We start from the raw sequence: 115343 nt of genomic DNA, 5'->3' as shown, positions 1-115343 counted from the left end.
TGTCCGCGAGAGGGGCGTCGGGCCGGCCGGTGAGGTGGGTGTGCAGGCGTCCGGCCGCCGCGCGCAGGGCGTCCTCGCCGCGCGCGGACAGCAGCCAGGGCACGACGGGCAGGGCCGCGGCGGGGGTGGGGGTGGTCTGCGGCCGGGAGGCGGCCGGGGCCGGGGCGGGGGTGTGCTGCTCGATGATGACGTGGGCGTTGGTGCCGCTGATGCCGAAGGAGGAGATCCCGGCGCGCCGCGGGCGCCCGGTCGCCGGCCAGTCGGTGGCCTCGCTGAGCAGTTTGACGGCGCCGGAGTCCCAGTCGACCATCGGGGTCGGCTCGTTCGCGTACAGCGACTTGGGCAGGACACCGTGGTGCAGGGCCTGGATCATTTTGATGACGCCGCCGACCCCGGCGGCCGCCTGCGCGTGCCCGATGTTGGATTTGAGTGAGCCCAGCAGCAGGGGTTGTCCGGTAGGCCGGTCCTGCCCGTAGGTGGCGAGGAGTGCCTGGGCCTCGATGGGGTCACCGAGGCGGGTGCCGGTGCCGTGGGCCTCGACGGCGTCGACGTCGGCGGGGGTGAGGCGGGCGCTGGCCAGGGCCTGGCGGATGACGCGTTCCTGGGCGGGGCCGTTGGGGGCGGTGAGGCCGTTGCTGGCGCCGTCCTGGTTGACGGCGCTGCCGCGCAGCACGGCCAGGATCCGGTGCCCGTTCTTCTGGGCGTCGGAGAGGCGTTCGACGAGCAGCAGGCCCACACCTTCCGACCAGCCGGTCCCGTCCGCGCCGGCCGCGAACGAGCGGCAGCGCCCGTCGGCGGACAGGCCGCGCTGGCGGGAGAACTCGACGAAGACGCTGGGCCCGGCCATCACCGTCACACCCCCTGCCAGGGCCAGGTCGCACTCGCCGTTGCGCAGCGCGTTCGCCGCCAGGTGCAGTGCCACCAGGGAGGAGGAGCAGGCGGTGTCGACGGTGACGGCGGGGCCCTCGAAGCCGTAGGTGTAGGACAGGCGGCCCGATACGACGCTGGAGAGGTTCCCGGCCAGCAGGAAGCCCTCGTACTCCGGCGGGCTGGCGGCCAGCCGCGACACGTAGTCGTCGTACATGGCCCCGGCGAACACGCCCGTACGCGATCCGCGCAGGGTGCCCGGGTCGATGCCGGCGCTCTCCAGGGTCTCCCAGGCGGTTTCCAGCAGGAGCCGGTGCTGGGGGTCGGTCGCGATGGCCTCGCGCGGTGAGATCCCGAAGAACTCGCGGTCGAACTGGTCGGCGTCGTGGAGGAACCCGCCGTGGCGCACGTAGGAGGTGCCGGTGTGGTCGGGGTCGGGGTCGTAGAGCCGGTCCAGGTCCCAGCCCCGATTGACGGGGAACTCGCTGATGGCGTCGGTGCCTTCGGCGACCAGGTGCCACAGGTCCTCGGGTGAGGTGACGCCGCCGGGGTAGCGGCAGGCCATGCCGACGATCACGATCGGTTCCTCGGTCGCGGCGGCGGCGCGTGCCGGGGCGGGCCGCGCCGCCGCCGCACCGGTACCCGTGCCCGCGGCCAGGGTGACCAGGCGGTCGGCCAGGGCCTGCGGGGACGGGTGGTCGAAGACCACGGTGGCGGGCAGCCGGGTCCCGGTGGCGGTGTTGAGCCGGTTGCGCAGTTCCACCGCGGCCAGTGAGTCGAAGCCGATCTCGTTGAAGGCGCGGCGCGGATCGACGGCCGCGGCACGGGTGTGCCCCAGCACGCCGGCCACGGTGGAGCGCACCAGTTCCAGGACCGCCTCGCGGCGCTTGTCCTCCTCCAGTGCCGCCATCTCCCGGGCCCAGCCGGTGCCGCCGCCCGCGGCCGCCGCCGCGGGGGTGCGGCGGGGGGCGGGGGCGACCAGGGCGCGCAGGAGCGGTGCGGGTGCTTCGGTACGGGCGCGCAGGGCGGCCAGGTCGAGGTCGGCGGGCACGCTCAGCGCCCGTCCGCCCGCCAGCGCGCGGTCGAACAGGGCCAGGCCGTGGCGCGGGGTGAGCGGGCGGACACCGGCCCGGGCCCACCTGGCCACCCCGGCCTCGCCGAGTGTGCCGCCCATGCCGTGGGTGGCGTCCCACAGGCCCCAGGCCAGGGAGGTCGCGGCGAGGCCGAGTGTGTGGCGGTGCGCTGCCAGGGCGTTGAGGTAGCTGTTGGCGCTGGCGTAGTTGGCCTGTCCCGGTGTGCCGGTGAGCCCGGAGACCGAGGAGAAGAGGACGAACGCCGACAGGGGCAGGTGCCGGGTCAGTTCGTGCAGGTGCCAGGCGGCGTCCGCCTTCGGGCGCAGGACGGCCTCAAGGCTCTGGGGGGTCAGGGCCTGGACGGTGGCGTCGTCCAGGACGCCGGCGGTGTGGATGATCCCGGTCAGCGGGTGCCCGGCCGGCACGGTGTCCAGCAGGGCGGCGAGCTGGTCGCGGTCGGCCACGTCGCAGGCCGCGAAGGTCACCTGGGCGCCCAGTTCCTCCAGCGAGGAGCGCAGTTCGCCCGCGCCGGGGGCGTCGGGCCCGCGCCGGCCGGCCAGGAGCAGATGCCGTACCCCGTGTCCGGTGACCAGGTGGCGGGCGAAGAGCGCGCCCAGACCGCCGGTGCCGCCGGTGATCAGGACCGTGCCGTCGGGGTCCAGCGGGGCCGCGGGGGTGGCGGTGTCCTGTGCGGCCCGCACCAGCCGGGGCGCGCGCAGGCCGCCTCCGGCCAGGGCGAGCTGGGGCTCACCGGTGGCCAGGGCCGCGGCGATCTCCTGGTCGGAAGGACCGGCGGAGTCGGCGGGGTCGGAAGGACCGGCGGGGTCGGCGGGGTCGGCGGGATTGGCGGGGTTGGCGGGACCGGCGGGGGTGTTGGGGGTGTTGGGGGTGGGGGAGTCGAGCAGGACCAGGCGGTCCGGGTGCTCGCTCTGTGCCGAGCGGATCAGGCCCCATACCCCGGCGCCGGGAAGGGCGCCGGTTTCCCCGGGGTGTCCGGCTCCGGCCGCTCCCCGGGTGAGGAACACCAGGCGGGTGTGGGCGTACCGGTCGTCGGCGAGGAACCGCTGCACCAGGGCCAGGGCGTCCTGTACGGTCCCGTGCACCGCGGCCAGCGGGTCCCCGGCGCCGGCGCCGAGGTCTGCCGTGCGGACGACCACGGCCTCCAGTCCTTCTGCTTCGGGGAGTTCGGTGCCCCGGGCCCACGCGATCCGGGGGCCCGGGCCCGCGGCCGCGGGTGTGGCGGCGGGCGGTACGGTCATCCACTCGACCTGGTACAGCCCCTCGGTGTGCCCGGCCACCGCGGCGGCGAGCGCCTCCTGGGGGACCACGCGCAGGGCCAGGGACTCCACCTCGGCCACCAGGGTGCCGGTGGTGTCGGCGAGGGTGAGCGCGAAGGTGTCCCGGCCCGCCGGGGAGATCCGTACCCGCAGTGTGGTGGCGCCGCTCGCGTACAGCTGGGTGCCGGCCCACGCGAAGGGGAGCCGCAGCGCGCCGTCGCCCGCCGCGTCGGCGGCGTGCAGGACCAGGGGGTGCAGTACGGAGTCCAGGAGCGCGGGGTGCACGGCGAACCGGGCGGCCTGCGCGTGCTGGTCGTCGGGCAGGCGCACGGTGGCGTACAGGTCCTCGCCCGAGGACCAGAGGCCGGTCAGCCCCTGGAAGGCGGGGCCGTAGTGGTATCCGAGGTCCGCGAGCCGCTCGTACACGCCCTCCAGTGGCAGGGCGGTCGCCCCGGCGGGCGGCCACTGCGCGAGATCATGCGTGCCGGTGCCGGTGCCGGTGCCGGTGTTGGTGTTGGTGTTGGTGGGTGGGCCGCCCAGGACACCGGAGGCGTGGCGTGTCCAGGGTGTCTGGCCGTGCCCGGTGGCGTCCGGCCTGGCGTGTACGGCGAAGGGCCGGGCGCCGTCGGGGCCGGGAGCGCCCACGGAGACCTGGACCCGGACGGCCGTGTCCTGGGGCAGTGGCAGCGGGGCCTCCAGGGTGAGGTCGCCCACCCGGTCCGCGCCGGTCCGGGTGCCGGCGGCCAGGGCCAGTTCGACGAAGGCCGTGGCGGGCAGGAGCACTCCGCCGCCCACCGTGTGGTCGGCCAGCCAGGGGTGTGTGGCGGCCGACAGCAGACCGGTCAGGACCAGGCCCTCACCGTCCGCGAGGTCCATGGCGGTGGACAGCAGCGGGTGGTCCGCGGAATCCAGGCCCAGTGTCCGTGCGTCACCGGGGGCGTGGGGTGCCAGCCAGTAGTGCTCGCGCTGGAAGGCGTAGGTCGGCAGATCGAGGGGGCGGCCGCCGGGGAAGAACGAGGCACCGTCGAGGGGTGCTCCGTGGACCCGGGCGGTGGCCAGGGCCGTGACCAGGGTCCGCGGCTCGGGGCGTCCGGCGCGCAGCAGCGCCACGGTGTGGGTGTCCTCGCCGGTGAGGCAGCCCTGGGCCAGTGGTGCCAGGACGGTGTCCGGGCCGATCTCGACGAACACGGTGGCGCCGCGCGCCTGCAGTTCCCGGGTCGCGTCGAGGAACCGTACGGCCTCGCGGATCTGCCCGGTCCAGTAGTCGGGTGAGGTGAGTTCGCCGGTGGTGGCCAGGCGCCCGGTGACCGTCGAGACGATCGGTATCCGCGGGGCGTGCCAGGTCAGTGAGGCCGCGACGGCGCGGAACTCTTCCAGGACGCCGTCCATGTGGGGGGAGTGGAAGGCATGGCTGACCTGGAGCCGGCGTGTCCTGCGGCCCTGTGCCCGCCACCGCCCGGCGAGTTCCTCGGCCGCGTCCTGGTCGCCGGAGACCACCAGGGAGGTGGGGCCGTTGACCGCGGCGATGGACAGCCGGCCGCTGAACTGGGCCAGGTCGGCGGCCAGTTCGCTCTCCTTCGCCTCGATGGCGATCATCGCCCCGCCGGCGGGTGCCGACTCCATCAGCCGTCCGCGGGCGGCGACCAGAGCCGCCGCGTCCTTGAGCGAGAGCACGCCCGCGCAGTGGGCTGCGGCCAGTTCGCCGATGGAGTGCCCGGCGAGCAGGTCGGGGGTGAGCCCGTGGTGCGCGGCCAGGCGGAACAGCGCGACCTCCACGGCGAACAGGGCGGGCTGGGTGTAGGCGGTGCGGTGCAGCACCGCCGCCTGCGCGGTGCCCTCGGCGGCGAACAGCACCGTGCGCAAGGGCTGCGGCAGATGCGCGTCCAGCGCGGCGCAGGCGGCGTCCAGTGCCTGGGCGAAGACCGGGTAGGCCTCGTACAGTTCCTGTCCCATGCCGGTGCGCTGGGCGCCCTGGCCGGTGAAGAGGAACGCGGTTTTGCCCGGGGCCGCGGCGCTGCCGGTGACGACCCGGGGGTCCTCCCGGCCCCCGGCGAGCGCGTCCAGGCCGGCCAGGAGGTCCTGCGGGGTGGTGGCGACGACCGCCGCCCGGTGGGGGAGCGCGGTACGGGTGGTGGCCAGGGAGAACCCGGTGTCGTACGCACCGGCCGCGCCGGTGGTGAACGCGCTGAGGCGGGCGGCCTGTTCGCGCAGTGCCGCCTCGTCCTGGGCGTGGAGCAGCCAGGGTGCGGGCCCGGACAGCTCACGCGCGGGCTCGGGGGCGGGTTCGGGGGTGGGCGGGCCCTGTTCGAGGATGACGTGGGCGTTGGTGCCGCTGATGCCGAAGGAGGAGACGGCGGCCCGGCGCGGCCGCCCGGTGTCGGGCCAGTCGGTGGCCTCGGTGAGGAGTTTCACCGTGCCCGGGGACCAGTCGACCATCGGGGTCGGTTCGTCCACGTGCAGGGTGCGGGGCAGGACGCCGTGGCGCATGGCCTGCACCATCTTGATGACGCCGCCCACCCCGGCCGCGGCCTGGGCGTGCCCGATGTTCGACTTGAGTGATCCGAGCAGGACGGGGGCGCGGTCCCCGCGCTCGTGCCCGTAGGTCGCGATGAGGGCCTCGGCCTCGATGGGGTCGCCCAGGCGGGTGCCGGTGCCGTGCGCCTCCACGGCGTCGATGTCCGCCGGGTTCAGGCCCGCGTCCGCCAGTGCCGCGCGGATGACCCGTTCCTGGGCGGGGCCGTTGGGTGCGGTAAGTCCGTTGCTGGCACCGTCCTGGTTGATGGCGCTGCCGCGGACGACCGCCAGGACCTGGTGCCCGTTCTTCCGCGCGTCGGAGAGCCGTTCCAGGACCAGCAGGCCCACGCCCTCGGCCCAGGAGGTGCCGTCGGCCGAGGCCGCGAACGACTTCGACCGGCCGTCGGCGGCCAGCCCCCGCTGCCGGGAGAACTCCACGAACATCCCGGGGGACGACATGATCGTGGCGCCGCCCGCGATCGCCAGTGCCGACTCGCCCGAGCGCAGTGACCGCAGGGCCAGGTGCAGGGCGGTCAGCGAGGACGAGCACGCCGTGTCGACGGTCACCGCCGGGCCCGCTAGGCCCAGTTGGTAGGCGATGCGCCCGGACATCACGCTGGGGGTGGTGCCGGTCAGCAGATAGCCCTCGACGCTGTCGGGCGCGTCCTGCATCCGGGGCCCGTAATCCAGGGTGGTGGCGCCGATGAACACGCCCGTACGGCTGCCCCGCAGCGTGTCCGCGTCCAGCCGCGCCCGCTCCACCGCCTCCCAGGCGGTCTCCAGGAGCAACCGCTGCTGCGGGTCCATCGCCAGCGCCTCGCGCGGCGAGATCCCGAAGAAGGCGTTGTCGAAGCGGGCCGCGTCCTTGAGGAACCCGCCCTCGCGCACGGTGCTGTGCCCGCTGCGGGCCGGGTCGCTGTCGTACAGGTCCCGTTCCCAGCCGCGGTCGGCGGGGAACGCGGAGACGGCGTCCCCGCCGCCGGCCACCAGGTGCCACAAGTCCTCGGGCGAGGCCACGCCGCCGGGGTAGCGGCAGGCCATGCCGACGATGGCGACCGGCTCGTCCGGCCCGCCGGGCAGCGCCGGCCCCTCGGCCCCCGGACCGTCCTTCCCGGCGAGGACGGCCTGGAGGTGGCTGGTCAGGGCGCCCGGTGTGGGGTGGTCGTAGAGCAGCCCGCCGGCCAGGCGCAGCCCCGTCGCGGAGGCCAGCGCGTCGCGCAGCTCCACCGACATCAGCGAGTCGAAGCCCAGCTCCTTGAACGTGGCGTGCGGGGGCACCCGCCGCCCGGCCGGATACTCCAGCACCGCCGCGACCAGCCCGGCCACCAGCGCGTCCGCGTCCACCGCGGGCCCCGCCCCCGGTGCGCCGGCCTCCCGCCCGCCGGGCGCGACTTCACCCGTGGGAGCCTCCCGCCCGCCGGGGGCGAGTTCACCCGTGGGAGCCTCCCGCCCGGGCGCGAGCTCGCGGGCGGGAGCGGTGCCCGAGACCCAGTAGCGCTCCCGCTGGAAGGCATAGGTGGGCAGTGGTACGCGCCGGGCGTCGCCGTAGGAGGGGATCGCACCCCAGTTGACGTGCGTACCCCGGACGAAGACCGCCGCCAGGGCCGCCAGCAGCGTCTTTGCCTCCGGCCGTCCCCGGCGCAGCGCGGCCACCGCGAGCACCGCGTCCCTCTCCCGGACACTGTCGCGGACCATCGCCGAGCAGACCCCGTCGGGTCCCAGTTCCACGAACGCGGTGGCGCCCGCGTCCTCCAGGGCGCGCACCGTGTCCGCGAACAGCACCGGGCGGCGTACCTGCTCCACCCAGTACGCGGCCGACGACCAGGCCTCGCCGACGGGTTCCCCGGTCACCGAGGACACCGCGCCGATGCGGGGCGCGCGCAGGTCCAGCCCGTCCACGACCGTACGGAAGCCGTCGAGCATCGGGTCCATCAGCGGGGAGTGGAAGGCGTGCGAGACATTCAGCCGTTTTGTCCTGCGTCCTTGGCCGCGCAGCCGCTCCGCGAGCGCCAGGACGCTCTTTCGCGCACCGGACAGGACCACCGAGCGGGGCCCGTTCACCGCGGCGATGCCCGCCTGGTGCTCCTGGCCGGCCAGGAGCGCGGACACCTCGCCGGGGGTGGCCTCGACCGCGACCATCGCACCGCCGGGCGCCAGTGCCTGCATCAGCCGCCCGCGCGCGGCGACCAGCCGCGCGGCGTCCGGCAGGTCGAAGACCCCCGCGACGTGCGCGGCGGCGATCTCACCGATGGAATGGCCGGCGAGAAGGTCCGGCACCACGCCCCAGGACTCGACCAGCCGGTAGAGGGCCACTTCGAGGGCGAAGAGCGCGGGCTGGGCGTACCCGGTCTCCTCCAGGCCCTCCCCGGAGGCGATCACCTCCAGCAGCGGCCGCTCCAGCAGCGGGTCCAGCTCGGCGCGGACCGCGTCGAAGGCCTCGGTGAACGCGGGGAACGCCCCGTACAGCTCCAGGCCCATCCGGGCACGCTGGGAGCCCTGCCCCGTGAAGACGAAGGCGAGCCGCCCCGGGCCGGCCGTGCCGCGCACCACATCGGCCGGGGTTTCGCCGTCGGCGAGGGCGTCGAGCGCGTGAAGGAGGCCGGGGCCGCCGCCGGGCGCGGCCAGTGCGACCGCCCGGTGCTCGAAGACGGTACGGGTGGTGGCCAGGGACCAGGCGGCGTCGGCGGTCACCGGCGCGCTCTCGCCCGCCAGGGCGTCCCGCAGGCGGGCGGCCTGGGCCCGCAGCGCTGTGTCCGAGCGCCCGGAGAGCACCAGCGGGACCACACCGGGAGCGGCGGCCGCCCGGTGGGCGGGAGCGCCGGGTGCCAGGGACACCGGGCCCTCGGTGAGGACGACATGCGCGTTGGTGCCGCCCATGCCGAAGGAGGAGACCCCGGCCACCAGCGGCCGCTCGGGCGCGGGCCACTCGGTCAGCTCCCGCTGCACCTCCAGTCCCAGCTCGTCCAGGGGGATCTGGGGGTGGGCGGCGGTGAAGTTGAGGCTCGCGGGCAGCCGGCGGTGGCTCAGCGCCAGCAGCGCCTTGAGCATGCCGACGATGCCGGCCGCGCCTTCGAGGTGGCCCACGTTGGTCTTGGCCGAGCCGACCCGCAGCCCCGCGCCCGGGGCCCGGCCCGCGCCGAGCACCGCGCCCAGCGCCGCCGCCTCCACGGGGTCGCCCACCGGGGTCCCGGTGCCGTGGAGTTCGACGTACTGCACAGTGGCCGGGTCGATGCCTGCCTTCTCGTACGCCTCGCGCAGGACACGCTCCTGCGCCGGCCGGCCGGGGACCGTCAGGCCCGCGGTCGCCCCGTCGTTGTTGACCGCGCTGGCGCGGATGACCCCGTAGACGCGGTCGCCGTCGGCCACCGCGCGGGCCAGCGGCTTGAGGACGAGGACCGCCCCGCCCTCGCCGCGCACGAAACCGTTGGCGCGGGCGTCGAAGGTGTAGGTGGTGCCGTCCGGGGAGAGCCCGCCGAACCGCTCCCCGGCGGCCGCGCTCTCGGCGAGGATGTTCAGGTTGACGCCCGCCGCGATCGCCGTGTCGCTCTCGCCGGAGCGCAGGGACTCGCAGGCCAGATGGACGGCGACCAGCGAGGAGGACTGCGCCGAGTCGACGGTCAGGCTCGGTCCGTTGAGGCCCAGGTGGTAGGAGACCCGGTTGGCGATGACGCCCCGGTTGACGCCGGTCATGGTGTGCTGGGTGAGCGCCCGGTCGCCGTACTGGTAGAGCAGTGCCGCGTAGTCGTCGCGCAGGGTGCCCACGAACACGGCGGTACGGGTGCCGCGCAGCGCGGCCGGGAGGGTGCCGGCGTCCTCCAGGGCCTCCCAGGCCAGTTCCAGCACCAGCCGCTGCTGGGGGTCCATGGTGAGGGCCTCGCGCGGTGAGATGCCGAAGAACTCCGCGTCGAAGGTGTCCACCCGGTCCAGGAACCCGCCCCGGCGCGTCCCCGGCCGGGCCGCCTCGTAGGCCGGCTCACCGGAGGCGGGCAGCCAGCGCCCGCCGGGCACCGGGGTGATGGCGTCCGATCCGGTGCGCAGCAGGTCCCAGAATGCCCCGGGGCCGTCCGCGCCGGGAAGCCGGCAGGACACTCCGACGACCGCGACGCCCTCGACGGGCCCGTCGCCCTGAGCGGCCCTGTGGAAATGGTGCTGATTCGTCATCGCGCTCGACTTCCCTTTCCAGTGAATCCGGCCGAACTGGGCGACCTTGAAAGGCATTTCGGTGACACTGCTTCGAGATCGTAGGCAGGTGGTCCTCTCGGCCCTCTCAGCGCGGCTCCACCGGGCGGTAACCACCCCGGTCACAGGCCGGGAGACCGCCGCATTACCCGTTCATGGGCGGGACGTTGATGACCCCGCAATAGTGTCGGCGTACGAAAGGGCGGCACCCGGCTACAAGAGAAGGCAGGTTGGATTTCGTCATGTCACAGCTCACCGACGACGTGGAAAAGCACACAAGTCATTATGTTGAGGCTTTCAACGCGGGCGACTTCGAAACCATGGACAGCTTCTACACGGCGGAGTCCGTCGCCATCTGGGAGCCGGGCAAGCCGCTGACGGGCGACGCGCGCCGGGAATACCAGAGGGAATTCCTCAAGAGCCGGCCCACGATGACCGCCGTGCCCCGGCAGACGTTCGTGACCGGCGACACGGCCCTGCTGATCGTCGACTGGACGATCGACACGGTCGACGCCGAGGGGAAGCCCGAGCGGCTCACGGGCACGGGCGTCGACGTCCTGCGGCTGGGCGAGGACAAGGTGTGGCGTTACGCCATCGACGACCCGTACGGCCAGGACTGACCCGGGACCGACCGCACCGCTCCCCTCCTCCCCACCCCACGGAAAGGACCGACCGAATCATGGCGTACACCTTCGAAGTCGACTTCGACCCGGCGAACCCCGACCTCACCGCCGACACCGACACCCAGAACGAGATCTTCATCCAGGCGTTCAACTCCGGTGACGGAGCGCTGTTCAACAGCCTCTACCGGGAGGACTCGATCTCGAACTTCTCCGGTGAGCCCCTCACCGGCGAGGCGCGGCTGGCGTTCTTCAAGGAGTTCCTCGGCACCAAGCCCGACCTGCGCGCCACGGTGACCCACGCGTATGTCGCCGGGGACGTCGCGCTGATCGGTGTCAACTACGAGATCGACACCACCGAGGCGGACGGGCGGCCCGTACAGCTGCGGGGCATATGCACCGACGTCCTGCGGCGCGGGGAGGACGGCCGCTGGCTGATGTCCATCGACCGTCCCGTGGCCGCGACGGGCCTGGTCGCCTCCTAGGGCGTGTCCGCTCGCGGACACGCCCTGGGCGTGCGGGCGCGAGCGAGGGGCACGACCGCGAACCCCCCTGGGACCAGGGGGGTTCTGGCGTCAATGACGGCACATCCCGTGTATTGCCCGTGTACTCCACGGCACTTCGAGGAGAGAAAAGTGGCCACGCAGGAAGAACTGACCTCTGTACTGGACGCGGTACGCGACGCCGTGCCCGCCCTTCGCCGCAACGGGGCCGCCGCGGAGGAGCAGCGGTGGATACCGCAGGAGAACATCGAACTGCTGGAGAGGGCGGGGGTGTTCCGCACGGCCGTGCCGCGTGAGCACGGCGGTCTCGACTTCGACGTGGCGCAGCAGGCCGAGGTCATCGCCGAGGTGTCCCGGGGGTGCCCCTCCACCGGCTGGCTGACGATGGTGTGGCTCACCAGCGCCTGGTGCGCGACCCTCTACCCCGACCAGGCGCAGAAGGAGGTCTTTGAAGGCAGCGGCAGGGTCTCCATCGTCTTCGCCCCCACCGGCACTCTCGAACCGGTCGAGGGCGGCTACCGCCTCGACGGCACCTGGCGCTTCAACTCCGGCTGCCGCGGCGCGGACTGGGACCTGCTGGCCGCGGTGGTGGAGCAGCCCGACGGGACGGCCCAGGAACTGGTCGCGCTGGTGCCCACCTCCGAGCTGGCCTTCGCCGACGACTGGCACGTCTCCGCCGGCGCCGCCACCGGCAGTTCCACGACCACCGCCACCGGCGTCTTCGTGCCCGCGCACCGGGTCGTACCGCTGGAGGAGGCCATGGTCTCGGCCACCGGCAACCGCTCCAACACCGGTGCCACCGGCCGCAATTACGGCCTGCTGGGCTACATCATGTCCAGTGTCTCGGCGACCTTCGTCGGGATGGCGCGCGGCGCGTTCGAACTGTTCCTGGAGCGGCTGCCAGGACGCGGCATCACCTACACCCAGTGGACCGAGCAGAGCCACCACCCGCTCACCCAGCAGCAGGTGGCCCTCGCCTCCAGCAAGATCGAGGCGGCCGCGGCACTCTCCCACTCCTGGCACCGGGTCCTGCAGGACGCGGCCGACGCGGGCGTCCAGCCCTCGGACGAGGAGAAGGCCGTCATCCGCGGCAGGACCGCCTACGCGGCGCAGCTCGCCAAGGAGGCCGTGGAACTGCTCTTCGCGGCCAGCGGCGGCTCGGTCATCCGCCGCGAGGTGGACCTCCAGCGCTTCCACCGCGACATCCAGGGCTTCTCGCTGCACGCCCTGGTCCAGCTCAACGCCAACCTGGAGGTGCAGGGCCGGGTCCTGCTGGGCCTGGAGCCCGGTACGTACTTCCTCTGATCCCGCCGCGGGGCCGCCGCCCGCGGGCGCGGCCCCGCACCCACGCGGAAGGCCCGGGCCGCGCTCACCGCCCCGGGCCTTCCGCGTACGCGGGGGCGGCGGGGCCCCCGAACGGGCCGGGGCCCCGCGGGCCGGTGTGCGGACCGCTCTGCGCCCACCGGGCCCGCAAGGCCCCGCACCCGCACACGCCGCCGCCCCCCAACGGCCGCCCCCGCCCCACACCCGGGCGGGCCGCCCACCGCACCGGTTCGGCACACACGGCGGCCCCGGAGCCAACAGCCCCGGAGCCAACAGCCCCGGGCCAACAGCCCCGGCTCAGTGGCTGGTGGCTAGTGGCCCGGGGCCGGGTCCGCCTTGCCGAAGCGGCCGTCGACGAAGAGCAGCCCGTCCTCGCCGCTGCCCCGGCCGGCCGCCAGGACCGTCCCGATGAAGATGGTGTGGTCGCCGAAGACGTGCGAGTCGCTCAGCTCGCACTCCAGCCAGGCCACCGAACCGCCCAGCAGGGCCGCCCCGGTGTGTTTCCCGGCCTCCCACGCCACCCCCTCGAACTGGGCCGCCCCCAGCGTGCGGTGCTTGTCGGCGAAATGCCGCGCCAGGGGCTCCTGCCGTACGCCGAGTATGTTGACGGCGAAGCGGCCCGCGGAGGTCAGCGCGCCGTGCATCACCGCGCCGTGGCTCACACTGCACAGCACCGACGGCGGATCGAGGGAGACCGAACTGAACGCGTTCGCCGTCATGGCGTGCACATGCTCGCCCCCCACGGTGATCACCGTGACACCGGTCGCGAAGCGGGACATCACTTCCCTGAGCCGGACGGGTTCCACCGGCTGTGGCCCCGAACGCAGGGCCGCGGGATCGAGTTCAGTGGACGCGGAATTCATGCCACCCTCTCCGAGGTATTTTGAGCAGCGCACATCACGTGCCATCCGTGGGTATCGCGTGGTTGTCCCTGGGTCCCGCCGGCCGGTGGCTTTCAACGTACCCGCGCCGGCCCCGGCATCTCCCACCCCCGGGTAACCGCCGCGCCACCTGCCCCTGCACATCGCGGATGACCCCGCGGTGACCGCTGGTTGACCGGACGCGAGCACCCTGTGGTGCATGGATCACACCAACACCGCAACCCCGTCCAGAGAACTGGCCGAACCTTTTCTCCGCGAAGTGCTCGCCGGTGCCGGCCTGGCCGTCGAATACGTCCGCGCGAAAGGCAACACCCTCTACCAACGGGACGGCGACGGCGGCGAGATCCCCGTCGTCGACTTCGCGGGCGGCTACGGATCCGTCCTGCTCGGGCACAACCGCCCCGAGATCGTCCAAAGGGCGCGGGAACTGCTCGACGGCGACACCCCCGTGCACGCCCAGTTCTCCAGCCACCCCTACGCCAACGCCCTGGCCGCCGAGCTGAACCGGATCATCCACCGGGAACTGGGCACCGCGGAACCGTACTTCGCGGTATTCGCCAACAGCGGTGCGGAAGCGGTCGAGGCGGCGGTCAAACACGCCGAACTGGACCGGGGGATGCGCACCGCCGCACTCCTGGAGGAGATCCGCGCACACCACGAGGCCGCGCGCACCGCGGTCGGCGACGGCACCGCCACCCTCGCCCCGCACACCCTGGAACGCCTGGGCCTGACCGCCCCGGCCGGCCCCCGCGAGGCCTTCGCCCTGCTGGAGGCCGAACTCACCCGGCGCAACGCCGAACAGACCGCCAGGCCACCGCTGTTCCTGGCACTGGAAGGCGGATTCCACGGCAAGCTCGCCGCCAGCGTGCAGCTCACGCACAACGAGGGATACCGCGCCCCCTTCAAGTCGCTCGCCGCCCAGGCCCGCTTCGTCCCCCAGGACCGGCCCGACATCCTCAAGCAGGTGCACGCCAGGGAACGCGGCGTCCTCCTCGGCGCGCAGGTCGTCGACGGCCAGCTCACCCTCACCGAACGGGAGTTCCCGGTCTTCTGCGCCTTCCTGGTGGAACCCATCCAGGGCGAGGGCGGAATCCGGGTGCTCTCCCGCGAATTCGCCGAGGAGATCCAGCAGTTCTGCGAATCGATCGACTGCCCCGTCGTCGTCGACGAGATCCAGAGCGGAATGGGCAGGACCGGGACACTCCTCGCCAGTGCCCCCCTCGGACTGCGCGGCGACTATTTCACCCTCGCCAAAACACTGGGCGGCGGTATCGCCAAGACATCCGTGATGCTGGTGCGCGAGAAGTACTACCGGAAGGAATTCGAGATCGTCCACAGCTCGACCTTCGCCAAGGACAGCTTCTCCTGCCACATCGCCCTCAAGGTCCTCGAACTGCTGGAGGCCGACGGCGGACGGGCCTACCGCGCCGCCCAGGAGCGGGGAGCCGCGCTGCGCGCCGCACTGGACGGCGTACGGGCGGACTTCCCCGACGTCGTCGCCGACGTCCGGGGCCGGGGCCTGATGCAGGGCCTCGAATTCCTGGACCAGTCCGGCTCCTCCTCACCGGTGGTCCGGGAGATCGCGGGCGGCGGGTTCTTCGGCTACGTCCTGGCCGGGCACCTCCTGCGCCGCCACCGGGTGCGTACGTTCCCCACCGCGAGCGCGCTCAACACCCTGCGCTTCGAGCCCTCCATCGACCTGACCGACGCCGAGATCGCCCAGCTCGACACCGGGCTGCGCGACGTGTGCGAGCTGCTGCGGGCGGGGGCGGGCGAAGCGCTGACCGCGCCCTGAGCCCACCGGCCCACCCCCCCCCGGGCGTGGCATTCAGATTAAAGACCTGGTCAAGGCAGGGGATGGTCAGCGATGATGCGGGCACGGGCGCGACTCCTGTGAGGATCCTTCAGCATAGAGAACTGGAAGATCATCAGGGGCCGCGCCCGCTTGGCAAATCAAAACCGGGATTCCGGCGGCAAACCGGAACCACGCGAGGCCATGGCAATTGCCATGGCCGGTGGCCATTGAACGGGGGAGTTCATGCGATTTCGTGTCCTGGGTGCGTTGGAAGTCAATGATGATGACGGCTTGGTGGAACTCGGCGGTATAAGGCAGCGATCCGCTCTCGCCTACCTCCTCCTCCACGCCAACCAGGTGGTCTCCACCAGCCGGTTACTCGCGGCGCTCTGGCCGGCCGACGACGCGCCCATGACCGCGCGGAAGATCCTCCAGAACGCGATCTGGCGGCTGCGCGGAGTCCTCGCCCAGCTGTCCCCCGGGGAGCCGGCCCCCGAACTGCTGACCTGGTACCCCGGGTACATGCTGCGGGTACGGCCCGAGCAGGTCGATCTCCTGGTCTTCCAGCAGCGGGTCGCCGAGGGCCGGGCGGCCCTGGCCGCCGGCCGCCCGGCCGCCGCACGCGACCTGCTGACGGAGGCACTCGCGCTCTGGCGCGGCTCGGTCCTCGCCGACCTCGCCGAGGAGGGCACCTACTGGGCCGAGGTCACCTCGATCCAGAAGAAACGCCTCGACGTCATGGAGGACTGCTTCGAGGCGGAGCTGGCCTGCGGCGGCCACCAGAGCGTGCTCCACGAACTCAAGGCACTGGTCGAGGCCGAGCCCCTGCGCGAGCGCGCCTCGCGCCAGCTCATGCTCGCCTTCTACCGCTGCGGCCGGCAGGCCGACGCCCTCGCCGTGTACGGGAGGGTCCGCGAGGCCCTGGTCGAGGGCCTCGGCCTGGAGCCGGGCCCCGAACTCCAGCAGCTCCAGCGGGCCGTCCTGACCCAGGACCCGGCGCTGGACCTGCCCCGCACCGCCCAACTCCCCCCGCCCGGGCAGACGGTACGGCCACCCCGGCCCGGATCACCCGCACTGCCCGCACCGCCCGCACCGCCCGCGCGGCAGGACATCCTGCCCCCCTCACCGCGCGCGGCCGTGCCCACGGCGGCGCGCATCGCCCTGCCGGGCGAATACCGGCAGGCCAGTGTGCTCCTGCTGCGCTTCGGGCTCGGACCCGAGTTCGGCACCCTGCCGCCGGAGGACGTCGACCGGGTCCTCGACGCGGTGACCCAGCTCGCCCGCGAGAAGATCGAGGCGGAGGGCGGCATCGTCGCCTCGGCGCTGGGCTCCGTCCTGCTCGGGCTCTTCGAGGACACCGCCACCGACACCCCGGTGAGCGCGGGCGCGGTGCGCGCGGTACGGGCCGCCGCGGCCGTCCGCGACTGCCTGGCCATCGCCGCGGACACCCTGCACTCCACGGGGGAGGCGCTGTCCGCGCACGGCGCGGTCTCCACCGGGCAGGTCGTCGTCTGCCGCTGGCCCGGCGCCGGTGTGACCCCGCCGTGGATCGGCGGCCATCTCGTCGACGACTGCCGCACGGCACTGGGCACGGTCCCCGCGGGTGAGGTCCATGTCTGCGAGGCCACCCGCCGGCTGACCGAGGGCCGCATCACCTACCGCGGCGGCGGCACCGGCATGGTCCCCTGGAAGCTGATGGCCGTGGGGGACGGCTTCACCAACCAGTGCGGGACCTCGGCCGGCGACCGCGAGTGCGAACTCGACCTGATGCGGGCCGTCCTGCTCAGGACCCGGCACCGCTCCACCCCGCACCTGGTGACCGTCCTGGGCCCGCCCGGCCGCAAGGCCCGGCTGCTGCTGGAGTTCCAGCGCCTGGTGCAGACCGGCACCGCCGAGCCCGTACGGGTACTGACCGGCACCGTCGCCCCCTCGCGCGGCGGCATGTCCGCCCCGGCCCAGATGCTCGCCTCCTACGCCGGGACGGGCCCCGGGGACACCCCCGGCTCCGCCTCGGCCAAGCTCGACACGGCCCTGGCCGGGCTCACCGACGACCAGGAGACCCGCGCCGCCCTGCTGGCCGCGCTGGGCCCGCTGATCTACGCGCGTGGCCCGGTACGGCGCGCGGTCCTGGGCGCCTGGCGGGACTTCCTCGCCCTGGCCGCGGCCAAGCACCCCCTCGTGGTGATCTGGGACGATCTCGAGCGCGCCGACGAACCGCTGCTCGAACTGGTCGAGGAACTGGCCGACCCGCGCGCCGACCTGCCGCTGCTGAACGTCGTCGGCGCGGACGCCAGGCTCCTCGCGCGCCGCCCCGGCTGGGCCGCCGGCCGCGCGCAGGCGATGACCATCAGCCTCGGCCCGGTCGCCGACGACGCCCTCGACCAGCTCCTCGAATGCCTGCTCATATCGGGCCGGGCAGCAGTGGTCGCCTAGGGCCTGTCCGCGAAGCGGCGCCCGGCCCGCGCGCTCGCGGCGCCGGAGGACCGGGCGAGTACCTCCCGTACACGCCCGGTCCTCCGCCCGTGAGATCACACGCACCAGACACCGCGAGCCCCGCCCCGCAGGGCGGACGGGCCCACTTCGCGGACACCCCCGGGGCGTGTCCCTTCCGGACCCTGCACCGCGCCGCCCGCCCCGCACCGTGTTGCCGGGAGGCCCGAGTACGGTTCCGTGCCCGGGCCTCCCTCCGCCGTGCGACACGCCCCCGTGGCGAAAGGCACGGGGGTACCCCCGCACCGGACGGCGCGGGCTCAGCCGGCCAGATCCGAGAGAGAGGGACCGGCCCGGACCACCCGCGCCGCCCGGACCACCCGCGCCGCCCGGGGCGCCGCGGCGCTGCCCGCGCCGGTCAGGCCGCCGGCGCGGGCCAGTGCCCGGATCACCTCCAGGCACCGCGGCGCGTGGGGCGGCAGCGTGTGCGCCGCCGACTCGATCAACAGGGATATCGCGACCGCGTGCTGGGGGGCCGCGCCCCGGGGGAAGGCCGGCACGTCCCCGCCTCCCGGGCACGGCGTGCGGCCCGCGGCGGCCAGCACCTGCCCCGCCCACCGCGCCACCGAGACCCGTGTCCCGCGGTGCGCCAGGACGCCCGGCACGGGAACGCCCAGCAGGTTCCGCTCGAAACGGCGCAGGATCGCCCCGGAGTACTCCGCCAGCAGGGATCCGCCCGGCGCTCCCTCAGGGGCCGGGGCGGGACGGCGGACCGCGGGAGCACCGTCACCGGACACCGTTGTCCGGGACGTGGCCCTCGCCCGGCGCAGCCCCTCCGTGAGGGCCGCGGTGAACTCCCTGCCGACGAAGACGGCGAGTGTCGCCTCGTGCTCGAAGGGCTCCTGGGCGGCCCGCGACGAGGACCCGGAGCCGGGGTGCTCGCGCTGCGTACGGCTGTTGTCCATACGAGCAGCCAACCAAGTCCCGTACACCGCACGACCACCTGCCGGTCTGCGCGCCGGCCGTGGAAGGGCCGTGACCGGCCGGTTGCCACGCCCGGCCGCTCACCCCCCACCGCGCCCGCACGGGCCCCGGCCGCGGCGGCGGAAAAAGAATCAGTCCTAGGTGTCGCCGCCGGAGACCGCCTGGAGCGGCAGCCCGCCGGGCTCGGAGAGCCGGGTGAGGCTGAGCGTGCTGGTGCTGCGCTGCCCCACCCCCCAGAACGGGCGCTTGCCGAGCAGCTCGGGCCGCGCGCACGCCACGATCAGCAAGGGGCAGTTGTCGGCCGTGGTGGCCAGCTCCTCCACCCAGTCCAGCACCGCGTCCGAGGCGAGATGCAGATCGTCCAGGCACAGCACCAGCGGCTGCTGCCGCGCCCGCAGGGACAGCAGCTCCGCCCAGCCGTTCATCACAGGGCGGGGGTGCACGGAGGGCGGCAGCGGACGGTCCGGTACGACCAGGTCCCGCAGCAGCCGGTCCGCCACCGGTCCGCTGCCGGCCGTCCCGTGCACCAGACGCATGAGCAGCTCGCCCTGCGAGGTGCCGGGGGGAATCGACGAGAACTCCCGCCACGCGTCCAGCAGGGCACCGGCCAGCGTGCCCGCACCGCTCACCGGCGCCGAGGGCCGCAGCACCAGCACCCCGCCCGGACTCCGCGTGATCCGGTGCTCGAACTCCGCCAGCAGCCGGGACTTGCCCGACCCCGGCTCGCCCAGGACCGTCAGCAGACACGGCACACGGTGATGGCGGGAATGCGCCAACAGGCTGTTCAGGATGTCCAGTTCATGCTCCCTCGGGAACACCACACCCCCCGGGACCCCGCCCGGGCCACCGCCCGCGATCCCGCCCGTGTCCGCCCCGCGCCCCTGCGGATAGATCGCGCAGGCCTCCCGCACGTCGAAGGCCATGCCCGCCTTCCCCCGCACCCGCACATAGCGCACCTGGCTGTCCGTGCCCACCGCCGCCTTCCGGCTCACGTACACCTTGCCCGGCGGCACGTCGGACAGCAGGCGCTGCGCCGTGTCCAGCAGCGCCCCCACCACGGAGACCCCGCCGCCCGGCGCGCCGGGCGCGTCACGGACCAGCACCCCGCCGGTGGTGACCACCGAACGGACCGCCAGGTCCCTCACGTCCCCGAACCTCTCCCGTACGGCCAGCGCCGTGCGCACCGCGTCCAGCGACGCCGTCGAAGGGTCCCCCCGCAGTCCGAACAGCGCCGCCGAGAGATGCCCCACCGACCCCACGACGGTCCCGCCGTGCTCCTCGATGCACTGCGCCACCAGGGTCACCGCCCGGTGCAGCGCGGCATTGAGCTGCTCCGCGTCCAGCGGGTGGTCCGCCGGGGTGCCGGTCTGGATCAGGAGGACGGACACCTCCTGGCGCCTGCTCGCCGGCGCGCCGCCGCCGGGCGCCCGCACGGCCGGGGTGTCCTCCTCCACCGGCCGGCCGGGGTCCCTGGGACCGATCACCGCGACGGGCGCCCCGGCCGGCCGCGCCGCCGCCCCGGACGCGTCCGGCGCCGCCCCGGAGGGATCCGCCCCCAAAGGGTCCGGGCCCGGCCCGGCCGGCGCGGGCACCGGCACATCCCCCAGTGGCGCCTCCCTCATCCGTGTCACCTGCGCCACCTCCGCCGGCTCCTCGGCGGGCGCCGTCAGCGAGGGGTGGTGGTGCAGGATGTGCTGCTGGAGGGTCTGGAGGTCACGGGAGGGTTCCAGGCCGTACTTCTGGACCAGTTCGAGCCGCACCCGGCTGAACACACTCAACGCCTCGGCCTGCCGCCCGCAGCGGTACAGCGCGAGGATCAACTGCCCGCACAGCCGCTCGCGCAGCGGCTCCGACTCCGCCAGCGAGACCAGCTCGCCCAGCACGGCGTGGTGCCGCCCGCAGGCCAGCTCCGCCTCGAAGCGGTACTCCATCGCGTCGAGCCGCAACTGCCGCAGCCGCGCCACCTCCGGCCAGTCCAGGCCCTGTTCCACCAGGTCCGACAGGACAGGGCCGCGCCACTCGTCCAGCGCCTCGCGCAACAGCTCCGCCGCCAGGGCCGGTTCGCCCGCATCGAGGAGTTTGCGGCCCTCGCCCACCCGCCGGTCGAAGCGGGAGACGTCAAGGGTGTCGGGGGCGACCTGGAGCATGTAGCCCGGGGACCGGGTGAGCAGTTCCGGGGCCGGGGCCCCCGGCACCTCCAGCAGCGCGTGCGGCCGCGACAGCGCCGCCCGCAGCCCGGACACCGCGTTCTGTATGATCTTCCTGGCCGTTACGGGACGGCTCTCCTGCGACCACAGGGCGTCCAGCAGCTCGCTGGTGGCGACCACGTGATTGGCCCGTAAGAGTAACTTCCCCAAAACCGCACGCTGCTTGAAGCCGCCCAGGACCAGCGTACGGTCCCGGGACTGGACTTCCAGCGGACCCAGAATCTTGAATTCCACGTTTTCTCCCCATGACTTGACCAACCGACCGTCGGTGACTGGGGCTCGCGCTACCTGCCCCCTTGCGTGACCGCGTCCCGGACCCCGCGCAGCACCAGCCCGGCCACGGCGTCGAGGTTCTGGTCCAGAAAGAAGTGACCGCCGGGGAAGACCTCCAGCTCATACCCCGCCCGGGTGAACTCCCGCCACCGCGCCGCCGCTTCGACCGCGACGACCGGATCCTCGCGCCCGGCCAGCACGCTCACCGCGATCTCCAGCGGCGCACCACCGCTCCACCGGTAGGAGGCCAGCGCCCGGTAGTCGGCACGCAGCGCGGGCAGCGCCATCTCCACCAGCTCGGGATCGTCGAGCACGGCGGCACCGGTCCCGCCCAGGGAGCGGACGGCCGCCAGGATCTCCCGGTCGCCGGCCAGCACGTCGTGCCGGTCCGGACGGGGGGCGGGCGCCCCGCGCGCCGAGAGGAACAGCCGCACCGGGAGCGGCGCGCCCGCGGCCGCCAGGGCACGGGCGGTCTCGTAGGCGAGCAGCGCGCCCATGCTGTGGCCGAAGAAGGCGTACGGGCCGCCCGGCGCCGCGCCCAGCTCCCCGGCGATCCGCCCGGCCAGCTCGACGATGCCCGCCGGCCCCGTCTCGTTCCTGCGGTCCTGGCGCCCGGGGTACTGCACGGCCAGCACGTCGACGCCCGGCCCGCCGGGACCCTCGCCGGCACCGGGGCCGCCGGCGCGGGCCGACAGCCGGCGCGCCAGGGGAACGTACACACTGGCGGAACCGCCGGCGTGCGGGAAACAGATCAGCCGCACCGCGCCGGGCCCCGCCTCCGCGAACCGCCTGAACCACTGACTGTTCATCGTGTTCCTCAACTCCCTGCGTGCGATCGGGGTTGCTCGTAGAGTTCCCTGAGCGCGGACCGGGCACGGCGCACGGCCCCACCCGCCCCGCCGACCGGGCACCCGGGCGGCCCGGCGCGCCCCGCCCCCGGCGGGCCGGGAGAGCGGCCGGCTCTCCTCGCACCCGGGCACCACCACACAGGCGCCTGCCGCGGCGCGGGGTCCCCGGCCGCCCCCGGCCCGCTCACCGGAGGAGCGGCCCGCACGGCACCGGGCAGCCGGGCCGCAGCCGCGCCGGCCCCGCCCCTCGCGTTTCCCCGCACCGGACTCCCCTCTGGCGGCCCTCGGTCCGGTCCCACAGTCGCGGATGGTCCTTCGGGTTTGCTTCGGGTCCGGTTCGGGGCACCCACCCCTCCTTCCCGACCGCGCCCGGTTGGGGCCCGCTTGAGGCCTCGTCACTCCGTGAGCCGCCCGGGTTACTGTGTGATCATGCGATTCGGGGTGCTGGGCCCACTGGAGGTGTGGAGCGCCGAGGGGAGCCTGGTGCCGGTTCCCGAGGTGAAGGTCCGTACGCTCCTCGCGGACCTCCTCGCCCACCACGGCGAGGTCGTGCCCAAAGGACGGCTCATCGAAGACCTCTGGGGCGGCTCCGCCTACACCGCCCGCCCCACCTCATCCTTACAGGCCAAGGTCTCACAACTGCGCCGCGCCCTGGAGAACGCGGAAACGGGCGCCCGCTCCCTCATCGCCCACCAGGCACCCGGATACACCATCGACATACCCGCCCAGGCACTGGACGTCGGCCGGTTCCGCGCCCTGGTCGCCGAGGCCCGCACCTGCGACGAACCCCGCGAGAAAGTCACCGTCCTGACGGAGGCCCTGTCACTGTGGCGCGGCCCCGCCTTCGCCGACTTCGCCGACCAGCCGTTCGTACGCTCCGCCGCGGCCACCCTGGAGGAAGAACGCCTCGCCGCGGTCGAAGTCTACGCCGAAACCCGCCTGGAACTGGGCGAACACAGCGCCCTGGTCGCCGAACTCACCGCCCTGGTCGAGCGGTTCCCCCTCCGCGAAGGCCTGCGCGTCGTACAGATGCGCACCCTCTACCGGGCCGGACGCCCCTCCGAAGCACTCGACAGCTACGCGGACCTGCGCCGCCGCCTCGACGAGGAACTGGGCCTGATGCCCGGCCCCGCGCTCGACGCCCTCCAGCAGGCGATCCTGCGCCACGACCCCCAACTCGCCCGGCCCGACTCCCCTCCCGCCCCCGCCACCGCGGCCCGCGCCCGCACCAACCTCACCGCCTCGGTGAGCACCCTGGTGGGCAGGGACGAAGCCATGGACGAGGTACGCCGGCTCGTCTCACACCGCCGCCTGGTGACCCTCACCGGCCCCGGCGGCGTCGGCAAGACCCGGCTGGCCGCCGCCACCGTCGACGGCCTCACCGCCCAATTCCCCGACGGGACCTGGCTGGTGGAACTGGCCGGCGCCCGCGCCCCCGAACGCACCATCGGACCCGAACCGCTCGCCGAACAGATCATGGCCGTACTGGGCATCAGGGAATCGGCCTCCGACAGCCCCGCCGCGGGAGCCACCCAGCGCCTCGCCGGCATCCTCGCCTCCCAGCGCCTCGTCCTCATCCTGGACAGCTGCGAATACGCGATCGACGACGTGGCACACCTCGCCGGCCCGCTGCTGGACAGCGCCCCGGGCCTGCACATCCTCGCCACCAGCCAGGAACCCCTGCGCGTCAGCGGCGAGACACTCTGGCCCGTGCCCTCGCTCGGCCTCCCGCCCTCCGGCGAGGAAAGGCCCGACACCGTCCTCGCCTCCAGCGCCGTACGCCTCTTCGTCGAACGGGTCCGCGCCACCGACCCGGACTTCGCACCCGACGCCGCCACCGTCCGCAGGATCGCCGGCATATGCCGGCGCCTCGACGGCATCCCCCTCGCCCTCGAACTGGCCGCCACCCGCGTCAGGGCACTGGGCGTGGACGAACTCTACGACCGGCTCGACGACCGCTTCCGCATCCTCACCAGCGGATACCGCGACGCCCCCCACCGCCACCGCACCCTTGAGGCCACCATCGACTGGAGCTGGAGCCTGCTGGACACCCGCGGACAGACCGTACTGCGCAGGCTCTCCGTCTTCGCCGAGGGCTGCGACCTGGAAGCCGCCGAACAGGTCTGCTCCGGCACCGGCATGACGGCCCAGGACGTGGTCGACGCACTCGCCGTGCTCGTGGACCGCTCACTGGCCCTCAGGAGCGACAGCCCCGCCGGCGCACGCTACCGGCTCCTGGAATCCGTCGCCGCCTACAGCCAGCAGCGCCTCGCCGAATCCGGCGAGTCCGGCGACCTGGCCGCCCGCCACCTGCGCTACTACACCGACCTGGCCGAACGCGCCCAGCCCCACCTCCACGGCCGCGACCAGCGCCGCTGGCTGCGCCGCCTGGACGCCGAGGCCGCCAACTTCCAGCGCGCGCTCCAAGAGGCCAGGCGCGCCAAGGACACCCACCGCGCCCTGCGCCTGGCCAACGCCCTGAGCTGGTACCGGTTTTTGCGCGGCCGGCTCGGCGAGGCCCGCAGGGCACTGGCGACCGCACTGGCCGTCGACAGCGAGGCGGACGGCGGCAGAGCGGCCCCCGCCGAACGGGCCGAAGCCGCCTGCTGGCACGCCGGCTTCTCGATGCTGCTGGGCGACGGCGCCCCCGACCCCCCGCCCCCCGCCGCCCCCGCCGGGCACGAGGTGGGACAGGTCAGGGCCGAGTGGTTCCTCGGCGCCGCCCACTGGAGCGTGGGCGTCCTGTCCGCCGGGGAGGACGGCGTCCAGCGCGCCCTGCGCAACTCCCGCGCCCTGCACGACAGCTGGGGCACCGCCGCGGCCCTCAGCAGCCGCGCCGCCCTGGCCCTGGCCCGCGGCGACCTCGACGCCCTGCGCGACAACGCCCTCGAAGCCCGCGCCCAGTTCACCGAACTCGGAGAACAATGGGGACAGTTGAAAGCCGCAGAGGTGCTGAGCGTACTGGCCGAGATCAACGGCAACTACGAACAGGCCGAACAACTCCACCGCGAAGGACTGCGGATCGCCGAGGCCCTCGAACTGTGGCCCGAAGTCTCCCGCCAGCTTTCCGGACTCGGCCGCATCGCCATCCTCGAATGGCGCTACCGCGAGGCCGAGGACTTCCACACCCGCGCCCAGCGCCTCGCCGTCGAGCAGGGCAACCGGCCCGCCGAGCAGTTCGCCGCCCTCGGCCTGGCCCTCGGCGCCCGGCGCGAGGGCAACCTGGACGTCGCCGAGGCCCGGCTGCGCCCCTGGCTCACCTGGAACCGCAGCCGCTACGACGCCCCGGGCCTGGCCCTCGTACTGGCCGAACTGGGCTTCATCGCGGAGCAACGCGTGGACGCCGCACAGGCCCTGACGCTGCATCAGGACGGCCTGGCCACCGCGACGGCCACCGGCGACCCCCGCGCCGTGGCCCTGGCACTGGAAGGCCTCGCCGGCGCCCACTCCCTGGCCGGCCAGTGGGAAAGGGCGGCCAGACTGCTGGGCACGGCCGCCGCCACCAGACGGCGCACCGGCGCGCCCCAGCCGCCCGCCGAGCAGGCCGACGTGGAACGCATCGCGGCGCGCCTGCGCAACGTGCTGGGCGAGGAGGCGTACGCGGCGGAGTTCTCGGTGGGGGAGCGGACGGACCATGTGACCCAGGCCGCCGCGGAGATGGAGCGCTCCCCTCCCGCCAAGGAAGCCGACGGCACGCCGGCCGGCCGGCCCCCGGACTCCCGGTAACCGCCGCCCGGGCGGTCACCGGCCGGCAACCACCCGGTAACCGCCCACCGCCCAGCGGGTGTTCAGCGGTTCAGGACGCCTGGGACTCGAACTTCACACGCCGGTCGTACTCACCGCGGGCGACCGCGATCTCGTGCTGGTGCGCCTCCGTCCACGCCACCAGGGCCTGGATGGTGTCGTGGAGCGTCGCCCCCAGAGGAGTGAGTTCGTAGTCCACCCGGGGAGGCACCACGGGGTGTACGGTCCGGCGGACGAGCCCGTCCCGTTCGAGCTGACGCAGCGTCACCGTCAGCATCCGCTGGCTGATCCCCTCGATCCTGCGGCGCAGTTCCGTGAAGCGCAGGGTCCGCCGTTCCAGCAGCGCTATGACCAGCAGCGACCACTTGTCGGCGACGCGGTCGAGGATCTGCCGTACCTCGCAGCCCTCCCGCGTGTCCCACTGGAGGATGTCGTAGTCCCCATCGGTACCCGTGCAGTGCGTCGGTGACTTTAAAGTGCCTTCTTCCATGACCGGTCAGCTTGCCCGATGATTCCGGGAGTTACAAGTGGGAACCGGCGGGCTCTCCCGTAACCCGACTCCGCGCCCGGGGAACCGCGCATTGTTTCCCCCGGGCGCTCCACCTGCGCCGGTACCGGAGCGCGGGCGTATTTCCTTTCGTCATTCATGATTCCTGCGTGTTTTCAAGGAGACTTCCTGTGTCCACAGTGCAAAACCCGTCGGGCAGCGGCACCGACCGCATGAGCGGGCGCGCGTGGGGCGTGCTGTTCGTGCTGTGCGGCGCGATCTTCCTGGAGGGCATCGACGTAGCGATGCTCAATGTGGCGCTTCCCTCGATCCGTGAGGACCTGGGCCTGTCCACGGGCACGCTCCAGTGGGTCATGAGTGCCTACGTGCTCGGTTACGGCGGCTTCATGCTGCTCGGCGGCCGGGCCGCCGACCTGTTCGGACGCCGTCAGATGTTCATCTTCTGGCTGGTGCTGTTCCTGCTCTTCTCCGGCCTCGGCGGCCTGGCCACCGAGGGCTGGATGCTGATCACCGCCCGGTTCGTGACCGGTGTCGCGGCGGCCTTCATGACCCCGGCCGGCCTGTCGATCATCACCACCAGCTTCGAGGAGGGCCCCAAGCGCAACAAGGCCCTGCTCGTCTACTCGGGCACCGCCGCCGGCGGTTTCTCCATCGGCCTGGTCGTCGGCGGCCTGCTGGCCGCGGTCAATTGGCGGTGGGTGTTCTTCGCCCCGGTGATCCTCTCCTTCCTGATCCTGGTCACCGCCATCGCCCTCATCCCCAAGTCGGCCCGGCCCCGGCGTGACGGCCAGCCCGTCGACCTGGCCGGCGCGATCACCGTCACCGGCGCGATCCTGCTGCTCGTGTTCGCCGTCGAGCGCGCCACCCACGTGGCGGCCCCCTGGACCGTGGGCACGGTCGCCGCCAGCCTGGTGCTGTTCCTCGCCTTCACCGCCATCGAGCGCAAGTCGGCCTCCCCGCTGGTGCGGCTCGGCATCTTCCGCAACTCCGCGCTCGTGCGCTCCAACATCGCCGGACTCCTCTTCGCGGCCGGGTTCTTCGGCTTCCAGTTCATCGTCGTCCTCTACCTCCAGGAACTGCGCAACTGGTCGACCCTCGAGACCAGCTTCGCGATGATCGTGATCGGGATCGACGCGATCCTCTCGCCGACGCTGACGCCCAAGCTGGTCGAGAAGTTCGGCAACGCCCGGGTGATCTTCGGCGGCCTGGTCCTGGCCTCGCTGTCGTACGCCCTGTTCCTGCCGGTCCAGGCGGACTGGACGTACGCGATGATGTTCCCGAGCCTGATCATCCTCGGCCTCGCCTTCTCCCTGGCCTACGGCCCGCTCACCATCGTCGCCACCGAGGGCATCGAGGAGGAGGAGCAGGGCGTCGCCGGCGGCCTGCTGTACACCTCCTTCCAGTTCGGAGCGGCCCTGGGGCTCTCCTCGGTCGCCGCGGTCAACATCGCCGCCACCGACGGATCGTCGCCCGCCGCCCAGCTCGACGGTTACCAGGCCGCCCTGGTCGTCCCCCTGGTCGCGGCCCTGCTGGCCACGGTGCTCAGCGCCTTCGGCCTGCGCAAGCGCTCCGGCGCCGCCGACGAGCCCCTCCCGCAGGCCGCCTCCGTCTCGTAACACCGCCCGCACCCCCTGACGGGCCGCCCCGGGGCGGCCCCCCCAGCGCGACGCCCTGGCCGCGATTCCCCCGCCGGCCAGGGCGCCGCCTTTTTTCATGCCCGGCTCCGGTACGAGGCCCGCCGGGGCCGGCTCCCATTGACGCGCGAGGCGAGCCGCATTGGGCGGGGATTGGCGAATGACTTACTGATTACCGGTACGAGACCGCCCTTCCGGGAGAATGCTCGGTGCGTGCCGCAATCGAGGCCGATTGCCCTCGGTTGCTTTTACCCAAGTTGCGTGGCGGTCCCAACCGCGCGGCGCGTATTGACCCGTTCGCATAAACGGGTCCGGAGGCCCGCCGCCCGGCGGCGGCCCCCGGACCCGGCCTCCCACCTCCCCGGGTGGGACGAGACTGCTCAGGAGGCAGAATGACTACGACGGACAGCGCCGTCGCCGCGGTTCTCGACGAGGTCACCGGTCTGGCCGCGACACTTCGGGAGAGCGGTCCCGAGGCCGAGGAACGCCGTTGGATCCCGGAAGCCAACATCGAACTGCTCGACAAGGCCGGCGTGTTCCGCCTGTCGGTGCCCCGCCGCTTCGGCGGACTCGAGGCGCCGCTCGCCGACCAGGTCAGGATCCTCACCGAGATATCCCGCGCCGACACGGCGACCGGCTGGGTGGCGATGATCTGGGTGTCCAGCTCATGGGTTCCCAGCCAGTTCTCCGACCAGGCGCAGGAGGAGGTCTACGCGAGCGGCTCCGCCCGGGTCTCCACCGGCTTCGCCCCCTCCGGCACCCTCACCCCCACCGAGGGCGGCTACACCCTCAGCGGATCCTGGAAGTGGATCTCCGGCTCCCGCGGCGCCAACTGGGCACTCCTGTCGGCCCTGCTCACCGGACCGGACGGGACCCCGGCCCCCTACGCCGCCCTCGTGCCGTTCTCCGAACTGAGCATCGCCGACGACTGGCACGCCTCCTCCGCGGCCGGCACCGGCAGCTCCACCGTCACCGCCGACAACGTGACCGTGCCCGCCCACCGGGTCGCCTTCCTCATCGACGTGCTCTCGGGCGCCACCGGTGAGCGCTCCAACACCGGTGCCACCGGCCGCAATTACCCGTTCATTCCCTTCTTCATGGCCCAGGGCGCCTCGGCGTACATCGGGATCGCCAAGGGTGCCTACGACCTGTTCCTGGACCGGCTGCCGGGCCGCGGCATCACGTACACCTCGTGGACCGACCAGAGCCAGTCGCCGGTCACGCAGATCCAGGTCGCCACGGCCGCCAACAAGCTCGCGGCCGCCGAGGCGCTCCAGGAGGGCTGGCTGAGCCTGATCCAGAACCACGCCGACGCCGGCACCCAGCCCTCCGTCGAGGAGCGGGCCGCGGTACGAGGCCGGGCGGCGTACGCGATCCAGCTCGCCAAGGAGGCCGTGGACGAGCTGTTCGAGGCCAGCGGCGCCTCGGTCATCATGCGCGACGTGCCCTTCCAGCGCTTCCACCGGGACATCCGGGGGCTCGCGCTGCACGCGCTGTTCGCGTTCAACAGCAACCAGGAAGTGCACGGGCGCTCGATCCTCGGCCTCGCCCCCGACACCCCCTTCCTGTGAGCCACTGAGCCACTGAAGCGGGGGCGGCCGAGCCGCGCCCCCGGGGGCCGGTTCCGGCCGCACCGCGTCGTCCGGGCCGCCCGCCGCACAGGCGGGCGGCCCGGACGACCACCCTGTCATGCCCACGCCAGACCGATTGATCCCCGTGCCCGTGCGCGTCGGCGACCCCTCGCGCATCCACGGTGGGGAAGGACTCCGCTGCTATGACCGACAAGACCGTCCTCGTCCTGGGAGGGACCGGCAAGACCGGCCGCCGTCTGGTGAGCCGGCTCACGCAGCGCGGCGCACGCGTCCGTGCCGCGAGCAGGTCCGGCGACGTGCGTTTCGACTGGGACGACCGCAACACCTGGGAACCCGCCCTCCAGGGCGCCGACGCCGCCTACCTGGTCGACATGCAGGACAAGCCCGGCACCTGGGACGCGGAGACCCACATCCGTGAACTCGCCAAGCTCGCCGTGGAGTCCAAGGTCCAGCGCCTGGTGCTGCTCCAGGCGCGGGTGACCGAGCCGGTGGGCGGCAAGTCCCTGATCGCCGGCGAGGAGGCGGTCAAGGAGTCCGGCGCGCAGTGGACCGTACTGCGCCCCAACTGGTTCAACCAGAACTTCGACGAGGGTGTCCTGCTGGACGGCGTCAAGGACGGCGAACTGCGGCTTCCGGCGGGTGACGGCCTGGAGCCCTTCGTGGACGCCGACGACGTGGCCGCGGTCGCCGCCGCCGCGCTCCTGGACGACGGGCACGCCGGCCAGACCTATGAACTGAGCGGTCCGCGCGCGATCAGCCTCGGCGAGGCGACCGACACGATCAGCGCCGCCATCGGCCGCACCGTCCGCTACGTCCACGTCGACCACCAGGACTACGTCGACGAACTCGTCCAGTACGAGGTCCCCGCCGACTACGCCCTCTTCGTCGCCGACCTCGTCGCGCAGATCCGCGACAACAAGAACTCCGTCCCCACCGACACCGTGCGCCGTGTCCTGGGCCGCGAACCGCGCGACTTCGCCGACTTCGTGGCGGACGCGGCTTCCCGCGGGGCATGGAACCTCTGAGCCGGGCCCGCACACCGGGGACGCGAACGAGAGATGCCTTGCGACAGATACGGCAGGGCATCTCTCACCCCGACACGGTATCGCGTAAGTGAGTAGGTGACTTTGAAGTGCCCTCTTCCACGCCCCTTGTGGCCGATGCATGCTGGTTTCGTGTGACCTTCTACGGATCACCTTTCAGATCAGGTTAATTGCTATCGGACAGGAGCCCGCATGGCCGACAAGGTCGACTCGTTTTCCGAGCTCGCGGACAAGTTTTTCGAATACATCAAAGATATCCGCTACTGCACGATGATTACAGTGGACAAGAAGTCCCGCCCGCGTGCCCGGGTACTCCTGCCGATCTGGGAGGTCGTGGACGGCAAGCCGGTCGGCTGGCTCGCCGCGTACAAGACACCGGTGAAGGTCGCCCACCTCGCCAACAACCCGCACACCACCTACGCGTACTGGAGCCCGCGCCAGAACGCGGTCTACGTCGACAGCGTCTCCGCCTGGGCGGAGGACATGGAGACCAAGACCTACGCGTGGGAGCTGTACCAGAAGGGCAGTCCGCCCGGTGTGGGCTACGACCCCTACAACTTCTGGCGCGGCGGCCCCGCCGACCCCAAGTACCACGTCCTGCGCATCGACCCCTGGCGCGTACAGGTACTGCGGGGCACCGACCTGAGCAGCCGCATCTGGACAAAACCCGAGGACGACAAGAACTGACCACCCGGCCCACCGGCCGATGGGCCCCCCAACTCGTCGGCCGCTGGCGCACCCCCCACCCTCCGGCCGCCCCCGATGCCAGGAAACCCCGTCCGATCGCGGGCGGAGGTCAGGGCGAAGGGAGGTTGACCTCAAGGGCGGTGAAGCCCGCCGGCCCTCCGATCCCGAGGAGGAGGGTGCCGTTGTCGCGCAGAGCGGTGATGGCTTCGACGGGCGCGGCGGTGACGAGCGTGTGGAGGTTTTCCGCGGTGACGGGGTCCCACAGGTTCAACGCGTGACCGCTGCCGCTGGCCAGGAGGTGGTGGGTGGCGGACAGCGGCACGGCGGCCAGCGACTTGGTCCAGGGTGTGTCGATGCGGGCGTGCGGCGCCCAGGACGCTGTGTTCCACATCTGGATGCGTTCTCTGGTGGCCGCGGCCAGAAGCGTGCTGCCGCCGCTTTGAACCACTGTCACCGCCTTCACATTGGTTCTCTCCCGGGGGATGCGCAGTTCCCTCAGCACCCGCTGTGAAGCGAGATCCCAGATCACAACGCCGCCGCCGCTGCCGAACGCGATCCACCTGCTCGTTCCGTCCGGCGCGGGAACGCCTACCACGGCATGGGGCACGGCAGAGAACCGGATCGGCACGAAAGAGGTCTGTCCGTCGTCGACGGTGGTAAGTCGCACGCCTCCCCGGTGCGCGGTGACCACCATGGCCGAGCCGGAAGGCCACTCGAGGAAGCAACTGGGCGCATTCCTCCCCGGTCTGCCGTGGACTTGCGCTTCCCGTCCCACACCCGGGGCCGCCGCCCGCTCTGGCTTGAACCAGGGAACCCGCTGGGAGCAAAGTGGATGTCGGGCACGTCGGCCTCTCCGCCCTGGCCCCGAACGTCAGTTGAAAAAGTGCTTCCGGTCAGTCGGCGCGGGTCATTGTGGTCATGCGGAGTGCCCGGTCAGGCTCCATGTCGATCCTCATGAGCAACCCGGGGTGTACGAAGCTCGGCAGCAACCGCTTCAGGAGGAAGGAAACACGCTCTCTCAGGTCCTCGCGCCCGTTGAGCGCGCGCGACTGCACCTGGATCCCGCCGAAGGAACCCACGAGCAGCTCGGCCATGCCCCTGAGGTCGACCGCGGGTAGCAGTTCCTGGTTCCGTTGCGCCTTCTCCAGCAGATCGATCAACAGGTCGGCCCAGTCGCGGTACGGTGCCGCGTGGTCGACCCCCGGAGCGTCCTGGTCGGTGGAGAGGCGAGCGCTGCCTTTGCCGAGCGGGTCGGTCAGCAGCCGCTCGGCGAAGGCGAAGACCACGTCCACGATCTGCTGGACCCGGCACTCTTGGTCAGGTACGCCGCCGCTACCCACCTGCGCATCCAGTACCGCCTGGGCCAGGATTTCCTTCGACCGGAAGTGAAAGTAGAGGGCGCCCTTGGTGACGCCGGCACGCTCGTAGACACGTTCCAGGGTGGCTGCCGCGTAGCCGTACTCCTCGAAAACCGCACCGGCGGCAGCGAGGAGTTTGTGCCGTGTGATTTTAGCTCGTTCCTGTTGGCGCGGCTGTGCGGCCGGGTTCTGTGAGGCCATGAAGTCCCTCTCTGCTGGGCCGGGTTGGCTCTCGGGTGGCTTGAATCGTATGCAGTCGTATCTTGAGGCGTTAAAAAACATACCGACTCCCCCGTAACGTGACCTGCGTGTGGCGACTCGCACGGTTCGTGATCAGCTTGAATGCCAGTTCGGGCAGGGCCTACCGGGAGGTGCGGTGTGATCGTAATGATGCCCGAGGGGGAGGAAGCCCTCTTCTGGCCCTTGCAAACAATATCTCCACCCTCTTTCTTGGGCTTGCGGTGACGGTGAGACTCCGTGACGGACATGCATCATTCGATCACGGTCTGCGGCCAACCTGTAGCCAGAGCTGGGCCCGGCACCCGTGGCCGGTGCCGGGGAATACGGACTCCACGGCTCCCCGGACCAGCGTGTCCGGGCTCGACGGCCGTTCGTCCCGTGTTGTCATGGACGGCCCCATCGGAAAGCCGGTGCTCCCAGGGGCCGGTGACGGTCCGGCCAGGCATTCCCCGGTCACCGAATACGGTCCCGCGCCCGCTGTGCGCCTGTCTCCGTACGCTCGTTCTGCCGACGGCCGTGTACGCGGCCCCGGAGGACTGGGGCAGCGAAGAACTGGCCCGGCGCTCGCCCGCGCGGGCACTGGGCCGGGACGCTTCACGGTATCCGCCCTGCGGGAGACCGCTCCTGACGCCAGCACCGCGGTCACGCTCGCCGCCCCCAAGGCGATCCCCTCAACGGATCCCGCGGCGGGTGCGGGCGCATACGGGCACAGTTCGAGAGGAGCCAGGAAGCTTGCTCGGCAAATGAGACTCAGAGATTGCTGAGTCTCATTCCAAAGAGCCATCGAGCACCGCTCCATCGCCCGCATCCACGGACAGGCCGGCCTCGGCGAAACCTTCGCCGTACCCCGGGCCCTACGACAGCACGCACCCCACAACACCATCATCGAGTAGGTCCTTGGCCGCCTCAACTCCACCACCCGACGCCCTTGAGGAACGACGTCAGGACCCCGGCACGCCAGGCCTGCCCGCCTGCGGCGAACCGGCAGAGACCCCTCTCCCTCCACGCGGCCATGGTCGAAGCAGGACTGCGCGGCAGGACACTCATCGTGCCGGTGGCCGACCCCGAAGAGACTGCCCGCAGTCTCCGCGACAACCTCACCGAGGATGCCCCGCGAACCTCTCCTCGCCCCGCTGGCTCCGTTCACTTCCAGCGGCAGTGTCTGTCCGTCTGTTCTGTCCGTCTGTTCGAGCGGTAGTGAGTACCCGGCGTCGCCATGTTTGTTCACGAGAGATGACGGCACCTCTGTTCGCCGGCGGTCGCCAACGTGTCGCAGCGTTGTGTCAGCAGGTGCTGACGGCCAGGCTGACCACGTAGTGCTCCTCGACCATCCGGCTTGGGAAGACCTTGGCCAGGAGGTCGCGCTCCCTGGCAATAAAGGTGTTCGTCGCTTCCTTGCCGAGGACGAGGAAGTCGGAGTAGCTGGCGAGGTTGGAGAGATGCGTGTCGAGAGGAACGCTCCGGGTCCACGGCACGTGCCTGTAGGCGAATCCGAGCTCGGGCGGCAGTCCGCGGAACCGGGCCATGGGGTCGTGAGGGCCGTCGCCGGCACCGAAAAGCCGGCGCAAGCGCGCGTCCTGGTTGGCGATCCACGGAACGGTGCTGTCCGAGTCGTTCCACCAGAGGGCGAGTGCACCACCGGTGCGCAGGACTCGGAGAGCTTCCGGGACGGATTCGCGTTGGTCGGTCCAGTGCCAGGCTTGGGCATATGTGAGGACGTCGACGGAGGCGGAGGCCAACGGCAGGTTGTTGCCGTCCCCGATCAGAAGGGGAACGTCGGGCAGGCTGAGACGGAACTGGGAAGCCATCCCGGGGCCGGGCTCGACAGCGATGACGTTCGCACCTCGGGCCCGGAGAAGCATCGTCGCCAGTCCGGTGCCGGCCCCGACATCGACGACGCGAGCGCCCTCCAAGGAATGGCCTGTGAGTTCCTCGACAGCGTCCAGCAACGCGGGCGGGTACGAAGGACGGTTGGCGGCGTAACTGGCGGCCGCCGTGTCGAACGAGCGAGCCTGCGAGGTGACGGTCATACAAACAGTGTTGTCTGCTGCAGGCACTTGGCGCCGGACTTTTCTGCCCTTCCCTGTCCTCAACCCCACCACCCCCGGCACCTGGACCCTCCAGCCGGCCGGCCCGGCCGTCCCGCCCCCCGGAAGGGGCCACGGTGCGGCACACCTCTTCCGTATTTTTGGCTCACCCCCTCACGGAATACCCCTAGGGGGTATATGGTTGTGTGGGTCCGCGGGGAGCGGACACGCTGGACGGGATTGGGGATGACGATCATGGACCACAGCGCACACCACACCGGTACCGCCCACGACCAGGACGCGCATCGGCCGGACGCGGATCACACCGGACACGAGAGGGGCGGGGTGACCTGGGGGGCCGCGATGAAGGCGACGCTGCACTGCCTGACCGGGTGCGCCGTCGGCGAGATCCTCGGCATGGTCATCGGCACCGCCCTGATGTGGGGCAACGTGCCCACGATGATCCTCGCGATCGCGCTGGCGTTCGTGTTCGGTTACTCGTTCACGCTGTTCGCGGTCCGCAGGGCAGGTCTGGACTTCCGGACCGCCCTCAAGGTCGCGCTGGCCGCCGACACCGTCTCCATCGCTGTGATGGAACTCGTGGACAACGGCATCATCGCCCTGGTCCCCGGCGCCATGGACGCCCACCTCGCCGACGCCCTGTTCTGGACCTCGCTGCTGGGCGGGTTCGTCGTCGCCTTCCTGCTCACCACCCCGGTCAACAAGTGGATGATCGGCCGCGGCAAGGGCCATGCCGTCGTCCACGCGTACCACTGACCCCCCGCGCCCCGACCGTGCCCGGAGGCCGCCCCCGCCAGGCGGCCTCCGGGCACGCGTGCGTCCGCTCCCCACGGCGGCGCGTGTCCTCCCGTCCGCTTGACGGGAGACACGCGCCCACGCGGCCCTCGCGGGCGGGGATGAGGAGGCATGCCTCAGGACTGGGCGGAAAAACGGCGCAGCCGGAGCGAGTTGCCCACCACGGAGACTGAGGAGAACGCCATCGCGGCTCCGGCGATCATGGGGTTCAGCAGTCCCGCCGCGGCCAGCGGCAGCGCTGTCACGTTGTAGAGGAAGGCCCAGAAGAGGTTCGAGTGGATGGTCCCCAGGGTTTTGCGTGACAGGCGGATGGCATCCGCCGCTGTGCGGAGGTCGCCCCGGACAAGGGTGAGATCGCTCGCTTCGATCGCCGCGTCCGTCCCTGTGCCCATGGCCAGGCCCAGGTCGGCCTGGGCGAGTGCGGCCGCGTCGTTGATGCCGTCACCGACCATGGCGACGCTGCGGCCCTCCTCCTGCAGACGCTTGATCACATCCGCCTTGTCCTCAGGCATCACCTCGGAGATCACCTCGGTGATTCCGACCTCCGCCGCCACGGTGGCGGCGACCGTCTTGTTGTCGCCGGTGAGCAGGATCGGGGTCAGGCCGAGAGCGCGCAGCCGGCGGACGGCCTCCGGGCTGGTCTCCTTGATCGCGTCCGCGACCTCCAGCACCGCGCGTGCCACGCCGTCCCAGGCCACCAGGATCGCGGTCCGCCCCGCGGCCTCGGCCTCCGCCCTGGCCCGTTCCATGCCGACCGGCAGGCGGATATCCCAGTCGTCCAAGAGCTTCTGGCGGCCCACCACCACCGCATGCCCCTCCACCACCCCTTGAATGCCCAGACCGGCGACGTTGGAGAAGTCCTCAGGGGCCGGGAGCGCGCCGACCTTCCGCGAAGCGCCCTCGGCTACGGCCCGGGCGATCGGATGCTCGGACGCGTTCTCCAGTGCGCCCGCCAGCCGCAGGACCTCGGTCTCGTCCTCCTCGCTCCGCACGGCGACCAGCGTCATCCGCCCCGTCGTGACCGTGCCCGTCTTGTCCAGCACGACGGTGTCGATCCTGCGGGCGGTTTCCAGGGCCTCCGGCCCCTTGATCAGGATTCCCAGCTGAGCGCCTCGGCCGGTGCCCACCAGCAACGCTGTGGGCGTGGCCAGCCCCAAGGCGCACGGGCAGGCGATGATGAGCACGGCAACGGCGGCCGTGAACGCCGCCGACAAGCCGGCACCGTTGCCGAGCCAGAAACCGAATGTGCCCAGCGCGAGCGCGATCACCACGGGCACGAAGACGGCCGAGATCCGGTCCGCGAGCCGCTGCGCGGCAGCCTTCCCGTTCTGCGCGTCCTCCACCAGCCGCGCCATCCTGGCCAGTTGGGTGTCCGCACCGACCCGGGTGGCCTCGACGACAAGCCGTCCGCTGGTGTTCAGCGTGGCACCGGCGACGCTGTCGCCGACGACCACCTCCACCGGAACGGACTCACCGGTGAGCATCGACACGTCAACGGCGGACCAGCCCTCCACCACCGTTCCGTCGGTGGCGATCTTCTCTCCCGGCCGTACCAGGAAGTGGTCACCGGTCTTCAGTTCGGCGACGGGCACCGTTGACTCGCGGCCGTTCCGCACAACGGTGACCTCCTTGGCACCCAGTTCGAGGAGGGCCTTGAGCGCCGCGCCCGCCATCCGCTTGGAGCGCGCTTCGAAGTAGCGGCCTGCCAGGATGAACGCGGTGACGCCGGCCGCCGCTTCCAGATAGATGTTGCCGGCACCGTCACTCCGGGCGATGGTCAGCTCGAAGGGATGCTTCATGCCCGGTGTGCCCGCGGTGCCGAAGAACAGCGCCCACAGCGACCAGAGGAACGCGGCCGAGGTCCCGACCGAGATCAGGGTGTCCATGGTTGCGGCACCGTGTCTGGCGTTGGTCCACGCGGCACGGTGGAAGGGCCAGGCCGCGTAGGTGACCACCGGAGCGGCCAGGGTGAGAGACAGCCACTGCCAGTACTCGAACTGCAGCGCGGGGACCATGGCCATCGCGATCACCGGTACGGCGAGAATCACGGTCGTCACCAGGCGCCGGCGCAGTGACCGCAGTGGGCCGGGTTCCTCCGCGGTCCCGGTTTCCGAGACGCTGTCCGTGCCCGGGGGAGCGGGCTCCTCGGCGCTGTATCCGGTCGCCTCCACCGTGGCGATCAGATCGCTGACGGCCACATTGTCACCCCGGTAGCTGACCTTGGCCTTCTCGGTCGCGTAGTTGACGGTCGCCTCGACGCCGTCCATCCGGTTGAGTTTCTTCTCGATCCGGGCTGCGCATGAGGCGCAGGTCATACCACCGATGGCGAGTTCGACCTCGCTGATGGCGGTGAGGTTGGTCATCACTGCTCCTCAGGCAAGAGGGGGGCTGGGCCCGCCCGGGGGAATGTGCGCGGGCCCAGCAGCGTGGGGAGGGTCAGGCGGCGCGGCCGGTCAGCTCGTAGCCCGCGTCGTCGATCACCTTCGTGAACGTGGCGTCGTCGGGCTCCGCGCTGGTGGTGACGGCGACACGGCCGGCCTTGACGTCGACCTCCACGCTCAGCACGCCGTCGATGCCGCCGACCGCCTTGGCGACGGAGGACTTGCAGTGGTCACAGGTCATGCCCGTCACCGTGTAGACCGTCGAGAAGCTGTCGGCCGCGGCGGTCGCCGTGCCCTGCGTTGCGCCGGTCGAGCAACTGCCGTCGGGCGTGCAGCAGTCGGACATGGTTCCTCCTGGGAATGATTGACTGACGATACCCCTTGGGGGTATCTGTAATATATACCCCCGCCCTGTATCACTGGCAAGCGTCCGGGGTTCAGGGCGAATATACCCCACTGGGGTATATTGCCCCTGTGGTAGACGCCCGGACGACGCCCGAGGAGAACCGATGAACACCCCTTTGAAGATTGCCGCCTTCGCCGCCGCCCTTGCCGCCGCCTTCGGAACCGCGTACGGGGTGGGCGGCGCGGTCGACCCGATCGGCACCCCATCGAAATCCCCCGCGCACACAGGGCACGAGGCCGCCAGGACCCCGGAGAAGGAAGCGGGGCCCGGGGAAGGCGGCGACGAGGAACCGCCGGGCGGGCTGCAGATCTCGGAGAACGGCTACAGCCTCGACCTCGAAACCCCCCGCATTCCCGCGGCCAAGAGGTCCGGGCTCCGATTTGTCGTACGCGACGACACGGGCCGGATCGTCACCGCTTATCAGCGCGAGCACGGCAAGGAACTGCACCTGATTCTCGCCTCCCAGGACCTGGCCACCTATCAGCACCTGCACCCGACCCGTTCGCCTGACGGGACATGGAGCATCGACGCGCGTCTCCCGGCGGCCGGCGGCTATCGGCTCTTCGCCGACTTCACGCCCGCCGCCAAGGGGGCGAAGAACCTGACCCTGGGCGCAGATCTCGCCGTCTCGGGCAACTACCGCCCGGCCCCGCTCCCCCCGCCCGCGACCGTCGCGGAGACCGGGGACTACAGCGTCACGCTCAAGGGCGAACTGCGCCCGGGCGTCGCGGGACGGGTCGACCTGGAGGTCACCAAGAACGGGAGGCCCGTCACCGATCTTGAACCGTATCTCGAGGCGTACGGCCACCTGGTCGCCCTGCGCTCGGGGGACTTGGCCTATTTGCATGTCCACCCCAACGGCGCCCCGGGCGACGGCAAGACCAAGCCGGGACCCACGGTGTCCTTCACGGCAACGGCACCGAGCTCAGGCTCGTACCGCTTCTTCCTCGACTTCAAGCACCAGGGGAAGGTCCGTACGGCGAGTTTCACCGTCGAGGCCGGTCATGCGTCGCCGGACGGCACCGCCAGCACGGCACCCGCGAGCCCGGCCGAGCATGAGCACTGAGTCCGCTGTCCGGCCGGACCGGCGTACCGGTCCGTCCGGACAGGGACTCTGTCCGGGCGTGTCGGACGTGAAGCGAGGGGGAGTCCCTGACCTGATGCCGTGAAAGCAACCGGGAACGGCGAGGTCGATCCCCGGCGACGGATTTTTCGGGCCCGCAGCGGCCGGCCGCGGCACCATCCCCCGCCGTGGACCTTCAGAAGCCCTTCACGAGCGCACCAGCCGCGCGATCGCGTCGGACGCCTCCTTGAGCTTCACTTCCCTCTCCTCCCCGCCCTCGGCCACGGCGTGGCTCACGCACGTGGCCATATGCTCGTCGAGCATTTGCAGGGCGAATGACTGCAGGGCGCGCGTCGTCGCCGACACCTGGGTGAGAATGTCGATGCAGTAGGTGTCCTCGTCCACCAGCCGCTGCAGGCCGCGTACTTGGCCCTCGATACGGCGAAGCCGCATCATCACGTCTTCTTTGTGTGTCTTCTGATTCCGACTGGCCATGGCTTCAAATCCTTCCTCCCCGGCCGGTGCCACGCACAGCGTCGGCCTCCCCTCGAAAGATACCCTCACACCGTATGAAGCTGTGGCCCACAGAGGGCCGGATTCCGGCAGAACGCGGCCCACGTTGCTCGCAGGGCACGCCCGGGGCCCGAACCCGTGATCGCCCTCCTCCTCCGCTGCCGGCCGACACCGGCCAAGGACTCCCGGCGCGGCCCGAAGCGGAACCAGCGCGGCGCCTTTCCACCGGGAGCCTTGTGGATGGTTCGCTGAGGTATCCCGACAACGACGTACGATGTAACGCTGGAATGGACGGAAACCGCCCGGCGGATTCCGTCCATGATTTCTCCGTACGGCTGTCATTCCCGGGATCGATCGGGATCGATCCCGTAGACGAACGCGAACCGGTCAGTGTCTTTTGAGAGTCCCCGGCGGGGAATGCGGCGTTACGACTCGTCCGCTCGCTGCCGGTAAAGCCCGGCGGCACTGGGGGAGCCGAGCCGGGAGCCGGGGCAAGGTACGCGCGGGACGCGTCGGATCGGGCGGGAGCGCCGGGGTGAGCCCGGCCGCCCTCATCCCGGGAGGTCCGCGGTCGGCCTTCCCGGGATGAGCGAGCACCTACAGGGCGTCAGGAGTCTGCCCGGGCGTGCGTCCGGCGGGACGGACCCGTCAGTGCCGGCATGTCGAGTGGTAGCTCGACGCGGCGGTCGATACGGTCCTCGGCCCACGTCCCGGTGTCGATCAGCCACCAGCGTTCCACCTCTACCAGGTAGAGCCGGTGCTCAGCGGGTGATCGCAGCAGCGTCGGCCGGAGCTGCCATCGCGCACGCTGGCGCGGGTCCGGGAAGACGGTCTCGTAGAAACGCGCGTAGTACTCGTCAAGCTTGTCGGGGGCGATTTCCGTGCAGTGACCGCTGAACTGGGCGCCGTCAACCGAGGCGATGTCCACACCGGCGCTGTGACGGCCGGCGATGAACAGGGATCCGCCCACCTCCGGCCTGGCACGGACGTGGCGGCTGTGCCGGGAGCTGGTCGCCGAACCGAAGACGAAACGCAAAGGATCGGCGAGCCAGGCGTACTCCAGGGTGGCGGCCCAGGGAACTCCTCCCGCGGAAGCGGTGGCCAGGTTCATGTACCGGGCGGTGTCCAGGACCCGCTTCGCCCTCTCGGCCAGATCGTCGGCTGTCACCATGCGGACCTTTCGCTGTCGTGGAGTGATACGGGGTCACGGGGCCCGCTCTGCTCAGGTGCGCCGCAGGCGGACGGGGAGGGCGGCGATGTCGTTGCCGATGAAGGTCTGGCCGGGCCGGACGTCCTGCGGCGCGACAGCCAGGGCAAGTTCCGGAAAACAGTCGAACAGGGCAGGCAGGGCCACCCTGGCCTCAAGCCGTGCGAGGTGCGAGCCCGGGCAGAAGTGGGCGCCGAGTCCGAAGGCGAGATGGTCCTTGTTCTCGCGGTTGATGTCGAAGGTCTCGGGATCCTGGTGCACGCCCGGGTCCCGGCCGTGGGCCCCGTAACAGATCAAAATCGCGTCACCGGCACGGATCACCACACCCTCACCGAGGTCGATGTCCTCGGTTGCCCAGCGCATCGGGAGGTGCATGACCGGACAGTGCGCGCGCAACGACTCCTCGATCGCGTCGTCCCACCGGTCGGGATCCGAACGAAGGAGGTCGAGCTGGTCAGGACGGGCGAGGACCTCACGGATCGTGTGATCGATGAGATTGATGGTCGTCTGGCTTCCCCCGCCGATCATCAGCAGCAGCGTCGATATCAACTCGTGGCTCGTCAGGGGCTCTTCGCCGGAATCACGCGCGGCGATCAGGAAGCTGGTCAGATCGTCGCCCGGGGTCTCGCGTTTTGTGTCGATCAGGAGACGCATCGCCGCCTCGAGGTCGTTGAAGACGGCGACGGACTCCTCCTCGGGCACATCGGTCGTAGCTACGACGCGAAAGGCGCGCAGGACCTCGGGGCGCTGATCGTCCGGGACACCGAAGAGACCGCAGATGACCCGGGTGGGAACCTGGTAGGAGAATTCCGTGTGCAGGTCGACCGGTTCCCGGCCGGCCCGTTGCTTGAGCCCGTCGAGGAGTCCGGCGACGATCGCTTCGATCTGGACGCGGAGCTTCTCCACCCGGCGGGGGGTGAACGCCGGCGTGACCAGCTTCCGCAGCCGTGCGTGTGCGCTGCCGTCCGTGGTGGCCATGGACTCCACGTCGACCCACGGGGCCAGCCAGGGAACGGACCCGGGCACATAGGCCGGAACGGTCTCCCTGAGGTTCCGGGAAACGCCCGGATGGGTCAGCAGCCGCTTGACCACGTCGCCGCGTGACACCGACCACGCTCCGACCCCTTCGGGCAGTTGCACGGGAACGGCCGGTCCCGAGGCGCGCAGGTGCGTGACCTGTTCATACATGCACTGACCACCGACGCTCTTAATCGTCTCGACGGTGGCTGCGCTGAAATCGATCATTGGGACTCCTCTTCTTGTGGGCGCCCGCGACACGGCGGCGCCTGAGGCAGCGGGTTCACCCGGGAAGCCGATACCCCTATGGGGTATCAGCGGCCGGGATGTGCGGGCGGGGGGTATTGCTGTCAAGGGAACTGTGGCTGGAACGACGGGCGTTGTGGCTGGAACGAAGGTCGTTGCCCTCAGGGCACGTCAAGATCCCGGGCGAGGCAGTTCCAGAATTCGCCTTCCAGGCTGTGCACCGTCCGGGCGCATCGAATGGCGGCCGCCGGGTCGTCCCCGCCGGCCACTCCGCTCTCGAGCGTGGCCTCAGCCTGGTCCAGAAGTGACCGCGGTGTGTCAGCGAAGAAGCGGAAGTGAGCCACCGCGGACTCCTGGAAGCCGTACTGGGCCACCAGTGCGTCGGCCACACGGGTATAGGTCTCCCCGGACTCGCGCACGTTCGCCAGCAGCGCGAGGGCGATGTCGCTGGAGGCGCCGTACCGCGCGGACTGCGCCAGGTAAGCCGGATACGCCTGTGCCGGCGGCCGCGGTTCGTAGCCACGCAGCTGCTCCTCGTCCGTCCCGAGCGCGGCCGCGAAGTCCATGAGGAGTCCGAGAGCCAGCCCCTCGCCCTCTGCCATGGTCAGAAACAGATCCCCCGCGGGAGGAGAGGGGAACCGGGACGCGAGCAGGGCCATGCTGCGGCGGTCGCTGCTCACCAGCTGGTAGAGCTCCCCGGCCAGCCGGCCGAGCCGTTCCCTGGGGACCTGGCCGTGTTCGAGGAGGCCGACGAACCGGTTGGGCTGAGCCTGCCTCGCTATCTGCTGCTGCGCGGAGGTGATGACATCGGCGATGGGGTGCATCGGATTCCTCGTGGGTCACCCCCGCCTTCCGGCGGGGAGGAGCGGACTTGCGCGGAGCCGTCGGAGCGGCGATCCGCCGTCGGAGCGGATCGCCGTGACCGCCGCGTATCAGGAGCCGGCCGCCCGGGTGTCCTCCGCAGGGGTCGCAGGGACAACTCGCCGCAGGTTCGGACCGGTCGCGGGTCCTGGCCTGGCCTCGGCGATCCACGGCCCGTCGGTGGACGGATCGATGACACGCTCCTCGAGCCAGGTGAAGTGGCCTGCCATCACGCGTCCGGCCACCTCCCGGTCCCGCTCGTCGCCGTTGTCGTCGAGCCGCTCCAGCAGCTCTGCGATCCTGAGCCTGGCCTGGTGGCAGAAGGCATCGGCCAGGGCGGTCGTGGTGTCACCGACACCGTCGAGTGCCGCCGCGTAGACACAACTCGCGCTCATGGCGTACAACTCGGATCCGATGTCGACGATCCGGCCGAGGTACCGCTGGCGTTCGAGTGCGGCGGGCGGCGCCGCGGCGACGAGAGCCAGCCGGTCGGCCAGTAGCCGGGAGACCCGCTCGACAAACGCGACGTGGGACCCCAGGGCACTGTTCTCGTGTGTCTGACCGCCGAACGGCACGGGTGGGTGACCATTCGCCGGGGAGCGGTGCGACTCGACCAGATCGTGGGCGATGAAGCTGCGAAGTGCCTCACTTGAACCGTCGAAGATGCGGCCCACCCGTACATCGCGCAGCAACTGCTCCACCGGCACACCGCGTTCGCCACGCCCGACAGCCGAAGCCGCCGTCTCGTATCCGCGGCCGCCCCGTATCTGGACGAGCTCGTCCGCCACAGAGCACGCTTTCTCACTTGCGAACAGCTTGGCGAGCTCCGCGTCAAGACGGGTATCGGTGTCCCCCGACTCGGCCCGCCGACCGGTGACCTCGACCATCGCTTCCAGAGCGAAGGCCGTCGCCGCGATGAACGCCAGCTTGCCGGCGACCGCGTCGTGCTCACCGATGGGCCGGCCGAACTGCACCCGGGCCGTTGCCCACTGACGAGCCACCAGCAGACTCCACTTCGCCGCCGCGGCGCACACGGCCGGGAGCGAAAGCCGTCCCGTGTCCTGTGCGGCGAGAGCGACCTCGAGGCCGGCACCCACCTCGCCGATCCGCTGACCCGAGGGGACCACCACCTGGTGCAGGCGGACGCAGCCGTTCTCCAGGCCCCGCAGCCCGAGGAAGGAGCTGCGGTGTTCGACCGTCACCCCCGGCGAACCGGCTTCGACGATGAACGCGGTCATCCCTCCCTCGCTGCCGCCCGCGGGGGCAACGACGGCCATGACCACCAGCAGGTCGGCGACCGCACCGTTGGTCGTCCATGTCTTCACACCATCGAGGACATAACTGTCCGTGGACGGATCGTGGACGGCCACGGTGTGCATGCGGTAAGGATCATTGCCGACATCGGCCTCGGTGAGCGCGAAGGCCGATATCTCTCTGACGCACCTGGGCAGAAACACACGTTTCTGCTCCTCGGTTCCGAACAGGGCGAGCGGCTGTGGAAGACCGATCGCCTGGTGCGCCCCGAGCAGTTCACTGAGGGCCGGATGGGCCGTACTGGTGAGCATCAGAGCCCGGTGGTAGCACAGCGAGGACATCCCCTGGCCGCCGTACCGCTCGGGGATCTTGATGCTCAGGGCTCCGAGGTCCTTGAGCCTGGTGATGACGTGGTCGGGGATCCGGTCCGTACGCTCGATCTCCGCACCGTCGACTTCCTTCTCGCAGAAGTCGCGCAGGCGGGACAGGAACTGCTCCTCCGTGGGGTCCAGACGCCTCGGGTCGCCCCCGGGCAGGGCGAGGAGATCATTCCGCACCCTGCCCAGGAACAGTTCCCTGGTGAACCCCGGCCGGTCCGCCTGGCGGTCCGCCGGGTCGTCTGCCGTCATGAGGCGAGCGCGGGGACGGCCTGAATGACCGACAGAGGCCCGGCGTCCCCGTCTCCGACCGACTGCACCGTGAAGCCCGCTTCCCCGAGCATCGCCCGGAACTCGCTCTCCGTGCGCTCGCGGCCCCCGGTCGTCACCATCATGTTGGCGTCGGTGAGGAACATGACCGGTGTGGAGGTGCCGGCTGTTTCGGGCAGCACCGTGCCGACGACCAGGAGGGTGGCGGACGCGGGCATGTGAGCGCGGCAGGTGCGCAGGATGGCCAGGGACTCCTCGTCGCCCCAGTCCTGGAAGACGCTCTTGATGAGGTAGATGTCGCCATGGCCCGGGACGGACGTGAAGAAGTCGCCGGCCTGGACCTCGCACCGGTCCGCGAGGCCGGCCTTGTTCACGGTGGCGGAGGCCTCCGCCACGCCGCTGGCACTGTCGAAGACGATGCCTCGCAGTCCGGGACGGCGACGCAGGATCGCGGTGAGGAGGGTGCCGTCGCCGCCGCCGAGATCCACCAGAGTCCCGGCCTGCGGGAAGTCGTAGCCCGCGGCGAGCTGTTCGGCGGAGTACCTCGACTCCTCGCTCATCGCCTCGTTGAACAGAGCGCTGGTCTCGGGATGCTGGGCCAGGTAGTCGTAGACCCCCGCCCCGTACGCGTGGTCGAAGGCGCGCTCGCCGGTGGAAACGGTGTGCCGCAGGCCCTGCCACGAGGTGAGGAAGAGAGGGTCGCAGAACATGCGGGCGAAGTTCCTCAGTGAGCCCGGGGAATCCACCCGCAACTGGGAGCCGATCTCGGTGAGCGCGAAGCGCCCGGGCTGCGGTTCCGTCATGATCCCGCCGGCCACCAGCAGCCGCAGCAGCCGGCGCAGCGACGGCTCGTGTGTCCGCGTCTCGGCGGCGAGTTCGCCGCTTGTACGGGACCCCGTCCCGATGAGGTCGGCCAGACCGAGTTCGGCGGCGACCGCGATCGAGTGCGCGGTCATGTAACCGCCGATCCGCTCGATCAGGGCCGCTCGCAGAGCCAGCTTGTCCGTCGGGGGAACCTGGTGAGGAGTTGTACCGCTCATGAGTTGTGCTCCTTTGCCGACTGTGCCGCTCGGGATGTCGCGGGGGTTGTCAGTGACGTGGGCCGGTGAGGCGGTGCCTGACCCACACGTTGGGCTCGACGTACACCGCGTAGTCGTGCTCGACGCTCACGGTCAGAGGTGTCAGTGCTCCGGGCACCGCGACCGGACCGCTGGCGTCCAGGGGCAGCCCGGTCCATTCGCGCCACTGGCGGAGGCTTCCGGAGATGGTCATGGACGCCGGACACACCCGCAGTACCTCGCCGCCCGCCCTGACGTGGATGCGCAGCCACGGGTCCTGGGGCAGGCCGTCGGGCCGGAGCAGTCCGACGTACTCGTCCATCGGCAGGTCGGGGCGCTCGTGCTTGAGGCTGGGCCGGACCGGGCCGACGAGGTCGCGGAACCCTTTGCCACGCGCGTGCTCGGTGAGGGCCCGCAACGTGCGTGCCGACAGGTTCTGGGACTGCCGGCCGGGGGCGATGGCGATCTCGAGCGCGCACAGTGCGGTCAGTTCCCGGCCCGCGTACGTGTCCGACAGGCACTGCCGAAGCGCCTCGTCCCAGCCGGTGTCGGGAAGGCGGCCGGGGTCTCCGTCCCAGGACAGAGGCACTCCCGCCGCCCGGGCGATGACCTGCCCCTGCTCATCGATCACGACGAGCTGGTGTTCGGTGTGCCGGTCGAAGCCCCATTCCACGAGGAGGGGGTCGGGGCGGATGTAGGCGGGCCACGACGACTCCATCGAAATCATGGCCTCTTCGAGATCAGGCCTCTCGGCGAGGCTGACCACATGAAGGTCACTGCTGGTCATGGTCAAGGCGTATCTCCCAGGAGCAGATGAGGGCGTCGTGAGATCAACCGGCGAGCCGGCCGGCCGGCAACTTCCGTGTGACGAGGGGGCGGGTCCGGCCCCGGGCGGCCAGCAGGTCGAGGTACTGGGCCCTGGGCATCGGGCGGGCGCCGATGAGCCGGGCGTGGTCGCCGTCGCGCTGGACGTCGACGGCGAGTCCCCCGGCTTCGGCGAAGCGGCGTGTCAGGTCTGCCACCGCGGTCTTCCCCGCCCCGCTGCGGAGGGTGAACTGGGAGTCGGCGCTGAACACGGCCCCGACCTTGATGCCGAAGGTTCCGCCGATCAGCTCGTCGCCCTCCCACACCTCGACACTGTGGGCATGGCCTTGCCTGTGCAGGTGTGACAACCCGTTCAGCAGGCCGTCGGTGAGCCATCGCTGCGCCCGGCCGACCCGGCACCGGCGGACCACCTCTTCGAAGCAGGCGTCTGCGGTCGTCGTCCAGTCCGTTCGGTTGCGCAGTTGCTGTCGCAGGCTGCGCTGGATACGGGCCTGGTCCACAAGGATCACGGGCCGCGGATCCGGGGACCACCATGAGATCGCGAAGGGATCCTGGCATCCCGGGACGAGCTTCACGCGCCCGGACCGGACCTCGGCCTCGTACGTCAGTTCATTGACGATCGCCGCTTCGGCTGTCTCGGCCGGAAATGGGTAGAGGCCCTTCCGGTAGGCAGCCAGCAGGTTCTCGGGATCGAGGTTGCCGCCCAGGGCAACGGGTCGCTCGGCGGGTCCCGCGCCGACATTGAGCGCCGCCCATAAAGACTCGGTCTGATCATTTGTCCGGATCATGCGTGCCCTCACAGGAATTTGATGGAGGTCAGGTATCCGATGTAGCGGTCGAGCATCTCGCTGTCCACGGGAGGTATTTCGATTCCGCTGCCCCGCAGAGCGGTGGTCACGTTGTCTTGCGAGAAGGTGGGAAAGCTCGTTTCGAGATACATCTCGGCGACGCTCATGGTGCCGGTGGAGCACCGGTCGATGAAGAGAGGGGCGAACGGTGTCATGGGGTGGTCCGGCTGTTCCACAGCGGTGGTGACGATGCGCTCCAGCCACTGGTCCCAGGGGACTTCGCGGATCGTGTGACCGTGGGCGCGCAGCCTTTCCGCCAGGAGCGAGACGTTCACCTTTCCGGGATTGGTCAGGTGGTACACCTCTCCGGCGGGCCGGCGGCTGGAGGCGATATGCAGCAGGGCGGCCGCGTAGCAGTCCACCGGCGTGTAATCCAGGGGGAGTTCGGCAATCGGCGAGGTGCCGGTGTCGACGATGAACCGCTTCATCGCACACATCTCGGTTGCCGTGTTCCACGCACCGGTCGTCCGGTCGCCGGAGATGTCGGCGGCGCGGTAAATGGCGACGGGAAGGCCTTCGGCCGCGGCGTTCTGGAGAAGTGCTTCGGCGACCCATTTGCTTTCCACGTAGCCGACGGAGAGATGGTCGGCATGGGCCAGTGGTGTCTCTTCGGTGACGTGTCGCACCCCCGCGGTCCCGAAGCCGGAGACGACCGCCATGGTGGAGACGTAGTGGACGGGGATGTTCCGGTAGCGGCCGGCCATGCGGATGATCTCGCGGGTGCCCTCGACGTTCGTCGGGCGCATGTGTGAGTAGGGGTAGATGAAGTTGACCAGCCCGCCGGGATGGTGGATGACGTCCACGATCCTCGCGAAGTGGTCGAAGGCCTCGCCGGACAGGCCGAACCGCGGTTTGTCCAGGTCTCCGGGAACGGCCGAGATCCGTCCCTCGGCCCAGTACGGCTGAAGACCGTCCTTCATGTAGTGCACCGCGTTGGCCGTGATGCGTTCCCGCGCCTGGTCGGCGTCCGCGGCGCGTACGAGGCAGTGCACGGTGGCGCTGGTGGTCGCCAGGAGTTCACGGAGCAGGTAGACGCCCAGGAATCCGGTCGCGCCGGTGAGGAAGACGTGGGAGGGATCGGCCCAGGCCGTGGAACCGGTCGGTTCCCGCTGGATCGGGACCCCGACAGCGGTGTCGGCGTTGAGGTCGACGTGCGGGGTGCCGGCGGCGTCGAGCGTGCCCGCGCGGGCCGACTCCACTCCCGCGGCGAAGCCGCGCAGGGTCGCGTCGTCGAGGAGCAGCCGGATGAGGGGGCGGACTTGTGTGATCAGGATGCCGAGCGAGGCACGCACCTTGGCGAGCAGTTCGGCCGCCAGGATCGAATTCCCGCCGAGGGTGAAGAAGTTGTCGCCGGGCGCCACCGCGTCCACGCCGAGCACCTGGCACCACAGGCCGGCAACGGCCCGCTCGACCATGCTGGCGGGCGGAGCATCCTCGCCGGCCTCGTGCGCGGTGATGTTCTCACGCGACGGATCGGGCAGCGCGGCGAGGTCGATCTTGCCGTGCGCCGTTGTCGGCATGGTGTCCAGCTGGACGAACCTGGCCGGGATCATGAACGTGGGCAGTCGGCCGGCGACGAAGGTGCGCAGCTCGTCGGGCGCGGGCGGGTGCGACGTGCCGCTCGCGGTGAAGTAGGCGGCCACCTGCAGCTCGCCCTTGACGCTGAAGGACGTCACCGCGATGTCCTCGATGGCAGGGTGCGCCGACAGCGTCGCCTCGATCTCGGCGGGCTCCACACGGTAACCGTGGATCTTGATCTGCCGGTCGGCCCGTCCGGTGATCTCGAGGTCGCCCTCCGCCGTCCAGCGCCCCAGGTCACCGGTGCGGTAGAACCGCGTCGTGCCACCCGTCGCCCCCGGCAGGGACACGAAGCGGTCCTTCGCCGGGGTCTCTTCGCAGAGGTAGCCCTGAGCGACACCGGGACCGCCGATGTATATCTCCCCCTGCTGCTGGGGAAGCGCCGGCCGCATGTCCTGATCCAGGACGAGCACCACGGTCCGCGGCAGCGGACGCCCGATGGGCGCCGGCCCCTGGGCGGGGAGCGACTCCGGCCCGACTTCCATGGTGCACGACGTGATGGTCGTTTCGGTCAGTCCGTACGCGTTCACGAGCCGGGAGTCCGGCATCAGGCGCAGTGCCGTCCGGCAGTCGGCGGCGTGCACGGCGCTGCCGCCGACGATCGTCAGCCGGATCGGCAGCCCGGCGGGAGACCGCTCGAGTTCGGCGAGGAAGGCGCGCCAGTAGGAGGGCGTCAGGTCCATCACGCTGACGTCCAGTGAGGTGAGCCTGGCGGCCAGTTCGCTCGGGGCCCAGTTGTAGTCGGGCAGGACGAGTGCCGCTCCGTTGAGGAGCGTGATCAAGATCTGCTCGATGGACGTGTCGAAGGAGAGCGCGGCGAACTGCAGCACACGGTCGTCAGGGCCGATGCCGTACCGCTCGTTCACGCTCCGGCAGAGGTAGTCCAGGGAGGCATGGGCGACCTGAACGCCCTTGGGCGTGCCGGAGGATCCCGAGGTGTAGACGATGTAGGCGATGTCCGAGCCCTCAACCGTGACGTGCGGCGGCCCGGGGTGCGCCTCGGCGCTGCCACCGCCGCCGGTCAGGGTCGGCACCGGGAAGCCGGCGAAGCGATGCTCGAGATCGGAATGGGTGACGACCGCGGCGCAGCGGGTTTCTTTGATGTACGTCGCGATCCGGTCGTCCGGAGCGCCGGGCTCCACCGGCAGGTACGCCGCCCCTGCCTTCAGGGTCGCGAGAAGCGACACGATCAGGTCGATCGAGCGCCCGAGGTGGGTCATGACCACCGACCCATGTCCGACCCCGTGCTCCTGGAGCCTGTGTGCGAGCAGGTTCGCGCGCTGCTCAAGCTCGGCGTAGCTGATCCGGACGCCGTCGTGTTCCACGGCTGTGGCTTCGTGTCGTGCCGCCGCCACAGCCGCGAAGCGTTGGTGCACGAACAACTTCCCTGTTATGTCCATGAGTCCTCTCGTCCATTCCAGGTGTAGGGAATGCTGTGGATCGTGGAAAGATTTTCGGGCGTGATGAAGCGCACTCCGGGAGATTGAAAAAAGCAGAAGCGTGCAGGGGGAAACGACAGTATTGGGCCGTGAGTGGCCAGGTATTGAGTGGGAATCGGGCGGCGGCCTGATTCTCGTCTGCGTGTGCCCGCCCTGAGCTCAGCAGCCCACTCGTGGAATACGTACCGGTCGAAGAGCCATGACAATCCATCAGCGAGGCCGTCTTCTACCCGGTGCGGCCGTTGGTATGCGGATGCTCCGATTGTTCCATCGGAGGGGCCGGCCGGGGTCTCGCTGTGCGCTGTTCGCCTTGCGGTTGGGTACGGGCATCGGTTCGAACGCCGTTGAGGAAACCCCATGGGGGTAGCCCCTGTCAATGGGATAAATCATCCACGGCCGGTCGCGGTGCCTACTGCGAAGGAGCTGTGATTGGGCGCCCGGGCACCGCGCGGGGCAGGCGCGGGCAACCCCCGGGGGCGCGTAGGGGTGTTCTCGACTTCAGTGCCGGATCACGTCCGGTGCCGGGCGAATGCGGGCCTCACCCGCTTACGGGAAAATTTTCATTGCGCGTCTGATCTGGAGTGTCGCGATAAAGGGAGCATTGTATTCCGCTTGGTGAATACCGCCGCGGAGGGGCAGGAGGAAGGGAGGAGGGTGGATCTGCGGCCGCGGATCCGCCCGGCGGGTCCCCGGCCGGTCTTGCTTCCCGTAGGGGGTAGGGGTATACATGGCGATGCGTCAGCTCCACCAAGACACTCCTGCGTCACCCACCGGAAGTGCCCAGGTGACCAAGCCGCTTGTGTGCCGGCGAGAGGGGAAGGCGCACCGCGACTGTATGGCGAAGGAAGGAGAGTGGCCGCGCGTGGACACTCCCACCAGCCTGAAGCCGGCTCTGCCCGCTACGCGATTTCGGACGGCGGCCCGAAATGCGGCCGGCGGCCGGTGTCAGTGGGGAAGCGTGATGCGGAAACGTGTGTGTCCGGGTCTGCTGGTGACGGTGGCGGTTCCGTCGTGGGCGGTGATGACGGCGTGGACGATGGCGAGGCCCAGGCCGGTGCTGCCGGTGGTTCGGGAGCGGGCGTGGTCGGCGCGGACGAAGCGGCCGAAGACTTCGGCCCGGACCTCGTCGGGGATGCCCGGACCGTTGTCGCTCACGTCCAGGCGGACGCCGGCCGGTGCGGTGGTGAGGGCGATGGTCACGTCGGTGCCGGACGGGGTGTGAACGCGGGCGTTGGCGAGGAGGTTGCCGATGGCCTGCTGGAGGCGGTGGGCGTCGCCGGTGACGGTGACGGGCTCCTCGGGCAGTTCGAGGAGCCAGTGATGGCCGGGGCCCGCGGCACGGGCGTCGTCCGTCGCGTTGAGGATCAGCAGGGTGAGGTCGACCGGCTCGTGTTCGAGGGGGCGTCCGGCGTCCAGTCGGGCGAGGAGGAGCAGGTCGTCGACGAGGCGGGTCATGCGCCGGGATTCGCCGTCGATGCGGTTCAGGGCGTGGCTGACTTCGGCGGGTAGGGGGCCGTGGTGGCGCAGGGCGAGTTCGGCGTGGCCGCGGATGTTGGCGACGGGGGTGCGCAGTTCGTGGCTGGCGTCGGCGGCGAAGTGCCGGAGTCTCTCCTCGCCGGCCTGGCGCCGGGTGAGGGCGTCCTCGACGTGGCCGAGCATGTGGTTCAGGGCACTGCCGACCTGGCCGACCTCGGTACGGGGGTCGGTGTCCGGAAGCGGTCCCGGCATGGCGACCTCGCCGCTGGCGAGCGGCAGCCCGGCCACTTCCGCCGCGCGGGCGGTGACCCGTCGGAGGGGGCGCAGGGAGATCCGTACCCACAGGGCTCCGGCGATGCCGGTGGCCACGAGGGCACCGCCGAACACCGCCGCTTCGACCGCTTCGAGGCGGTGGACCGTCTCTTCCACCGGGTGCAGGGGCAGGCCGGTGATCAGTACGTCCTGGTCGTCGCCCTGGACGGCCGTGACGCGGTACGCCCCGAGCGTGGAGAGGCGGATGCTGTGTCCGTGTCCGTCGGGGTGGAGGCCCGCCAGGGAGCGGCGGTCCCCGGGGGTGAGCTTGAGGGGCCGGTCGGTGGCGTCGTCGACCACAGCGGCCTGGGTGACGGTGCCGTTCAGGAGGCGGGCGCCGAAGGTCGATTCCGCCTGGCCCCTGGTGTCGGGGCGGTTGTCGGCGTCGGGCTTGGCCTCGTGTTCCAGGCTGGCGGCGAACCGGCCGCCGGAGGCGGAGAGTTGCTCGTCCAGGCGCCCCATGAGGAAGCCGCGCAGGGCGACGGCGGTGGTGATGCCGACGGCGAGGCAGGCGAGGGCGAGCAGGGCCACGAGTCCGGCGGTGAGCTGGCCGCGCAGCGTGCGGGGCGGCGGGCGCCTCACGGTGCTTCCGGTTTGAGGACGTAGCCGACACCGCGCACGGTGTGGATCATCGGAGTGCGTCCCGCGTCGATCTTCTTGCGCAGATAGCTGATGTAGAGCTCGACGATGTGGGAGCGGCCGCCGAAGTCGTAGGCCCAGACGCGGTCGAGGATCTGGTCCTTGGACAGCACCCGGCGAGGGTTGCGCATGAGGAAGCGCAGGAGTTCGAACTCGGTACGGGACAGCTCCACGGTGGCCGCGCCACGTCTGACCTCTCTGGCTTCCTCGTCCATGGTGAGGTCTCCGACAACGAGGCGGTTCGTTCCCGGGCCGGCCGTCATTCCCGCCCGCCGGAGCAGGCCGCGCAGCCGGGCCAGGACTTCCTCCAGGCTGTAGGGCTTGGTGACGTAGTCGTCGCCGCCCGCCGTGATGCCGGCGATACGGTCCTCGACCGCGTCGCGTGCGGTGAGGAAAAGCACGCACACGCTCGGTTCCCCGTGTCGCAGGGCTCGCAGAACCCGCAGTCCGTCCAGGTCGGGCAGCATCCAGTCCAGGACCACCGCGTCAGGGCGGAAGTCACGGGCGACGGCCAGCGCGGTCGCGCCGTCCGCGGCCGTACGGACCTGCCAGCCTTCACCGCTCAGCACTCCGGCCAGGACATCGGTGACGTCGGGCTCGTCGTCGACGACGAGGATCCGTACCGGTTCTCCGTCGGGGCGGTGCAGAAACGATGGCGTACGCGGCTCGTCCATGGTGACCCCAGCATGCTCCGGCCAAGGTCACAGCGGGGTGAGCCGTTTCTCTGTGTTTCCTCTGAATCGGCGCCGGGACCGATCGGCGCCGCTGTTTCAGAAGGTTCACAGAGGTTCGGCTGTGAGGCTGACCGCCCATCGCCGGCGCGCGCCTTGTCCGGAGGAGCCCCATGACCACCACCACGTACGCGAGCCGTGGGACGCGCCACCGGCGCGGGCGCCGCGGCATTGTCCCGTTCCTGGCGCCGCTGGTGATCTGGGCCGGCGCGGCCGGGGTGCTGGCCCTGTGGTGGAGCGACACGACCTCGGTGGTCGGCCCGGCGGGCTGGCTCACCGGCGCGGGACGCATCACCGGGCTGCTGGCCGGTTACGCCTGCGCGGTCCTCCTCGCGCTGATGGCCCGGGTGCCACTCCTGGACCACACCATCGGCACCGACCGGCTCGCCCGCTGGCACGCCCTGGGCGGCCGCTGCACCGTCGCCCTCGCCCTCGCCCACACCCTGCTGATCATCTGGGGATACTCGCTGAGTTCCCGTACGGACGTCGTCAGCCAGACCTCCACCCTCCTCCTGCACTACCCCGATCTCCTCAAGGGCACGGCCGGCTTCCTGCTGTTCCTGGCGACAGGAGTCCTCTCGGCCCGCGCCGCCCGCCGCAGGATGAGCTACGAGACCTGGCACTACCTGCACTTCGCCACCTACCTGGCCGTCTTCCTCACCTTCGGCCACCAGCTCTCCAACGGAGCCGACTTCGCGGGCAACCGCCCCGCCCGGGCGGCCTGGTACACCCTGTTCCTCGGCGTCGCGGCGCTGGTCGCCTGGTACCGGTTCGCCGCTCCCGTACGGCGCGGACTGCGCCACCGCCTGCGCGTGGCCGCGATCCACCCCGAGGCCCCCGGTGTGGTCTCCGTCCACCTCACCGGCGAACACCTGGACGAACTCGGCGGCAAGCCGGGGCAGTTCCTGCGCTGGCGCTTCCTGACCCGCGGCCTGTGGTGGACCGCGAACCCCTACTCCCTCTCCGCCCCCGCACACCCGCACCACCTGCGCATCACCGTGAAGACCGCCGGCGGCCACAGCGCCGCCCTCGCCCGTCTGGCGCCCGGCACCCGGGTGTGGGCCGAGGGACCCTACGGCGCTTTCACCGCGGACCGCCGTACCGCGCCCAAAGTCCTGCTCCTGGCCGGCGGCGCCGGCATCACCCCCTTGCGTACGCTCTTCGAGACACTCCCCGGCCAGGTGACCCTCGTCTACCGGGCCCGCCGCGCCGACGACCTCGCCCTGCGCGGTGAACTCGACGCGATAGCCGCCCGCCGGCAGGCCACCACGCACTACGTCGTCGACGAACCGGCCGGGTACTCCTCACCCCTCACCGCTTCCGGCCTGAGCACCCTGGTCCCGGACCTGGCCGCGCACGACGTCTACCTCTGCGGTCCCCCCGGCATGACAGAGGCAGCGATCCACGCCCTGCGCGAAGCCGGTGTCCCGGCACGGCGCATCCACCACGAGTCCTTCGCGCTCTGAGGAGAACCACCATGCGCCGAGCCGTCCTCGCCACCACCGGGATCAGCACCCTCGTCGTGGCCCTGCTCGCCCTCAAGCCCCACCAGCCGCCCGCCCTCGCGGGAGTGTCCCCGCGATCCTCCACGGCCGCCCCGTCCCCGCACACTTCCGCGGGCGACTCGCCAGGGAGTTCCGCCAGGGGAACGGGAACAAGCACGGACACGGGCACCTTCACCGGGAGTCCCATCGACACCCCGTACGGAACGGTTCAGGTCGCCGCCACCCTCTCCCGGGGAAGGATCACCGCGGTCAAGGTGCTCCAGGCCCCCGACGGGAGCGGCCGCGACCAGCAACTCGCCGCCTACGCCCTGCCCCGCCTCACCGCGGAAGCCCTCGGTGCTCAAAGCGCCCACATCGACGCCGTCTCCGGAGCCAGCTACACCAGCCAGGGCTACATCCAGTCCCTCCAGAGCGCCCTGGACCAGGCCCGTGCCTGACACCGCACACGGACTGCGCCATGCCGAGCACGTCATGGGCACCGTCTTCTCCTTCGACATCCGCGACGAACCCACCCCGGCGATCCACCGCGCGCTCGCCGAGGCGGTACGGCACCTCCACCGGGTCGACGCCGTGTTCTCCACCTACCGGCCCGACAGCCCCATCAGCCGCCTCGGACGGGGCGAGACCGGCCTCGACGACTGCCCCTCCGAGGTCCGCGAGGTCCTGTCCCTCTGCTCACAGGCCACCCAGGACACCGACGGCTGGTTCAGCGCCACCCCCGCGGGAACCCTCGACCCCTCAGGACTCGTCAAAGGCTGGGCCACCGAAACCGCCTCCCGACTCCTCCACGAAGCGGGCGCCCACCACACCTGCGTCAACGGCGGCGGCGACCTCCAACTCCGCGGCGGACCGTGGCGCGTGGGCGTCGCCCACCCCCTGCGCCCCGGCGAACTGGCCACCGTCGTCACCGCCCGCCACGACCTGGCGATCGCCACCTCCGGTACGGCGGAGCGCGGCGCCCACATCCTCGACCCGCACCGGGGCACACCCGCCACCGCGCTCGCCTCCCTCACCCTGATCGGCCCCCGCCTGACACCGACCGACACCTACGCCACCGCCGCGTTCGCCAGAGGCGGGGCCGCGCGGGACTGGGTGGAAGCACTGGACGGGTACGAGGCCCTCGCGGTCCTCCCCGACGGGCGGCAGTGGCGCACCTCGGGGTTCAGCGGGTACGGGTCCTGAGACAGCGCCGCGCGTGCCCGTGCCGTGGGGGCCGGCGCAGGGTGCTGGTGGACGGCCCCGATCCGCCCGGCGGTCTCCGTACACCCTGGGAGCGGACGGTACCCGCAGACGCGACGCTCGCCGGGTCGCCCGCTCCGGTGTGCTCGGGCGGCCGGGCGCCAACTCACCGGCGCCCCGGCCGAGACCGCCGTGTGCGGCGGACGCCCCCATCCAGTCCGAGAACGAGGCTCCGAGCGGCCGGGGCAGGACGTACGCCCACCAGAAGGCGGCGCTCGCGGGGGCTCCCTCTACCGGCCGTCGAGTTCAGCGAGCGCTTCCGCGAACCCCTTCGCATCCGACTTGTTCCTCGTGCGGGCGCCGCCCCCCCGGCGCAAGACCCGGCAGGTCCACCTCCAGCACCGTGCCCAGGGAAGGTGATCCGACAACGCTGCTGCGGGAACGGGGTTGGTGAGGGATCTTGTGAGCCATCGCCGCATTTCAGAGGCACTCCCGCGCTGTTCTGCCGGCGGAGAACACCGGCCCGGCCGGGCGCGACGATCACTACGGTCCAGTCTCATGACGACGATTACCACGCGCACGGTCGAGTACCCGGCCGACGGCCTGACGATGATCGGGCACCTCGCGCTCCCGGCCGGGATCGGCCGTCGGCCCGCGGTGCTGCTCGGACCGGAGGGCATGGGGCTCAGCGACGTCGAGCGCCGCCGGGCCGACGCGCTCGCCGAACTGGGATACGTAGTGCTGGCCTTCGACCTCCACGGCGGGCGCTATGTGGGCGACCCCGAGGAGATGCTGGCCCGTTGCCTGCCGCTGCTCGCCGACCCCGACCGGATGCGGGGCATCGGCCACGCGGCGCTCGACGTGTTGCGCGCCGAACCGCGGACCGACCCCGACCGGATCGCCGCCGTCGGCTACGGCACCGGCGGCGCCATCGGGTTGGAACTCGGGCGCGACGGCGTCAACCTGCGCGCGATCGCCACAGTCAATGCGACTACCACAGGCCGGCCGGGCGAGACGGCGCGCATCCGCTGCCCAGTGTGGGCCGGGGTCGGGTCGGAAGACCCGATCATGCCGCCCGCGCAACGGGACGCGTTCACCGCCGAGATGCGGGCCGCGGGCGTCGACTGGCGCCTCGTGGTCTACGGCGGCGCCTTGCACGCCTTCCACCACCCGCCGGTCGACCACCCCACGGTCCCCGGCGTCGGCTACCACCCACAGCACGCGCAGCGCGCCTGGCGCGACGTAGTCGGCCTGCTCGCCGAGTGCCTGCCCGTAACGGAGTGATTGGTCAGCAACCGCGATTCCGGGCCGCGAACCCAGGCCGGTAGAGCGCCACCGGCTCCGGTTTGCGGGACACCACCGCGGCTCGGAGAAACGGTGACGAGGTGCTCAGCGAGGTGCAGAACAGAGGCATGGCACCGGCGCAAGCTCGGACACTGACCATCCCACGCCAGGTCATGGGGTCGGTCACCGGCAAGATCGAATGAGACGGGAACACCCCCGCCGGCACGCGCGGGACCACGAACGGCTGATCCAGCACTCCGAGTCCTTGGTCACCTGGGCGGCCATCACCCTCATGACCAGGCGGATCACCGGCCGAACGGCCCGCAGGAGCGGCCAGCCGGACTCCCGGGAGGGACCCCGGACGGATCCCCACGGCCCTGATGGTCAGCAGTGCCACTCAGAGGTTCCCGGGCCCCGGCCCACCCCATCGTCCCCATGCTGCTGCCGGGCCGTCGAGCGTGATGAAGCAGAGGGTGGCGTGCCTGTCAGATCTTCTTGATCGTCTCGCCCACCTGTGCCGGTGAGGTGCGCCAGGGGGCGCCGTGGCCGGGAAGTATCCAGGACGCCTGCAGTGCGGCGATCTTGTCGAGGGAGGCGAGTGCCTGGGCCTGGTCGTCCGTGAAGGGTGCCGGCTGCGGTCCGGTGCGGCCGGTGAGGACGTGCCGGGTGGTCAGGGCGTCCCCGACGAAGACCGCGTCGGCGAGGGGGACATGTACGGCCACGCTCCCCGGGGAGTGTCCCGGCATGCCCACGATCGACGGGCTGCCGGGCAGGTCCAGGACGTCGCCGTCGTGGACCTCGGTGGCCGCTGCGACGTATCGGGTCCGCAGGCCGTTCTTGCTCAACAAGTAGCCGAAGAAGCGCAGCGTGGGGCCCGGTCGCAGGGGGCCGAGCGCGGTCTTGGGCTTGTCTCCGGTGCGCGCGCGGGCGGCATCGGCGGCGTGGATGAACACCGGCACGCCGTGCTCGCTGCGGAGACGTTCGGCGAAGCCGATGTGGTCGGAGTCGCCGTGAGTCAGGACGAGTCCGCGGATGTCCTCGACGGACTTGCCCAGGGAGCTCAGTTCGCGCTGCAGATCGCGCCAGTGGCCCGGCAGGCCTGCGTCGATGAGCGTGATGCCGTCGGGGGTGTCGACGAGGTAGCACGCCACCACGTCGTTGCCGAGGCGGTGCAAATGGGGTGCGAGCTTCATGGAGACTCTCTCCGGGATATGGACTGCAGGTTCCGATGGCTAACCTACGTAGCTATGATGGCTTCGGTCAATAGCTTTCAGAGGGGAAGTGTGGAGCATGCCGACTCCGGAGAAGACCTCGCTCAGCCGGATCGTCGCCGCCGGCCGTGAACTGCTGGAGACGGGCGGTCAGCAGGGATTGACCATGCAGAGCGTCGCCAATCGAGTGGGGGTGCGGGCCCCTTCGCTGTACAAGCATGTCGACAACCGCGACGCTCTCCTGGCCGCCGTGGCCGAGGCCACCGTCGCCGACCTGACCACTCACCTGGAGGCGACCGACGGCACCCTCGAGGACCTGGCACGCTGCTACCGGCGGCACGCCCTGAAGCGGCCCGAGGGCTTCCGGCTCATGCATTCGCCGTACGCACCGCCCGAGGCCCTCGCCCGCCTGGCCGGCCCGGTGTTGCGCATCGCCGGGGAACTCGTCGGCGAGCAGGAGGCACTCGAGGCCGCGCGCATGCTGACCGCTTGGGTCACCGGCTTCATCGAGATGGAGATCAACGGCGCCTTCCGGCTCGGGGGCGACATCGACCGCGCCTTCGAGTACGGCCTGAGCGGCATGCGCCGAGCCCTCACCTGACGCTCGGAGGGAGCCTGTCGGAGTACGGGGCGGCGGCCGACCTGGTGCGTTGCCGGTCCGCCGAGAGGCTGAGCGAGCGGTTCAGCCCGGTCGCCCCGGTGATCTCCCACAGGCTCATCGCTCCGGACCCGTAAAGGCCGCGGAAACGCCTCAACTCCAGCCGGCGATACGGGTCCAGGACCACCGCCCCGCCACGGGAGACCTCGCGGTCGTGGACGACCCGGTTCCCGTCGCCTTCGCGTTGCCAGGGGCGCCGGGCCGGGTCGTCGTTTCCTCCACCATGCTGCGCGCCCTCACCGCGGACGAGCGACGGGCACTCCTGGCCCACGAGCGGGCCCATCTACGCCACCGCCACCACGTGTTCCTCCTGGTGACGCAGTTGACGGCTGCGGTCAACCCGCTGATGCGGCCCGTCGCCGATGGGGGCGGTTTCGCGCTGGAGCGCCGGGCCGACGAGGACGCGGGCACCGTGGTGGGCGACCCGCCCCTGGTGGCACGGGCCGTGGCACGGGCGGCGCTCGCCCCGTGAAGCGGGGACCTCAGCCCGCACTGGCCGCGACCGGCGGCCAGCACCACAGCGGGTCCACGCGCTGCTCACCCCGATGCCTCCGTTGCTACGCCGCCGGGTGGCGGCCTCACCCCGATGCCGCCGTGCTGCGGAAGCGTGCTGCTGTCCGCCCAGGACATGCACCACCTGTTCGGCGCCCCCTCGTCCAGCCATGTCGCGGCACCTGTCCACCAGCCCCGAACCGCCCGCTTCCACACGACTCCACCGTCCACCCGCCCTCGTGCTCCCGCGCCCGCGCCCGCCGCCCCCCGGGGCACCCGCGGGCCCCCGCCCTCGGATTCCTTACGCACCCATGGGCGACGCCCGCCCGATTCCGGCGTATACCGGCCAAGAGGGAAGTACGCCGGCACCGCCGGCGTGAGACCGCGAACACCCTTCCCCCCCCCCGACACCTCCGGCGCCCCGGGCAAGAAGCCGCGCCCTCTCCCGCAAAGGTTCCCCATGGCCACCGAACCCTCCGCGCAGGGCGGCGACGCGTGAACAGCCTCGTCCTGGTCCTGACCGTCTTCGTGGCCTGCGCGGTCGAAGCGGTGGAGGCCCTGACCGTCGTCCTGGCCGCCGGCACGAGCCGGCACTGGGGGTCGGCCCTCCAGGGCACGGCCGCAGCCCTGGTCACGCTCGCGGTCACCGTTGGCGTACTCGGCCCGGCCATCGGCCTGATCCCGCTCGGCGCGCTGCGACTTGTCGTGGGCGCTCTGCTGCTCGTCTTCGGTCTCCAGTGGCTGCACAAGGCCGTCCTGCGGGCGAGCGGTCTCAAGCCGCTGAGGGACGAAGCAGCCGCGTACGAGAAGAAGTCGGCCGCCGCGCGAACGGCCGGCACGGGCGGCCGGGCGGCGGTACGGGACTGGTACGCGTTCACGCTGTCCTTCAAAGGCGTCCTCCTGGAGGGACTGGAGGTGGCCTTCATCGTGGTCACGTTCGGCAACAACCAGCGGAACGTTCCGCTCGCCGCTCTTGGAGCCGCGGCCGCCGTCCTGGCCGTCGCGGGGGTGGGTTTCGCCGTTCGGGCACCGCTGGCCCGGGTCCCGGAGAACACGATGAAGTTCGTCGTCGGCACCATGCTGGCCTCGTTCGGTGTCTTCTGGTCGGCCGAGGGCGCGGGAGTGGCATGGCCCGGCGCCGACGTGGCGCTGCTGGTGCTGGTGCCGGTGGTGGCCCTGGTCGCGCTCGGGTTCACCGCGCTGCTGCGGCGCACGGCGGGCCACGGCCCGACGCCACGGGCGGTGACACCTCCCCGCCGGGCGACAGCCTCCGGGGAACAACACCGAGCCGCGAACCGGTACCTCAGGCGGGCCCGTTCCTTCGCGCACTTCTGGTACGACTTCGTCGTGGGCGACGACTGGAGGGTCGCGGCCGGCACCGTCGCCGCGCTCGCCGCCACGTACGGTCTGGTCCGTGCGGGCCAGAACGCCTGGTGGCTCCCACCGCTCGCCGTCCTCGCGCTGCTCGGGCTCTCCCTGCGCGGAACACGCGTACGGACAGCCCGGTGACACGGACACGGTGGAGAAAGCGGTCTTGGTGAACCATCAAGAGAAGGTGCCCACCCGGCGTGGGGTGTCAGGCTGCCGGGACGGCAAAGCGAGGTTGACGCAGCGCTCCGCACTCGCCGGACGGACTCGGCAGCTCGTCCGGCGCCTGCGGCATCACTCCACTACGAAGATTGTTTCTGGCGGGCGGAGCCGGCTGGGATCAGCGTGGCGACCACGACGGCCGCGACGGCCGCGACGATGGCCGAGACAGTGAACGCCCTCTGGAATCCTGTGTCCGTACCGCCCGCCAGGCTTACCGCGGCGAGGCTGGAGACGACGGCCGCCCCGATCGAAGCGCCGAACTCGTGGAAGGTGCTGACGATGCCCGAGGCGAGCCCGGCCTGGTGCGGCTCGACCTGGCCGAGCGCCGTCGCCGACGCCACCACGAAGAGCGAACCGATCCCGGTCGCGGCCAGGCTGACGCCGATGACGACGGCTGTTGACCCGGCCCAGAGGACCGGGACGAGGAGCCCGGCGGCGGCGATCACCATCCCGATGACTCCCACCCGGCGGGTTCCGAGTCCGCCGATGACCCGGCCCGCTGTCTGGGCGCCGGCCATGGTGGCGAGCGCCACCGGCAGGAAGAGCAGCCCTGTCACCAGCGGCCCGTGTCCGCTGTATTCCTGCAAGTAGAAGGAGCCGAGGAAGAAGACCGCCACCATCAGAGCCGTGCCGGTGAGGATCACGAACGTACCTGCCGTAACCGGGCGGCGGAACAGCAGTCCAAGGTCCATCAGTGGTGATTTCGCAGCTCGTTGCCATGCCCCGAAGGCCAAGTACAGCACCACGGAGGCCGCGGCGAGGCCCAGCGTGCTCATGGCGGACCAGCCGTGGTCACCGGCATTGATCAGCGCGTAGATGCCGACACCGGTCGCTCCGGTCACCAGGAGCGCACCGGGCACATCGAGTCGCGGGCGCACCCCTTCGGGCCGGGGCAGCGGCGGCAGCATCCGGGGCAGCAGCACCATGATGACGACGCCGACGGGCACGTTCACGAAGAACGCCCAGGGCCAGCCCGGCCCGGCGGTCAGTACGCCGCCGAGGAGCACGCCGACGGCGGCGCCGCTGCCGCCGAGTGCGGACCAGATGCCGAGCGCCTTGTTCCGCTCCTCTCCTTCGAACAGCCGCACCACGACCGACAGCGCGGCCGGCGACAGCATGGCCGCGCCGAGCCCCTGCGCCACCCGGCCGACGATCAGCACTTCCGCGCCGCCCGCCAGACCGACGAGCAGTGAGGCCGTGGTGAAGGTGGCCAGCCCGGCCAGGACGAGGCCCCGGGCCCCGAAGAGGTCGGCGCTGCGACCGCCGAGCAGCATCAGGCCGCCGAACGTCAGCGTGTACGCGCTGACCACCCAGGTCAGCGCAGAGCGCGAAAGGCCGAGGTCGGCACCTATGTGCGGGAGAGCGATCGCCACCACGGTGACGTCGAGGATCAGCATGAACTGCGCGACACCGAGCAGCGCCAGCGCCTTCCACCGGCGCGCGTGAGCGGGCGGACCCGGCTCCGTCGTGATCTGTTGATCGGTCACAGCCCCTCCTAAGTTGGACATTGATGTTCGAGTTAGCTCAACTGGTAGCGTAACTCAAACAACACGGTTTGAGTTAAAGGAGGATGTGTGACCTCGTTGCCCCACGCATCCGGCCGCCGGGCCGACGCGCAACACAACATCGACGCGATCCTGGACGCCGCGGTCGAGAACTTCGCGCTCCGTCCGAACGCGACGCTGGCCGAGATCGCGAAGGCGGCAGGCGTGGGGCGCGTGACGCTCTACGGCCATTTCGCCTCACGCGCCGAACTCGTGAACGCGGCGATGACCCGGGTCCTCGAACAAGGTGACGCGGTACTCGAACCGCTCGAACTCGACGGAGACCCCGCCGAGGCGCTGGAACGGCTGATCGGAGCCAGCTGGCGGCTGATTCACCAGTCGCGCTCCCTCCTGGCCGCCGCGCAGAAGGAGTTGTCGAGCGCCCGGATCCGCGACCTGCACGCCGGACCTGCGGCCCGCGCCGAACGGTTGCTGGCCCGCGGCCAATCCGAAGGCGTGTTCCGGTCGGATCTGCCGGCCTCCTGGCTGGTGGCGACGCTGCACAACGTGTTGCACGGCGCCGCCGACGAGATCAACGCCGGCCGCCTGAAGCCGGAGGACGCGGCCCGCACGGTCTCGCTGACACTCCTGGCGGCCTTCGCGGCCTGAGAACCCGATACCGGTACGCGCGCGGCGGCACGGCCCCACCACGGACCCTCGACCCACTGGAACGCCAGAGCTCGCGAAGCGCTCGCCCCGCAGACCCCAGTTGCGACGGCGCCCCGCCGGACAGCTACAGGCAAGGCGCCCCGTACTCAGCAAGGATCGGGGCTACGCCGTCCCCGGCCGCCGTAAAAACGGGACGCAAGCGGCCGGCAACTGCGCCAAGATTCCGCACAGCCGGTACGCGACCCCGAAATCCACCGGCCGGCCAACCACAGCCATCGACGCGGCCCTCGCGGTGACCGAGGCGCGATGTGCCGGTTCGGTGTCGGCGACGGCACGTCAGCCCGGGGCGCTTTCGCTGCTCGGGTGTTGATGGAGGGTTAGGCCACTGACACGGGGCGCTATCTGTAGCGGGTGTGGCTGTCAGGGTTCTGCCGGACCGTACGGTGGTGCGGCGGGAGCGGGAGGAGCAGCGGACGCGGAAGGCCCTGGCCGACCTTGCCCCGGCCGGGCCGCGTGAGGGCGGCGCGGTGAAGGCAGCCGCGCTGCGGCAGCCGTACCCGCCGTCGGCGGCGTTGGAGATTCTGCCGCCGGGGCTGGGCGGTGCGGCGGCGGGTGTGGTGTTGCCGGCGGGGGCGCGGCCGGTGCGGTCGTTGTTGGTGCGGGCGGTGTTAGACGCTCTGGCACTGCCGCGCCGCTTCCCATACACATCGGCGCTGGTGGATGCCGCGGTCGCCGGGGCTCTGGGCGAGGCGCGGGTGCTGGTGGTCGATGAGGCGCAGCGGCTGTCCGTGCCGTGCCTGGAATATGTGCAGAGCCTGTGGGACCACCCCGGCACGCGGATCACGCTGGTGCTGTGCGGGGCGGCCACCGAGCGGGCGCCGGCCCGGCTGCCGCATCTGGCATCGCGCATCGGCGCGTGGCAGGAGGTTCCGCGCCTGGCCGCGGGAGAAGTGGCGAGCGGGGTGACGGGCTTCCATCCGCTGTGGCGCACCGTCCCGGCCCCGGATCTGACGTGGATCGACCGGTCGTGCGCCCACGGCACGTTCCGTACGTGGGCCGCTTTGACCGCGCAGCTGCAGAACGCGCCTTGTCACCGCTGACGCGGTCGTCGACCGGGCTGTGCTGCGGCGGCTGTTCCAGCGGATCGCGCCGCCGCTGTGAACGCGGCGCACGCTCTGGCTGGCCAGCACACACATGACGTCCGACCGCGTGAGGGGAGCTGGCGTGGAGGACGGTGACGCTGTCCGCGCAGGGGGCGGGCTGCCCGAGGTGTCGAGGACCCGGGTAGGACGAGCGGTCATGTGCAGGTAGGACGAGGCGGCCGGGATGGAGAGAGGACTGGGCGGGGTGGAGCATCCGGGCGGCCTGCCGTACCGCGGGCCCGGACGAGTTATTCGTTGAGGGCGCGGCCCGAAACCGCGCAAAGACCGTCTGCGGTGGCTGCCCCGCGCGCACGGAGTGTCTTGCCTATGCCCTCGATCAGCGCGTCGAGCATGGCGTTTGGGGCGGCATGACGGACAGGGAACGACGCGCTCTTCTACGCTGTCGGCCTACCGTGACCTCCTGGCGGAGCTTGCTCGCGGCGGCCCAGGAGGAGCACGACCGGCAGGCTTGCCCTCGTGACGGCAAGCGAGAGGCCGCGACGGGCTGAGGTCCAGTAGCCATGCACGGGGGATTCGCTCCCGCTCGCGCGGGTCTCCGGGCACGGAATGGGAAAGGAGCGCGCTGAACTCGCCCTTGGGCGATGACACACCGGACGCGCTGCTGATACCACTCGGCTACGGGCGGCTTCGGCCCGCGAGTGGTCACCAGGCGGTCAGGTCGACTGTGTGGGAGCAGTGGGGATCGGCCGTGTCTGGCGCCCAACGCTCTTTCTCGCGTACGAGTGAGGGGAGAGCGGCCAGGAGGGCGGTCAGCGCGCCAGTGAGGCGTACGTCGGCCGCGATCAGGCCGTCGGTTTCCTCGACGGCGAGGTAGAGGCGCAGGCTGTCCGGGCCGGTGAACAGGAAGCCGCACAGCGCCGGGCTCGGTGGTGCCTCGACGAACGGCCAGGCCAGTGTGCGCAGGACACGCAGTGCCTGGTCCGTGAGAGGCGGTGGGGCGGGTTCGAGAGTATCGGTGTCCACCCGGACCAGCGCCATGCCCATCACCGAGGTGTCCGAACCGGGCGGAGTGCCGGCGGCGAGCGTCCGTGACCACCCCAGCACCAGGGGAGCGGTCACCGGTTCGTCTTCGTCGTCCAACAAGGGGATCTCGTAGACAACCGGCTCCGGTTCCACCTCGGCGTCGGCTGCTCCGGTGACGACCCGCACGGCGTCCCGCGTCGGCAGCACGCCGCGCAGAAAGGTCCCGCCGGCAAGGGGCACCAGTGTGTGGTCGAGGAGGAAGCGGGTGAGGTACGCCTGCTGCTCGACGGCCTCCTCCCAGCTGCCGTTCACTCGTTGATCCAGTTCGGACACTTGGTGACGCCTTTGCAGTAGGCCGTGATGACACCGATCTTCTTGCCCTTGCCCGCGTCGTATTCACCGTCGGCCGTACGGCGCGCGTACTGCACGATCACCACGATGTTGACCCGCTTGCGGCCATTGAGAGCGACACCATGATATTCAAGGCGCCCCCCGTTCTTCTTGTCGACCTTTCCGGCCAATGCGGCGTCAACGACCCGGCACTTCTTGATGTTGTGCTTGCCGGAGAAGTGGTTCCAGCCAAGATCGCCGTTGCCGTAGCGGGTGGGGATCACCCGCCCGTCGGGGTCGGTCTCCTCACATTTCGTTCTCTTGTCCCAGTGCCGCTCCGCGAATGCGTCAGATACCGGAGCGGCGACGAGAACAGCACCCAATGCTGCGGCCGAGATGGTGATCATCCTCATGACTGGAACCGTGCCACATCCCGGACATGCATAAGCTTTCCCCGACGGCAGATTCGTTTCACCGCCCCCGGATGGATCACCCGGTGGAAGCAACCGCCTGGGCGCGGCCGCACACGGGTGCCAGCGGTGTCGGAGCCGTAACACCGCACGCGGTCCGGCCCGTCCGCCGCGTTGCCGAACCTGTGCGCGAGACAGTCACACGCCGCAGACTGTGCGTCGGACGCCACGGACGCGAGCACGAAAGACTGCGGCAACAGGGCCTCCTGGGACTGCATCAAGCCGGTCATCGCCCCACGCGGCACGCCACACGGCAGCGGACTCGGCACCGTCCGCCGGGTGGTAGAACGCACCAATGCCTGGATTCACGGCTTCCGCCGCCTACGCATCCGCTGGAAGATCCGCGACGATATCCACGAAGCCCTCCTCAAACTGGCCTGCCGCCTGATCACCTACCGCCACGTCAGAACATTCTGTTAGCCGCTCAACGCCGGTGGGCTAGTTGCCGTCCAGCCGGAATCGGGTAGTGGATCGCGCAGATCCAGTCCAGTGGCCGGCAAGATCACCGTGGCGGCGGGCATCGGTGAGGAAGGTGAACGCGGTCTCGGTCATGGCCGGCGTGTGAGCGGTCTGTAGGCGTACGGCGGTCGGATCGGGCACGCCCTGTGAGGCGCCGGCGCCCGCGCATCTCGGGCCACTCGGCAACGAGTTGCACGTGGGCAACCACACCCGGATGCGTCCGCGCAGCAAGGTGGTGCGATTCGACCAGTTCTTCATCCCGCAGCCGGGCCAGCCGCCGGCGGGTCGCTCGATGCGCACCCCCTGGGCCGGCCGATAGGGGATGGCACCGGTGCCACAGGCGCAGGACCGTGAGGTTCCTCTGGAGCGGTTGTCCGGGCAACGCCCCGGCCCGGCCGACCTTGATAGGCGGCAGCGGATTCTGAGTCGCCTGCGCCGGTCCGGCCCCGGGCCCGCGGGCTGGTACGCCGATATCTGCCCCTGCCGGATGAGGATCTGCCGCTGCATTCGACCGGGATGCTGGTCTCGCACCTGTTCCGGGAACTGGAGAGCGCCCTTCGCGAGGTCCTCCTGCCCGATGCCACCCGGAATGGTCTTCCGCAGGCTCCGCCTGCATATTCTCCAGCATCACGGTGCCAACGCCCCGGACGTGGTGGAGAGCATTCTGACGGATCTTGACCAGATTGCTGCCGCCCGGTCGCAGCGTGAGTGGGCGACGATTCAGGTGATGTGGGAGAGGCGCTCCAGATCGTGATGCCGAAGAGGGCCTGTGACGGGGAGAGCACCGCCGAGCACGTGTGGCACGTCTCGGTCCGTAACGCCCCCGGTGACCGGGTCCTGTCCGACGCGGAGTGGGCGCAGGTCGCCGCCGAGATGGTGGCCGCGGCGGGACGAGCTGGCGGGAAACGGCCCCGCCGCCGCACGGGACACTGCGATCAAGTCCACACCCCCGGCCTGACTGCCGCCCCTGGACATCGTCAGGAAGACCCTGATCCACGGCGAACCCGAACCCGAACCCGTCCAGCGCCTCCTGTGGGAACTTCTCCAGCCCGGCCCGCCCGGTACGGATTCGGCCTCCCCGACCCGCTTCCCCGACCTGCCCGACATCACGACCCTTGGCGTTCCGCCCGCCTACGCTCTGAGCGAGAACGACAGGGACTCGGCCGACCAGGAACCCGCGCGGGATGCGCACGTCGCCTTCGGCGTCGACCCCGTCATGGTCCCGGGCACCCACGAGTCGCTGCTCACCCACCCCGACGAACCGGCCCAAGCACTCCTCAAACTCTGACCTCACGCTTCCGAGTCAGCCGGCTCGTCCCGGCCGAGGAGACGTTCGGCTTCGGCCGACTACACGGCTGCGGGGTGGGACGGGAATCGTCCTGTCCGGCCCCGCTGTTGTCCGTACGACGCCAGGTCCAAAATACTCGTGGGCCGTTGCCGCAGATATCACACGATCGGAAGTGGGCAGCTTGAGTGATCCGTACGAGTTGCGTGAGGGTGTGCCTTCCGTGGCAGTGTTCCGGCGTCTGCGTACCGATGCAGGCTTGTCGGACAAGGCCCCGGAAGCGGTGGCGCTCGCCTTGCCCCACACATGGCACGGGGTGGTCCTCCACCACGAGGGAGAACCCATCGGCATGGGCCGCATCATCGGTGACGGCGGTACCGCGTTCCAGATCGTCGATGTCTGCGTCCATCCCGCACACCAGGGCCACGGCCTCGGCGGGCGCATCATGGCCGCGCTCACCGAGGAACTGGAACGCAGGGCGCCCGCCACCGCCTACGTCTCACTAATCGCGGACGGCCCCGCCCGTGTTCTCTACGAGAAGTTCGGTTTCGCCGACACCGCGACGCACGACTCGATCGGCATGTACCGCGTGATGGGCGTCTGATGACGGGGAACAGGTGCCCCTCCCACGTCTGTGCGCCGTCCGCGGCCACTCCGTAACCACCTGTCCCGGTATTCGGGCACAGCGCGGGAGGGGGTACGGAGCGCGCGGGGGAGGCCGCTGACCGGCGCAGCCGGGTGCCCGCCGCCCCCCGCACCGGGCACCACGCCCCCGCCACGACCACCGCATTGCGGAGATCGCCGAACTGGCCGGCCGGACACCGCTCACCACCCCCGACATCGTCCACCGCTACCAGGCCGGTGAGCGAACCGCGCAACGCCTTTTCGCCGCTGCGCGTCAGCATCCCGGGAGTTGACGTCACCTCAGGAGGGCACCGTCCGCCGCGCGTTCCGCACGCCGACCGGAACGCGGTGGATCAGGCACGGGTGGGGGCTCGTTTCGTGTCAGGCTGCCCTGGCATGGCAGTTCGAGGCGGGCCTGTGGACAGAGGCCGGAGATTTCTGCCTGCTCCCGGCGGGACGAGATGTCTGCTTCGGGCGGGCGGGGGTACCGGGGCCGGTATGGCCTTGATGAAGCGTGTTGCCCTTGCCCCCCGTGCGGTACGGCAGCTGCGCCGCGTGCGTTCGGTGTACCTGGTCGGAATGACACTGTCCGTACTGGGCCTGGTCCTGCAGTCGGGCCGGGTGAGCAGCGGCCGGCAGTCGGAGATCGCCGGCGCTCTGGCGGTGGTGTTCGCGGTGCTGCTCGGACTGACGATGGTCCAGCTGTGGCGGCATCAGAGGACCGTTCACTGCAGTACGGCCAAAAGGCTGAACCCCTTGGCCTGAGTCCTCTTCACTTCCCCCGCCTCGCAGATAGACCTGGGGGTAACAGCCGCCCGAGCGAAACACCTCCGGCTGGCACATTACTTCCCGGCAGTCGGGCCCGTACCGCGGCCGGGAGCCTGGCCGCTGAGCGGGTCGTACGGCGGGATACGCACGAGAACGCGTATGACGGTGGGGCGGGGGTGGCGGCCCCGGGAACGGGGTCGAACCGGGGCCGCTGTCCGGTCAAAGGACACGGGGCCGGACCGGTCACCGCGTACGGGTGGTTCAGCCCTGCGTTGGCCTGCGGCCCCTCCTACGGGTGCGTGCCGTGAACCGCAGTGATGGAAACGGCCACGGCGAGGAACGCCGCACTCTGGCCGCGCTGCCGAAGGCACGCTGAGCACTACGGCATTGCACTCAAGTACGCGCAAGGCTGGGGCGCGACGGCGCTAGCTAGGAGGACCGCGACCGCCACCACCGCGGTTGCGGTCGCCGGTCAAGGCCGACTCCCCCAGCTCTGGATGGCTATTGGACAACCGGTCAACTCGGAAAAGTAGGGCCGAGTCGGGCGGCGCGGAAATAGACTTATGACGTGACAGGAACATGGCGTCGGCTGACGGACCGCCTCAGCGGCAAGCAAGATCCAGAAGTTCTTTTCGAGGAGCTTCCTGATCACCTGGAGATCCCCGTCCGGCAATGGGTCATGCAGGCCACAAGAAACTATCAGCTCGTTGGGCTTGTCTGCTTGCGTCTGCGGCTGCCGTCCACGGTCCTCAACAACGATTCGCCAGAGATGGCTCTGGTGAATTACCGCGACAAAAATAACCCGATGATCTTCATAGAGATCGTTGACGCGGTGTTGGCGGCTCGCGGAAGTCAGGCCCTTCAACGTAGGTAGACACAACGGGGCCTCCACCCGTGACCTCCGTGTGGAGCTGGACACGATCCTCACTGAAGGAGGATCGGCCTACACGATCAACCCGGACGAGAACGGATTGTGCCGCAGAGTCAATGAGACCCTGCGGCAGTCCTTGGAAGCTGCGGTCCAGGTGGCGGAAAAGCAGAAGCATGATGCTGGGGCGCACCTCCGGGAAGCCTTCACCGCCGCATATGGAATCAACCCCAACCCCAGCGTCGCCTACTCCCAGTCCGTGAAGGCGGTAGAGGCTGTAGCCAACCCTCTCTTTCTTCCTAGGTCACCAGAACCCACCCTGGGAGCCGTGCGATCGACGCTTGACCAGGGCAGGAACAAGTACGAGATGGTTGTGCAAGATCGCACGGGAGCGCCAGCAGGCATTGACGGAGTCATTGAACTTCTCAACCTCCTTTGGCACGGCCAACGCGACCGGCATGCCGGCGGCCCTACGAGCCGACCAGTGACACAAGAGGCTGCCGAGACCGCTGTGCACACTGCGGCTCTTCTGGTCCACTGGATGGCCACAGGAGCGATTCGCAAGAAGTAGTTGGGACACCTGCGCCGAGGTCCACGCAAGGGAGGGTTCCGGCGGACGCTGACGGTGTCCGTACGGCGGGAGCTGTTCCACCTGTCGCGGTGTCAGCGCACCGTGCTGGTCAGAACCTCGCCAAGTTCTGAATCATCGCTACGTCTCCCGCGTCTGTGCGCCGACCGCGCAGCGACGTCCAGGAACGCACCGTCCGGCCAATGGCGCTCGCCCGGTGCTGAGTCTCATTTCGATGACCGCTCAGATTCTCATCTCGGTGTCACATCTTCTGATCCAATCGGGTTTAACTGACCTGGTCTTAACGTGTGTTCATGCCGCCCAGGGTGTGACATCAGGTGAGAAAATTTGATGCCATGCCATGAGAAATGCCAGGACATTTTCGTGAGAATCGCTATAGTGCACTGCGTCTGACCTACAGGTTTTAAGAGGTTTGAGTTGAGGGTGAGCAGTGGCCCAGAATGGCGCCTCGTCCCTGCTTGCGCGGGGCCTTCCGGGCGGGGCCGAGGCGCGCGACCATTCTGCCGGCTTCATCCCTGCTTGCGCGGGGTTTCCGTCGTCTCAACGACGTTCAGCCGCCAGACCTTCGCCTCATCCCTGCTTGCGCGGGGCTTCCCCTTTGCGACTTGGCGCTCTTGGGTGACTTTATCAATGCTTTGCGTAGTTGTATGGGTTTCGAGGCTGGGCGGCACTTTCGTTGGGCGGGTGCGGGATTGGTGTCTGTCGTCATCGCTAGGGGTTGTTCAGTGAATGATCTCTGCTGAGCATGGGCGCTGTCGTGGGGATGGTTTGCTCAGTTCGTCAGGCTGGGGGCCGGGAGCGGGATCGACTTCGCTGGCAGGTGTTCGCCCGCGGCCCGATCGGTCTCACTTCGAGGGGAGCGGCCCCGCCGCCCGGTTGCCTCCTGTCATCGGAATGGATCTGACGCGAGCATAGATGTACGGCCTGGTGGTCGCGTCGGATCCTCACGTAACCCAGCACGGTGTGGGCATCACGGGACGATGGCGCTGACGAACCGTTTGATCTTCGGATCGAGAACTGATCCCGTTCCGTGGCAGGCGCCGTCTAGGCCGGGGAAAGCGGCCTGCGATCTGTGCCGGGGGTCAGGTCTGGCCCGTGCGGGTAGATGGCGGGCCGGGGATCCCGTCCCTTGAGGGTGCTCGGACTTCTCGCACTGCGGCGCGACCTGCCGAAGGCGTTCCGCCGCTACCTCTGCGCGCCGGATGGATCGGCTGCCCATCGCGCTGGTAGATTGCGCAACTTCACCTGACCGTCGAAGCGTTGCTACGAGATCAGGGTCAGCGATCCGGAACGCGCGCGTGCGAGTGGGGTGGCGGGGTGCACGCCGTGGTGTCACCGGCCCGGAGCGGTGGCGGCAGCCGTGGGAGACTCCGCACGTGAGTTCTACGTCGTCTCGAAAGACGGTTCAGCTGTGCTCTGAGCCGGATTGCCCGCAGCCGGCCGCGTACCGCACCCGTTCACGCGATTCCTGGTGTGACGACCACATCACGGCGATGCTGCGCGCTGGCGGTCTGGAGCCTTTGGAGTCGTTCATCAAGCCGACCGCGTGGCGTCTGACGAGGTGTCTGGCCTGCGGGGTGGAGGCGCACTACCGGTTCGAGTACACCCTGGAGAAGAACACGCTGGGGGAGGCGACGTGCCGGGCCTGCTACTGGCGAGGGTGGGCGGCAAAGGACCGGCGGGTCAAGGGAGTGTACGCGGACCTGGTTCCCGTGCCGGTATCAGAGGCGCGCGAGCACGCCGGGAGGAACGGCTACGACTACCTCGGGCCGCTGACCGAACCGTCGCTGAGTGAGGACCCGCACCATGTGCGGTGCCGGTACTGCGAGCGGCTCAGTGCCGAGCGGCTGGGAGACATCGCGTTCGGGTGCAGGTGTCAGACCAACCCCAAGCGTGACCGTCAGATTTCCATCACCACCAGGGCGGGAGGGGCGAAGAAACGGGATCTGCTCAAGGACTCCGGATTGCCCGTCGTCGACTGGTGGGATCACGAGGGCAACGACACGGCGGATTGGGAGACCGTCACGCTCAAGGCCCGCCGTGAGGTGTCCTGGCGCTGCCCGCACTGCGGGCTGCGGTTCATGAGGAGAATCCTGGACATGGTCGCCGTTCGCGGATGCCCCGAGTGCGAATCGAAGCAGCGGGCGGCATGGGAGGCAGAGTACGAGCGCCACAGGGCGACGCTGGTTGCCGAGGTCCCCGAGTTGCTCGCGGCCTGGGCGGACGACGCGGATCCCCGTACGGTCACGGTCGCCGGCCGTGGCCCCGGGCATCGTTTCCGCTGCCCGCGAGGACACCATTCGCGTTTGTCGCCGCACACGTACCTGACGGCCGGCTGTCCTTCCTGCCGTGGCCAGGACACACTCGACGAATGGCTTGAGGCCGTCGAGGTGGATCCGGCGGCGCTCCGTCTGGCCGCGGAGATCGCCTCGCAGTGGCACCCGTCGAAGAACGGCGGCATCCGGGCCGCAACCATATCTCCCGGCTCCCGCAAGAGCGTGTGGTGGCAGGACCCGGACTGCGGGCACCAGTGGCAGGAATCACCGGCTCAGCGCGACAAGGGGCAGCGGCTTCGATGCCCCCAATGCCGCACGATCCTAGACTCGCTCGCCTACCACTTCCCGGACCTGGCGGCCGAATGGTCCCCGGCGAATCCGCGCACGGCGTGGCAGGTACGCCCTACCGGGCAGACACGATTCGTGCCGGCCTGGATCTGCTCCACGAACCCTGATCATGTGTGGCATGCCTCACTGGCTTCCCGGACAGGCGGCAGCGGCTGCCCCGAGTGCAGGGAACACGGGAAGTCGCAGGTCGAACTCAGCCACCACGTGGCTGCCGAACGCGCCTTCGGACGGGCCGCGTCCGGCCCGTCGCTGCGCAGCGCCGCGTTCGCCCGGCGCTCACACTGGCTTGTCGACATCACCGTCGAACTCGCCACCGGTCGCACCCTCGTCATCGAGTACGACGGCTCCTACTGGCACGCCGACAAGCACGAGATCGACATCGAGAAGTCCCGGGACCTGCTCGCCGCCGGGTGCCTCGTGGCCCGGCTGCGTGAACACCCCCTGACGTCACTGCCGATCGATGATCCGGCCTACGCGGAGTTCGTCGTCCATTCGACGGCGCCCACGCCGGATGCCACGATCGAGCAGGTCAGGCAGTGGGCGCTGAACCGGAGTTCGAGCGCCTTGTGAGTCTGCCCCGAGGCTCGTATGACCGCCCGCAGCCTCCCTTTTTCAGGTTGGGTTCATGCCGGCCCGTCACGCCCCCTGGCCGCGCTCCGGCTGCCGCGCCGTCTGCTCCTGCCGGACGGCCGGCATTGCCTCCCGGCCCCGCGCACCAACTGGCACGCCATACGCCTGCCCCGCGCCGCCAGCTACGGCAACGTCACCTTCGGCGTCGCATTGGCACCATGCCCGCATCCGTAGCCACCCGGACGAGATCGACTACCAACGCAGCGGACACACGCCCGACTTGAATTTCGCCCACAGCGTGCTCCGCCCCGGCATGGATGCGCCATCTGTGGGCCTGGTTGACCCGTACGAGGAGGGCCCGGGGGACATGGCGGACGAGGCGTTCGCCGGTCATCGGATGACGCCGGAGGTGTTGGATTCGGCGCCGAACTCCAGGACGAGGCGAGCACCAGTGTGCACAGTGTCCGGCCTCAGCCCTGCTTGCGCGGGGCGTCCCTTTGCGACCTGGCACTCTTGGGTGACTTTATCAATGCTTTGCGTAGTCGAATAGGTTTCGAGGCGGGGTGGCACCTGCGTCGGACGGGCGCAGGATGGGCGTCTGCCATCATCTGCCCCGTGATCCGAGTGGGCCGGTCAGGTCAGGCTGACGGTGAGTCCGAACTGGTTGAGGAGTCCGTTCCTCAGCTCTGCCACGCAGGCCTTGAGCGTTTCGTCGTCCGCTACAGGAGTCAACTCGGTCGAGGCAGGCAGGAGCCGCACGGGATGCCGGGAATCCTCGACAACGGACGATCGGCCGTACCTGTAACCGATGGGTGCCAGTGCGGGTTGTTCACTGTCCGGGGCGGTCGTGGCGAGTGTGGCGGTGATGTCGAAGGAGGTGTCGGGGGTGCGTGAGAGGCGGAACGCGTCGCATACCGCGACGGCGTCGGTGATCACCGCGTTGAGGAGCCATGTGTCGACCGGGACCAGGTCGCCGAGTTGAGGGGTGTTCTCGCCCAGCGCGACACACAGGACGACCGAACCGTCGTGGTGGAGCTCCGCCATGACGCGGCGTGCGGAGGTTCGCTGGTCGGGGACGAGGAAGTTGCTGGCGACCCACCGGCGAAGCCCGACGTGCATGCCGCTGTTCAGGACCCGGGACATGACGGACGACGGCGAGAATTCGTCGTGCAGTCGGTTCGCGGTGGCCTGGGCCCGGACGAGGGTGTCCTGTGCTTCCGTCTGCGTCGGGGCGGGAACCATCCGGGGCACCGGCCGTGCGGGGCTGGCTGCGACTACCAGCCACGCGCATCGTTGCCCCGGCTGATGGAGGACGGTGTCGGTCGCGTGCGCGAGATGCGCGTTCAGTAGCGCGCCGGCGGCGTCCTGTCGTGCGAATCGGTCCTGGTAGGCCCGGGCGACCTGGTGTTCCGCCAGGTAGAACGTGTCGTCCTTGACACGGTAGGGGGCGTTGAACGTGGCACGGTCCTTGTCCTTCTGCTCCCACCCGTACTGGAAGTGCGGCGCCGACTCACTGGGCGGGACATCGACGACAAGGACATCGAGACCACCGTCGGGCGCGGGCAGGGGCACGAGGTCCACCCCGGGTACGTAGGGCTGGATCGCGTTGCGCAGAGCCTGCCGCATCTGCTTCTCGTCCACCTCGGACAGGTCGATCCCGACCAGCTCGATCTCGTCGCTCACCCCGTAGATCAGCAGTCCGCCGCGGGTGTTGGCCATCGCGGCGACATCCTTCGCGAACTCGTTCCACAGGCCGGGCTTGCGCAGGAACGTCGGCAGTTCCCCCTTCCAGTCCAGGTCGTCGCTCTCCGGGAGCTTCTCGGCCACGGCGGCTGCGACCATGTCGTACGTGAGCGGGCCGGGCCGGTGGCCGAGATGCTCGTGCAGCCGAGTCCATGAACGTGCCATCACGCCAACATAGGGTCAACAACGCACCAGCGGGCGCCCGTTCCCGGAAACGGAAGCGCCGCCGCCAGGCCGACGGCAGCCTGAGTCCGATCGCCTGTCGCCAACCGCCCGGCGCCCCACCGTCCGTTCCGCAGCGACAGGGGACACGTCAGCCGACCTCCGCCGGTCAGGCCCCGGGCCCGTTCCCGGACGGCTTCCTCTACGCCGCGATACGGTGGCCAGCCGAATGCTGGCCCATTTCCGCTCGTGCAGGGTTTCCGACATCCTCGGACCCGTCGGCCACAAGGGCGGCGGCTCATCCCTGCTCACGCGGGGCGTCCCACTCAGTGAGCTTGTCGGATGTCTCCGGGATCGCCTCAGCCCCGCTCGCGCAAGGCGTTCCAGCCATATCGCCGGTTCGTCTCGCGGCTGCTCGGTTCATCCCGGCTGACGCTGGGCTTGCGTCGGCTTTATATGACCGCGACGCCTCGGATCGAGCCATTCCTGCTCACGCGGGATGGTGCTCAGTTGCGGAACCTGCCCTGGGCGGCGTGTGCCTCATTCCTGCTTGCGCGGGACTTTTACCGACACCACCCGCCTGGACGTCCTGGCCCTCGCCTCAGCCCTGCTAGCGCGGGGCATTCAGACCGGGGGTGCTCTCCTCGCCGCCTCACGCCCGCGGCTCGTTCCCGCTGTCGCGTGTCCGGACGTCGGCCTGGTAGAAGGAGTCTCAGGTCGCCTCGTCCCTGCTGACGCTGGGCTCTCCTCGGCTCTATGTCACGGCCATGCCTAGGCTTGAGTCATTTCTGCTTGCGCAGAGCATGCCTACCATATTGACGTTCTCGTTTGTGGCCGCTCGGTTCGCCTCGCTCCTGCTTGCGCGGGACGCCCGTCCACTACAACCCCCACGACGCCCGCCAGATCGCGTCATTCCTGCTTGCGCAGGGAGTACTACGACTTGTTCCTGCCCCGCGTCCGTGAGCGCGCCTCGTTCTTGCTTGTGCGGGGCTTCTGCCAGCGCGAACCTGCCGGTTGTCGATTCGGCAGATCTCTGCTCGCGCGGCGCACGCTTGCTCGTATGAGAGCGCCTCAGCGCGCGCTTCATTCCAGCTGACGCTGGGCTCACATCGCCTCTATATGACCGCGACGCCTCGCATCGAGCCATTCCCGCTTGCGCAGGGCGTGCTTACTATATCGCCGATGCGTTTTGCGGCCGCTCGATTCGTTCCTGCTTGCGCGTGGCTCGGTGCTGGTGGACCTGATCACCGTGGCCAAGACCGGCCGGCCCTGCATACGTGGGGCGTCCAACTGATCGAAGCCCTGCTTCTTCGCCCCCGCCGCCTCAGCCCTGCTTACGCGGGGGTTGCGGCCTGACTCTCCGCGACATCTGCCACGGACTGGGCACATTCCTGCTTGCGCGGGGCGTCCTGCATCGATCTGCTCGCAGGCAAGGACAATGTTGCCTCATCCTGCCTCATGCCCACGACTCATTCCTGCGGGCGCGATGTCCGGACGTCACTCTAGTAGAAGGAGTCTCAGGTCGCCTCGTCCTTGATGACACTGGGCTTTCAGCGGCCCACGCCTCGGATTGAGTCACCGCTGCCTGCGTGGGGCGCATCCACCATATCAATGGTGTGTTGTACGGCCTCTTGGTTCACCCGCTCGCGCGTGGCACGCGCGACGTTGAACAGATCATGCCGGCCTGTCCCTGCTGGCGCCGGGCTTGTGTCGCCTCTATCTCACAGCTACGCCGAGACTTGAGTCATTCCTGCTTGCGTGGGACGTCCGTCCACCACAATCCCCACGACGCCCGCCAGATCGCGTCAGCCCTGCTTGCGCGGGGCGTCCAAAGCTGAAGAGGACGGCCGAGGGCGAGTGCTCGCCTCAGCCCTGCTTGCGCGGGGCGTCCGATGTCTGCACCGGGGGTGATCGATCCAATGCGGCCTCAGCCCTGCTTGCGCGGGGCGTCCTCCGGGGTGATGTACGCCCGGGCGGTTTCGCCCGCCTCAGCCCTGCTTGCGCGGGGCGTCCCCTTTGCGACCTGCTGTTCTTGGGCGACTTTATCAGTGCTTTGCGTTGACCCTCGGTTGCGGCGGGTTGTTGCTGCTTCCTGTTGCTTGTGGTTGTGCTTGTTTGTGTTGTGTGAGGTTGGTCGTGGGAGCGCTGCGTTCGTTGGTGAGTGGGGGAGGGCGGGTTGGTGGGGGCTGTTGAGGATTCCAGGCTGGGGGGTATTGGTCTGGGGCCGTGGACGGAGTTCGAGGTGTCTACGGGAACGGCGTATCCGTTGTTGTTCGGGATGCTCGACAGCGCGGCGATGGCGTTCGAGGTGTGGGACCGGACGGTGACTGCCTCACAGCGTGACGTGTTGAGCGAGGGGATGGGCCTGCTCCCGGGGCAGGCGCGGTCGGTGGTGGCGTTCTTGGCGGGGCTGCAGGACTTGGGGCGTCTGGTACCGGGCTTCCAGCGCAGGCACCGTGCCGGGTGGGCGCGTCTTGGTGCGGCTCTGGCGGAGCAGGCGGGCCGTGATAGCGGGTGGGGTGAGACGTCGCGTAGTTCGATGCACGTGGCGTTGGGAGTGCTGGCCGAGGCGGGTTACGCGTGCGGGGGCAACGCGAGTCCCGGGGTGCGGGCGGCTCAGGTGGTGGGCGGCTGCGGGGGTTTCTTCCTCCAGGCCGACGTGGACGGTGCGGCCTCCGCGCGCCGGGTCGCCGCCTCGGCCGGGGGCGAGGCGTGGGGTGGGCTGCGCTCCCGGTACGCGGCGGTGGTGCGTCATCTGACGGGGGCGGTGGAGGTTCCGGTGCGGATGTCTGTTCCCGCCGCGGTCCTCGCTGCGGGTGTGGGGGCGGTGGCGGGAGAGTTGGCGCGGCAGCGTTCCTGCTGGCTCCCGCGCGCTCACATGCCGGCTTTCGGTGCCGCGGAGCATTTCGCCCTGGCCCGTGAGGAGGCGCCAGCTCTGGCGGAGGCGGCCGGGCTGGAGGACCTGGACTGGCAGGATGTGCCGTTCGCGGTGGCGCATCCGAACGTTCCGGGCCCCAACGTGTTCCAGGCGTCGCTGATGGAGCAGCTCCCCCCGCTGGTGCGTGAGAGGGGCGCGGGGATCGTGGTGGCGGTGGACGCGACCGGGACGGGCAAGAGCATGGCCGCCCTGCAGGCGGCACGGGTCTTCAACGCCGCGTGCGGGAGTGCGGGGGTGGCGTGGCTGCTGCCCACGACCGCGACCGCGGACGCCGCGTGGGAACTGCTCGAGGAGTACGTGCTGCGCCACGACACCGGCCGGGTGCCGGTCGCCCTGGTGCACAGCCAGGCCGACGCCTACCGCGAGGACCGGCCCGTCGCCGTCGATGCCCTCGCCCCCGGGCCGCCGGCCGCCGTGGGGGAGCGGGAAGGGGAGGAGGAGGGGGCGGGGGCGGCGCCGTTGGGGCGTGAGGTTCTAGAGGAGCTGGGTGCGGGGGTGACACAGCCGCCGCCGTGGCTGCGCGGCCATGACGTGTCGCTGCTGGCCCCGTTCTGTGCCGCGACGGTCGACCAGGCGCAGATGGGGGTCCTGCCCGTGAAGTTCAACGCGGTACGGATGCTGGGCCTGTCCGGGAAGACGGTCGTGGTCGACGAGGCGCACGCCCTGTCCGCGTTCAGCCACCTGCAACTGCTGCGCCTGCTGGGCTGGTTCGGGGCGCTGCGCACCCCCGTGGTGCTGCTGTCGGCGACGTTGCCGGCCTCCACCGCGGACGCGCTGGTGCGCGCCTACCTCACGGGCGCCGGACACACACCCGCAGCCCTGGCCCCGGGCACATTCACCCCGTCCTATCCGGGGTGGCTGTTCGCGGACGCCGCCCACGCCACCGTCCACACCATGGACGAGACCGCTCGTCTGCGCCACGCCGCCGCACAGCACCGCCAGGCCCGTTTCCGCCTCCACCAGGTGCGGCGCGAGCGGCTCGGCCCGCAGCCGCGGACGGTCGGGAGCGGGGAGCGCCTCGCGGTCATCGGCGGCCTCCTCGCCTCCGTCATCGGCGAGGGCGGATGCGCGGCGGTGACCTGCGCGACGGTCCCCGACGCCCAGGACACCTACCGCCACCTCAAAAGCGCCTGGTCCGGCGATCCCGCGGACCTGGTGCTGCTCCACGCGCGTTTCCCCGCCCACCGGCGTGAGGGGCTCCTGCACGCTCTGCGCCGCCAACTGGGCCCCACGGGGCAGCGCCCGGGCCGCCTCGTCGTGGTGACCACGAGCCTGCTGGACACGAGCCTGGACATCGACGTCGACCTGATGATCAGCGACCTGGCGTCCATCAGCCGCCTCCTGCAGCGCATGGGCCGCCTCGCCCGCTTCGCCCACCTGTGGCAACGCGAGGACCATTCCGGCCGCTCGCGCCGTCCGGTGTGGTGGAACCAGGGCCATGTCCCCGACCTTCATGTCCTCAACCCCGTCTCGGCCGCCGGCACCACCGCGATCCCGGGCGGCTGGCGCACCCTGGAAGCCCCCTTCCTGCTGCGGGCCACCGCGGACCTGCTGGCGACGCGCTCGGTGACGGACCTGCCCGGTGACGTGCAGGACCTGGTCGAGCGGATCCACGGATCGCACTCACCGTTCGCCGAGGCCACCGAGGCCCTCAAGCGCGACGCCGCCCGTCTGCAGACCAAGGACGCCGTCGAACAGCACCTGAGCGCCGCGCACCTGATTCCGCCGGCCGGCCGCGTCTCCTCGCTGGCCGACCTGCACCGCCAGCGCCTGACCGCCGCCCAGGCCGCCACCCGGCTCGGCACCCTGCCCGTCAGGCTGCTGCCCTGCTACCGCACCACCGGCAGCGACGGCATCCTCACCTTCGACCGGGCGGGCCGCCGCCCCCTGCCCACCGGGCCGCGCCTTCGGACCACGGACGTCCGCGAGGTGCTGCGGCACACCCTGCCCGTTCCCGCCGCCTGGGTCGCCCGCCGCAGCCCCCAGCACCTTCCCTCGCCGGGGTGGGCGGCCCATCCTGTGCTCGCGGACCTGGTCCTGCTGCCCGCACCCGCCGCGGACACGAAACACACCGAACAGTACGGCCGCTACCTGCTGCGTATGGACGACGAGCTCGGCCTCGTCCATACCACCGTGAGCTGACGTTTCACCCTTCACGGCACCCTCATCGCATCATTCGTACGACTTATCTCGCCGGTTGTACATGCATGGTCACTGTGTGATTGTGTTGAGGTGTGCCCGGCCGGAAGATCCGCCGAGGCCGACCACCCCTGTGCCACAAGCATGTTGACGGGGTACCAGCATGTTCTGTGCCCTTTTCCTCCCGCTGTGTGATGGTCTCTTGCCCTCTGGGTGTGGGCCCCTTCCTGGCCCGGGGGGAGTGAGGTGCTGTCCTCCCTTGCCCATTTCTCCCCGTAGCCCTGGGAGCACCACCGTTGACACCGACCGCCCGCGCCCGTTTCAGCGCGGCCGACGACCCCTGGATCGACGTCCGTGACCGGCACGGTTACCACCGCACCGGCCTGCGCGGCCTGCTCCTCTCCGCCCACACCATCGAAGACCTCGCCATTGCGGCCGCCCCGGTCGCATCGGCGATCCTGCGCATCGCGACGGTCCTCGCCGCCCGCGTCACCGGCCTCGATGACCCCCACCTTGACGCCGACGCCTGGAACGAGCGCCGCAACGAACTCCTGACTCGCGCCGGCGGGTTCGACGCCGATGCCGTCGACGCGTACTTCGAGAAGTACTGCTTCGAGGTGTTCGACCCGCTGCGGCCCTGGATGCAGGACCCCCGGCTGAGCGAGGAATGCCCGAAACCGTCCGGCGTCAACTCGCTCGTCTTCGGACGCCCCGCGGGCAACAACCTCGCCTGGATGAGTTCCCACCACGACCGGGCGCCGATACCCCTGCCCACGGGGGAAGCACTCCAGCACCTCCTCATCCACCACTACTACGGGGCGGCCGGCGGCTGCGGGAGCCGTACCGCAGGCACCCTTACCCGCCACCGCACCGCCGCCGGCCCCCTGCGCACCACCGTGTCCTTCCACCCCCTGGGCCGCACCCTGTACGAAACGCTTCTGGTGGGCCTGGCGAAATTCACCGGGGACGAGCAGGAGGAGCCGGACCACTGCCCGTGGGAAGAGCCCCGACTCCCCGACCCGCAGGCGCCCTTACGGCCCGCGACCTGGCCCGGGCGGCGCCTGACCGGCTTCAACCGGCACGCCGTGCTCCTGGTGCCCGGCGACGACGGCGGGGCCACGGTGCGCGACGCGTATCTGACCTGGGCCACCCAGCAGCCCCGGCTGCTGGTCACCGACCCCTATCTGGCCTTCCGTACCGGCAAGGGCCGCCCGCCCGTGGCCTTCCCGCGCCGGGCGGACGCCGACCGGGCCTGGTGGCGGGAGTTGGAGTCCCTGGTACTGGCCCCCGACGAGAACCGCACGGTCCGCCGCCCCGAGGTCTTCGACACCCTCAACGACCTCCCGCCCGACGTGCGCAGGGCCCTGCGGGTACGGGTCCACGGTTTCGACCAGGACGCCGAAGCCGTCCAGCGCCGCTGGTACACCGCCATCACCCCGCCCTTCCTCGCCTGGAGCCAGGAACACGACCCCGCACGCGCCGAGCGCATCGCCGAGTGCTGCACCGCAGCCGAGAGCACCGCTTCCCGGCTGACGTTCCTCTCCGGCAGGGCCTGGAAGGAAACTGGCCACGCCGCACCCTCCCGCAAGACCCCCTCCTGGACCAGTGCCGCCCGCAACCTCTACTGGCAGCAGGCCGAGAAAGTGTTCTGGCACCTGGTGGACACCGACCCCCAGGCGCCCGCACAGCCCCAGTTCGCCGCCGCGGCCGCCCAGGCACTGCGCGCGGCGACCGCGAGCGCCCGCTTCCGCCACCGGGCCGCGGCCCGCGCCGTCGCCGACGCCGTCGACGCCCTCTTCCGCCCGCCCCCCGCCGCCCGCCGACGCGAGGACCTGTGATGCCCACCGCGACCGAGTACCGCCACCACTACATCCGCTTCGCCGCCCTCGTCGAGGAGGCGTGCACCGACCCCAAGGCACGCCGCGTCCTGCGCAACGGCCGCAGCCGGCCCGTCGACGACTGCGAGGGCATGCACCGCTTCCTGTCCGTACCCACCCGCGGCTACGGCCACCGCCGCGCCCACTACACCGTCGCCTCGATGATCGCCCACGTCGACCCCCTCGGCGCCCTGCGCGCAGCAGCACACCACCCGGACACCACCACCGACGGGCATGAGACCACCCGTGAGCGTCCCGGCCCCACCCGGCCCGAGACCACGGACAAGTGGACCGATCCCGGTGAGTCCACGGTCCCAGGGGAGCCGACCGGCCCCGGTGAGTCCACGAGCCCAGGGGAGTTGACCGACCGCGGTGGGGGCGCGCCCGCTCGCGAGCGTGCTGACCCCGGTGACCCCGGCCTCTGGAGGCGGCGGCCCAACCTCGGCGAGACCCTCGCCCACGCCGTGCGCACCGCCGGCTTCAACGAGACGCGCACCGACGAACTCCTCGCCGTCATGGTCCGCCTCGGCGACAACCAACTCCACCGCCGCCTGCCCGCCCTGACCGGCCGTCTCGTCGACGCGGGCCTGATCCCCGACTGGCCGGTCCTCCTCGACGACCTGGCCAGGCGCCCCTACGACCAAGGCCGTGTCGCCACCCGCTGGCAGGACGCCTTCTACCGCACCCTCACCCCGACCCCGAAGGAAACCCCGTGACCACCGCACGCCACCTCGACATCCACGCCCTGCACCCCACCCCCGCCGCCAACCTGAACAGCGACGAGAGCGGGGAACCCAAAAGCCTCGAACTGGGCGGCGCCACCCGCACGATGGTCTCCTCGCAAGCGTGGAAGCGCTCGATCCGCCTGGCCGTGGAAGCGGAACTCGACGAGCGCGCAGCCCGCACCCGCATGATCCCCGTCAGGGTCGCCGACACCCTGCACGGCCAGGGCTGGCCCGAGGACCTCGCCATGTTCGCCGCAGCGCAGATCGCAGCCAGCGCCAAGAAGGGAGGACTCAAGACCAACCCCGAGGAAGGCCACCGCACCCAGGCCATGTTCTACGTGCCCACCGACACCGTCCGCCACCTGACCGTGCTGTGCGATACCCACCGCAACGCCCTCCAAGAGGCTCTGGACCGGCAGAACACGTCCAAGAAGCCTGCTCCCACGCTCCTGCCCACCGATGAGATCGCCGCCCTGCTGGTCCGCCGCACCGCTTCCATCAGCCTCTTCGGCCGCATGCTCACCGAGATCACCGACGGACATGTCGAAGCCGCCGTGCAGATGGCGCCAGCCTTCACCGTCCACCGCAGCGAATTGCAACCCGACTACTTCACCGCCGTCGAGGACTGGCCCCGCCCCGGAGAAAAGGGCAGCGCCCACCTCAACACCGCCTACCGCGCCACCGGGCTCTTCTACCGCTTCGCGACCATCAACATCACCACCCTGGTGGCCAACCTCGACGGCGACACCGCCACCGCCCGCACCCTGGTCGACCTGTTCACCCAGGCGTTCATCATGACCATGCCCCGCGGCGGGCAGACCTCCGCAGCCGCCCACACAGTCCCCGACCTCGTCCACTACGTCGTCCGCGACCGCCGCCCCGTTTCCTACGGCGCCGCCTTCGACGAGCCCGTCCGCTCCCGGGGCCAGGGCTACGTTCCGCCTGCCCGCCAGGCCCTGACCCAGTACGCGACCACCATCGACCGCCTCATCGGCACCCGCCATCGCATCACCCACGGCCACGCCATCGCCGCAGGCACCCCTCTGGAGGAACTGGGCACCCACCACGCCAGCTTCGAAGACCTGGCCGCCACCTGCTCCCGCGCCGCCCTGCCCGAAACCCCCGACGACACCCTTGACGAGGTGGCCGCATGAGCCGGGGACTGGTCCTGCGCGCCGCCGGCCCGCTGCAGTCCTACGGAGAGGCGGGCACCTTCGCCCACCGCGACACCGCAGCCTTCCCGACCTGCTCCGCCCTGATCGGGATGTTCGCCGCCGCCCAGGGACGCACCAGGGAACACGCCCTGGACCCCTACCCCGAACTCCCCGGCACCCCCTCCCACCGGGACCTCGTCCTCACCATCCGTATCGACCGGCCCGGCACCCCCTACCGCGACTGGCACACCACCGGCGGCGGACGCCCCCACAAACAAGGCCTGCCGACCAGCGACGGCACCTACCGCACGAGGGACAAATCCACGCACATCTCACGACGGGACTACCTCGTCGGCGCCGTCTTCGCCATCGCCGTCCAGGGCCCCGCCCCGCTCCTCGCGCACATCGCCACCACGCTCGCCTTCCCCCACTTCAGCCCCTTCCTCGGCCGGCGCATCTGCCTGCCCGACGAACCCCTCCTCATCCACACCGACATCCCCGACCCCCACCACGCCCTGCGCGACCGCGTCCCCCTCACCCTCGCCCGCCCGCCCCACCCCGGCCAGGAACACATCCCGGTCGTGTTCTGGTCGGAGCAGCCCCCGTACCCCGGCACCCCGCCCGACCGCGAAAGCCCCAGCGAACCCGTCGACTTCGCCTCCACCCGCCGCAGCCACCTGCCCCGGCCCCTGTGGAAGACCACCGAACCCCTGCCCGCCACCCTCTACGCCGGCCCCCGCCCCGTCGAGACCCTCACCGACTACATCCTCAAGGACGCCCCGTGCCGACAACCCTGACCCGTATCGTCCTCAACCGCCACCACCGCCAGGCCCGCGACGACCTCGCCTACCGCCCCGGCCTGCACAAAACGATGATGCGCCTGCTGCCCGACCCCCAAGGCGACCACCCCCGCAAAGCCGGCGGCCTCCTCTTCCGCCTCGACCCCGGCCTCGACCCCGTCCTCCTGGTCCAAACCGCCGACACCCCCCACCTCGCAGGCCTGCCTGACGGCTACGGAGACGCCACCACCCACGACCTCACCCCCATCCTCACCGGCCTCACCCCCCACCTGCCCGTGCGCTACCGCATCACCGCCGCCCCCGTCGTCAGCCGCAGCGCCACCGCCGTACCCCACCCCGTCACCGGACGACGACGCGGCAAACTCACCCCACTCACCGGCCCCGACGCCATCGCCTGGTGGCAGCGACGCGCCCCCTCCGCAGGCCTGCACCTCACCGGCCCGCCCACAGCCGCACCCCGCCCTTTCCCCTCCCCGCGCCCCGGACCCTACGAGCGCCTCACCCAGTTCGAGGGAACCGCCACCATCAGCGAACCGGACCTCCTGAACACTGCGATCCGCGAAGGCGTCGGCCGCGGCAAAGCCTACGGAGCCGGCCTGCTCACCCTCAGCCCCGCCTGAACCGCCTGGAGAAACCGCCATGGACCAACCCACCCCGCCCGCCCCCGACGACACCCAGCTGCGCGCCCTGACCGTCCGCCGCCTGCTGCACCACCGCGAACACGACACCCTCACCCGCTGGCACCTCCGCGCCGTGTGCGACACCTACGACGTCACCTCCCGCACCGTCCGCCGGTGGATCAAGAACGCCGAGGCCAACAACGGCATCTACACCCCCCAGGGCCGCCCCTCCTACCAGCTCACCGACCACGCCGCCGAAGTCATCGCCCGCTGGCGCGGCAACGTCACCGCCGCACACCGCGAACTCACGGCAGAACCCTTCAAGGACGAGGAACTGCCGTCCCTGGCCACCTTCCACCGCGCGGCCGAACGCCACTGGAGCAAAGGCCGCCGCGCCGGCCTCAAAGGAGGAGAAGCAGCCCGCCGCCCCTTCGACATCCACGGCAAACGCGACCACCACCACCGCAACTACGCATGGGAGACCGACCACGTCGAAGCAAGCGTGCCCGTCATCCTCGACGGACACATCCGCAAACCCTGGATCACCTGGTTCATCGACTGCGCCACCCGCTGCATCTGCGGCGTCGCCGTCACCCCCCACACACCCAGCAGGGAAAGCATCCTCGTCGCCCTGTACGACGCGATCCTCACCGACGAACCCCACAGGCCCTACGGCGGCATTCCCGACCGGATCCGCGTCGACGGCGGCCGCGACTTCCTCTCAGACACCGTCGGACACGCGCTCGGCTCCCTGGGCACCGAGCACATCGTGCTCCCACCACGCCGCCCCGACCTCAAACCCATCGTCGAAGCAGCCAACGGCGCCATCAAGAAGACACTTTTCGCCGATTTCCCCGGCTACACCGAAGCCCCCACCACGCCGGGCGGCAAACCCATCGACCCCCACCAGCCGCTCCTGCACTTCGAAGCCTTCGTCGCACACGTCCTCGACTGGGTCGACAGACGCAACACCCTCCACCCCATGGACAGCCTCGACAGGAGAACCCCCCACCAGGCATGGCAGGACGACCTCACCCCCATCTTCCACGTCTCCCCCGAAGAGATGCACACCTACACCCTGGAACGCCCCGGCAAACCCCTGACCATCAACAACAGCGGCGTCCGCTGGCGCAAACGCGACTACATCAGCGACTGGATGCACGGGCGCGTCGGTGAAAAGGTCCACCTGCGCTACCTCCATCACCACGAACACCGCGTCGAACTCTACGAGCCCGGTACCCTTCGCCACCTCGGCCCCGCCTTCCTGGCCGACCAACTGACCCCCACCCAGCGCAAAGCACTCGACCAGGCCCGACGACGCGAAGCCAACCGGCTGCGCGCGGAGTTCAAGAAGGCTGAGAAGAACCGCAACGCACGCTACGAAGCCGTCACCCAAGCCCGCCCACCCAGGCGGCTCGACGCCCTCACCCAGGACGAAGCAGCCGAGCAGCTCCGCGAGCTCGGCGGCGCCAGCGCGGTGTTCGAGACCTCAACGGACTTCATCCCGCTGCCCGCACCTGCCGACGACCTGATCATGCCCCTCAACCGCTCGTCCGACGAGCCGACCGACGAACGCCCCGACAAGCCGCACGACAAGACGGAGCCCCACCCGTGACCCACAACCCCCCGCGCACCCTCCCCCTCCCCGACCCCATCCACGACCACTTCCAACGCCTCCCCGGAGCCCAGACCATGGGTACCAACGCCGTACGCGAAACCGAACAACTGATCAAAAAAGCCATCGAGCACCGCTCCATGGCCTGCATCCACGGACAGGTCGGCCTCGGTAAAACCTTCGCCGTACACCGGGCCCTGCGAAAGCACGCACCCCACAACACCCTCCGCCTGCGCTTCGACGACACCGCCACGAAAACCGAGGTCTTCCACACCCTCTGGCGCGCCCTCGCCCTGCCAGGCGAACCACCCGACAACCTCGCCACCTGCAGACTCGACATCCAGAAAGCCCTCGCGGCCCAGCCCTACGTCCTGCTGATCGACGAAGTCCAGAACATCAGCGCATCCCTCATGGAATCCACCCGCATCCTGTGGGACAACGAAAGCATCCCCCTCACCGTCATCCTCGTCGGCAGCGGAAACACCCGCCAACGAGTACTGCGCCACGCGCCCCTGCACTCCCGGATCTACCACTACCAGCAGTTCAAACCGCTCACCCTCGCCGAGGTCTTCAATACCATCCCTCTCTACCACCCAGTCTGGAAGGAGGCCGACGACGACCTCCTCGCCTTCACCGACGACAACGGCGCACACGGCCACTTCCGCAACTGGGCCAGCATCACCTTCCACGCCCAGGACGCCATCAAGGACAAACCCGACCTCAAGATGACCAAAGAACTTATTGAGTGGGTCCTCGGCCGCCTCAACTCCACCCGGCGCCCCTGAAGAGCCGCTTTCCGGGATAGCCCGTGAGCGGCTCACTGACCGAACCCGCCGCACTGTCGTCTTCTGCGGTGCCGGTAACACCTGGCACACCACGTCAGCTGGGACCCGGGTCGCCAGACCGCTGAAGGAACAGGACGTGCGGCCTGCCGGACGCCGGACCATTCCGCGTGGAGGTCCAGGGCCCGGACGCGCTTGGCTTCGACAGCGGGTCGGGCCCACACCTGCTATCGCCACCTTCACCACCGACGCCGGGTCTTGATGATTTCCCGCCGTCGGATCTCTTGAAAAGGTGATTATCCGGGCGGGGTGTGGCGCAGCATGGACTGCGGCCGAGTCACCCCGGCCGCCGGACCACGACGACGCTGTGGCGACTTGCCGCTGCCCTCCTGGAGACTCCGTTGCTACCAACTGCAGAACTTCTTGTCGGCATGTCACGACACCTGAGCACTTATGGGGCCAGCCAGCCCAAGGCCGACCTGGCCCAGCTCGAGTTCGCGGGCCGGGTCTTCGAGCTCGCCCTCCGCCTACGGGGCAGCGGTGTCAGCTCGCCCGAGCGTGTCGAGGCCCTCGGGGTCAGTGCCGGCATCGGCAAGCGGGAGATCCGCAGGGAGTTCCTCCCCACGCTTGAGGTTCTCGGCCTTGTCGACCTCGAGCGCGACCGTGAGGGGGCCATCAAGGTGGTGTCCGAGAAGATCCCGCCTATCGACGACCTATACCAGCGCGCCGACAGCGTCCTCAGCCACGTCATGCCCGAGCCGCTCGAGATGATGGCTCTCAGGATTCTCCGTACGACCACCATCATGCCGATCACCGTCTCGACGGCGGAGGAGGAATGCGCGGCACTCGGGCCTGAAGCTCTCGCTGTCCGGGCTGTCGAGGACCTCGAGTCGCTGCATCTGTGCACTCGTCAGCGGAGCGCCGACGGAGACGAGGTGCTTTTCAACCCCAACATCTGGGCGGTCGACAAAGATCACTCTCATGCCGCCCTGCAGGCCGAGGACGGGGCCGTGCGAGCGGCGTTGAGCGGCGTTCTGGAGGAGGTGGCCGGTTTTTCCGGTCGCGCCAAGATGGTCAACAACCCCGGCCAGGAGCCGGTCGACGACGACCGTGCGGTGCTTCGCACCGGCGCCCACGGCACGCTTCCCGCGGCCGGGACGCGAGCCTGGACCGGTGCCGCTCATGCCACAACGGTCCTACCTCGGCGGCGAGTCCAGCGATCAAGGCGGCCGACCGGCCCGTGGTCCTCCGGTCGCCGATGATCGCTGTGCGCGTCACTTTCCCCACCACGCGGCCATGATCGACGATCCAGGGCTCGATGCCTCACCGCTGACCGCGCACGAGCTCGTTGACCGTTGGCCGGGCTCGACTCCTTTGCGGGCGACGCGCACGCCGATGCGTTCGCTCCAGAGGGTGGGCGGGTGAATCGCAGGTGCCGTCGGCGGGCGGCGGTGACGATCCGGGAGGCGGCGGGGGACAGTCGCACGCGAGCCGCGGCCCGTTCCCCGCGGTCTTGGTGAAGCGCCGGAATCACGTGCTGTTCACAATTGGTGTGTTCCTTCGTCTGTGCCGGCCGGTCCTGGCCGCCGACGGGCGGAAGAAGGCCCGCCGGTGCCCTCGGGGGATGGGGGGCGCCGGCGGGTGCTTTGTTGCTCCGCTCAGGTTTGTGCCGGTCCGCGGCGGAGCTCACGACCCGAGCATCCCGTCGCGCCATCGAGGGGTGCTCGCGGGGTGGTGGAGAGCGCGCGCGGTCGGCGCCATCCGGCGCTGCAACCGGGCCCGAGCGACATGGCGGATGCTTGTCGCAGGTTCGTCACCCCGGTCGAAAGGGGCCCCATGACCGCCCTGGACGATAAGCCGGTTGGGCAGCAGCGCGGCACGGTCGCCGAACTCCGGGCCATACGCTTCGCCATGCGCGGAGTGAGGACTCACTCATTGACAGAGTGAGTCCTCACTCCGTATTCTCGCGGTCATGACAGCACTCAGAGAGAACCAGACCACCCGGCGCCGTGCCCCGGGCATGTCGCCGGAAGAGCGCCGCGCGATGATTATCCAGACCGCGATCCCTTTGATCGCCGAGTACGGTGCCGCGGTGACCACCGCGAAGATCGCCCGCGCCGCAGGCATCGGCGAGGGTACGATCTTCCGGGTCTTCGCCGACAAGGACGAGCTGCTGCAAGCATGTCTGGCGGAGGCTCTCTCCCCGGAGCACGCGGTCCGCGAACTCGGCACGATCGAGGTTTCCCAGCTGCTGCCCGACCGGCTCGCGGAGGCGGCCCAGTCGCTGCAGGCGCACCTATTCCGGATGGGCGCGATCGCCGGTTCGCTGCATGCCTCCGGACACCGCAGCGGCAAGCACCCCGGCACGGTGCGCGACGCGGGCCGTGACGAGTCGACGACCCGCATCCGCGCGGCCCTCGCGGATCTGCTGGAACCCGACAAGGCCGCGCTGCGCCGGCCGCCGGAGCAGATCGCGGCTCTCTTTTTCGGGCTGCTCTTCACCCAGCTGCATATGGAGGATGAGCCGGAGCTGACGACGCAGGAACTGGTAGGGGTTTTTTTGCACGGTGCGCTCGTGGGTGGTGCTGAGTGAGTGTGCGTCGATGGCGTCTGGTGGTTACGGGCCTTGCGGTCCTGGCGCCTGTTTTGGTGTGGTTGGTGGCGGACCTGGTGCTGGGACACCGGCTGCGGATTGTTACCGGTGATCAGACGCTTGATATCGGCGTGGTGTCGGTGGGTTTATTCGCGCTGTTGGCGGCTCTCGCGGGCTGGGGGCTGTTGGCGGGGCTGGAGCGGTTGGGGGTGCGGTGGGCCCGCGGCGTCTGGACCGGGGTGACTGTGGCGGTATTGGCTGTGTCCTTCCTGCCATTGACCGGTGAGGGGGTGGACGGCGGCACCCGGGTCGTGCTGTCTTTGATGCATCTGGTGGTGGCGGCGGTGCTGATCCCGGGTCTGCGCGCGAAGGGTGCCTCCGCAGCGACAACGCCGGCATCAAGTACGTCGCGCGCGGCACGAAATTAGGAGAGCCCTGTCGGAGCGTCGCGCAGCCGCGGGCGTCATCGTCAGAGGATCGAGAATGAAGAGCGGTGTCCGGTGGGTCGGGCTCCGAGCCGGGCAGGAGCGGGCCTCGTGCCAGATCGTTGCGATGGTCACGAGGGGCGGCAGGTCGGCGACGCCGATCGAGGGCCCGCCCGGGCTGGTCTGGCTGACGCGGGGGCCATAGGTGACACGGGGGAGGTCCGTGGTTGTTTGGTGGTGTTCGTCGGGGCGGTCATGAGATTGATATTCCGCCGTCGATGGAGATTGTTTGGCCGGTCATGTAGTCGGCGTCCAGTAGTAGTTCGATGCCGGTGGCGATCTCGCCGGGCGTGCCCATGCGGCGGAACGCGGTCCGGGCCACGAGCGCGGCACGGGTTTTGGCGGGCATTTTCTCGGTGAGTGTGGTGGCCATGAGTCCGGGTGACAGGGCGTTGACCGTTATTTGGAAGCTTCCGCACTCCAGGGCGAGGCTCCGGGTCATTCCCAGCACGCCGGCCTTGGACGCGGAGTAGGCTGTTTGGCCGGGGCTGCCGATGAGGCCGGCGGGCGAGATGACGTTGATGATGCGTCCCCAGCGGGCGCGCATCATGTCCGGGAGTGCCGCACGGCAGGTGTGGAAGGTGCCGGTCAGATTGACGGCGATGGTCTGGGTCCAGTCGTCGACGGACTGGGTGGCCATGAAGCCGTCGCGGCGTATCGCACCCGCGTTGACGAGCACGCTGATGCCGCCCAGTTCGGCGTGTACCCGGCTCACCATGTTCCGTGTGGCGGCCCAGTCGGCGACGTCCGCCTGCACGACGAGGCTGGGGCCGCTGAGTTGGGCGGCGACCTCGCGGACGCGGTCCGCGCCGTTGGTGTGGTGCAGCGCCAGCCGGTAGCCGCGGCGGTCCAGTACGTGTGCCACGGCGGCGCCGAGGGCCCCCGAGGCACCGGTGACCAGGGCGACGCGGCCGTCGGTGCCCGGTGCGGCGGCGACCCGGATGTCGTCGTCGGTCACCGTGTCACGTCCTTGTCCGGGGTCGGTGAGTTGTTGTGCCTGCCGAACATCGGCCGTGGGCAGGGCCGCCGCGCCCGCTGCCGAGGCACGTGTGCGGCGGCCGGCACCCTTACCAGGTGATTGGCATCTCGGCCGGACCGAACGCCTGTATCGAGTGGTACTTGTACGTCAGCTCCGACTCCGGCACGGCCAGCGCGAGGGTGGGAGCCCGCTCGAACAGTGTCGTGTAGACGATCTGCATCAGTTCGGGCACCAGGTTGTTCGCCGGGCACTGGTGCGGACCGTGGCCGAACGCCAGATGCCTGGTGGGCTTTTCCCGCAGGAGATTGAGCTGGTGGGGGTGCGGACACACCGACGGGTCGCGGTTGACCGGCAACGTCGGCACTACCAAGCCGTCACCGGCCTTGACCAACGTGTCGCCGATGCGGACGTCCTCCACGGCGAGCCGCATCGGTGTTCCGTCGTTGACCGAGAAGAACCGGATCATTTCGTCTATCGCCACTGTCATCCGGTCGGGCTGGGCAAGCAACGTCGCCCGCTCTTCCGGGTGGTTCAGCAAGGTGAGCACGCCCAGCGAGATCATTGTGGATGTCGAGTTGTGAATGCCTTGGGCGTTCGACAGCATGAGGGGCGCCAACTTGTACCAGTCGACCTCGCCGTGCTCGTCGAGTTCCTGCTGGATCAGGCGGCTCATCAGGTCGTCGCCGAGGTTTTTTGCCTTTTCTTTCATCACGTCTTCGGCGTGCTGGTTCAGGCGTGCGGCTGATGCCTTCTCCTCCTCCTCGGTGGCGGTTCGCATCAGGAGGTCCCAGACGTTGTCCCGCATCTTCCGCAGTTCGGCCATGGGGATGCCGAGGAACATTTCCTGCAGCCGCCAGGCGATCGGGTACGACAACTCCGTCACCAGATCGACGGGTTTGTCCTGCCGGTTCAGCATTGCGTCGATCTTCTCGCCCACAGCGACCTGTAGGCGTGGCAGCAATCGCGCGAGCCCTGCCGGGGAGAACTCCTGGATGACCGGCTTCTTCTTCGCTATGTGTTCCGGGCCGTCCAGGTTGATCATAAATGGCGCGCAGTACTTCAACTTGTTCAGCGAGTTCGGCGTCATCTTCGGGAAGTCGTCGTTCATCTTGTCCGAGCTGAACCGCGGGTCGGAGAGTACGAATCGGGCGTACTCGGGCCTCACCACCATCCATGCCAACTTTCCGGTGGGCAGGGTCACCCGGCCGAGGCCTCGTTCCCGCAGTGTTTCGTACTCGGCCGGGAGCACGCCGGGGAGCTTTCGCCGAAGGGGGTGGGTCGGTAGTTTGGTCATTCTGACACCTCTGCAGCCCAGTGGTAGAAGCGAGTGGCCAACGAGTTGCCTTCCGGGTCGTACGGAGGGATGACCCGCGTCAGGTCGTCGACGAGCTGGAGGAAACGGGGATCGCCTTCTGTCCACACCGCGCTGATCACCTTGATGGCGTCGGGTTCCGCGAAGTCCTGGATGTGCAGGTAGATGCCACGCCACAGATAGATCTGGCGGCGCAACGTCCCCATGTTCCGCGGAATGTCAGTCGCATCCGATTCCGCGAACAGCCGCGACACGTCGGGGATGTGTTCCTGCCGCTGGGTGTTCACGATCACCGCGCTGTACGTGTGCTCGAGGTTCTCCAGGTGCTCAGTCGGCCACACGTAGAAACGCTCGGCCGTCGGCCGGTCGACTGGGCCGTCCCAGTCCTCAGTCGCGGCGTGGTCGCCGAAGTAGGTCGAGAGGCTGTCGTTCAGCCGTGCGCACCGAGGGTCGGTGGATGCCATCCGGTACGCCTCATCCGCGTCCGCGACGTCCCAGTCCTGCATGTGCACGTAGAGATCGCCGTAACGGAAGACCTGCCTGCGGCGCAGCTGGGGAAGTTCGGACGCGACCTCGCCGTCGAACTCCCTAAGGATCTTGGTTACCTCGGCGGCGTCATCACTGTCGAACGTGCCGACAGCGACCATGCTCGGCATATGCCTCTCCTCACGTTTGGCAGGTTGTGACCGGTGCCGCGCCACGGACCCTCGCGGGGCTCGTTTCGAGGTCGCGCCAAGCTTGCGCCGTCACCTTCGACGCCGAGTCGACGCCGGATCAACTCGACGGGTCCTCGAAGCGTGGTCGAACGCTGACGGACATCGTCGAGCGCGACGGTTCCGGACACTACGACGCTTGTGAGGTGTCTTGTTGTGTCGAGCACACATCAGCATGTTGACCACGGCGTGGCCATCGACGCCGATTACGGGACGGTGTTCGAGCTGGTCGCGGACGTCGCGCGGTGGCCGCAGTTCCATCTGTCCGCCGTGCACGCGGAGATGATCCGCAGTGACGAGAAAACTGATCTGGTCCAGTACTGGTCGCTGGTCGGTGACTCCGCCGTCCGCACGTGGCGGACCGTGCGCTCCGTCGACCGGCCGGGACGCCGCATCACGTTCACGTACATGGAGGCCGATCCGCCCGCCACCGAGATCCGCGGCGAGTGGGTGTTCACCGAGTTGGCGCAGGACCGTACCCGGGTCGAGTTGCGCCACCATGTCAGCGCGCCGGCCGGCGCTGATCTGGGCCCGCTGTCGGACAGGATCCGCCAGGACAGCAAGGAGCATCTCGAAACGCTGCGTGACACGGCGCAGCGGTGTGACGAACTGGACGAGCTTGTCGTGTCCTTCACCGACCCGCTGTTCATCGCCGGTTCGATCGAGGACGCCTACGACTATCTCTACCGTGCGGACCTGTGGCCCGAGCGCATTCCTCACGTGGTGGGGCTCGCCATGACCGAGGATGTGCCGAACGTCCAGTTCTTCGACATGGACACCAAAGGTCCGGACGGCGGCACGCACACCGTCCGTTCGGTGCGGATCTGCCTGCCGCCCAGCCTGATCGTGTACAAGCAGATCTCGTTGCCCGTGATGCTGGACGCGCACACCGGCCACTGGCGGTTCACCGAGACGAGGGAAGGCGTCATCGCCGAAGCCCGGCACACCAGCACGGTCAAGCCCTCGGCGCTGTCGTTGCTCGGCAGCGGGACGACGATCGGTGAGGCGCGCCGGTTTTTGCGGCGTCTGCTGAGCGGCAACAGCATGAGCAACCTGAGCCTTGCCAAGGCATTCGCGGAAGAGCGCGCCGGATTCTGAGCCGGGCGCGCCATGTTCATCGGACAGGTAATCGTTGATCCAGGAGGAGCAATGGCCGAGAAGACGACCGCCGGAGGCGGGGGAGTGTGGGCAGCGGCCGACCTTTTGACCCCGGTGGCGATTCGGGTGGCGGCGACGTTGCGGTTGGCCGACCACATCGTCGCCGGCACCCGGACAACCGAGGCGCTCGCCGAGGCTGTGCGGGCCGACCGGGATGTGCTGGGGCGACTGCTGGACCACCTGGTCTCCGCCGGAGTGCTGTCGAGTGCGGGGACCGATGCCTACGATGTGACGGACATGGGTCGGTACCTGTGTGACGGCGAGCCCGAGGGAATGCGGTCGGTGCTCGACATCGAGGGGGCGATCGGCCACGCCGAGTTGAGTCTCGTCCATCTGCTGCACACGGTTCGCACCGGTGAGCCCGCGTTCCAGCAGCAGTACGGCCTGGCGTTCTGGGAAGACCTGTCGGCCAACGACGAGCGTGCCGAGTCGTTCGACGCGCAGATGGGAGCCCGGCTGGCGGTGCACGCGCCCGCCGTGGCGGGGGGATATCCGTGGGGAAGACTTCGTCATCTCGTTGATGTCGGCGGTGGCGACGGCAGCATGTTGATCACTATCCTGCAGGGCCATCGCGACTTGCGCGGGACGGTCGTCGACCTGCCCGGCCCCGTGCGTCGTGCCGGCAAGGCCATCGCCGCTGCCGGTCTCGAGCATCGGGCCGACGCCGTGGCGGGCAGCTTCTTCGAGGAACTTCCCGCCGGAGCGGACGGCTATCTGCTGTCGAGCGTCCTGCACAACTGGAACGACGCGGCGGCTGCCCGCATCATGCGACGTTGCGCCGAGGCGGCGTCGACCACGGGAAGCGTGTTCGTCGTGGACTATTTCAACGATCAGAGGCAGACAGAAGGTGACCTGCGTATGCTCTGCTACTTCGGGGGCAGGCAGCACACCCCCGAGCAGCTGGGCGAACTGGCTCGGTCCGTCCGCCTCGAGATCGTCTCGATCCTGCCCGCCGGTCGTATGTCCATCGTGGAACTACGTGCGCCTCGCTGAGTACTCGTCCTCGATGGAAGCCGGTGTCGGCCCCACTATCCAGCCGTGCCGGACCGTTTGTTCTCGGTGGTCTTCGAGTACTGGGCTTCGATTCCACCCAGAATTATCGTCAACCCGGTCTCGAATTGTTCGTCGGCCTCGGCGATCTCCGCCGCGGCGGTCATCTTGCTCAGATACGGGAACTCACCGGTCGCGAGCAGGGACAGCAGATACGGTTTCATGCGCATCCGCCAGCTGTGACGGTCACCGCCGGACTGGTGTGCGTTGGCCCGCTCGGTCAGCTCGGCCTGTACGGCACCGCTGACCCAGGAGTAGATCAGGTTCAGCACGTCGATCGTGTCGTCGATGCTCAGACCGCAGCCGCCAAGGACGGCGAGATCGCGTTCCATGCCGCGCAAGTAGTTGGGGCCGATGATAGGGCGGGTGGCGAGGAGCGGAGCCAGCCAGGGGTGCCGCAGAAAGTTCTGTCGCCTGCGGCACGCCAGGACGATCAGGTCGGCACGGAGATCGCCGGTCGGCTCGTACGGCTCGAATACGGTCGCCTCGTCGATCATCACTGCCCACAGGTCCTCCTTGGTGGGCAGGTACCGGTAGAGGGTCATCACACCCGCGCCGAGGTTTCTGGCGATGTTGCGCACCGACGCGGCTTCCAGGCCTTCGGCGTCCGCGATCTTGATCGCCACCCCGGCGATCTCCTCGCGAGTGTGCGTCGGTGCGGGGCCGCGCGCGGATTTCTCCGGTCGCATCCAGATGATGAGTTTGGGGTCCGACACAGCGACCAGCATACGCGCGTGAGCTACTTGCGTACACCGCACGCGGTGGCTATCTTGTAGCTGCGTACACCGCACCCGGTTGGGAGTTGGGCATGGAAGAATCGATCGTGAGTACGAAAAATCTGCGAAAGCAGTACGGGAGTGTCACAGCGCTGACCGGCTTGGACCTGGCCATTCCCCCGAATCTGGTCTACGGCCTGCTTGGGCCGAACGGTGCGGGCAAGAGCACCGCCTTACGTATCCTGAGCACGCTGACCAGGCCCACCGACGGGCAGGCCATCGTCGACGGGCTCGACGTGGCTCGGGAGCCGGGGAAAGTCCGAAAGGTGATCGGGCTGGCCGGCCAGGACGCCACGCTCGACGACAGGCTGACGGCCAGGGAGAACCTGCGGATCTTCGGCCGCCTGTCACGGCTGGGCGCGCGCGGGGCCCGTCAGCGCGCGGAGGAACTACTGGAACGGTTCGGCCTCGCCGACGCCGGCAATCGCCCGGTCAAAACTTATTCCGGCGGTATGCGTCGCAGACTGGACCTGATTGCCAGTCTGTTGCGTGCTCCCGTGGTGCTCTTCCTCGACGAGCCCACCACGGGGCTCGACGTCCGGAGTCGCATGGAGATCTGGGACACCATCCGCGAGCTGGTCGCCGATGGCACCACGGTCCTGCTCACCAGCCAGTACCTGGAGGAGGTGGACCAACTCGCCTCCGCCGTTGGCGTGATCGACCACGGCCGTCTCATCGCCGAAGGCAGCCCGGCCCAGCTCAAGTCGCGGATCGGCAGCCACATCGACGTCGTGGTGGAATCCACGGACCACCTGCCGATTGCCATGGCGGTGCTGGAAAGGCTAACCGGCCGACGCCCGGAGGCGGACGGGTCACACATCGTTGTCGCCGCGGTGGACACTGTGCCGACGCTGCCGCAGATCGTGCGTGAACTCGACGCGTCCGGTGCCGTAATCCGCGATGTCGGAATTCGCGAGCCAAGCCTCGACGACGTCTTCCTGTCGCTGACCGGCAAGGCCGTTGACTCGGCGAAGCCGATCGAGAAGCAGGAGGTAGTGGCATGAATGTCTTCATCGACGGCTGGATTCTGACGCAGCGGAACCTCCTGCGGTTGCGCCACGAACCCGGAACCCTGCTCACCATCATGCTGATGCCAACGGTGTTCGTGGTGCTGTTCGGGTTCGTGTTCGGCAGTGCGATCGGCGTTCCGGGCTCCTCGAACTACCGCGAATACATGATGCCGGGGATGTTCGTGCTGGGCACCGGAACCGCGCTGTCCTCAGCGATGGTGGACGTCGCGATGGACAACGCGCGCGGGGTGATGGACCGCCTCCGCTCATTGCCGACCAATCGTGTGTCCGTGCCGCTCGGCCAGAGCGGGGCGGAGGCGGCCATCGGGGCCTACGGTCTGGTGGTCCTGATGACGTACGGGCTGATCGTCGGCTGGAAGCCGCACAACGGCATCGGAAAGACGCTGGCCGCTATCGGCCTGCTTCTGCTGTTCCGATACACACTGGCGTGGGTGGGTACCTACCTCGGCCTGGCGATCCGTTCAGCGTCCACCGCGGCCGCCCTGGCGCCGTTGACGCTGCCGCTCACCATGGTGTCCAACGCGTTCGTGCCCACCGACGGAATGCCGACCTGGCTGCGGGCGGTCTGTGAGTGGAACCCGCTCAGCGCGTTGGCCACGGCGATCCGGGAGCTGTTCGGCAACCCCGGTGCCCCTGGGCCGGGCGCCGCGTGGCCGATGACCCATCCGGTGGCCGCGACCCTGATGTGGATCGCCCTTCTGTTGGTGATCTTCGTACCGCTCTCGGCCCGCCGCTTCGCCCGAGCGGGACTGTAGATCCGCCAACGGGTCCTGATGATGCGCAAAGGCCCTCGGAGCCGGGACGAGCCGCTTGTCGAAGGTTCGGTTGCCCGGCTCCGCAGGGGCGCCCCATCCCCGGCCACGCCGGCGGCCAACTCACCAAGATCCCCATCGGGATCGATGGTGGATCACCGTTCGAGAATGAATGAAGGGGGAGTCATGCGTGTCGTGATAGTCGGGGGCGGAACCGTCGGGCTGTGCACCGCGGTTTTCCTTGCCCGCCAAGGAGTGATGGTTCACGTTCTGGAGCGTCGGGCCAAGGTCAACGACCATCCGAGGGCGTTCGGCCTCACCGACCGGTCGGCGGAGATCCTGTGCGAGGCTGGCATCAAGGTAGAAACAGCGAATTTCGCCCGGGGCCTGATGAGGGGGCGGAGCCTGGCCGAACTGACCCCCGTCACGTCCAAGTTCGAGCGACCGGAGATCGGCCCGGCGAAGCTGGGCAGTTGCCCGCAGGACCTGATCGACCGGGCCGCACTGCTGCTGCTGCGGGAACTGGGCAGTCAGGTGGACTTCAACAGCGAGGTGGTCGCTGTCACGGACGAGGGGGTCACCACCGCGGACGGCCGGGTCGTCGCGGGGGACTACGTGATCGCCGCCGACGGAATCCGCAGCAGGATCCGGGAGCTGCTCGGCATCGGCGTGACCGGCCCGGGGACCATAGGCGACGGACACATGCTCAACGTGTTGTTCCGCGCCGAACTGCCGGCCCCACCCCTCTCCATGACATTCCTGCACAACGAGCGAGCATCCGGAATCCTGTACAGGGTCGACGAGAGCGGCCGCTGGCTCTTCCACATCCGGAACGGCGACCCGAACACACCCGCCGAGCAGATCCAGCAGCAGATCAGGGACGCGACCGGCGTCACGGACGCCGAGCCGGAGATCATCAGCCGGTTGCCGTGGTCCTCAACGGCTCATGTGGCCGACGAGTTCAGGCGGGGCAATGTCTTCCTCGTCGGCGATGCGGCACACGCGGTGCCGCCGGTCGGCGGTTTTGGACTGAACATGGGAATCGCCGACGGCCACAACCTGGCTTGGAAGCTGGCTGCCGGGGGCGATGCCCTGCTCGACACCTATGATGCCGAGCGCCGGCCGGTCGCGCTCTTCTCCATGCAACAGAGTGTGATCCGAGCGGAAAACCATAACCTGCACTGGAACAACGATCCGGCCCTGGCCTCCGACCGCAGGGCCGTCGGCATGGCGGGCATCATGATCCCCGTCGTCGGCTACCGGTACGACTCACCCGCGGTGATCGACCCGGAACCGCTGCCGGACACGGAAGATCTCGTACTCGACGGCGCACCGGGCAGCCGCCTGCCACACCGATGGCTTCCGGACGGACGCTCCACAGTCGACCTTGTGGATGGTTTCACGCTGCTCGCCGGGACCGCGGCCGACCACTGGCTGCATGCCGCACGGGAGCTGGGCATGGTCGCTCATGCACTCGAGGGGTGGGCCGAGGCCGCCAACATCAAGGAGGACGGCGCCGTGCTGGTGCGTCCCGACGGTTTCATCGGCTGGCGTACGGCGACCACGCGAGCGCATGCCTCCAGCGAGCAGCGGCTGCGGGCCGCTCTCGACCGGATCCTGTGCCGGCAGGGCCCGAGTGACCTCACACAGGAGGCATGACACCGCGATACGAATCTCCGACACGGTCATGCGGCCGGCACCGACCCATTCGGTGCCGGCCGCATGTTGTTCGGCGGCCGGATGACCGCCGAACAGCGTTCTCCCGGTTTCGAACCGAACACGAACTCCTCTCGAACCGATGCCGCGAAGCTTGGAGTGCAACGTCGCCTTCCTGGCTGTCCGCGAATCGCACGCGTCATACCGCACCTTCGGCACAGCAGGGCGGGCCGAATCATCTCGGTTACGAACTGAGCATCAAAGCAGAGGAGGCGGACGATGGATTTCGGCGCAGATCCCCATTCCAAGTACGCATGGCTGCGTGAGGAAGAGCCGATCCTGCAGATCATGGAAGGCCAGGGCCTTTACGGATTGCTGGTGACCCGGTACGAGGACGTACGGATGTTGCTGACCGATCCCAGGATGAGCAAGGACCCACGCAATGCACCGCTCGACTGGCAAGAGGCGGGCAAGGGGCGGCCGCTGGAGGACCGGACCGGCCTCGGGACACACCTGCTCACGACTGATGGGCCCGAACATACGCGGCTGCGCCGACTGGTATCGACCGCCTTCACCGCCCGCCGTGTCGAGGGCCTGCGTGTCCAGGTGCAACAGATCACGGACGGGCTTCTCGACGAGATCGTGCCCAGAGGACGGGTGGACGTGGTCACCGAGTTCGCGTTCCCGCTCGCGATCACGGTGATCTGTGAGCTGCTGGGAGTGCCCTCGGCGGATCAGGACGTGTTCCGCCGGTGGACCAAGGACTTCCGACAGTGGACGAACAAGACCGACACCGAACAGGCCGACAGCGGGAACGCGCGGCCGGTCGGACTGCGTGACCTCCTGGGATACCTCACCGACCTGGTCGCCAAGCGCCGGAGCGAGCCGGCCGACGGTCTGGTCGACGCGCTGATCGCGGCCAGGGACGATGACGACCGGCTGAATGAGACCGAGCTGCTGTCGATGATGTCCCTGCTGTTGATCGGGGGCTTCGAGACGACCGTCAACCTCATCGGGAACGGCACACTCGCTCTCCTGCGCAACCCCGACCAACTCGCACTGCTGCGCGAGCAACCACACCTGGTGGACTTGGCCCTGGAGGAGATGCTCCGGTACGACGGGTCGTTCGAGACGGCGACGTGGCGGTTCCCCCTCGAGCCCATAGAGATCGCAGGTACCCACATAGACAAGGGCCACCCGTTGCTCTTGTCGCTCGCCTCGGCAAACCGGGACCAGGCGAAGTTCGTCGAACCGGACCGCTTCGACGTCACCCGTTCCGGCAACGGGCACATGGCATTCGGACGTGGTGCGCACTTCTGCCTCGGCGCTCCGCTGGCCAGGCTGGAGGGCAGGATCGCGTTCGATGGGCTACTGCGCAGGCTGCCCGGCCTGGCACTGGCGGTACCGCCCGAGCAACTGCGATGGCAGCGCAGCCTCACGCTCCGCGGACTGGATTCGCTGCCCGTCACGTTCGATGCCTGACTCCGCTATCAGGAAAGAGATTCCCATGCCACACGTTGAACTGAGCGTGCGAACGGTGAGCGAACGATGAATCGACGCGTCGCCATCACCGGCATCGGCGTGCGCGCCCCGGGCGGTGGAAACGCCAAGGAGTTCTGGGGGCTGATCTCGACCGGCACCGCGGCCATTCGCCCCATCTCGCTGTTCGCCCCGTCCGGGTTCCGCTCACGGATCGCGGGCGAGTGCGACTTCGATCCGGTAGCGGAGGGCTTCTCCGCGCAGGAGATCCGGCGGATGGACCGGAGCGCGCAGCTCGCTGTCGCCGCGACCAGGGAAGCGGTCGCGGACGCTGACCTCGACATGGACACGATCGATCCGCATCGCACCGGTACCAGCGTTGGCAGCGCCATCGGCGGCACGATGAGCCTGGACCGGGAGTACAACGTGCTCTCCGACGGCGGCCGCAAGTGGCTCCTCGACCACGAATACGCGATGCCGCACCTGTTCAAGTATCTGGTCCCGACGTCGATCGCTGCCGACGTGGCCCGGGAGGTCGGTGCGGAAGGTCCTGTGGGGCTGGTGTCCACGGGGTGCACCGCGGGCATCGAATCGGTGTCCCACGCGGCGCGACTGATTCGCGAAGGCTCCGCCGACGTGATGCTGGCCGGTGGCACGGACGCGCCCATCTCACCTGTCTGCGTCGCTTCCTTCGACGCGATCAAGGCGACCACCCCACGCAATGACGAACCGGCCACCGCATCCCGTCCGTTCGACCGCACCCGGAACGGGTTCGTGCTTGCCGAAGGCAGCGCGATGCTGGTGCTGGAGGAGTGGAACCACGCCAGGGAACGTGGCGCGCACATCTACGCGGAGATCGGCGGCTGGGATGTGCGCGCGAACGCGTTCCACATGACCGGGCTCCGACCCGAGGGCACCGAAATGGCCAAGGCCATCGAGGTGGCGCTGCGGATGGCCGGGCGCGCTCCCGAGCAGGTGGACTACGTGAACGCGCACGGCTCCAGCACAAAACAGAACGACAAGCACGAGACGGACGCGTTCAAGCGCAGCCTGGGCGATCACGCGTTCCGAACGCCGGTGAGCTCTATCAAGTCCATGATCGGGCACTCCTTGGGCGCGATCGGCTCGATCGAGATCGCGGCCTGCGCGTTGGCCATCGAATCCGGGCTGATTCCGCCGACAGCCAACCTGCATGAGCCCGACCCGGAGCTGGGCCTCGACTACGTCCCGCTGGAAGCGCGGCAGGCGGATCTGCGCACGGTGCTCAAAGTGGGCAGTGGGTTCGGTGGTTTCCAGAGCGCCATGGTACTGACCAAGGGGGACACTGATGAGTAACGCCATCCCGACACCGACGCGCCCACGCGCGGTGATCACCGGCATCGGGGTGGTCGCGCCGAATGGGTTCGATGCCGACGAGTACTGGGACGCCGTTCTGCACGGGCGCAGTGGCATCGATCGAATCACTCGATTCGATCCGGCGCAGTACCCCGCCGAACTGGGGGGCGAAGTGGCTGACTACGACGTCCGCGCGCACGTTCCTGGCCGGCTGGTGCCGCAGACCGATCAGGCAACCCGGCTGGCCCTGATCGCGACGGACGCCGCAGTCACCGACTCCGGCCTCGAACCAGCCGCCATCTCGGATGGCCAGGTCGGTATCGTCACCGGCATCTCCGCAGGCGGTCTTGAGTACAGCCAGCGCGAGTTGCAGAAACTGTGGAGCCTCGGCAGCGATCACGTGAGCGCATATCTTTCGTTCTCCTGGTTCTACGCGGTGAATACGGGGCAGATCTCGATCCGGCATGGATTGACCGGTCCGGGTGGGGTCTTGACCGGACAGACGAGCGGACTGGATTCCATCGCGCAGGCCCGCCGATACGTGGCCGACGGTGTGCCGGTGGTGATGTGCGGCGCGGCGGAAAGCACGATGTGTCCGCTCGGCTGGGTGATCGAGCTGACTACCGGCCGGATGAGCACGGTGACCGACCCGACCCGGGCCTACCTACCTTTCGACGCCGCCGCGTCCGGCTACCTGCCCGGAGAGGGGGGCGCCATGCTCATTGTCGAGGAGGCCGAACGTGCGCGCGCTCGGGGGGTCCAGCCGTACGGTGAGATCGCCGGGTACGCCACCACCTTCGACCCGCGGTCCGGTTCCGGACGGGAACCCGGACTACGCCGGGCGATCGAGCTCGCACTATCGGACGCCGGCGTGACGCCGGCCGAAGTCGACGTGGTGTTCGCGGACGCGGCCGGCGTGGCCGAGCTCGACCGCGCCGAGGCCGCTGCCGTCACCGGCGTGTTCGGTCCACGGGCAGTTCCGGTGACCACGCCGAAAACGACGACCGGCCGACTCTATTCCGGTAGCCCGGCGCTCGACGTGGCCACCGCTTCGCTGAGTATTCGGCACGGCGTCATCCCGCCCATGATCAACGTGACCAACCCGGTCCAGTCCGATCAGCTTGACCTGGTACTCGGCCGGCCGAGGGAAACGACCGTGTCCACCGCCGTGATACTGGCCCGCGGCGACGGCATCAACTCCGTGATGGTGCTGACGGCGGCTTAGCACACGCTGGTACCGCAGCCGCGGGATCCTCCTCTGGACGCGACGCCGTTGAGTTGGGCAGTCATCAGCAACGGCTGCCGCGTACGGCGTCGGCCCGGAGGAGTCCACCCGGCCGAGAGGTGGATACGTCGACTCGTAATCGCCCGGTTCACGGCTTGGCGACGATCTCCAAGATGCCGACCGTCCAAGTGAAGCCGGCACCGACGCCGGCCAGCAGGCAAGTCTGACCGGGCTCGAGGGCGCCCTCGGAGGCGAGGTGGGCCAGCCCGGCGAACTGGTCGCCCGCACCGAGATGCCCGACCTGCCGACCCCAGGACCAGGTGGACCGCTGCGGGGCGATGCCGAACGGGTCAAAGTACTGTGCCCGCATCCGGGTCCGGCCCAGGTTCGGCAACACGTACCGGTCGATGTCGCCGAATTTCACGTCCGCTTGGGCGCAAGCCCGGTCGAACGCCTCCCGTTGACCCGCTTCGATGCGGTTGAGCAGAGCCTCCACCCCAAGTTCGCGCACCAGGGAATCGCTGTTCAAGTCGATCGGCGATCCCGCGGCCAGCGGCGCGTCGCTGAACCGCTCACCCCGACTACCGCGCTCCAAACCGGAGTCGGACACCGAGACAAGGCTGCGGATCCTGGCGAATCCGGTACGGGTGGACAACACCACGGCGGTGCCGCCGTCACCGAATGGGGAGCTGGGGTCGCTACGCCACCGATCGAAGCCGGGCAGGCAGAATCTGTCGGCCGTGGTGACCAACGCGGTCGGCCGATCGTTGGCGATCAGATAGCTTGCCGCGAGCTCCAAAGCCACCATGCCGCCGTTGGACATCTGGCGGACCTCGACGGCCGGACATGAGCTACCTCCGGAGAACTGTTGGATGTACGACGCCGGTGGCCATACGTCGTGACCTTGGTGGTACGCACAGGCGTGCAGCAGCAGGTGGAGGTCCTCCGGCTCGCACTTGGCGTGTTCCAGTGCGGCCCGTGCGGCCAGCACCGCCATCTCCGGTGCTGATTTGTCCGCCGATACGCATACCGACTCGATGCCGGTATTCCAGACCCGCGCCCGGTCGGCGAGGCCGGTTCGTTCCGCCTCGTCGAGTGTCATGCGTTCAGGCAGCCACGAATTCGCGGCGGCGATGTAGAGCTCGTCGCCCATTGTCGTCCTCTCACGGATCGAATCGGGTACCCGCATCCGACCAGGGTCGTCATGTCCGGCGGAGGCTCGTTCGAGGCCCAGGCGAGGCCGTGCCGAACTGCTGCCTTCCGACGGTCGCCCGTGGCATCGGTTCGGCGCGGAAGACCGCATTCGCCCTGAGCCTGAATGATCACGTGTCGCCGTCGATCGGAACTCGATCGGGTATCGAAGCATTCCAGTCATGTTGGTTTCGACGTCACGAGACGAAGGGGGCACCAATGGCGACATTCACCCAGGCGGACCTAGTGGGATACATACGCCAGGCGGCAGGCGAGGACGGAGAGATCGACCTGGACGGCGACATCGCCGAGATCAAGTTTGCCGATATGGGCTATGACTCGATCGCGATGGTGGAGGTAACGCTCTTGGCCGAGCGAGAGCTCGGCATAAACCTGCCGGAGGACAGGACGGGTAAGGACGCGACGCCGAAGGAGTTCGTCGAACTGGTCAACGAGTTGCTGCCCGCGTCGATCTAGCCCCGTGGCGCGGACGTCCCTACGAGGAGACACCCATGTACAGCACAGAGCACAAGCAACGCTTCGACAACGACGCGCCGGCGGCAACCGAGCAGCTGAGCCTCCTCTCCGAAATCCTCAACCGGGAGACGTTCAGCACCCTGGGCGAGGAGGTACGTGTCGGTCACGGCTGGCGCTGCTGGGACGTGGGTACCGGGGAGGGCTCCGTCGCCCGCTGGCTGGCCGCCAGAGTAGGAACAGCCGGACACGTGGTGGCCAGCGACATCAAACCGCAGCACGTGCCCGACCACCCACGGATCGAGGCGATCCGTCATGACCTCACCAGTGACCCGTGGCCGGAGCCGAAGTTCGACCTGATTCACGCCCGGTTGTTGTTGATGCACCTGGCCGACAAGGAGGCCATCGCGGCAAAGCTGGCCGCACACCTGCGGCCGGGCGGTGCGCTGGTGCTCACCGATTGGTACTGCGATTGCGCCGAGGGCATGATCAAATCCCCGGTCGACGAGTATACGGCGCGAATCTTCCAGGAATACCACGACGGCGTGCACAAACTCGCCGCGCAGACCGGTATGGACTTCCACTGGGCGTCGCGTACGCCTGACGTGCTCTCCGCCGCCGGCTATCGGAACATCACAGTGCGGGACTATCGGGCACCGGGGGTGGGCGGAGCACCGACCGCGCGGCTTGCTCGGCTGCACAGCAGCATGCTGGAGCCCTTCCTGCTGAGCCAGACCAACCTGACCGCCGCCGACCTCTCCGCGATCCGAGAGACGCTTCTGGACCCGGAATTCGAGATGCTGACCAACCACACCTACACGACCGTCGTTCGGGCGCCGAAGTGAGGGTGGAAACCATGAAACAGGCCCCGATCGCGGGGTAGGTGCACAAAAGCCCTGGGAGGTCGGCCACTCGTGGCGGTCACAGCGGCGGCAGCGACGTAACCCTCCGCCTTCGGTCTCGACTCCGTCTGCCGCACGTACGGACTCGAACCAGCCGCAGCAGGTCAGACTCGGCCAAGGTCACCGCGCATCTCAGGGTTGGACTCCACCGCTCCTCCCCAGCGTTGCACGGTACCCCCTGCCTGTTCAGGGGGTACGAACCGGAGCAGCGTAAACACATGCGGCGCAGGGCCGCACCCACTCAGGCCCGCCGCCTTAAAACAATCTTGTCAGCAGGTGTGGCCCCGGACTACCGTATGTCGTACGTTGGCGAATATACGGGGGAATCTGTGGCAGCTGCTGAGGCATGGTTACCAGCGGGGATGAAAAATGCGAGTTTCGCAGTCAATAATCCCATCCACGCACTGGCAAGCATTTCCAGAAGGATCTGTCCCGACGGAACACGGGTAAAAACCGGCGCATTTACTGTAACGCATGCCCCGGGGCTCGCGTCCGCTACGGAGCGAACCCGGCCGCGCGGTCGAACATTACTCGTGCGCAGCGTCCTCAGAATTCCGGCACCGTGGTGGAAGTCGCCGTCCCGATCTGGGGCAGGCCATGCATCCTGACCACAACGGTCGGCTGCGTATAGTGCTGATCGACGACCATACGCTGCTGCGCGAGGTGGTGCGCGAGGCGCTCGACATGGAACCAGACATGGCAGTGGTCGGCGATGCCGCCAGCGGCGCATCCGGAATCCGGCGTTGCAAAATCGAACAACCTGACGTCGTATTACTGGACGTGGATATTTCCGGCGGGTCGGCCACCGAGACTGTGCATGCCATCCGCTCGATATCGCCGAACGCCAGAATCCTGATCGTCAGCATGCGGGACGATCCGGTGCTGGTGCGCCAACTGCTCGATTGCGGTGTTCGCGGATATCTGAACAAATCGGTAAGCCGGACCGACCTGGTGTCCAGCATCCGTGCGGTGTGCGCCGACGATATCCGCATCGTGCTGCACGTATCCGTCGACGCGCTGACCTACATCGCCTCGGCGTCGAACTGCCCGGAAACGCTCACCAAACGGGAAGTGGAGATTCTGACCCTGGTGAGCAAGGCCATGAGCAATCGGCAGATCTCACGGCGGCTGGCCATCGCCGAGGGAACGGTGAAGCGCCACCTGGGGACCATCTTCACAAAGCTAGGAGCCCGTTCCCGGCTCGACGCGGTCAACAAGGCAACCTCCATCGGCCTCATTGCCCGCGTCGGATAAGGCTATTGCGCGAGCGCGTCGGAGGCATACTCGTAGCGCATTCGTGGCTGGCAAGAGAATCGAAATACGCGGTGCGCTGTCGGGTTGTTGCCGCCTCCTGGTGCTGCTCTAATCGCTTGCTGAAGAACCTTCGTCCCCAGTTCCCTGGGGCGGTAATCCGGAAGTAGCTGAGGCACCATCAAGGGGAGGTTCGTAGACCGTGGCAAACTTGAATGGCAAGACTGCGCTGGTAACCGGCGGTCGGACCGGCATCGGTTTCGGCATCGCCACCGCGTTGGTCGAGCGGGGCGCGAAGGTTGTAATCACCTCGCGCAGTGAGGACAAGCTGCGTGAGGCGGCCGCCGAACTCGGCGCCGAACGGGCCGTCGGCGTTGCGGGCGAGGCCGGCGATCCCGAGCACCAGCGGATCGCGGTGGCGACCGCCGTCGAGCGGTTCGGGTCGCTCGATCTGTTGGTGAACAACGTCGGCGGTACGGAGAGGAACGCCCGGCGGTTGGTCGATACCGATGTGGCGGCATACCGGCGCACCATCGAGATCAACCTGATGACCGCGCTGACCTGGGTCCAGGCGGCCTGGCACGGGTGGCTCGGCGAGCATGGCGGCGCCATTGTCAACATATCCTCGATCGCCAGTATGCTCGCCGTTCCCGACGGCACCTCCTACGGGACGGCGAAGGCGGCGCTGAACCATTTCACCCAACAGATGGCGAACGAGCTCGCCCCTGGAGTCCGGGTGAACGGCGTCGCGTCCGGCACCATACTCACCGATTTCACCAGGGTGAACGTCGAGGGCAGGGAAGAAAAGGTCGTCGGCTCCGTCCCGCTGAAGCGACTCGGTGAACCCGCCGATGTCGGTGCGGCCGTGGCCTTCCTGCTCTCGGATGAAGCGTCCTGGATCACCGGGCACACTCTTGTCGTCGACGGTGGCCGGCTGCTCCACAACAGGTAGTACGGCATCGGTGCGATCGAGGATCGCCTCCCAGCGATCCTCGATCCGTCACCGTGGCCTCTCCGCGAAGCGGGAATCACCAAGTGACCTGCTCCGAACGGGGCTTCTCCGATACCCCCCGGTCCGACCAGGAGTCGCGTCCGGCCAGGACCGCCTGGTGCAGCTCTTGCAGCACCTCCGACGGTTCGAGTCCGAGTTCGGTCGACAGCGTCTTGCGTAGATGCTGGTACGCGACGAGCGATTCGTTCCGTCGACCGCTGGAGGCCAGCGCCTTGATCAGCTGGGCGTGGTACCACTCGTTGAGCGGGTCGGCCAGCAGCATGGCCTTCAGCTCCCCGACGAGTTCCCGGTGCCGGCCCAGCATCGCGTCGGCCTGGATCCGCAGTTCAACGGCATGCGACCGCCGCTCCGTGAGGTGGACGACGTGCGCCTGGATCGACGGGCCGGCCGTCACGTCGGCGAGCGCCGGTCCCGACCACAGGTCGAGCGCCTGCCGCAGCAGTCGCCCGGCTGCGGCCGGATCACCGGCGGCAAGCGCGGTGCGTCCCTGCTTGGCCAGCCGGAGAAACGCTCCCAGGTCGAGCTGGTCCGGGTCCACCCGGAGCATGTAGCCAGTGCCACATGTGGCGAGCACCTGTTCGACGGTGTTGACCGGCACCCAGGGTTCGAACTGACGCCGCAGCTGGTAGATGTACGTCTGCGCGGTGGGGACGGCACTCTTCGGCGGCTTGTCACCCCACAGTTCGTCAATGATCGCGTCGAGCATGACGACGTTGTTCGCGCACATGAGCAGCTGCGCCAGCACACGCCGCGCCATCGGCGCGGTCGGTGTGCAGTCGCCCAGATCGTTGGTGACGGTTAGGCGGCCGAGTACCTGGAATCGCAACACAGACGGATGCCTCCACACAGTGGTTGTTGGGACGGGCCTCGATCCAGACTCTGCCGATCACTTTGCTTGACAAGCAATGCTTCGGGGCGAAGGTCCCACGTTGATGACCATGTCGGCTCACGTCGACTACAACCTTCGTTGCATTCCCATGGACCAGAGGTTTGCGTGCGCGGCGCCGACCGCGCCCGCCCCCCCCCGAGAGCAGAGTGAGAATCCGCTGTCATGACGGAGAACTTCGTGAAAACGAGTGGTCAGGACGTCGTCGCGGTGGTCGGTCTGTCGTGCCGCCTTCCGGGCGCGAGCTCGCCCGAGGCGTACTGGGACCTGCTTGCGGCCGGCCAGGAGGCCGTCGGTGAGGTTCCTGCCGACCGCGTTGTGCACGTCGGCGCGCGCGCGGGCAGGGCGGGGCTGATCGACGGTGTCGCGGACTTCGACGCGGGCTTCTTCGGGGTGTCGCCACGCGAAGCCGCGGCGATGGATCCGCGGCAGCGGCTGATGCTGGAACTGGCGTGGGAAGCCCTCGAGCATGCGGGAATCGACCCGTCGGCGGTGCGCGGCAATCGGGCGGGGGTCTACCTCGGGGCGATGGGAGACGACTATGCCGGGCTGGTGCACGACCAGGGCATGAGAGCGATCGACAGCTTCACCCTGTCTGCGCTCCAGCGCGGCATCCTCGCGAATCGAATCTCGTTCTTTCTAGGACTCTCCGGGCCAAGTGTGGTCGTGGATTCGGCGCAGTCCTCGGCTTTGGTCGCCGTGCACCAGGCGTACGAGAGCGTGCGTCGCGGCGAGTCGGCATGGGCGTTGGCGGGTGGGGTGAACCTGATACTTTCGCCGGAGTCGACGGCGGCCGCGAGCGAGTTCGGCGCGCTGTCGCCGGACGGCCGGTGCTACACATTCGACGCGCGCGCCAACGGCTACGTGCGCGGCGAGGGCGCCGGCATGGTGGTGCTCATGCGGCTGGCGGACGCCGTTGCGTACGGACACGATGTGGTGTGCGTGATCCGCGGGGGCGCGGTGAACAATGACGGCGGCGGCGAGCAGCTGACCACGCCGAGCCAGTCGGGGCAGGAGGAGCTGCTGCGGGTGGCTCTCTCCGCCGCGGGGATGGACTCCACCGAGGTGGGATATGTGGAGCTGCACGGCACCGGCACGCCGGTGGGGGACCGAGTGGAGTCGGCGGCGCTGGCTGCGGTCTTCGCCAACCGGGATCGGCCGCTGGTGGTGGGTTCGGCAAAGACCAACGTAGGGCATTTGGAGGGAGCGGCGGGGGTCGCTGGCTTCATCAAGGCGGCACTGTCCGTTCAGCGTGGTCAGGTGCCGGCAAGTTTGAACTTCGCCGGCCCCCCGGACGACATGCCTCTCACTGAGCTGGGCATCGAGGTCGCTGCCGAGCTGCGCGAGTGGCCGGGGGAGGGGTTGCGGGCGGCCGGGGTGTCGTCGTTCGGGATGGGCGGGACGAACTGCCATCTGGTGCTCGCGCAGGCTCCGGATCCCTCGCGGGCCGAGGAGAGCCGCCCCGAGAAGGCGGGCACGATCCCGTGGCTGCTGTCCGGTGGCACCGTGCGGGCATTGCGGGCTCAGGCTGAGCGGCTGGCCGGTCATGTTGCCGCACAAGACGATCCGGATCCGCTCGACATCGGGTTCTCGCTGGCGACCACCCGCGCCGCGCTCGGGCACCGCGCGGTCGTGATGGGCGCCGACGCGGCCGAGTTGAGCGATGGCTTGACCGCGCTGGCAGCGAACGAGCCGGCGCCGAATGTCGTGACCGGTGTCGTCTCCGAGGGCGGCACGGCATTCATGTTCACCGGGCAGGGCGCGCAACGAACCGGCATGGGCCGGGAACTGTACGCCGAGTTCCCGGTGTTCGCCGAGTCGTTCGATGCGGTGTGCGCGGAACTGGATCCGTTGCTGGGCAGAGGGCTGCGGGAGATCGTGTGGTCCGATGCGGACCTGCTCGGCCGGACGCGGTACACGCAGGCGGCGCTGTTCGCACTGGAGACGGCACTGTTCAGGCTGGTGGAGTCGTTCGGAGTACGTCCGACACACCTGATCGGCCATTCGATCGGTGAGGTGACCGCCGCGCACGTCGCGGGGGTGCTGTCGCTGTCCGACAGCTGCACGCTCGTAGCGGCACGCGGACGGTTGATGCAGGCGACGCCGTCCGGTGGGGCGATGGTGGCCATCAACGCCGACGAGGGCGCCGTTCGTGAACTGCTGCCCGAGTTCGGGGTGAGCATCGCCGCCGTCAACGGGCCCGGTTCGGTCGTGATCTCCGGCGACGCCGACCCGGTACTTGCGACGGCGGAATCCTTCCGTGCCAAGGGAGTGAAAACCAAGCAGCTGAATGTCAGCCACGCATTCCACTCCCACCATCTTGACGGAATTCTGGACGAGTTCGCCGATGCCATCCGCGGGCTGACCTTTCACGCCCCTCAGATCCCCATCGTTTCGAACGTCACCGGGCGCCCCGCCACCACGGACGAGCTGATCGACCCGGGCTACTGGGCACGCCAGATCCGTGGCACCGTCCGCTTCGCCGACGGCATCCGCACCCTGCACAACGTAGGCGTTTCCCGATACCTCGAGCTGGGCCCCGACCCCGTACTCGCCGGCATGGCCCGGGAGACTCTCGCCGAGCAGGCACCGGCAGCGGTGTCCACGATGCGCACCGGGCAGGGGGAAGTCCGCACCCTGCTAAGGGCGCTCGGCACCATGCATGCCACGGGGGCGGGAGTGGACTGGACGCCGCCGTTGAACGGTGGCCGCAGGATCGCGCTGCCCACCTACGCCTTTCAGCGCCGCCGACACTGGATCGGGGAGGCCCGCGAGGTCGCATCCGCCGCGGAGCCGGCACGTATCCACGACCGCGGTGGTTTGCTCGATATGGTGCGCAGGCACCTCGCGGCTGTCCTGGGATACGACGCGGTCGACATGACGCCGCTGACGTCGTTCAAGGACCTTGGGCTGACTTCACTCACCGCTGTCGAGCTGTGTGCCGGGCTTTCCGGAGAGCTGGGTCTGGTCCTGTCCGGCTCGCTGGTGTTCGACCATCCCACCCCTGACCGGTTCGCGGCGTACCTGCATGCGGAGCTCACCGGGCACCGCGACGTGGGTGACACGGTGAGCATCCGAGCATCCGGCGACAGCATCGCCGACGATCCGATTGCCATCGTCGGGATGGGGTGCCGGTTTCCCGGTGGGGCATCGTCGCCGGACGAGCTGTGGGAGCTGGTGCGGTCGGGGCGGGATGCCGTTACCGGGCTGCCACGCGATCGCGGCTGGGATCTGGACAACCTGTTCGACCCGGACTCATCGACCTCTGGCCGGACATACGTACGACATGGCGGTTTCCTCGACGACATCGCCGGTTTCGACGCCGGATTCTTCGGGATTTCGCCGCGCGAGGCGCTGGCGATGGATCCGCAGCAACGGTTGCTGCTGGAGACCGCGTGGGAGACGTTGGAGGACGCCGGGATCGAGCCTGGTTCGCTGCACGGCAGCAAGACAGGCGTATTCATCGGCGCCATGGCGGGCGACTACGGCCCGCGGCTTGACACCCCGCACGGTGGCGTCGATGGATACGTGCTTACCGGTACCAGTGGCAGTGTTACGTCTGGTCGGTTGGCGTATTTCCTTGGTCTGGAGGGGCCTGCGGTGACGGTGGACACGGCGTGTTCGTCGTCGCTGGTCGCGTTGCATCAGGCTGCTCAGGCGGTGCGGAGTGGTGAATGTGCTCTGGCGGTGGCTGGTGGTGTGACGGTGATGTCCTCACCGGGAATGTTGGTGGAGTTTTCCCGGCAGCGTGGGTTGTCCGTTGACGGGCGGTGCAAGGCGTTCGCGGAGTCGGCCGACGGTACTGGTTGGGGTGAGGGT

Annotated in this window: 84 protein-coding genes, 1 pseudogene and 1 CRISPR repeat array (1 of these 86 running past the window's edge); of the genes and pseudogenes, 52 read left to right on the top strand and 33 right to left on the bottom strand. The window is 69.7% G+C overall.

From position 1 onward, the window contains the following. Window positions 1-9892, bottom strand: the 5' portion of a protein-coding gene (locus ACIO1C_RS33535; RefSeq protein WP_401870948.1) for a type I polyketide synthase. It extends 4316 nt beyond the left edge of the window; the window shows 9892 of its 14208 coding nt (coding positions 1-9892); its start codon is at window positions 9890-9892; the stop codon falls past the left edge of the window. A gap of 260 nt (window positions 9893-10152) precedes the next feature. On the opposite strand from ACIO1C_RS33535, the gene ACIO1C_RS33530 reads away from it, so the two are divergent. The 3 genes from ACIO1C_RS33530 (at window position 10153) to ACIO1C_RS33520 (ending at window position 12338) form a co-directional block, all read left to right on the top strand. Further along, complete coding sequence (locus ACIO1C_RS33530) at window positions 10153-10530, top strand: YybH family protein (RefSeq protein ID WP_401870946.1); 378 nt, start codon at window positions 10153-10155, stop codon at window positions 10528-10530. A gap of 59 nt (window positions 10531-10589) precedes the next feature. After that, on the top strand, window positions 10590-11015 hold the full coding sequence (locus ACIO1C_RS33525; RefSeq protein ID WP_401870943.1) for a YybH family protein: 426 nt from the start codon (window positions 10590-10592) through the stop codon (window positions 11013-11015). Window positions 11016-11165: 150 nt separating this feature from the next. Next, complete coding sequence (locus ACIO1C_RS33520) at window positions 11166-12338, top strand: acyl-CoA dehydrogenase family protein (protein ID WP_401870941.1); 1173 nt, start codon at window positions 11166-11168, stop codon at window positions 12336-12338. 329 nt (window positions 12339-12667) lie between these two features. On the opposite strand, the gene ACIO1C_RS33515 is transcribed toward ACIO1C_RS33520, so the two are convergent. Continuing rightward, a complete protein-coding gene (locus tag ACIO1C_RS33515; RefSeq protein ID WP_401870938.1) occupies window positions 12668-13219 on the bottom strand; it encodes a flavin reductase family protein in 552 nt (183 codons plus the stop codon). A gap of 217 nt (window positions 13220-13436) precedes the next feature. Here ACIO1C_RS33515 and ACIO1C_RS33510 point away from each other — a divergent pair, with 217 nt between their 5' ends. Next, a complete protein-coding gene (locus tag ACIO1C_RS33510; protein WP_401870935.1) occupies window positions 13437-15032 on the top strand; it encodes an aspartate aminotransferase family protein in 1596 nt (531 codons plus the stop codon). A 294-nt stretch (window positions 15033-15326) separates the two neighbouring features. Next, complete coding sequence (locus tag ACIO1C_RS33505) at window positions 15327-17465, top strand: BTAD domain-containing putative transcriptional regulator (RefSeq protein WP_401870959.1); 2139 nt, start codon at window positions 15327-15329, stop codon at window positions 17463-17465. Window positions 17466-17782: 317 nt separating this feature from the next. Here the strand turns inward: ACIO1C_RS33505 and ACIO1C_RS33500 are convergent, their stop codons facing one another. The 3 genes from ACIO1C_RS33500 to ACIO1C_RS33490 all read right to left on the bottom strand — a co-directional run bounded on the left by ACIO1C_RS33500 (window position 17783) and on the right by ACIO1C_RS33490 (window position 21735). After that, a complete protein-coding gene (locus tag ACIO1C_RS33500; RefSeq protein ID WP_401870932.1) occupies window positions 17783-18427 on the bottom strand; it encodes a hypothetical protein in 645 nt (214 codons plus the stop codon). A gap of 156 nt (window positions 18428-18583) precedes the next feature. Continuing rightward, window positions 18584-20887 carry a BTAD domain-containing putative transcriptional regulator gene (locus tag ACIO1C_RS33495; protein ID WP_401870929.1) on the bottom strand — a complete coding sequence of 768 codons (2304 nt, stop codon included), beginning with the start codon at window positions 20885-20887 and terminating at the stop codon, window positions 18584-18586. A 50-nt stretch (window positions 20888-20937) separates the two neighbouring features. Then, the gene (locus ACIO1C_RS33490) at window positions 20938-21735 is read right to left on the bottom strand and encodes a thioesterase II family protein (RefSeq protein ID WP_401870927.1); all 798 of its coding nucleotides are present in this window, start codon (window positions 21733-21735) and stop codon (window positions 20938-20940) included. 468 nt (window positions 21736-22203) lie between these two features. Between ACIO1C_RS33490 and ACIO1C_RS33485 the strand changes: the two genes are divergently transcribed. Beyond that, a complete protein-coding gene (locus ACIO1C_RS33485; protein ID WP_401870924.1) occupies window positions 22204-25500 on the top strand; it encodes an AfsR/SARP family transcriptional regulator in 3297 nt (1098 codons plus the stop codon). A 70-nt stretch (window positions 25501-25570) separates the two neighbouring features. Here ACIO1C_RS33485 and ACIO1C_RS33480 read toward each other — a convergent pair whose 3' ends face one another. Next, window positions 25571-26008, bottom strand: coding sequence for a winged helix-turn-helix transcriptional regulator (locus ACIO1C_RS33480; RefSeq protein ID WP_401870921.1), 438 nt, complete (start codon window positions 26006-26008; stop codon window positions 25571-25573). A 230-nt stretch (window positions 26009-26238) separates the two neighbouring features. Between ACIO1C_RS33480 and ACIO1C_RS33475 the strand changes: the two genes are divergently transcribed. The 4 genes from ACIO1C_RS33475 to ACIO1C_RS33460 all read left to right on the top strand — a co-directional run bounded on the left by ACIO1C_RS33475 (window position 26239) and on the right by ACIO1C_RS33460 (window position 30982). Continuing rightward, window positions 26239-27642 carry an MFS transporter gene (locus ACIO1C_RS33475; protein ID WP_401870956.1) on the top strand — a complete coding sequence of 468 codons (1404 nt, stop codon included), beginning with the start codon at window positions 26239-26241 and terminating at the stop codon, window positions 27640-27642. Between the two features lie 410 nt (window positions 27643-28052). After that, a complete protein-coding gene (locus ACIO1C_RS33470) occupies window positions 28053-29231 on the top strand; it encodes an acyl-CoA dehydrogenase family protein (protein ID WP_401870918.1) in 1179 nt (392 codons plus the stop codon). 203 nt (window positions 29232-29434) lie between these two features. Beyond that, window positions 29435-30277: an NAD(P)H-binding protein gene (locus tag ACIO1C_RS33465; RefSeq protein ID WP_401870915.1), complete on the top strand. Its 843-nt coding sequence runs from the start codon at window positions 29435-29437 to the stop codon at window positions 30275-30277. 210 nt (window positions 30278-30487) lie between these two features. Then, window positions 30488-30982: a pyridoxamine 5'-phosphate oxidase family protein gene (locus tag ACIO1C_RS33460; protein WP_401870912.1), complete on the top strand. Its 495-nt coding sequence runs from the start codon at window positions 30488-30490 to the stop codon at window positions 30980-30982. 109 nt (window positions 30983-31091) lie between these two features. On the opposite strand, the gene ACIO1C_RS33455 is transcribed toward ACIO1C_RS33460, so the two are convergent. The 3 genes from ACIO1C_RS33455 to ACIO1C_RS33445 all read right to left on the bottom strand — a co-directional run bounded on the left by ACIO1C_RS33455 (window position 31092) and on the right by ACIO1C_RS33445 (window position 34610). Next, window positions 31092-31676: a hypothetical protein gene (locus ACIO1C_RS33455; RefSeq protein WP_401870909.1), complete on the bottom strand. Its 585-nt coding sequence runs from the start codon at window positions 31674-31676 to the stop codon at window positions 31092-31094. Between the two features lie 199 nt (window positions 31677-31875). Continuing rightward, complete coding sequence (locus ACIO1C_RS33450; protein WP_401870907.1) at window positions 31876-32541, bottom strand: ScbR family autoregulator-binding transcription factor; 666 nt, start codon at window positions 32539-32541, stop codon at window positions 31876-31878. A 1322-nt stretch (window positions 32542-33863) separates the two neighbouring features. Next, complete coding sequence (locus ACIO1C_RS33445; protein ID WP_401870905.1) at window positions 33864-34610, bottom strand: class I SAM-dependent methyltransferase; 747 nt, start codon at window positions 34608-34610, stop codon at window positions 33864-33866. 252 nt (window positions 34611-34862) lie between these two features. On the opposite strand from ACIO1C_RS33445, the gene ACIO1C_RS33440 reads away from it, so the two are divergent. After that, window positions 34863-35384: a DUF4396 domain-containing protein gene (locus ACIO1C_RS33440; RefSeq protein ID WP_401870902.1), complete on the top strand. Its 522-nt coding sequence runs from the start codon at window positions 34863-34865 to the stop codon at window positions 35382-35384. Window positions 35385-35539: 155 nt separating this feature from the next. Here ACIO1C_RS33440 and ACIO1C_RS33435 read toward each other — a convergent pair whose 3' ends face one another. Together ACIO1C_RS33435 and ACIO1C_RS33430 are read right to left on the bottom strand one after the other, a co-directional pair. Further along, window positions 35540-37786 (bottom strand): heavy metal translocating P-type ATPase, encoded by a 2247-nt coding sequence (locus ACIO1C_RS33435; RefSeq protein WP_401870899.1) that lies wholly within the window; start codon window positions 37784-37786, stop codon window positions 35540-35542. Between the two features lie 73 nt (window positions 37787-37859). After that, window positions 37860-38150, bottom strand: a complete 291-nt coding sequence (locus tag ACIO1C_RS33430; protein WP_401870896.1) for a heavy-metal-associated domain-containing protein — start codon at window positions 38148-38150, stop codon at window positions 37860-37862. 163 nt (window positions 38151-38313) lie between these two features. Between ACIO1C_RS33430 and ACIO1C_RS33425 the strand changes: the two genes are divergently transcribed. Next, a complete protein-coding gene (locus ACIO1C_RS33425) occupies window positions 38314-39276 on the top strand; it encodes a hypothetical protein (RefSeq protein ID WP_401870894.1) in 963 nt (320 codons plus the stop codon). A 204-nt stretch (window positions 39277-39480) separates the two neighbouring features. Here the strand turns inward: ACIO1C_RS33425 and ACIO1C_RS33420 are convergent, their stop codons facing one another. The 11 genes from ACIO1C_RS33420 to ACIO1C_RS33370 form a co-directional block, all read right to left on the bottom strand. Beyond that, a complete protein-coding gene (locus ACIO1C_RS33420; protein ID WP_401870892.1) occupies window positions 39481-39768 on the bottom strand; it encodes a metal-sensitive transcriptional regulator in 288 nt (95 codons plus the stop codon). A 625-nt stretch (window positions 39769-40393) separates the two neighbouring features. Beyond that, window positions 40394-40957 carry a pyridoxamine 5'-phosphate oxidase family protein gene (locus tag ACIO1C_RS33415; RefSeq protein WP_401870890.1) on the bottom strand — a complete coding sequence of 188 codons (564 nt, stop codon included), beginning with the start codon at window positions 40955-40957 and terminating at the stop codon, window positions 40394-40396. Window positions 40958-41008: 51 nt separating this feature from the next. Next, complete coding sequence (locus ACIO1C_RS33410) at window positions 41009-42238, bottom strand: cytochrome P450 (protein ID WP_401870887.1); 1230 nt, start codon at window positions 42236-42238, stop codon at window positions 41009-41011. 179 nt (window positions 42239-42417) lie between these two features. Further along, window positions 42418-43080, bottom strand: a complete 663-nt coding sequence (locus ACIO1C_RS33405) for a hypothetical protein (protein WP_401870885.1) — start codon at window positions 43078-43080, stop codon at window positions 42418-42420. 108 nt (window positions 43081-43188) lie between these two features. After that, window positions 43189-45000, bottom strand: coding sequence for an acyl-CoA dehydrogenase family protein (locus ACIO1C_RS33400; RefSeq protein WP_401870883.1), 1812 nt, complete (start codon window positions 44998-45000; stop codon window positions 43189-43191). Further along, window positions 44997-46058 carry a methyltransferase gene (locus ACIO1C_RS33395; protein WP_401870880.1) on the bottom strand — a complete coding sequence of 354 codons (1062 nt, stop codon included), beginning with the start codon at window positions 46056-46058 and terminating at the stop codon, window positions 44997-44999. Before ACIO1C_RS33395 ends, ACIO1C_RS33400 begins: the two co-directional genes overlap by 4 nt. A gap of 49 nt (window positions 46059-46107) precedes the next feature. Next, window positions 46108-46863 carry an N-acetyltransferase gene (locus tag ACIO1C_RS33390; protein ID WP_401870878.1) on the bottom strand — a complete coding sequence of 252 codons (756 nt, stop codon included), beginning with the start codon at window positions 46861-46863 and terminating at the stop codon, window positions 46108-46110. A 43-nt stretch (window positions 46864-46906) separates the two neighbouring features. Then, window positions 46907-47689 (bottom strand): leucyl/phenylalanyl-tRNA--protein transferase, encoded by a 783-nt coding sequence (locus ACIO1C_RS33385; RefSeq protein WP_401870876.1) that lies wholly within the window; start codon window positions 47687-47689, stop codon window positions 46907-46909. Between the two features lie 8 nt (window positions 47690-47697). Next, window positions 47698-50727 (bottom strand): amino acid adenylation domain-containing protein, encoded by a 3030-nt coding sequence (locus ACIO1C_RS33380; RefSeq protein ID WP_401870873.1) that lies wholly within the window; start codon window positions 50725-50727, stop codon window positions 47698-47700. Window positions 50728-51711: 984 nt separating this feature from the next. Continuing rightward, window positions 51712-53136, bottom strand: coding sequence for an ATP-binding protein (locus tag ACIO1C_RS33375; RefSeq protein ID WP_401870871.1), 1425 nt, complete (start codon window positions 53134-53136; stop codon window positions 51712-51714). Further along, window positions 53133-53867, bottom strand: a complete 735-nt coding sequence (locus tag ACIO1C_RS33370; protein ID WP_401870869.1) for a response regulator transcription factor — start codon at window positions 53865-53867, stop codon at window positions 53133-53135. The genes ACIO1C_RS33375 and ACIO1C_RS33370 overlap by 4 nt, the downstream gene beginning before the upstream one ends. Before the next feature lie 170 nt (window positions 53868-54037). Between ACIO1C_RS33370 and ACIO1C_RS33365 the strand changes: the two genes are divergently transcribed. From ACIO1C_RS33365 to ACIO1C_RS33350, 4 genes are all read left to right on the top strand, one after another. Further along, window positions 54038-55390 carry a ferric reductase-like transmembrane domain-containing protein gene (locus tag ACIO1C_RS33365; protein ID WP_401870867.1) on the top strand — a complete coding sequence of 451 codons (1353 nt, stop codon included), beginning with the start codon at window positions 54038-54040 and terminating at the stop codon, window positions 55388-55390. Window positions 55391-55401: 11 nt separating this feature from the next. Continuing rightward, complete coding sequence (locus ACIO1C_RS33360) at window positions 55402-55866, top strand: FMN-binding protein (protein WP_401870865.1); 465 nt, start codon at window positions 55402-55404, stop codon at window positions 55864-55866. 34 nt (window positions 55867-55900) lie between these two features. Further along, a complete protein-coding gene (locus ACIO1C_RS33355) occupies window positions 55901-56611 on the top strand; it encodes an FAD:protein FMN transferase (RefSeq protein ID WP_401870954.1) in 711 nt (236 codons plus the stop codon). A 555-nt stretch (window positions 56612-57166) separates the two neighbouring features. Further along, window positions 57167-57892 (top strand): dienelactone hydrolase family protein, encoded by a 726-nt coding sequence (locus ACIO1C_RS33350; protein WP_401870864.1) that lies wholly within the window; start codon window positions 57167-57169, stop codon window positions 57890-57892. Window positions 57893-58377: 485 nt separating this feature from the next. Here ACIO1C_RS33350 and ACIO1C_RS33345 read toward each other — a convergent pair whose 3' ends face one another. Further along, window positions 58378-59085: an MBL fold metallo-hydrolase gene (locus tag ACIO1C_RS33345; protein WP_401870862.1), complete on the bottom strand. Its 708-nt coding sequence runs from the start codon at window positions 59083-59085 to the stop codon at window positions 58378-58380. Between the two features lie 97 nt (window positions 59086-59182). Between ACIO1C_RS33345 and ACIO1C_RS33340 the strand changes: the two genes are divergently transcribed. From ACIO1C_RS33340 to ACIO1C_RS33330, 3 genes are all read left to right on the top strand, one after another. Further along, window positions 59183-59704 (top strand): TetR/AcrR family transcriptional regulator, encoded by a 522-nt coding sequence (locus ACIO1C_RS33340; protein ID WP_401870859.1) that lies wholly within the window; start codon window positions 59183-59185, stop codon window positions 59702-59704. 211 nt (window positions 59705-59915) lie between these two features. Then, window positions 59916-60233 (top strand): M56 family metallopeptidase, encoded by a 318-nt coding sequence (locus tag ACIO1C_RS33335; RefSeq protein ID WP_401870856.1) that lies wholly within the window; start codon window positions 59916-59918, stop codon window positions 60231-60233. A gap of 515 nt (window positions 60234-60748) precedes the next feature. Continuing rightward, window positions 60749-61762, top strand: coding sequence for a COG4280 domain-containing protein (locus ACIO1C_RS33330; RefSeq protein WP_401870853.1), 1014 nt, complete (start codon window positions 60749-60751; stop codon window positions 61760-61762). Window positions 61763-61923: 161 nt separating this feature from the next. On the opposite strand, the gene ACIO1C_RS33325 is transcribed toward ACIO1C_RS33330, so the two are convergent. After that, window positions 61924-63330, bottom strand: a complete 1407-nt coding sequence (locus ACIO1C_RS33325) for an MFS transporter (protein WP_401870850.1) — start codon at window positions 63328-63330, stop codon at window positions 61924-61926. An 87-nt stretch (window positions 63331-63417) separates the two neighbouring features. On the opposite strand from ACIO1C_RS33325, the gene ACIO1C_RS33320 reads away from it, so the two are divergent. The 3 genes from ACIO1C_RS33320 to ACIO1C_RS33310 all read left to right on the top strand — a co-directional run bounded on the left by ACIO1C_RS33320 (window position 63418) and on the right by ACIO1C_RS33310 (window position 65647). Beyond that, window positions 63418-63996 (top strand): TetR/AcrR family transcriptional regulator, encoded by a 579-nt coding sequence (locus ACIO1C_RS33320; RefSeq protein ID WP_401870848.1) that lies wholly within the window; start codon window positions 63418-63420, stop codon window positions 63994-63996. A 413-nt stretch (window positions 63997-64409) separates the two neighbouring features. Continuing rightward, on the top strand, window positions 64410-65096 hold the full coding sequence (locus tag ACIO1C_RS33315) for an AAA family ATPase (RefSeq protein WP_401870845.1): 687 nt from the start codon (window positions 64410-64412) through the stop codon (window positions 65094-65096). A gap of 254 nt (window positions 65097-65350) precedes the next feature. After that, window positions 65351-65647, top strand: a complete 297-nt coding sequence (locus ACIO1C_RS33310; RefSeq protein ID WP_401870953.1) for a WhiB family transcriptional regulator — start codon at window positions 65351-65353, stop codon at window positions 65645-65647. Between the two features lie 154 nt (window positions 65648-65801). Here the strand turns inward: ACIO1C_RS33310 and ACIO1C_RS33305 are convergent, their stop codons facing one another. Further along, a complete protein-coding gene (locus tag ACIO1C_RS33305) occupies window positions 65802-66455 on the bottom strand; it encodes a hypothetical protein (protein ID WP_401870843.1) in 654 nt (217 codons plus the stop codon). Further along, window positions 66431-66859, bottom strand: a complete 429-nt coding sequence (locus ACIO1C_RS33300) for a hypothetical protein (protein WP_401870841.1) — start codon at window positions 66857-66859, stop codon at window positions 66431-66433. The genes ACIO1C_RS33305 and ACIO1C_RS33300 overlap by 25 nt, the downstream gene beginning before the upstream one ends. Window positions 66860-67138: 279 nt before the next feature. On the opposite strand from ACIO1C_RS33300, the pseudogene ACIO1C_RS33295 reads away from it, so the two are divergent. From ACIO1C_RS33295 to ACIO1C_RS33270, 6 genes and pseudogenes are all read left to right on the top strand, one after another. Next, window positions 67139-67342 (top strand): annotated as a pseudogene (locus tag ACIO1C_RS33295) (IS5/IS1182 family transposase); the annotation flags it as partial. Window positions 67343-68841: 1499 nt separating this feature from the next. After that, entirely contained in the window at window positions 68842-69270 is a 429-nt protein-coding gene (locus tag ACIO1C_RS33290; RefSeq protein WP_401870839.1) for a GNAT family N-acetyltransferase, read from the top strand. 518 nt (window positions 69271-69788) lie between these two features. Next, a complete protein-coding gene (locus ACIO1C_RS33285; protein ID WP_401870837.1) occupies window positions 69789-70055 on the top strand; it encodes a hypothetical protein in 267 nt (88 codons plus the stop codon). Window positions 70056-70626: 571 nt separating this feature from the next. Continuing rightward, window positions 70627-70932: a hypothetical protein gene (locus ACIO1C_RS33280; protein WP_401870834.1), complete on the top strand. Its 306-nt coding sequence runs from the start codon at window positions 70627-70629 to the stop codon at window positions 70930-70932. A gap of 31 nt (window positions 70933-70963) precedes the next feature. Continuing rightward, window positions 70964-71497, top strand: coding sequence for a hypothetical protein (locus ACIO1C_RS33275; protein WP_401870832.1), 534 nt, complete (start codon window positions 70964-70966; stop codon window positions 71495-71497). A 1394-nt stretch (window positions 71498-72891) separates the two neighbouring features. Further along, window positions 72892-74709, top strand: a complete 1818-nt coding sequence (locus ACIO1C_RS33270) for a zinc-ribbon domain-containing protein (protein WP_401870830.1) — start codon at window positions 72892-72894, stop codon at window positions 74707-74709. Between the two features lie 633 nt (window positions 74710-75342). Here ACIO1C_RS33270 and ACIO1C_RS33265 read toward each other — a convergent pair. Then, entirely contained in the window at window positions 75343-76617 is a 1275-nt protein-coding gene (locus tag ACIO1C_RS33265) for a helix-turn-helix domain-containing protein (RefSeq protein WP_401870826.1), read from the bottom strand. Window positions 76618-78355: 1738 nt separating this feature from the next. Next, window positions 78356-78627: a CRISPR direct-repeat array (repeat unit 28 nt; unit sequence GCCTCAGCCCTGCTTGCGCGGGGCGTCC). 229 nt (window positions 78628-78856) lie between these two features. Between ACIO1C_RS33265 and ACIO1C_RS33260 the strand changes: the two genes are divergently transcribed. The 11 genes from ACIO1C_RS33260 to ACIO1C_RS33210 all read left to right on the top strand — a co-directional run bounded on the left by ACIO1C_RS33260 (window position 78857) and on the right by ACIO1C_RS33210 (window position 92285). Then, window positions 78857-81694 carry an HD domain-containing protein gene (locus ACIO1C_RS33260; RefSeq protein ID WP_401870823.1) on the top strand — a complete coding sequence of 946 codons (2838 nt, stop codon included), beginning with the start codon at window positions 78857-78859 and terminating at the stop codon, window positions 81692-81694. A 293-nt stretch (window positions 81695-81987) separates the two neighbouring features. Then, window positions 81988-83529, top strand: coding sequence for a type I-E CRISPR-associated protein Cse1/CasA (gene casA, locus ACIO1C_RS33255; RefSeq protein WP_401870821.1), 1542 nt, complete (start codon window positions 81988-81990; stop codon window positions 83527-83529). Then, window positions 83529-84284 (top strand): hypothetical protein, encoded by a 756-nt coding sequence (locus tag ACIO1C_RS33250; protein ID WP_401870818.1) that lies wholly within the window; start codon window positions 83529-83531, stop codon window positions 84282-84284. The genes casA and ACIO1C_RS33250 overlap by 1 nt, the downstream gene beginning before the upstream one ends. Continuing rightward, window positions 84281-85447, top strand: coding sequence for a type I-E CRISPR-associated protein Cas7/Cse4/CasC (gene cas7e / locus ACIO1C_RS33245; RefSeq protein ID WP_401870815.1), 1167 nt, complete (start codon window positions 84281-84283; stop codon window positions 85445-85447). The genes ACIO1C_RS33250 and cas7e overlap by 4 nt, the downstream gene beginning before the upstream one ends. Further along, complete coding sequence (gene cas5e, locus ACIO1C_RS33240; protein ID WP_401870812.1) at window positions 85444-86244, top strand: type I-E CRISPR-associated protein Cas5/CasD; 801 nt, start codon at window positions 85444-85446, stop codon at window positions 86242-86244. The genes cas7e and cas5e overlap by 4 nt, the downstream gene beginning before the upstream one ends. Further along, the gene (locus ACIO1C_RS33235) at window positions 86229-86867 is read left to right on the top strand and encodes a type I-E CRISPR-associated protein Cas6/Cse3/CasE (protein WP_401870809.1); all 639 of its coding nucleotides are present in this window, start codon (window positions 86229-86231) and stop codon (window positions 86865-86867) included. Before cas5e ends, ACIO1C_RS33235 begins: the two co-directional genes overlap by 16 nt. Before the next feature lie 19 nt (window positions 86868-86886). Beyond that, window positions 86887-88482: a Mu transposase C-terminal domain-containing protein gene (locus ACIO1C_RS33230; protein ID WP_401870806.1), complete on the top strand. Its 1596-nt coding sequence runs from the start codon at window positions 86887-86889 to the stop codon at window positions 88480-88482. Beyond that, window positions 88479-89267: an AAA family ATPase gene (locus ACIO1C_RS33225; RefSeq protein ID WP_401870804.1), complete on the top strand. Its 789-nt coding sequence runs from the start codon at window positions 88479-88481 to the stop codon at window positions 89265-89267. The genes ACIO1C_RS33230 and ACIO1C_RS33225 overlap by 4 nt, the downstream gene beginning before the upstream one ends. A 428-nt stretch (window positions 89268-89695) precedes the next feature. Further along, entirely contained in the window at window positions 89696-90526 is an 831-nt protein-coding gene (locus ACIO1C_RS33220) for a hypothetical protein (protein WP_401870801.1), read from the top strand. A gap of 710 nt (window positions 90527-91236) precedes the next feature. After that, window positions 91237-91857 (top strand): TetR/AcrR family transcriptional regulator, encoded by a 621-nt coding sequence (locus tag ACIO1C_RS33215; RefSeq protein WP_401870799.1) that lies wholly within the window; start codon window positions 91237-91239, stop codon window positions 91855-91857. After that, window positions 91854-92285: a DUF6069 family protein gene (locus ACIO1C_RS33210; RefSeq protein WP_401870797.1), complete on the top strand. Its 432-nt coding sequence runs from the start codon at window positions 91854-91856 to the stop codon at window positions 92283-92285. The genes ACIO1C_RS33215 and ACIO1C_RS33210 overlap by 4 nt, the downstream gene beginning before the upstream one ends. Before the next feature lie 250 nt (window positions 92286-92535). Here ACIO1C_RS33210 and ACIO1C_RS33205 read toward each other — a convergent pair whose 3' ends face one another. From ACIO1C_RS33205 to ACIO1C_RS33195, 3 genes are all read right to left on the bottom strand, one after another. Continuing rightward, complete coding sequence (locus ACIO1C_RS33205; RefSeq protein WP_401870795.1) at window positions 92536-93300, bottom strand: SDR family NAD(P)-dependent oxidoreductase; 765 nt, start codon at window positions 93298-93300, stop codon at window positions 92536-92538. Between the two features lie 109 nt (window positions 93301-93409). Beyond that, entirely contained in the window at window positions 93410-94615 is a 1206-nt protein-coding gene (locus ACIO1C_RS33200; RefSeq protein ID WP_401870792.1) for a cytochrome P450, read from the bottom strand. Continuing rightward, window positions 94612-95289, bottom strand: coding sequence for a TcmI family type II polyketide cyclase (locus ACIO1C_RS33195; protein ID WP_401870790.1), 678 nt, complete (start codon window positions 95287-95289; stop codon window positions 94612-94614). The genes ACIO1C_RS33200 and ACIO1C_RS33195 overlap by 4 nt, the downstream gene beginning before the upstream one ends. Before the next feature lie 213 nt (window positions 95290-95502). Here ACIO1C_RS33195 and ACIO1C_RS33190 point away from each other — a divergent pair, with 213 nt between their 5' ends. Then, window positions 95503-96444, top strand: a complete 942-nt coding sequence (locus ACIO1C_RS33190; RefSeq protein WP_401870787.1) for an aromatase/cyclase — start codon at window positions 95503-95505, stop codon at window positions 96442-96444. A 51-nt stretch (window positions 96445-96495) separates the two neighbouring features. Next, window positions 96496-97497, top strand: a complete 1002-nt coding sequence (locus ACIO1C_RS33185) for a methyltransferase (RefSeq protein ID WP_401870785.1) — start codon at window positions 96496-96498, stop codon at window positions 97495-97497. Window positions 97498-97532: 35 nt separating this feature from the next. On the opposite strand, the gene ACIO1C_RS33180 is transcribed toward ACIO1C_RS33185, so the two are convergent. Continuing rightward, window positions 97533-98270 (bottom strand): TetR/AcrR family transcriptional regulator, encoded by a 738-nt coding sequence (locus ACIO1C_RS33180; RefSeq protein WP_401870782.1) that lies wholly within the window; start codon window positions 98268-98270, stop codon window positions 97533-97535. 92 nt (window positions 98271-98362) lie between these two features. Between ACIO1C_RS33180 and ACIO1C_RS33175 the strand changes: the two genes are divergently transcribed. The 6 genes from ACIO1C_RS33175 (at window position 98363) to ACIO1C_RS33150 (ending at window position 105808) form a co-directional block, all read left to right on the top strand. After that, window positions 98363-99334: an ATP-binding cassette domain-containing protein gene (locus ACIO1C_RS33175; RefSeq protein ID WP_401870780.1), complete on the top strand. Its 972-nt coding sequence runs from the start codon at window positions 98363-98365 to the stop codon at window positions 99332-99334. After that, window positions 99331-100116, top strand: coding sequence for an ABC transporter permease (locus ACIO1C_RS33170; RefSeq protein ID WP_401870777.1), 786 nt, complete (start codon window positions 99331-99333; stop codon window positions 100114-100116). Before ACIO1C_RS33175 ends, ACIO1C_RS33170 begins: the two co-directional genes overlap by 4 nt. Window positions 100117-100134: 18 nt before the next feature. Beyond that, entirely contained in the window at window positions 100135-101772 is a 1638-nt protein-coding gene (locus ACIO1C_RS33165; protein ID WP_401870775.1) for an FAD-dependent oxidoreductase, read from the top strand. A gap of 276 nt (window positions 101773-102048) precedes the next feature. Continuing rightward, a complete protein-coding gene (locus ACIO1C_RS33160; protein WP_401870773.1) occupies window positions 102049-103251 on the top strand; it encodes a cytochrome P450 in 1203 nt (400 codons plus the stop codon). Between the two features lie 66 nt (window positions 103252-103317). Further along, window positions 103318-104583: a beta-ketoacyl-[acyl-carrier-protein] synthase family protein gene (locus tag ACIO1C_RS33155; RefSeq protein ID WP_401870771.1), complete on the top strand. Its 1266-nt coding sequence runs from the start codon at window positions 103318-103320 to the stop codon at window positions 104581-104583. Next, window positions 104576-105808, top strand: coding sequence for a ketosynthase chain-length factor (locus ACIO1C_RS33150; protein ID WP_401870769.1), 1233 nt, complete (start codon window positions 104576-104578; stop codon window positions 105806-105808). Before ACIO1C_RS33155 ends, ACIO1C_RS33150 begins: the two co-directional genes overlap by 8 nt. A 148-nt stretch (window positions 105809-105956) precedes the next feature. Here the strand turns inward: ACIO1C_RS33150 and ACIO1C_RS33145 are convergent, their stop codons facing one another. Further along, window positions 105957-106961 carry a ketoacyl-ACP synthase III family protein gene (locus tag ACIO1C_RS33145; protein WP_401870766.1) on the bottom strand — a complete coding sequence of 335 codons (1005 nt, stop codon included), beginning with the start codon at window positions 106959-106961 and terminating at the stop codon, window positions 105957-105959. A 257-nt stretch (window positions 106962-107218) separates the two neighbouring features. Here ACIO1C_RS33145 and ACIO1C_RS33140 point away from each other — a divergent pair, with 257 nt between their 5' ends. The 4 genes from ACIO1C_RS33140 to ACIO1C_RS33125 all read left to right on the top strand — a co-directional run bounded on the left by ACIO1C_RS33140 (window position 107219) and on the right by ACIO1C_RS33125 (window position 110578). After that, window positions 107219-107476, top strand: a complete 258-nt coding sequence (locus tag ACIO1C_RS33140; RefSeq protein ID WP_401870763.1) for an acyl carrier protein — start codon at window positions 107219-107221, stop codon at window positions 107474-107476. A 35-nt stretch (window positions 107477-107511) separates the two neighbouring features. Further along, window positions 107512-108318, top strand: coding sequence for a methyltransferase domain-containing protein (locus tag ACIO1C_RS33135; protein ID WP_401870760.1), 807 nt, complete (start codon window positions 107512-107514; stop codon window positions 108316-108318). A gap of 687 nt (window positions 108319-109005) precedes the next feature. Continuing rightward, the gene (locus tag ACIO1C_RS33130; protein ID WP_401870758.1) at window positions 109006-109629 is read left to right on the top strand and encodes a response regulator; all 624 of its coding nucleotides are present in this window, start codon (window positions 109006-109008) and stop codon (window positions 109627-109629) included. A 199-nt stretch (window positions 109630-109828) separates the two neighbouring features. Next, complete coding sequence (locus ACIO1C_RS33125; protein ID WP_401870755.1) at window positions 109829-110578, top strand: SDR family oxidoreductase; 750 nt, start codon at window positions 109829-109831, stop codon at window positions 110576-110578. A gap of 76 nt (window positions 110579-110654) precedes the next feature. Here ACIO1C_RS33125 and ACIO1C_RS33120 read toward each other — a convergent pair whose 3' ends face one another. Beyond that, window positions 110655-111467 carry a BTAD domain-containing putative transcriptional regulator gene (locus ACIO1C_RS33120; RefSeq protein ID WP_401870752.1) on the bottom strand — a complete coding sequence of 271 codons (813 nt, stop codon included), beginning with the start codon at window positions 111465-111467 and terminating at the stop codon, window positions 110655-110657. A gap of 222 nt (window positions 111468-111689) precedes the next feature. Here ACIO1C_RS33120 and ACIO1C_RS33115 point away from each other — a divergent pair. After that, window positions 111690-115343: type I polyketide synthase (locus tag ACIO1C_RS33115; RefSeq protein WP_401870749.1), on the top strand; the 3654-nt coding region annotated here is incomplete at its 3' end.

The organism is Streptomyces sp. NPDC087420 (assembly GCF_044744165.1).
Taxonomy (GTDB): Bacteria; Actinomycetota; Actinomycetes; order Streptomycetales; family Streptomycetaceae; genus Streptomyces.
This window is presented reverse-complemented; position numbering and strand designations above follow the sequence as displayed.

Bases quoted from the DNA above. Each gene is read 5' to 3' on its own strand.
- ACIO1C_RS33530 (WP_401870946.1), top strand. From the start codon at position 10,153: ATGTCACAGCTCACCGACGACGTGGAAAAGCACACAAGTCATTATGTT.
- ACIO1C_RS33525 (WP_401870943.1), top strand. From the start codon at position 10,590: ATGGCGTACACCTTCGAAGTCGACTTCGACCCGGCGAACCCCGACCTC.
- ACIO1C_RS33515 (WP_401870938.1), bottom strand. From the start codon at position 13,219: ATGAATTCCGCGTCCACTGAACTCGATCCCGCGGCCCTGCGTTCGGGG.
- ACIO1C_RS33510 (WP_401870935.1), top strand. From the start codon at position 13,437: ATGGATCACACCAACACCGCAACCCCGTCCAGAGAACTGGCCGAACCT.
- ACIO1C_RS33500 (WP_401870932.1), bottom strand. From the start codon at position 18,427: ATGGACAACAGCCGTACGCAGCGCGAGCACCCCGGCTCCGGGTCCTCG.
- ACIO1C_RS33490 (WP_401870927.1), bottom strand. From the start codon at position 21,735: ATGAACAGTCAGTGGTTCAGGCGGTTCGCGGAGGCGGGGCCCGGCGCG.
- ACIO1C_RS33485 (WP_401870924.1), top strand. From the start codon at position 22,204: ATGCGATTCGGGGTGCTGGGCCCACTGGAGGTGTGGAGCGCCGAGGGG.
- ACIO1C_RS33480 (WP_401870921.1), bottom strand. From the start codon at position 26,008: ATGGAAGAAGGCACTTTAAAGTCACCGACGCACTGCACGGGTACCGAT.
- ACIO1C_RS33475 (WP_401870956.1), top strand. From the start codon at position 26,239: ATGAGCGGGCGCGCGTGGGGCGTGCTGTTCGTGCTGTGCGGCGCGATC.
- ACIO1C_RS33470 (WP_401870918.1), top strand. From the start codon at position 28,053: ATGACTACGACGGACAGCGCCGTCGCCGCGGTTCTCGACGAGGTCACC.
- ACIO1C_RS33465 (WP_401870915.1), top strand. From the start codon at position 29,435: ATGACCGACAAGACCGTCCTCGTCCTGGGAGGGACCGGCAAGACCGGC.
- ACIO1C_RS33460 (WP_401870912.1), top strand. From the start codon at position 30,488: ATGGCCGACAAGGTCGACTCGTTTTCCGAGCTCGCGGACAAGTTTTTC.
- ACIO1C_RS33455 (WP_401870909.1), bottom strand. From the start codon at position 31,676: ATGGTGGTCACCGCGCACCGGGGAGGCGTGCGACTTACCACCGTCGAC.
- ACIO1C_RS33450 (WP_401870907.1), bottom strand. From the start codon at position 32,541: ATGGCCTCACAGAACCCGGCCGCACAGCCGCGCCAACAGGAACGAGCT.
- ACIO1C_RS33445 (WP_401870905.1), bottom strand. From the start codon at position 34,610: ATGACCGTCACCTCGCAGGCTCGCTCGTTCGACACGGCGGCCGCCAGT.
- ACIO1C_RS33440 (WP_401870902.1), top strand. From the start codon at position 34,863: ATGGACCACAGCGCACACCACACCGGTACCGCCCACGACCAGGACGCG.
- ACIO1C_RS33435 (WP_401870899.1), bottom strand. From the start codon at position 37,786: ATGACCAACCTCACCGCCATCAGCGAGGTCGAACTCGCCATCGGTGGT.
- ACIO1C_RS33430 (WP_401870896.1), bottom strand. From the start codon at position 38,150: ATGTCCGACTGCTGCACGCCCGACGGCAGTTGCTCGACCGGCGCAACG.
- ACIO1C_RS33425 (WP_401870894.1), top strand. From the start codon at position 38,314: ATGAACACCCCTTTGAAGATTGCCGCCTTCGCCGCCGCCCTTGCCGCC.
- ACIO1C_RS33420 (WP_401870892.1), bottom strand. From the start codon at position 39,768: ATGGCCAGTCGGAATCAGAAGACACACAAAGAAGACGTGATGATGCGG.
- ACIO1C_RS33415 (WP_401870890.1), bottom strand. From the start codon at position 40,957: ATGGTGACAGCCGACGATCTGGCCGAGAGGGCGAAGCGGGTCCTGGAC.
- ACIO1C_RS33410 (WP_401870887.1), bottom strand. From the start codon at position 42,238: ATGATCGATTTCAGCGCAGCCACCGTCGAGACGATTAAGAGCGTCGGT.
- ACIO1C_RS33405 (WP_401870885.1), bottom strand. From the start codon at position 43,080: ATGCACCCCATCGCCGATGTCATCACCTCCGCGCAGCAGCAGATAGCG.
- ACIO1C_RS33400 (WP_401870883.1), bottom strand. From the start codon at position 45,000: ATGACGGCAGACGACCCGGCGGACCGCCAGGCGGACCGGCCGGGGTTC.
- ACIO1C_RS33395 (WP_401870880.1), bottom strand. From the start codon at position 46,058: ATGAGCGGTACAACTCCTCACCAGGTTCCCCCGACGGACAAGCTGGCT.
- ACIO1C_RS33390 (WP_401870878.1), bottom strand. From the start codon at position 46,863: ATGACCAGCAGTGACCTTCATGTGGTCAGCCTCGCCGAGAGGCCTGAT.
- ACIO1C_RS33385 (WP_401870876.1), bottom strand. From the start codon at position 47,689: ATGATCCGGACAAATGATCAGACCGAGTCTTTATGGGCGGCGCTCAAT.
- ACIO1C_RS33380 (WP_401870873.1), bottom strand. From the start codon at position 50,727: ATGGACATAACAGGGAAGTTGTTCGTGCACCAACGCTTCGCGGCTGTG.
- ACIO1C_RS33370 (WP_401870869.1), bottom strand. From the start codon at position 53,867: ATGGACGAGCCGCGTACGCCATCGTTTCTGCACCGCCCCGACGGAGAA.
- ACIO1C_RS33365 (WP_401870867.1), top strand. From the start codon at position 54,038: ATGACCACCACCACGTACGCGAGCCGTGGGACGCGCCACCGGCGCGGG.
- ACIO1C_RS33360 (WP_401870865.1), top strand. From the start codon at position 55,402: ATGCGCCGAGCCGTCCTCGCCACCACCGGGATCAGCACCCTCGTCGTG.
- ACIO1C_RS33355 (WP_401870954.1), top strand. From the start codon at position 55,901: ATGGGCACCGTCTTCTCCTTCGACATCCGCGACGAACCCACCCCGGCG.
- ACIO1C_RS33350 (WP_401870864.1), top strand. From the start codon at position 57,167: ATGACGACGATTACCACGCGCACGGTCGAGTACCCGGCCGACGGCCTG.
- ACIO1C_RS33345 (WP_401870862.1), bottom strand. From the start codon at position 59,085: ATGAAGCTCGCACCCCATTTGCACCGCCTCGGCAACGACGTGGTGGCG.
- ACIO1C_RS33340 (WP_401870859.1), top strand. From the start codon at position 59,183: ATGCCGACTCCGGAGAAGACCTCGCTCAGCCGGATCGTCGCCGCCGGC.
- ACIO1C_RS33300 (WP_401870841.1), bottom strand. From the start codon at position 66,859: ATGATCACCATCTCGGCCGCAGCATTGGGTGCTGTTCTCGTCGCCGCT.
- ACIO1C_RS33285 (WP_401870837.1), top strand. From the start codon at position 69,789: ATGGCCTTGATGAAGCGTGTTGCCCTTGCCCCCCGTGCGGTACGGCAG.
- ACIO1C_RS33265 (WP_401870826.1), bottom strand. From the start codon at position 76,617: ATGGCACGTTCATGGACTCGGCTGCACGAGCATCTCGGCCACCGGCCC.
- ACIO1C_RS33250 (WP_401870818.1), top strand. From the start codon at position 83,529: ATGCCCACCGCGACCGAGTACCGCCACCACTACATCCGCTTCGCCGCC.
- cas5e (WP_401870812.1), top strand. From the start codon at position 85,444: ATGAGCCGGGGACTGGTCCTGCGCGCCGCCGGCCCGCTGCAGTCCTAC.
- ACIO1C_RS33230 (WP_401870806.1), top strand. From the start codon at position 86,887: ATGGACCAACCCACCCCGCCCGCCCCCGACGACACCCAGCTGCGCGCC.
- ACIO1C_RS33220 (WP_401870801.1), top strand. From the start codon at position 89,696: ATGTCACGACACCTGAGCACTTATGGGGCCAGCCAGCCCAAGGCCGAC.
- ACIO1C_RS33215 (WP_401870799.1), top strand. From the start codon at position 91,237: ATGACAGCACTCAGAGAGAACCAGACCACCCGGCGCCGTGCCCCGGGC.
- ACIO1C_RS33200 (WP_401870792.1), bottom strand. From the start codon at position 94,615: ATGACCAAACTACCGACCCACCCCCTTCGGCGAAAGCTCCCCGGCGTG.
- ACIO1C_RS33195 (WP_401870790.1), bottom strand. From the start codon at position 95,289: ATGCCGAGCATGGTCGCTGTCGGCACGTTCGACAGTGATGACGCCGCC.
- ACIO1C_RS33185 (WP_401870785.1), top strand. From the start codon at position 96,496: ATGGCCGAGAAGACGACCGCCGGAGGCGGGGGAGTGTGGGCAGCGGCC.
- ACIO1C_RS33175 (WP_401870780.1), top strand. From the start codon at position 98,363: ATGGAAGAATCGATCGTGAGTACGAAAAATCTGCGAAAGCAGTACGGG.
- ACIO1C_RS33170 (WP_401870777.1), top strand. From the start codon at position 99,331: ATGAATGTCTTCATCGACGGCTGGATTCTGACGCAGCGGAACCTCCTG.
- ACIO1C_RS33165 (WP_401870775.1), top strand. From the start codon at position 100,135: ATGATGCGCAAAGGCCCTCGGAGCCGGGACGAGCCGCTTGTCGAAGGT.
- ACIO1C_RS33160 (WP_401870773.1), top strand. From the start codon at position 102,049: ATGGATTTCGGCGCAGATCCCCATTCCAAGTACGCATGGCTGCGTGAG.
- ACIO1C_RS33155 (WP_401870771.1), top strand. From the start codon at position 103,318: ATGAATCGACGCGTCGCCATCACCGGCATCGGCGTGCGCGCCCCGGGC.
- ACIO1C_RS33150 (WP_401870769.1), top strand. From the start codon at position 104,576: ATGAGTAACGCCATCCCGACACCGACGCGCCCACGCGCGGTGATCACC.
- ACIO1C_RS33145 (WP_401870766.1), bottom strand. From the start codon at position 106,961: ATGGGCGACGAGCTCTACATCGCCGCCGCGAATTCGTGGCTGCCTGAA.
- ACIO1C_RS33140 (WP_401870763.1), top strand. From the start codon at position 107,219: ATGGCGACATTCACCCAGGCGGACCTAGTGGGATACATACGCCAGGCG.
- ACIO1C_RS33135 (WP_401870760.1), top strand. From the start codon at position 107,512: ATGTACAGCACAGAGCACAAGCAACGCTTCGACAACGACGCGCCGGCG.